The sequence below is a fragment of the Leptospira koniambonensis genome, from assembly GCF_004769555.1.
GTDB lineage: Bacteria > Spirochaetota > Leptospiria > Leptospirales > Leptospiraceae > Leptospira_B > Leptospira_B koniambonensis.
Map to the genome: position 1 here is coordinate 173,015 of NZ_RQFY01000004.1, position 115,343 is coordinate 288,357.

113 protein-coding genes and 2 pseudogenes (2 of these 115 running past the window's edge) are annotated in these 115,343 nt (G+C 39.3%); 53 read left to right on the top strand and 62 right to left on the bottom strand.

Features of this window, described 5'->3' with window-relative positions; genetic code table 11:
* Positions 1–311, bottom strand: the 5' portion of a protein-coding gene (locus EHQ52_RS04855) for a YebC/PmpR family DNA-binding transcriptional regulator (RefSeq protein WP_100724898.1). The gene continues 439 nt to the left of window position 1, outside the view; only the first 311 of its 750 coding nucleotides appear in the window; its start codon is at positions 309–311; the stop codon falls past the left edge of the window.
* Positions 312–401: 90 nt separating this feature from the next.
* Complete coding sequence (locus EHQ52_RS04860) at positions 402–605, bottom strand: hypothetical protein (protein ID WP_135614138.1); 204 nt, start codon at positions 603–605, stop codon at positions 402–404.
* Between the two features lie 629 nt (positions 606–1,234).
* Here EHQ52_RS04860 and EHQ52_RS04865 point away from each other — a divergent pair.
* From EHQ52_RS04865 to EHQ52_RS04875, 3 genes are read left to right on the top strand one after another with little or no spacing between them, the layout of a single operon-like run.
* Positions 1,235–1,963, top strand: coding sequence for a LytR/AlgR family response regulator transcription factor (locus tag EHQ52_RS04865; RefSeq protein WP_135614139.1), 729 nt, complete (start codon positions 1,235–1,237; stop codon positions 1,961–1,963).
* Positions 1,960–3,366, top strand: a complete 1,407-nt coding sequence (locus tag EHQ52_RS04870; RefSeq protein ID WP_135614140.1) for a sensor histidine kinase — start codon at positions 1,960–1,962, stop codon at positions 3,364–3,366. Before EHQ52_RS04865 ends, EHQ52_RS04870 begins: the two co-directional genes overlap by 4 nt.
* 27 nt (positions 3,367–3,393) lie before the next feature.
* Positions 3,394–4,803: a pectin acetylesterase-family hydrolase gene (locus tag EHQ52_RS04875; RefSeq protein ID WP_135614141.1), complete on the top strand. Its 1,410-nt coding sequence runs from the start codon at positions 3,394–3,396 to the stop codon at positions 4,801–4,803.
* 52 nt (positions 4,804–4,855) lie between these two features.
* Here the strand turns inward: EHQ52_RS04875 and EHQ52_RS04880 are convergent, their stop codons facing one another.
* Entirely contained in the window at positions 4,856–5,737 is an 882-nt protein-coding gene (locus EHQ52_RS04880; protein ID WP_135614142.1) for a bile acid:sodium symporter family protein, read from the bottom strand.
* 193 nt (positions 5,738–5,930) lie between these two features.
* Entirely contained in the window at positions 5,931–7,751 is a 1,821-nt protein-coding gene (locus tag EHQ52_RS04885) for a sodium:solute symporter family protein (protein ID WP_167492206.1), read from the bottom strand.
* A gap of 139 nt (positions 7,752–7,890) precedes the next feature.
* Between EHQ52_RS04885 and EHQ52_RS04890 the strand changes: the two genes are divergently transcribed.
* The 10 genes from EHQ52_RS04890 (at position 7,891) to prfB (ending at position 20,990) form a co-directional block, all read left to right on the top strand.
* Positions 7,891–9,114, top strand: a complete 1,224-nt coding sequence (locus EHQ52_RS04890) for an aspartate kinase (protein ID WP_135614144.1) — start codon at positions 7,891–7,893, stop codon at positions 9,112–9,114.
* Positions 9,115–9,154: 40 nt separating this feature from the next.
* Positions 9,155–10,201 carry a putative peptidyl-prolyl cis-trans isomerase gene (locus EHQ52_RS04895; RefSeq protein ID WP_425269390.1) on the top strand — a complete coding sequence of 349 codons (1,047 nt, stop codon included), beginning with the start codon at positions 9,155–9,157 and terminating at the stop codon, positions 10,199–10,201.
* 39 nt (positions 10,202–10,240) lie between these two features.
* Entirely contained in the window at positions 10,241–11,776 is a 1,536-nt protein-coding gene (locus EHQ52_RS04900) for a spiro-SPASM protein (protein WP_135614146.1), read from the top strand.
* Positions 11,751–13,331 carry a cytidylyltransferase domain-containing protein gene (locus EHQ52_RS04905; RefSeq protein WP_135614147.1) on the top strand — a complete coding sequence of 527 codons (1,581 nt, stop codon included), beginning with the start codon at positions 11,751–11,753 and terminating at the stop codon, positions 13,329–13,331. The genes EHQ52_RS04900 and EHQ52_RS04905 overlap by 26 nt, the downstream gene beginning before the upstream one ends.
* A 361-nt stretch (positions 13,332–13,692) precedes the next feature.
* Positions 13,693–14,430, top strand: coding sequence for a TetR/AcrR family transcriptional regulator (locus EHQ52_RS04910; RefSeq protein ID WP_135614148.1), 738 nt, complete (start codon positions 13,693–13,695; stop codon positions 14,428–14,430).
* 32 nt (positions 14,431–14,462) lie between these two features.
* Positions 14,463–14,843: an iron chaperone gene (locus EHQ52_RS04915; protein ID WP_100711159.1), complete on the top strand. Its 381-nt coding sequence runs from the start codon at positions 14,463–14,465 to the stop codon at positions 14,841–14,843.
* A 160-nt stretch (positions 14,844–15,003) separates the two neighbouring features.
* Positions 15,004–17,652 carry a valine--tRNA ligase gene (locus tag EHQ52_RS04920; RefSeq protein ID WP_135614149.1) on the top strand — a complete coding sequence of 883 codons (2,649 nt, stop codon included), beginning with the start codon at positions 15,004–15,006 and terminating at the stop codon, positions 17,650–17,652.
* Between the two features lie 29 nt (positions 17,653–17,681).
* Positions 17,682–18,953, top strand: a complete 1,272-nt coding sequence (gene purD, locus EHQ52_RS04925; RefSeq protein ID WP_135614150.1) for a phosphoribosylamine--glycine ligase — start codon at positions 17,682–17,684, stop codon at positions 18,951–18,953.
* Between the two features lie 4 nt (positions 18,954–18,957).
* Positions 18,958–19,803 carry a hypothetical protein gene (locus EHQ52_RS04930; protein ID WP_135614151.1) on the top strand — a complete coding sequence of 282 codons (846 nt, stop codon included), beginning with the start codon at positions 18,958–18,960 and terminating at the stop codon, positions 19,801–19,803.
* Between the two features lie 83 nt (positions 19,804–19,886).
* Complete coding sequence (prfB, locus tag EHQ52_RS04935) at positions 19,887–20,990, top strand: peptide chain release factor 2 (protein ID WP_135614152.1); 1,104 nt, start codon at positions 19,887–19,889, stop codon at positions 20,988–20,990.
* Here prfB and EHQ52_RS04940 read toward each other — a convergent pair.
* The 4 genes from EHQ52_RS04940 to EHQ52_RS04955 are packed head-to-tail and all read right to left on the bottom strand — an operon-like array spanning position 20,972 to position 24,287.
* Complete coding sequence (locus EHQ52_RS04940; protein ID WP_135614153.1) at positions 20,972–21,550, bottom strand: TetR/AcrR family transcriptional regulator; 579 nt, start codon at positions 21,548–21,550, stop codon at positions 20,972–20,974. The two genes, prfB and EHQ52_RS04940, sit on opposite strands and share 19 nt — an antisense overlap.
* A 2-nt stretch (positions 21,551–21,552) precedes the next feature.
* Positions 21,553–22,221, bottom strand: coding sequence for an ABC transporter ATP-binding protein (locus tag EHQ52_RS04945; RefSeq protein ID WP_135614154.1), 669 nt, complete (start codon positions 22,219–22,221; stop codon positions 21,553–21,555).
* On the bottom strand, positions 22,221–23,468 hold the full coding sequence (locus tag EHQ52_RS04950; RefSeq protein ID WP_135614155.1) for an ABC transporter permease: 1,248 nt from the start codon (positions 23,466–23,468) through the stop codon (positions 22,221–22,223). The genes EHQ52_RS04945 and EHQ52_RS04950 overlap by 1 nt, the downstream gene beginning before the upstream one ends.
* On the bottom strand, positions 23,469–24,287 hold the full coding sequence (locus EHQ52_RS04955) for an efflux RND transporter periplasmic adaptor subunit (protein ID WP_135614156.1): 819 nt from the start codon (positions 24,285–24,287) through the stop codon (positions 23,469–23,471).
* 245 nt (positions 24,288–24,532) lie between these two features.
* On the opposite strand from EHQ52_RS04955, the gene EHQ52_RS04960 reads away from it, so the two are divergent.
* The gene (locus tag EHQ52_RS04960) at positions 24,533–24,904 is read left to right on the top strand and encodes a DoxX family protein (protein ID WP_135614157.1); all 372 of its coding nucleotides are present in this window, start codon (positions 24,533–24,535) and stop codon (positions 24,902–24,904) included.
* A gap of 185 nt (positions 24,905–25,089) precedes the next feature.
* Here the strand turns inward: EHQ52_RS04960 and EHQ52_RS04965 are convergent, their stop codons facing one another.
* The 3 genes from EHQ52_RS04965 to add all read right to left on the bottom strand — a co-directional run bounded on the left by EHQ52_RS04965 (position 25,090) and on the right by add (position 28,434).
* Positions 25,090–26,448: an adenylate/guanylate cyclase domain-containing protein gene (locus EHQ52_RS04965; RefSeq protein WP_135614158.1), complete on the bottom strand. Its 1,359-nt coding sequence runs from the start codon at positions 26,446–26,448 to the stop codon at positions 25,090–25,092.
* Between the two features lie 39 nt (positions 26,449–26,487).
* Positions 26,488–27,036 carry a GyrI-like domain-containing protein gene (locus tag EHQ52_RS04970; protein ID WP_167492207.1) on the bottom strand — a complete coding sequence of 183 codons (549 nt, stop codon included), beginning with the start codon at positions 27,034–27,036 and terminating at the stop codon, positions 26,488–26,490.
* Positions 27,037–27,099: 63 nt separating this feature from the next.
* Positions 27,100–28,434 carry an adenosine deaminase gene (gene add / locus EHQ52_RS04975; RefSeq protein ID WP_135614160.1) on the bottom strand — a complete coding sequence of 445 codons (1,335 nt, stop codon included), beginning with the start codon at positions 28,432–28,434 and terminating at the stop codon, positions 27,100–27,102.
* A gap of 119 nt (positions 28,435–28,553) precedes the next feature.
* On the opposite strand from add, the gene EHQ52_RS04980 reads away from it, so the two are divergent.
* Positions 28,554–29,750 carry a DegT/DnrJ/EryC1/StrS family aminotransferase gene (locus EHQ52_RS04980; protein WP_135614161.1) on the top strand — a complete coding sequence of 399 codons (1,197 nt, stop codon included), beginning with the start codon at positions 28,554–28,556 and terminating at the stop codon, positions 29,748–29,750.
* A gap of 60 nt (positions 29,751–29,810) precedes the next feature.
* The gene (locus EHQ52_RS04985) at positions 29,811–30,089 is read left to right on the top strand and encodes a DUF2442 domain-containing protein (protein ID WP_135614162.1); all 279 of its coding nucleotides are present in this window, start codon (positions 29,811–29,813) and stop codon (positions 30,087–30,089) included.
* Here the strand turns inward: EHQ52_RS04985 and EHQ52_RS04990 are convergent.
* Positions 30,082–30,681 (bottom strand): hypothetical protein, encoded by a 600-nt coding sequence (locus tag EHQ52_RS04990; protein WP_135614163.1) that lies wholly within the window; start codon positions 30,679–30,681, stop codon positions 30,082–30,084. The genes EHQ52_RS04985 and EHQ52_RS04990 overlap by 8 nt on opposite strands.
* 94 nt (positions 30,682–30,775) lie before the next feature.
* Here EHQ52_RS04990 and EHQ52_RS04995 point away from each other — a divergent pair, with 94 nt between their 5' ends.
* A complete protein-coding gene (locus EHQ52_RS04995; protein WP_135614164.1) occupies positions 30,776–31,588 on the top strand; it encodes a carbon-nitrogen hydrolase family protein in 813 nt (270 codons plus the stop codon).
* A 3-nt stretch (positions 31,589–31,591) separates the two neighbouring features.
* On the opposite strand, the gene EHQ52_RS05000 is transcribed toward EHQ52_RS04995, so the two are convergent.
* On the bottom strand, positions 31,592–32,557 hold the full coding sequence (locus EHQ52_RS05000) for an MBL fold metallo-hydrolase (RefSeq protein WP_135614165.1): 966 nt from the start codon (positions 32,555–32,557) through the stop codon (positions 31,592–31,594).
* 2 nt (positions 32,558–32,559) lie between these two features.
* Positions 32,560–33,135 (bottom strand): TetR/AcrR family transcriptional regulator, encoded by a 576-nt coding sequence (locus EHQ52_RS05005; protein ID WP_135614166.1) that lies wholly within the window; start codon positions 33,133–33,135, stop codon positions 32,560–32,562.
* 130 nt (positions 33,136–33,265) lie between these two features.
* Here EHQ52_RS05005 and EHQ52_RS05010 point away from each other — a divergent pair, with 130 nt between their 5' ends.
* The gene (locus EHQ52_RS05010) at positions 33,266–33,802 is read left to right on the top strand and encodes an inorganic diphosphatase (RefSeq protein ID WP_024864077.1); all 537 of its coding nucleotides are present in this window, start codon (positions 33,266–33,268) and stop codon (positions 33,800–33,802) included.
* A 2-nt stretch (positions 33,803–33,804) separates the two neighbouring features.
* On the opposite strand, the gene EHQ52_RS05015 is transcribed toward EHQ52_RS05010, so the two are convergent.
* Positions 33,805–35,712: an adenylate/guanylate cyclase domain-containing protein gene (locus EHQ52_RS05015; protein ID WP_135614167.1), complete on the bottom strand. Its 1,908-nt coding sequence runs from the start codon at positions 35,710–35,712 to the stop codon at positions 33,805–33,807.
* A gap of 235 nt (positions 35,713–35,947) precedes the next feature.
* A complete protein-coding gene (locus EHQ52_RS05020; protein WP_135614168.1) occupies positions 35,948–36,769 on the bottom strand; it encodes an alpha/beta fold hydrolase in 822 nt (273 codons plus the stop codon).
* A 64-nt stretch (positions 36,770–36,833) separates the two neighbouring features.
* Here EHQ52_RS05020 and EHQ52_RS05025 point away from each other — a divergent pair, with 64 nt between their 5' ends.
* The 3 genes from EHQ52_RS05025 to EHQ52_RS05035 all read left to right on the top strand — a co-directional run bounded on the left by EHQ52_RS05025 (position 36,834) and on the right by EHQ52_RS05035 (position 39,376).
* Entirely contained in the window at positions 36,834–37,784 is a 951-nt protein-coding gene (locus EHQ52_RS05025) for a helix-turn-helix transcriptional regulator (RefSeq protein WP_135614169.1), read from the top strand.
* A 77-nt stretch (positions 37,785–37,861) separates the two neighbouring features.
* A complete protein-coding gene (locus EHQ52_RS05030) occupies positions 37,862–38,704 on the top strand; it encodes a GGDEF domain-containing protein (RefSeq protein WP_135614170.1) in 843 nt (280 codons plus the stop codon).
* Entirely contained in the window at positions 38,705–39,376 is a 672-nt protein-coding gene (locus EHQ52_RS05035) for a class I SAM-dependent methyltransferase (protein WP_135614171.1), read from the top strand.
* 7 nt (positions 39,377–39,383) lie between these two features.
* On the opposite strand, the gene EHQ52_RS05040 is transcribed toward EHQ52_RS05035, so the two are convergent.
* On the bottom strand, positions 39,384–39,923 hold the full coding sequence (locus EHQ52_RS05040; RefSeq protein WP_135614172.1) for a DUF4442 domain-containing protein: 540 nt from the start codon (positions 39,921–39,923) through the stop codon (positions 39,384–39,386).
* Between the two features lie 272 nt (positions 39,924–40,195).
* Here EHQ52_RS05040 and EHQ52_RS05045 point away from each other — a divergent pair, with 272 nt between their 5' ends.
* Positions 40,196–42,127: a ricin-type beta-trefoil lectin domain protein gene (locus EHQ52_RS05045; RefSeq protein WP_208653455.1), complete on the top strand. Its 1,932-nt coding sequence runs from the start codon at positions 40,196–40,198 to the stop codon at positions 42,125–42,127.
* Between the two features lie 18 nt (positions 42,128–42,145).
* Here EHQ52_RS05045 and EHQ52_RS05050 read toward each other — a convergent pair whose 3' ends face one another.
* Both EHQ52_RS05050 and EHQ52_RS20035 read right to left on the bottom strand, forming a co-directional pair.
* The gene (locus EHQ52_RS05050; protein WP_135614174.1) at positions 42,146–43,351 is read right to left on the bottom strand and encodes an FAD-dependent oxidoreductase; all 1,206 of its coding nucleotides are present in this window, start codon (positions 43,349–43,351) and stop codon (positions 42,146–42,148) included.
* Position 43,352: 1 nt separating this feature from the next.
* Positions 43,353–43,517, bottom strand: a complete 165-nt coding sequence (locus EHQ52_RS20035) for a hypothetical protein (RefSeq protein WP_167492178.1) — start codon at positions 43,515–43,517, stop codon at positions 43,353–43,355.
* Positions 43,518–43,642: 125 nt separating this feature from the next.
* Here EHQ52_RS20035 and EHQ52_RS05055 point away from each other — a divergent pair, with 125 nt between their 5' ends.
* The 6 genes from EHQ52_RS05055 (at position 43,643) to EHQ52_RS05080 (ending at position 50,020) form a co-directional block, all read left to right on the top strand.
* Positions 43,643–44,086 carry a MarR family winged helix-turn-helix transcriptional regulator gene (locus tag EHQ52_RS05055; RefSeq protein WP_279638298.1) on the top strand — a complete coding sequence of 148 codons (444 nt, stop codon included), beginning with the start codon at positions 43,643–43,645 and terminating at the stop codon, positions 44,084–44,086.
* Between the two features lie 136 nt (positions 44,087–44,222).
* The gene (locus EHQ52_RS05060; protein ID WP_135614176.1) at positions 44,223–44,963 is read left to right on the top strand and encodes an SDR family NAD(P)-dependent oxidoreductase; all 741 of its coding nucleotides are present in this window, start codon (positions 44,223–44,225) and stop codon (positions 44,961–44,963) included.
* Positions 44,964–44,966: 3 nt separating this feature from the next.
* Positions 44,967–45,686 (top strand): MIP/aquaporin family protein, encoded by a 720-nt coding sequence (locus EHQ52_RS05065; RefSeq protein WP_135614177.1) that lies wholly within the window; start codon positions 44,967–44,969, stop codon positions 45,684–45,686.
* 23 nt (positions 45,687–45,709) lie between these two features.
* Positions 45,710–46,666, top strand: a complete 957-nt coding sequence (locus EHQ52_RS05070) for a glycerophosphodiester phosphodiesterase (protein WP_135614178.1) — start codon at positions 45,710–45,712, stop codon at positions 46,664–46,666.
* A 34-nt stretch (positions 46,667–46,700) separates the two neighbouring features.
* Positions 46,701–48,740: a PP2C family protein-serine/threonine phosphatase gene (locus EHQ52_RS05075; protein ID WP_135614179.1), complete on the top strand. Its 2,040-nt coding sequence runs from the start codon at positions 46,701–46,703 to the stop codon at positions 48,738–48,740.
* A 38-nt stretch (positions 48,741–48,778) separates the two neighbouring features.
* On the top strand, positions 48,779–50,020 hold the full coding sequence (locus EHQ52_RS05080) for a TCR/Tet family MFS transporter (protein WP_135614180.1): 1,242 nt from the start codon (positions 48,779–48,781) through the stop codon (positions 50,018–50,020).
* A gap of 1 nt (position 50,021) precedes the next feature.
* Here EHQ52_RS05080 and EHQ52_RS05085 read toward each other — a convergent pair whose 3' ends face one another.
* Positions 50,022–50,669, bottom strand: a complete 648-nt coding sequence (locus EHQ52_RS05085; protein WP_135614181.1) for a hypothetical protein — start codon at positions 50,667–50,669, stop codon at positions 50,022–50,024.
* Positions 50,670–50,812: 143 nt separating this feature from the next.
* Between EHQ52_RS05085 and EHQ52_RS05090 the strand changes: the two genes are divergently transcribed.
* The 6 genes from EHQ52_RS05090 to EHQ52_RS05115 all read left to right on the top strand — a co-directional run bounded on the left by EHQ52_RS05090 (position 50,813) and on the right by EHQ52_RS05115 (position 57,756).
* Positions 50,813–51,814 (top strand): hypothetical protein, encoded by a 1,002-nt coding sequence (locus tag EHQ52_RS05090; protein ID WP_135614182.1) that lies wholly within the window; start codon positions 50,813–50,815, stop codon positions 51,812–51,814.
* A gap of 328 nt (positions 51,815–52,142) precedes the next feature.
* Positions 52,143–53,426 (top strand): imelysin family protein, encoded by a 1,284-nt coding sequence (locus tag EHQ52_RS05095; protein ID WP_135614183.1) that lies wholly within the window; start codon positions 52,143–52,145, stop codon positions 53,424–53,426.
* Positions 53,427–53,487: 61 nt separating this feature from the next.
* Complete coding sequence (locus EHQ52_RS05100; protein WP_135614184.1) at positions 53,488–55,062, top strand: di-heme oxidoreductase family protein; 1,575 nt, start codon at positions 53,488–53,490, stop codon at positions 55,060–55,062.
* An 11-nt stretch (positions 55,063–55,073) separates the two neighbouring features.
* Positions 55,074–56,324 (top strand): imelysin family protein, encoded by a 1,251-nt coding sequence (locus tag EHQ52_RS05105; protein WP_135614185.1) that lies wholly within the window; start codon positions 55,074–55,076, stop codon positions 56,322–56,324.
* 119 nt (positions 56,325–56,443) lie between these two features.
* Positions 56,444–56,860 (top strand): MAPEG family protein, encoded by a 417-nt coding sequence (locus EHQ52_RS05110; protein WP_135614186.1) that lies wholly within the window; start codon positions 56,444–56,446, stop codon positions 56,858–56,860.
* A 176-nt stretch (positions 56,861–57,036) separates the two neighbouring features.
* Positions 57,037–57,756 carry a phosphate signaling complex PhoU family protein gene (locus EHQ52_RS05115; protein ID WP_100724850.1) on the top strand — a complete coding sequence of 240 codons (720 nt, stop codon included), beginning with the start codon at positions 57,037–57,039 and terminating at the stop codon, positions 57,754–57,756.
* 20 nt (positions 57,757–57,776) lie between these two features.
* Here EHQ52_RS05115 and EHQ52_RS05120 read toward each other — a convergent pair whose 3' ends face one another.
* From EHQ52_RS05120 to EHQ52_RS05130, 3 genes are read right to left on the bottom strand one after another with little or no spacing between them, the layout of a single operon-like run.
* Positions 57,777–58,718, bottom strand: a complete 942-nt coding sequence (locus tag EHQ52_RS05120; RefSeq protein ID WP_135614187.1) for a DUF1554 domain-containing protein — start codon at positions 58,716–58,718, stop codon at positions 57,777–57,779.
* 6 nt (positions 58,719–58,724) lie between these two features.
* A complete protein-coding gene (locus EHQ52_RS05125; RefSeq protein WP_135614188.1) occupies positions 58,725–59,438 on the bottom strand; it encodes a hypothetical protein in 714 nt (237 codons plus the stop codon).
* A complete protein-coding gene (locus EHQ52_RS05130) occupies positions 59,435–60,133 on the bottom strand; it encodes an alpha/beta hydrolase (protein ID WP_167492179.1) in 699 nt (232 codons plus the stop codon). Before EHQ52_RS05130 ends, EHQ52_RS05125 begins: the two co-directional genes overlap by 4 nt.
* Before the next feature lie 287 nt (positions 60,134–60,420).
* Here EHQ52_RS05130 and EHQ52_RS05135 point away from each other — a divergent pair, with 287 nt between their 5' ends.
* Positions 60,421–61,191 (top strand): LamG domain-containing protein, encoded by a 771-nt coding sequence (locus EHQ52_RS05135; protein ID WP_135614190.1) that lies wholly within the window; start codon positions 60,421–60,423, stop codon positions 61,189–61,191.
* A 97-nt stretch (positions 61,192–61,288) separates the two neighbouring features.
* Here the strand turns inward: EHQ52_RS05135 and EHQ52_RS05140 are convergent, their stop codons facing one another.
* The 3 genes from EHQ52_RS05140 to EHQ52_RS05150 all read right to left on the bottom strand — a co-directional run bounded on the left by EHQ52_RS05140 (position 61,289) and on the right by EHQ52_RS05150 (position 63,150).
* Positions 61,289–62,443, bottom strand: coding sequence for a YheT family hydrolase (locus EHQ52_RS05140; protein WP_135614191.1), 1,155 nt, complete (start codon positions 62,441–62,443; stop codon positions 61,289–61,291).
* Positions 62,444–62,518: 75 nt separating this feature from the next.
* Positions 62,519–62,914 carry a type II toxin-antitoxin system death-on-curing family toxin gene (locus EHQ52_RS05145; RefSeq protein ID WP_135614192.1) on the bottom strand — a complete coding sequence of 132 codons (396 nt, stop codon included), beginning with the start codon at positions 62,912–62,914 and terminating at the stop codon, positions 62,519–62,521.
* Positions 62,911–63,150, bottom strand: a complete 240-nt coding sequence (locus EHQ52_RS05150; protein ID WP_135614193.1) for an AbrB/MazE/SpoVT family DNA-binding domain-containing protein — start codon at positions 63,148–63,150, stop codon at positions 62,911–62,913. Before EHQ52_RS05150 ends, EHQ52_RS05145 begins: the two co-directional genes overlap by 4 nt.
* 290 nt (positions 63,151–63,440) lie before the next feature.
* Here EHQ52_RS05150 and EHQ52_RS05155 point away from each other — a divergent pair, with 290 nt between their 5' ends.
* From EHQ52_RS05155 to EHQ52_RS05165, 3 genes and pseudogenes are all read left to right on the top strand, one after another.
* The gene (locus EHQ52_RS05155; protein WP_135615653.1) at positions 63,441–63,677 is read left to right on the top strand and encodes an AbrB/MazE/SpoVT family DNA-binding domain-containing protein; all 237 of its coding nucleotides are present in this window, start codon (positions 63,441–63,443) and stop codon (positions 63,675–63,677) included.
* Positions 63,671–64,012 carry an endoribonuclease MazF gene (gene mazF, locus EHQ52_RS05160; protein WP_135614194.1) on the top strand — a complete coding sequence of 114 codons (342 nt, stop codon included), beginning with the start codon at positions 63,671–63,673 and terminating at the stop codon, positions 64,010–64,012. Before EHQ52_RS05155 ends, mazF begins: the two co-directional genes overlap by 7 nt.
* Before the next feature lie 390 nt (positions 64,013–64,402).
* Positions 64,403–65,237 (top strand): annotated as a pseudogene (locus EHQ52_RS05165) (helix-turn-helix domain-containing protein).
* 182 nt (positions 65,238–65,419) lie between these two features.
* On the opposite strand, the gene EHQ52_RS05170 reads toward EHQ52_RS05165, so the two are convergent.
* From EHQ52_RS05170 to EHQ52_RS05180, 3 genes are all read right to left on the bottom strand, one after another.
* A complete protein-coding gene (locus EHQ52_RS05170) occupies positions 65,420–65,881 on the bottom strand; it encodes a hypothetical protein (RefSeq protein WP_135614195.1) in 462 nt (153 codons plus the stop codon).
* Positions 65,857–73,179 carry a SpvB/TcaC N-terminal domain-containing protein gene (locus EHQ52_RS05175; protein WP_244244796.1) on the bottom strand — a complete coding sequence of 2,441 codons (7,323 nt, stop codon included), beginning with the start codon at positions 73,177–73,179 and terminating at the stop codon, positions 65,857–65,859. The genes EHQ52_RS05170 and EHQ52_RS05175 overlap by 25 nt, the downstream gene beginning before the upstream one ends.
* A gap of 212 nt (positions 73,180–73,391) precedes the next feature.
* Complete coding sequence (locus tag EHQ52_RS05180) at positions 73,392–77,768, bottom strand: LIC12048 family lipoprotein (protein WP_135614197.1); 4,377 nt, start codon at positions 77,766–77,768, stop codon at positions 73,392–73,394.
* Between the two features lie 1,018 nt (positions 77,769–78,786).
* Here EHQ52_RS05180 and EHQ52_RS05185 point away from each other — a divergent pair.
* The 6 genes from EHQ52_RS05185 to EHQ52_RS05215 all read left to right on the top strand — a co-directional run bounded on the left by EHQ52_RS05185 (position 78,787) and on the right by EHQ52_RS05215 (position 82,486).
* On the top strand, positions 78,787–79,554 hold the full coding sequence (locus EHQ52_RS05185) for a glucose 1-dehydrogenase (protein WP_135614198.1): 768 nt from the start codon (positions 78,787–78,789) through the stop codon (positions 79,552–79,554).
* 10 nt (positions 79,555–79,564) lie between these two features.
* Positions 79,565–80,728, top strand: a complete 1,164-nt coding sequence (locus tag EHQ52_RS05190; RefSeq protein ID WP_135614199.1) for a thiolase domain-containing protein — start codon at positions 79,565–79,567, stop codon at positions 80,726–80,728.
* The gene (locus tag EHQ52_RS05195) at positions 80,728–81,087 is read left to right on the top strand and encodes a Zn-ribbon domain-containing OB-fold protein (protein ID WP_135614200.1); all 360 of its coding nucleotides are present in this window, start codon (positions 80,728–80,730) and stop codon (positions 81,085–81,087) included. Before EHQ52_RS05190 ends, EHQ52_RS05195 begins: the two co-directional genes overlap by 1 nt.
* A gap of 249 nt (positions 81,088–81,336) precedes the next feature.
* Positions 81,337–81,753: a c-type cytochrome gene (locus EHQ52_RS05205; protein ID WP_135614202.1), complete on the top strand. Its 417-nt coding sequence runs from the start codon at positions 81,337–81,339 to the stop codon at positions 81,751–81,753.
* 92 nt (positions 81,754–81,845) lie between these two features.
* Positions 81,846–82,058: a hypothetical protein gene (locus EHQ52_RS05210; RefSeq protein WP_135615654.1), complete on the top strand. Its 213-nt coding sequence runs from the start codon at positions 81,846–81,848 to the stop codon at positions 82,056–82,058.
* Between the two features lie 89 nt (positions 82,059–82,147).
* Positions 82,148–82,486 (top strand): STAS domain-containing protein, encoded by a 339-nt coding sequence (locus EHQ52_RS05215; protein ID WP_020769614.1) that lies wholly within the window; start codon positions 82,148–82,150, stop codon positions 82,484–82,486.
* Here the strand turns inward: EHQ52_RS05215 and kdsB are convergent.
* From kdsB to EHQ52_RS05250, 7 genes are all read right to left on the bottom strand, one after another.
* Entirely contained in the window at positions 82,483–83,226 is a 744-nt protein-coding gene (gene kdsB, locus EHQ52_RS05220) for a 3-deoxy-manno-octulosonate cytidylyltransferase (RefSeq protein WP_135614203.1), read from the bottom strand. The two genes, EHQ52_RS05215 and kdsB, sit on opposite strands and share 4 nt — an antisense overlap.
* Complete coding sequence (locus EHQ52_RS05225; protein WP_008591739.1) at positions 83,226–83,750, bottom strand: flagellar basal body-associated FliL family protein; 525 nt, start codon at positions 83,748–83,750, stop codon at positions 83,226–83,228. The genes kdsB and EHQ52_RS05225 overlap by 1 nt, the downstream gene beginning before the upstream one ends.
* A gap of 21 nt (positions 83,751–83,771) precedes the next feature.
* Positions 83,772–84,599 carry a flagellar motor protein MotB gene (gene motB, locus EHQ52_RS05230; RefSeq protein WP_135614204.1) on the bottom strand — a complete coding sequence of 276 codons (828 nt, stop codon included), beginning with the start codon at positions 84,597–84,599 and terminating at the stop codon, positions 83,772–83,774.
* Positions 84,600–84,620: 21 nt separating this feature from the next.
* Positions 84,621–85,403: a motility protein A gene (locus EHQ52_RS05235; RefSeq protein WP_100711209.1), complete on the bottom strand. Its 783-nt coding sequence runs from the start codon at positions 85,401–85,403 to the stop codon at positions 84,621–84,623.
* A gap of 6 nt (positions 85,404–85,409) precedes the next feature.
* Positions 85,410–85,634 carry a flagellar FlbD family protein gene (locus EHQ52_RS05240; RefSeq protein ID WP_100706477.1) on the bottom strand — a complete coding sequence of 75 codons (225 nt, stop codon included), beginning with the start codon at positions 85,632–85,634 and terminating at the stop codon, positions 85,410–85,412.
* Complete coding sequence (locus EHQ52_RS05245) at positions 85,631–86,734, bottom strand: glycosyltransferase (protein WP_167492180.1); 1,104 nt, start codon at positions 86,732–86,734, stop codon at positions 85,631–85,633. The genes EHQ52_RS05240 and EHQ52_RS05245 overlap by 4 nt, the downstream gene beginning before the upstream one ends.
* Before the next feature lie 63 nt (positions 86,735–86,797).
* Complete coding sequence (locus EHQ52_RS05250; protein ID WP_135614206.1) at positions 86,798–87,601, bottom strand: MlaD family protein; 804 nt, start codon at positions 87,599–87,601, stop codon at positions 86,798–86,800.
* A 136-nt stretch (positions 87,602–87,737) separates the two neighbouring features.
* On the opposite strand from EHQ52_RS05250, the gene EHQ52_RS05255 reads away from it, so the two are divergent.
* From EHQ52_RS05255 to ftsZ, 3 genes are read left to right on the top strand one after another with little or no spacing between them, the layout of a single operon-like run.
* Entirely contained in the window at positions 87,738–88,481 is a 744-nt protein-coding gene (locus tag EHQ52_RS05255; RefSeq protein ID WP_135614207.1) for a cell division protein FtsQ/DivIB, read from the top strand.
* A 4-nt stretch (positions 88,482–88,485) separates the two neighbouring features.
* Positions 88,486–89,712: a cell division protein FtsA gene (gene ftsA / locus EHQ52_RS05260; RefSeq protein ID WP_135614208.1), complete on the top strand. Its 1,227-nt coding sequence runs from the start codon at positions 88,486–88,488 to the stop codon at positions 89,710–89,712.
* Positions 89,713–89,722: 10 nt separating this feature from the next.
* Positions 89,723–90,910: a cell division protein FtsZ gene (gene ftsZ / locus EHQ52_RS05265; RefSeq protein WP_135614209.1), complete on the top strand. Its 1,188-nt coding sequence runs from the start codon at positions 89,723–89,725 to the stop codon at positions 90,908–90,910.
* 29 nt (positions 90,911–90,939) lie between these two features.
* Here ftsZ and EHQ52_RS05270 read toward each other — a convergent pair whose 3' ends face one another.
* From EHQ52_RS05270 to EHQ52_RS05305, 9 genes and pseudogenes are all read right to left on the bottom strand, one after another.
* Complete coding sequence (locus EHQ52_RS05270; protein WP_244244797.1) at positions 90,940–91,383, bottom strand: hypothetical protein; 444 nt, start codon at positions 91,381–91,383, stop codon at positions 90,940–90,942.
* 18 nt (positions 91,384–91,401) lie between these two features.
* A pseudogene (locus EHQ52_RS20370) lies at positions 91,402–91,557 on the bottom strand (YgiT-type zinc finger protein); the annotation flags it as partial.
* 17 nt (positions 91,558–91,574) lie between these two features.
* Positions 91,575–91,928 carry a type II toxin-antitoxin system MqsR family toxin gene (locus tag EHQ52_RS05275; protein ID WP_135614211.1) on the bottom strand — a complete coding sequence of 118 codons (354 nt, stop codon included), beginning with the start codon at positions 91,926–91,928 and terminating at the stop codon, positions 91,575–91,577.
* A 73-nt stretch (positions 91,929–92,001) separates the two neighbouring features.
* Positions 92,002–93,057, bottom strand: coding sequence for a lipoprotein LipL41 (locus tag EHQ52_RS05280; RefSeq protein WP_135614212.1), 1,056 nt, complete (start codon positions 93,055–93,057; stop codon positions 92,002–92,004).
* A gap of 28 nt (positions 93,058–93,085) precedes the next feature.
* The gene (locus EHQ52_RS05285; RefSeq protein ID WP_135614213.1) at positions 93,086–94,216 is read right to left on the bottom strand and encodes a metallophosphoesterase; all 1,131 of its coding nucleotides are present in this window, start codon (positions 94,214–94,216) and stop codon (positions 93,086–93,088) included.
* Positions 94,213–95,049: a bile acid:sodium symporter gene (locus EHQ52_RS05290; RefSeq protein WP_135614214.1), complete on the bottom strand. Its 837-nt coding sequence runs from the start codon at positions 95,047–95,049 to the stop codon at positions 94,213–94,215. Before EHQ52_RS05290 ends, EHQ52_RS05285 begins: the two co-directional genes overlap by 4 nt.
* A 9-nt stretch (positions 95,050–95,058) precedes the next feature.
* Positions 95,059–95,583 (bottom strand): hypothetical protein, encoded by a 525-nt coding sequence (locus tag EHQ52_RS05295; protein WP_135614215.1) that lies wholly within the window; start codon positions 95,581–95,583, stop codon positions 95,059–95,061.
* Between the two features lie 7 nt (positions 95,584–95,590).
* Positions 95,591–96,337: a type I methionyl aminopeptidase gene (gene map, locus EHQ52_RS05300; RefSeq protein ID WP_135614216.1), complete on the bottom strand. Its 747-nt coding sequence runs from the start codon at positions 96,335–96,337 to the stop codon at positions 95,591–95,593.
* A gap of 73 nt (positions 96,338–96,410) precedes the next feature.
* Complete coding sequence (locus EHQ52_RS05305; protein ID WP_135614217.1) at positions 96,411–97,043, bottom strand: low molecular weight phosphatase family protein; 633 nt, start codon at positions 97,041–97,043, stop codon at positions 96,411–96,413.
* Between the two features lie 115 nt (positions 97,044–97,158).
* Here EHQ52_RS05305 and EHQ52_RS05310 point away from each other — a divergent pair, with 115 nt between their 5' ends.
* The gene (locus tag EHQ52_RS05310; RefSeq protein WP_135614218.1) at positions 97,159–97,974 is read left to right on the top strand and encodes an SDR family NAD(P)-dependent oxidoreductase; all 816 of its coding nucleotides are present in this window, start codon (positions 97,159–97,161) and stop codon (positions 97,972–97,974) included.
* Between the two features lies 1 nt (position 97,975).
* On the opposite strand, the gene EHQ52_RS05315 is transcribed toward EHQ52_RS05310, so the two are convergent.
* The 10 genes from EHQ52_RS05315 to EHQ52_RS05360 form a co-directional block, all read right to left on the bottom strand.
* Entirely contained in the window at positions 97,976–98,734 is a 759-nt protein-coding gene (locus EHQ52_RS05315; protein ID WP_135614219.1) for an amidohydrolase family protein, read from the bottom strand.
* 79 nt (positions 98,735–98,813) lie between these two features.
* The gene (locus tag EHQ52_RS05320; protein WP_135614220.1) at positions 98,814–99,407 is read right to left on the bottom strand and encodes an RDD family protein; all 594 of its coding nucleotides are present in this window, start codon (positions 99,405–99,407) and stop codon (positions 98,814–98,816) included.
* Positions 99,408–99,417: 10 nt separating this feature from the next.
* Positions 99,418–99,708 carry a hypothetical protein gene (locus tag EHQ52_RS20230; protein WP_244244798.1) on the bottom strand — a complete coding sequence of 97 codons (291 nt, stop codon included), beginning with the start codon at positions 99,706–99,708 and terminating at the stop codon, positions 99,418–99,420.
* A gap of 374 nt (positions 99,709–100,082) precedes the next feature.
* Positions 100,083–100,673, bottom strand: a complete 591-nt coding sequence (locus tag EHQ52_RS05330) for a glutathione S-transferase family protein (protein ID WP_135614222.1) — start codon at positions 100,671–100,673, stop codon at positions 100,083–100,085.
* A 65-nt stretch (positions 100,674–100,738) separates the two neighbouring features.
* A complete protein-coding gene (bla, locus tag EHQ52_RS05335) occupies positions 100,739–101,449 on the bottom strand; it encodes a subclass B1 metallo-beta-lactamase (RefSeq protein ID WP_135614223.1) in 711 nt (236 codons plus the stop codon).
* A complete protein-coding gene (locus EHQ52_RS05340; RefSeq protein WP_135614224.1) occupies positions 101,446–101,844 on the bottom strand; it encodes an MORN repeat-containing protein in 399 nt (132 codons plus the stop codon). The genes bla and EHQ52_RS05340 overlap by 4 nt, the downstream gene beginning before the upstream one ends.
* Positions 101,845–101,913: 69 nt before the next feature.
* Positions 101,914–102,426 (bottom strand): MarR family winged helix-turn-helix transcriptional regulator, encoded by a 513-nt coding sequence (locus EHQ52_RS05345; protein WP_135614225.1) that lies wholly within the window; start codon positions 102,424–102,426, stop codon positions 101,914–101,916.
* A 16-nt stretch (positions 102,427–102,442) separates the two neighbouring features.
* The gene (locus EHQ52_RS05350; protein WP_135614226.1) at positions 102,443–102,970 is read right to left on the bottom strand and encodes an acyl-CoA thioesterase; all 528 of its coding nucleotides are present in this window, start codon (positions 102,968–102,970) and stop codon (positions 102,443–102,445) included.
* 145 nt (positions 102,971–103,115) lie between these two features.
* Complete coding sequence (locus EHQ52_RS05355; RefSeq protein WP_244244799.1) at positions 103,116–103,934, bottom strand: hypothetical protein; 819 nt, start codon at positions 103,932–103,934, stop codon at positions 103,116–103,118.
* Positions 103,935–104,020: 86 nt separating this feature from the next.
* Entirely contained in the window at positions 104,021–104,719 is a 699-nt protein-coding gene (locus tag EHQ52_RS05360; RefSeq protein WP_135614228.1) for a hypothetical protein, read from the bottom strand.
* 173 nt (positions 104,720–104,892) lie between these two features.
* Here EHQ52_RS05360 and EHQ52_RS05365 point away from each other — a divergent pair, with 173 nt between their 5' ends.
* Together EHQ52_RS05365 and EHQ52_RS05370 are read left to right on the top strand one after the other, a co-directional pair.
* On the top strand, positions 104,893–105,792 hold the full coding sequence (locus tag EHQ52_RS05365) for a FecR family protein (RefSeq protein ID WP_135614229.1): 900 nt from the start codon (positions 104,893–104,895) through the stop codon (positions 105,790–105,792).
* Complete coding sequence (locus EHQ52_RS05370; RefSeq protein WP_135614230.1) at positions 105,789–107,024, top strand: hypothetical protein; 1,236 nt, start codon at positions 105,789–105,791, stop codon at positions 107,022–107,024. The genes EHQ52_RS05365 and EHQ52_RS05370 overlap by 4 nt, the downstream gene beginning before the upstream one ends.
* A gap of 92 nt (positions 107,025–107,116) precedes the next feature.
* Here the strand turns inward: EHQ52_RS05370 and ompL47 are convergent, their stop codons facing one another.
* The 7 genes from ompL47 to EHQ52_RS05405 form a co-directional block, all read right to left on the bottom strand.
* Positions 107,117–108,157: a multi-beta-barrel domain surface protein OmpL47 gene (gene ompL47 / locus EHQ52_RS05375; protein WP_135614231.1), complete on the bottom strand. Its 1,041-nt coding sequence runs from the start codon at positions 108,155–108,157 to the stop codon at positions 107,117–107,119.
* 129 nt (positions 108,158–108,286) lie between these two features.
* On the bottom strand, positions 108,287–108,769 hold the full coding sequence (locus tag EHQ52_RS05380; protein ID WP_135614232.1) for a hypothetical protein: 483 nt from the start codon (positions 108,767–108,769) through the stop codon (positions 108,287–108,289).
* Positions 108,770–108,871: 102 nt separating this feature from the next.
* On the bottom strand, positions 108,872–110,047 hold the full coding sequence (locus tag EHQ52_RS05385) for an Acg family FMN-binding oxidoreductase (protein ID WP_135614233.1): 1,176 nt from the start codon (positions 110,045–110,047) through the stop codon (positions 108,872–108,874).
* A 51-nt stretch (positions 110,048–110,098) separates the two neighbouring features.
* Positions 110,099–110,560, bottom strand: a complete 462-nt coding sequence (locus EHQ52_RS05390) for an SAM-dependent methyltransferase (protein WP_135614234.1) — start codon at positions 110,558–110,560, stop codon at positions 110,099–110,101.
* 139 nt (positions 110,561–110,699) lie between these two features.
* Positions 110,700–111,290, bottom strand: coding sequence for a hypothetical protein (locus EHQ52_RS05395; RefSeq protein WP_135614235.1), 591 nt, complete (start codon positions 111,288–111,290; stop codon positions 110,700–110,702).
* 166 nt (positions 111,291–111,456) lie between these two features.
* A complete protein-coding gene (locus EHQ52_RS05400; RefSeq protein ID WP_135614236.1) occupies positions 111,457–112,113 on the bottom strand; it encodes a hypothetical protein in 657 nt (218 codons plus the stop codon).
* Between the two features lie 52 nt (positions 112,114–112,165).
* Complete coding sequence (locus EHQ52_RS05405) at positions 112,166–112,894, bottom strand: hypothetical protein (RefSeq protein ID WP_135614237.1); 729 nt, start codon at positions 112,892–112,894, stop codon at positions 112,166–112,168.
* A 137-nt stretch (positions 112,895–113,031) separates the two neighbouring features.
* On the opposite strand from EHQ52_RS05405, the gene sppA reads away from it, so the two are divergent.
* The 3 genes in view from sppA to surE are tightly spaced (at most 10 nt apart) and all read left to right on the top strand, a layout consistent with a single transcriptional unit that may run on beyond the window.
* Positions 113,032–113,997, top strand: a complete 966-nt coding sequence (gene sppA, locus EHQ52_RS05410) for a signal peptide peptidase SppA (RefSeq protein WP_135614238.1) — start codon at positions 113,032–113,034, stop codon at positions 113,995–113,997.
* A gap of 4 nt (positions 113,998–114,001) precedes the next feature.
* Positions 114,002–114,604, top strand: coding sequence for a hypothetical protein (locus EHQ52_RS05415; protein WP_135614239.1), 603 nt, complete (start codon positions 114,002–114,004; stop codon positions 114,602–114,604).
* Between the two features lie 10 nt (positions 114,605–114,614).
* Positions 114,615–115,343, top strand: partial view of a 5'/3'-nucleotidase SurE gene (gene surE / locus EHQ52_RS05420; protein ID WP_135614240.1) — the 5' portion only. It continues 24 nt past the right edge of the window; the window shows 729 of its 753 coding nt (coding positions 1–729); the start codon lies at positions 114,615–114,617; its stop codon lies beyond the right edge, outside the window.

Genomic DNA, 115,343 nt, shown 5'->3' on the forward strand with positions numbered 1-115,343 from the left:
TCAGTTACAGCCTCCACCATGATCGCGGTTCCGCCGGGCCCGAAACATTCATAAAGGCATTCTTCGTAAACAACACCTTCCAATTCACCGGTACCTTTTTTAATGGCTCTATCAATATTATCTTTAGGCATGTTACTTGCCTTAGCCTTCAATACCGCAAGTCGAAGCCTAGGGTTAGTATTAATATCCCCTCCGCCCATACGCGCCGCAACAGTGATCTCCTTGACCACCTTAGTGAAAATCGCCCCTCTTTTAGAATCGATGGCGTCTTTTTTGCGTTTAATCGTTGCCCACTTACTATGCCCGGACATCAGATTTCCCCTTACATTTAAGAATAGATCAGTTTAAAAAATATATAAGATCAGAAGCAGGAAAATCGGCCAAAAACCGATCCTACTTTTTCAACAAAAACCGGTTTTTCCAGTCTGTCCATCATTTTTGGCCTTCTCCATTCCTTGAAGAAATCCACGCCAAAAGCCAAATTCTTCCAACAAATTCTGTTGCCGCCAGCTTAATAAAAGATATAAAATCTCCACCAAGCCTAAGTCGGAGAAAATCAAAGGAATATTATAAATTCTTAAAATTATCCCAGGAAAAATCTTCATCGTACACCATTGCTTGCATCAACACGAAACGCGAAAGTGCTCATTCAGGTTGCCCGGACTAAAGCCCTGCGCATCGCTGCCGCGGATACTAGGAGGGGATTATACTATGTATGAAGGCTCTTTTTTTAGAAAAAGATCTCCCCACCCTGCCTTGGGTGGGGGCCGGTACGGTGGTACCGCAGAAACTTTCGATCAAACGAATTGTGCTGATTTCATCTTTAAACTCGTATGACCTCGATTCTCTCGGTCACCGACTCGTTAAAACGGTCGTCTTCTCGCTCCCTATGAGTCGCTGCGAAGGGGGCCGGTACGGTGGTACATAGAAAAACTTTCGATCAAGCGGATCGCACCGCCTTACCACAATTCCAAACAAAAATCAACCAATTTTCTCCCTAAATAATCACGTTGGAATTCCAACATGATTTCTACTTGCAAAATAAATTCCCAATCCTCTACGTCGATCACAGATTTCGCATAACGTATAACAACCTGTCGCATTAATTTGTACAAAAAATTCAGGCGTTATTAATAACATTCGTTTTACATAAAACCATCCATTCGTCCCCCGACGCAATCTCTTTGTCCCTAATAAATTGACTAGTTTTAAAACCTGGAGTAAACTCCCGCGTATGCGAATCCTAATCGTAGAAGATGATGTATTATCCTCTCGCTGTTTGGAAATTTTAGCGAAAGAATTTTTGAATGATAGGATACAAAGTATCCACACAGTTTCCAATCCAGAATCGGCAGCTGAGTTCATACGCAAAAATCCACTGGATCTTTTATTCTTGGATATAAATCTCCAAGGTGAGACCGGCTTTAAACTTTTAGAGATCGAAAGCAGAAGTTTTTTTCAAACGATCATAGTATCTTCTGAAAGAGACAACGCGGTAAAAGCTTTTGAATTTTCTGTGTTGGACTTCCTACCAAAACCAATTACAAGAGAAAGATTCGGGATCTCTATCCAAAGATATCTTTCCTCACATCCAAATCTATTATCTCCGAAAGGAATTCCTCTCAAAAAAGAAGAAGGGATCAATCTTATCGAGCCAGAGAAGATAGTATTTGCAAGATCGGAAAGAAATTATGCTAGGTTATTCACTAAAGACGGAAATGTGGAGAAGGTCAGAAAAACTTTAGACCAACTCCAAAAAGATCTGGAAGTACATGGGTTTTTCAGAGCCCACAGAAGTTATTTAGTCCGATTAGAAGAAGTCAAAAAGATCTTATTTAAAACGCCAACTACCTATCGACTACTACTTCATACGGATCATAGTATTCCCGTTAGTCGGTCTCAAGGAAGTAAACTTCTATCATTATTCAAAAATTCAAATCATAAGGTCTTAGGTCTGCCGTGAAACATTTCTACGTTGCCATTCGATTTAGGACCAAAAACTTTATATTATTTATAAAGAAACATTTTCAGATCTTAAGAGAAGTTAGAAGCAACGAAGAATTCATCCGATCCGCTTACTTCGAAGTATATTTGATACTCAGATATCTTTTCCCATTTTTATTCGTAGTTTATATTCCTTTCGCGATTCTTGACTGGACTGATTTTTTAGAAAATTCCGGATACTTACCTCTCTTAATCTATAACTCTATTTTCATTCCAGGCTGTTTTCTTTTCACAGCTTTGCTAAATTTCCCAATTCTCAAAAGTGAAAACAGCAGAAGATGGATCACCGTTGCTGGAACCTTATTCTTAACTTCTGCAGGAACTGCAATGAACTTGCTTATCTTCCAGTTCGGGACTGATATTTCTCTATTTGCATTTACTCAACTTGGGATCGCAGTACTCCTCCGTTATCCTGATAAAACGAAGAAGATTATCTATTTCACAAATTATGCCGTGTTCTTCGCAGCCATGTACTGGTTAGGAAAAAATTCATCATTTCTGATACAGAATTTTTTCTTCACTATGGTCATGACAATGTTATTGGACCTGATTAGTTTTCTCACCAAGGTGAATTCATTTCACAAAGAACAATCTATCCGCGATCTGAACAGAAAACTGGTGATGGAATCGATTAAGAAATCTGAAATTTTAAGGATAGCAATACATGATCTCAAAAGTCCTGTCACAGGGATCTTAAGTTTAGTTGGGCTTTATACAAGAGAACCAAGTCATATTCCGAGCAATCGAGTAGCTTCTTCATATGCGGACCCTCCCGAAATTTTAGACCATATAGATAGAACCTCTCGTAAAATTTTAGAATCTATCGAAGACGTTCTATATCTCGCAAGTTCAGGAGATGCAGAAACGATCGAGAACCAAACCCAAAAATTAAACCCTGAATTATTATTAAGATCCGTCGCCTGCAATCTAAACTTCTTATTCTCCTCAAAGAACATAAGGGTAGAAGATAAACTCTCAGAGTGTAATTTCTACTTCCAGGCAAATCCTCAGATATTGTACAGAGTATTCGATAATTTATTAAGTAATGCCGCCAAATTCTCTCCTGAAAATTCAGAGATCTCTCTCAAAAGTGAATTCGTCTCAGGCATATATGAGAAAATTCTAATTATAAAAATTGAAGACTCTGGACCAGGATTCCAACCCGAAGATGAAAAAAACATGTTCAGAGAATTCTCTATTCTTTCTGCAAAACCGACAGGCTCCGAGTCCTCTAGCGGGATCGGGCTATCTTTAGCTAAGAAATTATTAGATAGAATGGGAATACGTATCCGTCTAGGTAACTCCGAAACTCTCGGAGGAGCCCAGGTGATATTAGAATTTCCGCAATCAAAAGCGAAATAGGGAGTTAAGAACTGGAGGCAAATCAAAATGAAAGATGTGAAGAGAATTTGGTTAGGAGGAATAGTACTAGCGTTATCCGTAACGTCATTTTACTGTAGCCCTGACCAAAATACGAACAATACACAAGACTTAGCTTTATTAGGAGGACTTTTAGAAACTCCTGAAAAAGGTGCGAGTAGTCTGGCAGGATCAGATAATGCGGATCTGAAAGCCCAAAATATTTTGGACGATCTAACAAGCGTTGTCTATGGATCTTACGATGTAGTGTATATTCCGGGTGCAGTATGCGGCAACGGAACCCCTTACAAAATATTCGTGGATCGTGCAGATGGGATCTTGGATTGGGTTTTAGGATATTCCAGCCGACTTCTAGTGTATATGGAACCGGGAGGAGCTTGTTGGGATTACGAAAGTTGCACTGGACAAACAGGTATCAGGGGAGCTGCAAATCCAAACGGTATTCCTGATAACCATATGAACTTCGGGGCATTTATAGATCCGAATGTTCCTGGTGGAAGTCCGAACGCATTGATCTCACCGATCATATTAAGAAACAATCCTACTGGCCAGAATGTTAAAACTTCTAACTGGAACAAAGTTTTCATTCCTTATTGCACTGGAGACGTGTACGCTGGGAATAAGGTAGCAACTTATTCAGATCCAACCGGACAAAATCCACCCATCACCTATCGTCACGTAGGTGCTAAGAATATGGAACTCGTCATTAATTGGCTGAAGAATAATTTTAATAAGCCAAAAGAGATGTTTGTTTCCGGATGTAGCGCAGGTGGAGCAGGCTCAATGATCAATTATCACTTCATTAGAAAAGCTTTAAGTCCTTCTAAAAGTTATCTATTGAATGATTCAGGCCCTATCTTCCCAGCTCCTGGGTTTGGAAATCAATGGCCTTTACAGCAAAAGATCAAAGATGCTTGGAATACAGAGTATTTTATCAGCAAAGCACAACCCGATTTTCCTTCTGTGGATATTCGTGCAGATTATGGGAAGATCAGTGAAGCGTTAGCCCAGAAGTACCCAAATGATAAATTAGCGATCACTCTATTCAGGAGAGATGCTAATTATTCTATGTATTCGTATGCAAGATTCTATGGATTGGATGAGAACAATCCTGCGGATAAGGAATATATCATTTCCACTCTTTGGGCTCAGGACATTGAGAATTTGAAGGCTCAATACGATAGATATCCGAATCTAGAATATTTTATTCCATATTACAGAAGTATCAATGAAAGCCATTGTACTTCCATCGTGGAATTTACTGGAACGGAGATTGAAAATACCGGAATTACACTCGGGACCTTCATTAATGATTATCTGTTAGGAAGTTCTACCTTCAGAAGTTTCTTTGAAAGTGTGAATCCAAATGATGCAAACGTAACGAATTTCTGGTTCGCGTTAGTTAATCTTCTACTATAATCTCTCTCGGAGAAGGCGGTGAGTTTGCCGCCTTCTTTTTTTCTTTCTATTATTAAGCTGCTTTTTCCTCTTTCAAAGGAACTACATAACCCCAGAAAAGAGCCATTGCAATTCCTGCGATGTACATCCAAATACTAAAGATCGCAGAAGGAAGCGCAACCTTAGGTCCGAAAAATTGGATCGCAAGAGTCATACCAAGAGTGGTATTCTGGATCGCAACTTCGATAGATATTGTTCTCGCCTGCTTCTCCGCAATCCCAAGCACCTTAGGAAAAAGATAACCCGCTATAAATCCAAAAGTGTTATGAAGAATAACCGCAAGTCCTACTAAAAGGACCATTTCTATAAAATTGTCTCTGTTCTTATAAGTTACAAAAGCAACTACGAAAACTAAGAAGAGAATTGAGAAAATTTTATAAGGAGTTTCTATCTTCTGAGCAATATTAGGAAACTTATGTTTTACCGCCATACCTATGGAGATCGGAAGTACGATAATCACTACAACAGTTTTAAGCATTTCCACAAAAGAGATCTGCATTACACTTGCACCAGTTGGATCCAATAAGGAACCGAAAAATGTAACAATGATGGGAGTCAATAAAGGACAAAGAAGTGTAGAAAGCGCAGTGATCACAACTGCAAGAGCGACATCACCCTTCGCTAGATAATTGACCAAATTAGAAGTAGTTCCGCTTGGGCAAGATCCTACAAGAATGACGCCTAACGCGAGTTCGTATTCCAAACCTAAGATCAATACAACTGCATATGCAGCTAAAGGCATGATCACAAAATGGCCCAAGGTACCGACCAAAGTTTGGAGAGGAGTTGTAAAAATCCGTCTAAAATCTCCGATTGCTAGCCCGAAACCCATTCCGAGCATTACGATTGCCAAAAGAGCCGGAAGTAGCCCCTTTTCGACTGCACCTAATTGCATGATTCTCTCCTTAACATAACACCTGTTTTATTATTTTTATCTCCGAGAAGAATCTCGGATTTTCTTTCCGGAAACGTATCTTACTGGCCGGAAAGCCCTAAGGTGAAAAGCTTTTTTTCACTTCAATCTGAATGGGTTTCTAACCCTAAAACCCGCGGACAGAAAATTGCGATCATCAAAAAGACGATTTATATTAGGAAACTGAATCTTTCTTTTCCCATAACTTCAAGACTATAAACCCTGAAATCACTCCGAACACAAGGAATACTGCACCTAATGTATATTTCAATTGTAGAATATACCCTATTCCAAAAAGCCAAGCGTATAAAGAGAAAATCGATAGTAACCAAATACGGATCCTGGAATAGAATTTTTTGCGAGCAGAAACCCCACCCCATTTTCCCCAGAAACCGAAAGGTTGCAACTTAGCAACAAATGCATCCAATACCTGATCCGGAACTGGAGCAGTCATAAATGTCACCACTATTGAAACAATCACACTTCCCAAAGCAGTGAAGAACAGAAGATAATCTGCATTTACATCCGGATATACTTTATATAAAATCAATGAAAGAACTAATGCAGTTCCCATTCCTGACAATTCTGTCCAAGCATTCGCTCTCCACCAGATCCATCTTAAGATCTGAGGCAAACCCAAACCGGAAGCCATTGCTAAGAAAAATTTCCAAGCAGATGCAATTGAATTCATCTGAGCTGCAACCAAGATAGCAATTCCCGCCATCAAGACCACTGCGATCCTTCCTGCGATAACTGTTTCTTTATTTTTAGCATTCGGTTTTAGAAATCTCAAATATAGATCATTCACTAAATAACTTGCGCCCCAGTTGATATGAGTATCCGCAGTGGACATGAACGCCGCCATCAAACTCACGAATACCAATCCCAAACATCCTGCAGGTAAAACGATCTTCATAAGCATCGGATATGCGATCTCTCTGTCTGATTGAACTACCCCACCTTCTACCTGGAATAAGTCTGCGTCATGTAATGGGAATACTACCAAACATACGAGTCCTGTTAAAACCCAAGGCCAGGTGCGCAAAATAAAATTAGCGATATTAAACCAAAGAGAGCCTAACTCTGCATCCTTAGGAGTTTTTGCAGTATGTAATCTTTGTGCTAAATATCCAGATCCATCCGAATGATATTGGATCCACCATTGAACTCCAATGAATATTAGAAAAACTTGAAGAGGAAGTCCATGCTCTTCTTCCCCTAGCCTTGGCCAAAAAGAAATGATGGATTCTGATTTTCCGGGATACAAAGTTTCCAATTTGGAATATAGACCTTCTAATCCGCCTACATATTGGATCGCAAAGACCGCAAATATTATCGCACCGCATATTCCCAAAGCAAATTGGAATAAGTCAGTCAGGATCACACCTTGGATCCCTCCCATACTGCTATAAAAAACTACTACCGAGAAAAGAATAAGAACTGTAAGTGTAGTATTCAAATCTCCTAATATTAAAAAACTCGGCCACACATCTGCGATGGATCTGAATACTTCTGAACCAAGCAATACGTTCCAATCTAAGAATGGAGCGGTGATCTTGGACATTGCCTTAAAGACCCAGCCCAATATGATGGAATTAAAAAGAATACTTAAGAAGAATGCTTTGGAAGCTCTTAATATTGCAGCACCTGTTCCGGAATATCTTAATTCTACAAATTCAACATCCGTAAGAACTTCTGCCTTTCTCCAAGAAGCTGCAAAGAATACTGTAATGATCAAATAACCGATCGCCCAGCTCCACCAGAGCCAGTTCCCTCCAACACCATCCAAGGCAACCATTCCTGTGATGACCAAGGGAGTATCCGCGGCAAAGGTCGTTGCCACCATAGAAGTTCCGAGCCACCACCAGGGAAGTTTTCTATCCGCTACAAAGTAGGAACTCAAACTTTCTCCGGCCTTAGAGGAAAGAAGAAGCCCGACCGAAAAAGCAAAAATGATATAAGCTAAGATTAGATACCAATCGATAGGAGAAAAAATGGCGGCCCCCTTCTCCCAAAGAAGGGAGAACTCTCCATAAAGATCGGCCGACTTTCCTTGAAAACAAGGATTCTTTCCAGCCTTCCAGATTTGATTTATCTTGATCCCCTCTCTGAGCCCAAAAAGATGGTAGGCAGCGATGGCAAACATAATCGTCCAAAAGTACGGGGGAACATCTGTAGGATCTCCCGATCGCATCCGGAATGTAGCCGGTAGAATCAAACGTTATCATGAAGAAGGCAACCATGTTGTCGTAGTCGTTTCCGCAATGGGGCATACGACGGATGAGCTGGTTGATCTGGCTGACAAGATCACCAAAAATCCTCCAAAGAGAGAGATGGACATGTTATTGTCTACGGGAGAGCAGGTTTCTATCGCTCTTCTTGCAATGGCTCTTTGGGATGTTGGAGTTCCTGCAAAATCATTCACAGGTTCTCAGATCAAGATGATCACCGACGGGAACTTCTCCAATGCTAAGATCCAAGGAGTGGATCGGTCAAGAATCGACGCAGCGTTAAATACAGGAAACGTTGTGATTGTTGCTGGTTTCCAAGGGATAGACCTAGACGAAAACATCACTACCTTAGGAAGAGGTGGTTCGGATACTTCTGCGGTAGCGTTAGCTGCTGTGCTTGGTGCAAAAGAATGTGAAATTTATACAGACGTGGACGGAGTTTATACTGCGGACCCGAGAGTGGTTCCCCAAGCCACTAAACATTCTCAAATCACTTATGAGGAAATGTTGGAACTCGCGAGCCTAGGTGCAGGTGTTCTTCATTCCAGAAGTGTTGAGCTGGGAATGAACTACGATGTTGTGATCCATGTACGTTCCAGCTTTAATAATAATCCGGGGACTTTGGTTGTAAATGAGGACAAAATTATGGAAAAATTGAAAGTAAGCGGAGTTACCGCAAAGAACGACCAAGCCAGAATTACAATCGCAGATGTTCCTGATAAACCAGGACTTGCAGCAGTTCTATTCGGAGACTTAAGCTCCAAAGATATTCTTGTGGATGTGATCGTTCAATCTTCTCCTTATAATGGAAGAAACACTATATCTTTCACAGTTCCTAAAAAAGACCTGGTTCAGGCTCTTCCTATTTTGGAATCTTTCTGTAATTCTCAAGGTGCTAAAAAACCAGAGATCAACGAAGAGATTTCCATCGTTTCTGCAGTGGGGATCGGAATGAAATCCCATGTAGGTGTAGCCGCTCAAATGTTCAAAGCTTTGGCGGAAAAAGAGATCAATATCGAAATGATCTCCACCTCAGAGATCAAAATATCCTGCGTGATACCAAGAATTCATGCAGAAACTGCCGTAAACAAGATCCACGAGACCTTCGGGCTTTCGAAAAACGGTTGAACAAGAGAGGATCGGGAGCATCCTTTTCCCTGTGTTAGGAATTTTTCCCGCATCCTCAGCTTCATTTTCGCGTAAACTCGCCTTATTCTCAGGTATAGTTTCTTTAAGTGTATTTACTTCAGAGATCAGGCCCGCTGAATCCTTAAATAGGATTATCGCAACCGTCGGAAATCAATCCATCAGCGAATTGGATTTCGATGACGCTCAAGACAAATACCAAAAGCTCACTAAGTACCTCAAAAATGAGGACATGAGAAAATCTCTACGCACTCGTATCATAGATTTTTTAATAGATAGAGCAGTAGTGGATTCAATCGCAGAAGATGAATCCATCCAAGTGAATGAAAAAAGATTAGAGAGCGAGATCGAGAAAAGAATGGAGTTTATGGGAGTCACTTCTCGTAAACAATTCGAAAAGGCAGTTGAAACCAGCTCCGGAATGTCTTACGAGCTTTGGTACACCGAACTTCCTTATCAGATCAAAAAAACTCAGCTAATGCAATACAAGGTGCCGAATCATCCACCTTCTGATAAAGATATCCGTGCATGGTATTCTCAAAATAGAGAAAAGGTAGGATTCGAAGTCCAATACAGACAAATCGCAATCTCTCCTAATAATGATTCCATCACGGAAGAATCCAGGATCCACAAAGAAGCGACTGAGATTAAAAAGAATGTTCTATCTGATCCAGCTTCCTTCGGTTTGATCGCAGGTTCTCCAAGAAATACAGATACAAACTTAAGGGCCAGAAAAGGACTTATGGATTGGGTCTCTTCTTTCGAATTATATAAAACAAATCGTTCCGTTGCTGTGGCTGTATCTACAGTACCAGTTGGTTCCGTTTCTGAAGTATTCAGAGATGAAAGAAAACGTTATTGTATCGTAAAGGTAGAAGGCAAAAGACCTACTCCTTTAGAAAACGTTCGCCAAGGAATTGTAAATCTTCTTAGCCGAGAAAAAGAAGACGAAAATTTTATAAAATGGGTAAGAGAATCCAGGTCAACTGTGCCGATACAGATCTTCGACGAAGCTTATAAAAAAGAGAATAAGATCCCGGACCAACAAGAAACACTGAACTTGGATTAAGTTCGGAAATCTCCGGCGAAGCAAATCCAAAATTTGAATATGAAATATCCTCCCCAAGCTATCGTATTTTATCTAAAAGAAGATCTTATATCTGATCAGCTTCGTTATTTAGAACTTACTCTTAAAAAATTATCTTCTGTCCTAAAAGGAATTCGTGTTTATTCTAATCGTAATCTTGGAACTTCCGAAGAATCCAAAAAAATAAGCAATCAATTAGAATATTCTGATTTTATAATTATAGAATCCAGATCCGAAGCTGAATTTTTCGCTAAGATCTGCGATTCACTTCCTGATTCCAGAACTGGAGATCCAGAATGGGACGAGACCTGTTTTCTGGTTTTTGACGGATTTGCGCCTTTGCTAGACTCCGCTCTTACAGAAGAATTAATCCTTCGTCATGAAAAGTATCTGGCCCAATATTCTTATTCTGAAAATCTTCCTCCAGGAATTGTACCTAGAATTCTTTCCAGAGAATTTGTAAGAAGTTTACCTTCAGAATACGGAGGGTCAACCCAGGACTTCTTAGCCAAAAATATCAACCAGTTTGATACTGAAATTTTTTATACTTCTCCTGATCTGAGACAATGGAGATTGGATTTTTCCGCAAATAATCCAAGATCTTTCAGGCTATTATCATCTTTTCTAAAGGAGAAGGAAAACTGGAAGTACGATGAGATCCAATCCTTCCTAATCTCACATCCTGAAATATTTCGCCCCGCTCCTAGCTACTACGAAGTAGAATTATACAGAGGTTGTGAATACGAATGCAATTTTTGTCCAAGACAAAATCTAAAACCCGAACAAGATAATATAGCTTTAAATCCTCAGGTTTTAGACAAACTTTTATCTCAGGCAGAAACTCTAGGACTTCCATATAGCGTATGTTTTGGCGGATTAGGAGAACCTACACTTCATCCAAACTTTTCAGAACTTGTCCAAAAAACGTTAGCATCTTCTAATATAAAAGAATTGTTCATAGAGTCTGCATTATACAGTGATCTTTCCGGTTTTATCAAATTACTTTCTTCATTAAAAGAAGAAGAAAAGAAGAAGGTCAGCTTGATCGTAAATCTGACCACCAGAGATAAAAAGACTTATTCTCAGCTATATGGGAAAGACAATCTGGACAAGGTTTTACAAAATCTGGCAGCGATTTCTCAAGTATTGCCTAAATCCTCTATTCATCTTCAATTCCTGAAAATCCAAGAAGTGGACGCAGAATTGGATTCCTGGTACGAGCAGGCCCAAAAAGAAGGATACGAAATCATTTTACAAAAATATAATTCTTATTCAGATATTCTTCCTCAACGCAGAGCTTCAGATCTGACACCTTTGGGAAGAGACTTCTGTTGGCATATTTCCAGAGATATATATTTGAACGCAGACGGAGAAATTTCTATCTGCAAACAAACTCCTGGTTCTAAAAAACATTCTATAGGAAATCTAAACAAAGATTCCTTGGAACAAATTTGGGCGAAAGGAAATCCATTCTTCACTTTTTCCGCGAAAGGAGCCCACGAATCTATTCCTGCTCCTTGCCTTTCCTGCGATGAGTGGTATACATTCAACGCCTAAACCTAAGATCCGTTCTTTATTCGCTTTTATACAAGCGAGGACCGGATCCACAAGATTCCCTAAAAAAGTAATCCGTCCAATTCCACCTAATTCGGATAAAACGATCTTAGATCATATTCATTCTCGAATCTTAAAGATCCTACCAAATTCCAGGATAGTATATCTAATCCCGGAAGGAGATTCTGAACTGGGATCCTTTTTAGAGAAGAGAGGAATGAATCATTTCTCCGGACCATTGGAAGATGTTCGCCAAAGGTATATTCTTGCTGCGGGAAAATTCGGCGCGGATGCAATCCTAAGACTGACCGGAGATAATCCATTTTACGATACAAATCATTTGGATCTACTCATCCAAACATTTATAGAATCAGATTCTGATCTGGCTTATTTTAAGGGATTACCTCTCGGAACAGGAGGAGAAGTTTTCAGAACTTCTTCACTTTTAGATCTTTCGGACTCGCAACAAGAAGAAAGACATAAAGAGCATGTAAGCATTCATATAAAAGAAGATCCGAATCAATATAAGATCACTGCTATCCCAAGCCTATTAACAAAAGAAGAAGGCTCCAGATTAGTAAACTTCAGACTAACCATAGACACCCCCGAAGATTTTGAAACGATCTCAGATCTAATATCTCAAAAATCTTTCGAGTCGATTAGCGATTTTAATACAAAAGAATTTTTAGAATGGGAGAAGAAAGAACCTTCTCTATTCCAAAAGAATCTGGATGTATCTCAGGTCAGATTTAATCTCCCTTCACCTAACCAAGCGAGCAAAGGAAAAATCGGAGTGTTAGTTGCTCCTGCAAAAGAATTCGGATCCGGACATTTTTCCAGGACTTCTCTTTTGTATTCCTTTCTGCCTTATAGAGGTTGGGAACCTGAATGGTTATCAGAATTTCCAAAAGACGGAGAATATGATATTCTCCTAATAGATTATAGAGATATTGAAATTCCGATCTCTTACCAAAAAACAAAAGTTCTGCTTCTTGATCATTTTGGAGAAGATAAGAAGAAATACGATTTCTGGGACCTTCTTCCTCATCCCGGGAACGATCCTATATTCAATTGGGAACAAATCTTAATTCCTCCGAATCTGATTTCTTCTGCGACGAGCGAAGACAAAAGCCCAACCAAAGAATATGAAATTTTTTGTTACGCAGGAAACTTAGGAAAAGAAGAATCAAATGATATAGATAAATTTTTGATCCAGAATTCTACTAAAAGGAAAATCAGGATCGGAGGAACTCCCCCTCAATCAAATGAGATAGAATATTTTCCCAGACTTTCGCGAATTCAATACCTGCAAACGCTGCAATCCTCCGAAAAGTTTTTAGGATATTTCGGCCAAAGTCTATTCGAGGCTTTGTATTTAAAAATACCTTCTGCAACATTCTCCATTTCGCCGATCCACCGAGAACTTTCTTCTATTTTAGAAAAATATAAAATTCCATTTACGAACCTGAATGGTAAGTCTGAATTTTCTTTAGGAGCAAAGACCGTGGGTGAGAATGGATATAAACTTCTATTGGATAAACTAGATTCTATAATTTAATCTCCGTGGCCTCTGCGAACTCTGTGCGAGCCCAAACAAGATTTCGCACAGAGATCACGGAGAACGCAGAGGGATAAATAAAAGAAAACTAACGTGCCCGTACCAGGGCGGCGTTATATTTTGAGGCGATGTGGAATTTGGATTCCACGTTCCGCCGACTTCATTCCGCGTTCCACTGACGACTCGACCGACCGTCGGATTTTCCGCCAGAAAGTCAGGAAACATTTTTCATTTTATTTGTTTCCTTTGTTGATTTTTTTGACCGTTGTTTTGAAATATGTTTGACCGACGCATAGTCGGATGTATTGTCAAAACCGACTAACGGTCTATACCGACCGTCGGTTTAGCAGGAGGAACCCCAATGATCCCAGCAAAAATCTCCACAAAAGAAAGAATTCTAAACGAATCCAGACGGCTATTCTTCGAAAAAGGGTACGAAACCACATCCATTCAGGATATTCTATCCGCTTTAGATATAGCTAAAGGCACCTTTTACCACCATTTTCAATCCAAAGAAGAACTTCTAGAAGAGATCGCAGTGCAATTCGCAAAGGAAGCACATGCGGCTATGCAAGCAGAGATTGGAGATTTGGGAACAGAAGGCACCGGCCTGGATAAACTCCGCAGAGCACTCATTGTTGCAAGAAACTGGAAAAAAGGTAAATCGGAAGAAGTTCGCTTCCTTCTGGAATCCCTTTTCTCCGCCAGCAATCTTCAATTGAGAGATAAGATACGACGCAAATCCGTGGATTTAAGTTTTCCATTATTTGCTTCTTTGATAGTAGAAGGCCAGCAAGACGGATCGCTCAGAAGTGAACTAAGAGCAGATCACCTGACTTCCATCATTTTTGACCTAAGCGATGCTTTGGGTGAAAAAGTTGCTTTCTATCTTTTAGGAAGAAGTAAAGAATCCGAGGCCGATCTATACGACTTGATGCTTTCTTATCACAAAACGATAGAAGATCTGCTCGGCTGCCCAGATGGCGGATTAGATTATTTTAGCAGAGAAGATTGGAGCGAGCTCGCTCAACTTTTCAAAGGTGGTGCGGTTTCTGCTCCAAGCTTGGAACCTCTACCATTGGTTGCGAACGCAGGTTAAGTGAAATAGGGTCCTGCCCCTAGGACAAATATATGCTACTTTATGCTTTAGTTCCCACACTCCCTAGATTGGATTCAAATTCAAATCCAGATGTGGAGGACTATTTAGAAAGAACTCCTTCCGTAAGGAGTGAAAAATTACAGGATTTGGTGGATTCGATCCGAGAAGAATTTTCTGATTTGAGAGAAAGTTTGAAATATGGTATGCCTACCTTCGAAAGAAATGGGCGATGGGTCGCATTCTCGAACCATAAAAACCATCTTTCAGTCTATTTTTGCGAAGAGTCTTTTGTAAGAGCATTTCGTGCTAAGTTTCCAAAATCGGAAAACGGCAAGAACTGTGTGTTGATCAAGGATAAAGAGAAGTTCCCTTCTTCTTATCTAAAAACATTGCTCAAAAAGACCTTACAATAAAGGAAAGATATCTTTCTAACATCTTGTTATAAAACAGATCTTTAGATTTTAAGGCCCTGGAGTAACTCTAGGGCCTTTTTTATGCGTATTCACACTTAATTACAGAATCAGTACGACTTGACCTCACCCTCTGACGGAAAATTCTATCCGAACGAAGGCTATGAAGAAACAAATCAGTGATCGCTACGAACCTACCAGCGTAGAACCGAAATGGATCTCTCTCTGGGAGAAGGAAAAAAGTTTTGAGCCAAACCTCAAAGCAGGGGAATCTTTTACCATCGTTCTTCCTCCTCCTAATGTGACCGGAAGCCTTCATATTGGTCACGCACTCAATCATACTATCCAAGATATTCTAACCCGTATTGAACGTAAAAAAGGTAAATCTGCTCTTTGGGTTCCGGGCACTGACCACGCAGGGATCGCAACTCAAGTAGTTGTAGAAAGAGAACTCGCCAAAGAAGGCAAAAAAAGAACCGACTTCACCAGAGAAGAGTTTGAAAAGAAAGTTTGGGAATGGAAAGAACACTCAGGTGGAATGATCCAAAACCAACAAAGACTTTTAGGAGAGTCTGTAGATTGGTCTCGTTCCAGATTTACTATGGACGAAGGATTGTCCAAGGCTGTATTCAAAGTTTTCAAAACATTATATGACGAAGGTTTAATATACAGAGGAGAAAGGATCATCAACTGGTGTCCTAAAACTCTTACTGCAATTTCGGATCTAGAGGTAGAACATAGAGAAGTAAAAGGTAAACTTTATCATCTTCGTTATCCTATTGTTGGTCAACCAGGCAAATATCTGGTCGTTGCCACTACAAGGCCTGAAACTATGTTTGGGGACGTTGCAGTTGCAGCTCATCCTGACGACGAAAGATATAAATCTTTAAAAGGTGCGGAGTTGGAACTCCCACTAACTGATAGAAAGATCCCACTTTTATTCGATTCTTTCGTAGATAAAGAATTCGGATCCGGCTTGGTTAAGATCACTCCTGCTCATGATCCGAATGACTTCGAAGCTGGACAAAGATTAGGTCTTAAACCGTTACTTGTGATGAATCCGAATGCGACTCTGAATGAGAACGCAGGTAAATATGCAGGATTAGAAAGATTCGTAGCTCGTAAAAAAGTAATCGATGATCTGCAATCTCTAGGCCTGGTAGAAAAGATAGAAGAACATACACACTCTATCGGTCATAACTCCAGAGGTGGAGAAATTATAGAACCTTACTTATCCACTCAATGGTTCTGTAAAATGAAACCTTTGGCTGAACTTGCGATCCAAGCAGTTCAATCCGGAGAAACTGAATTTGTTCCTAAACTTTGGGAAAAAACTTTCTACGAGTGGATGAACAATATTAGAGATTGGTGTATCTCCCGCCAGTTATGGTGGGGACATCGTATCCCTGCATATCATTGCAAAAATTGTAAACATATAGAAGTTTCCGAAACCAAAGTTGACAACTGTCCTAAATGTAATTCTACAGAAGTAGAACAAGACACTGATGTTTTAGATACTTGGTTCTCTTCTCAACTTTGGCCATTCTCCACTTTAGGCTGGCCTGAGAATACGGAAGACCTTAAAAAATTCTACCCTACTTCCGTACTTGTAACCGGATTCGATATCATATTCTTCTGGGTAGCCAGAATGATCATGATGGGAAAAAAGTTTTTAGGCAAGGCTCCTTTCCAAAAAGTTATTATCCACGGATTAGTAAGAGATAAAGAAGGTAAGAAGTTTTCCAAGTCCATAGGAAACGTTATAGATCCTTTGGATATGATGAATAAGTACGGAACTGATTCTTTCCGTTTCTTCTTAGCCGCTACTTTACCGGAAGCAAAAGACGTTCTTTTTGATGAAAGCAGATTGGACGGTTATCGTTCTTTCTGTAATAAGATCTGGAACTCCAGTCGTTTCATCTTAATGAATATGGATGCAGATTGGAAACTAGAAGATCTGGAATCTAAGTACAGCTCTAAATTAGAACCGATGGATAAATGGATCCTTCATAGATTCAATGAAACTCTTACTAATTACGAAAAAGCATATTCCAAATTTCTGTTTTTTGAAATGGCTTCTCAAATTTATGATTTCGTTTGGGGAGATTTCTGCGATTGGTATATCGAATTAGTTAAACCACGAATTTACGGAAAGCTGGGAGAAGAATCTCAAGAAATCGCAAAACAAGTACTTGCAAGTATTTTAATTAAGGCCCTAGGACTTCTTCATCCTTTTATGCCATTCCTAACTGAGGAAATTTACGAAGTATTCAGCGAAGGAGATTTTTTGATCCAAACTCCTTTCCCGACTTCTTATAATGTTTCTTCTGGTGATGAAGGCGTTCAAAAAACTATTATCCTGCAAGATGTAGTGACCCAAATCCGTGTTCAAAGAGCGGAGAATGGTGTTCCATTAGATAAAAAATGTAAGGTGATATTAAAATCTTCTGAGCCTTTAGTTGCTTCTGCAGTGAAAGACTTTGAGTTCTCAATCTTACAGTTAGCTCGTTTAGAAAGTATAGAAGTGAATGCAAACTATACTGGAGAGAAAACGGACTCAGTTGGCGCTTTCCGTTTCGGAGAAGTAATTCTTCCTTTAGCAGGAATGATAGACTTCGAAAAAGAAAGAGCACGTATAGATAAAGAATTACAAAAGTTGATCCAAGAAGAAGAGAAACTTGCTTCCAAATTAGGAAATGAGAACTTCATCGCAAAAGCAAATCCGGACGTGATTGAAAAAGAAAAAGAAAAACTCAAAACTGTCCGCGATAAAAAAGAAGTTCTACAAAAAGGTTTGGAAAAACTAGGTTAATTTTTCGGACTAAACCGCGGTAAAATATTATGTCTAAGATCCTTTTAATCGGCTCTGGTGGTCGCGAAAGCGCTATTGCTTATAAACTTCGCCAGTCCCCTAAACTCAGCCAATTGCATGTTTTTCCGGGCAACGGAGGATTTCCAGATTCTGAGATTTTGGCTCCAAATTCTTTCGATCTGAAGAGTAAATCATCCGTTCAAAGCTTCATTCAAAAAAACGAATATGATTTAGTAGTAGTTGGTCCAGAAGATCCTCTAGTAGACGGGATCGGAGATTGGCTGGCAGAGATAGGAGTCCCAGTTTTCGGACCTTCTGCCTATTGTGCTCAAATTGAAGGCTCTAAAGAATTTGCAAAAGCATTAATGATAGAAGCTGGAGTTCCTACCGCGAAGTACGCTTCTTTCGAAGATTATGAATCAGCGTTTGCTTATGTTCAAAAAGAAGGAGCACCTATCGTAATCAAGGCGGATGGTCTTGCCGCAGGTAAGGGTGTAACAGTTTGTACTGAACTTTCACAAGCAACACAAGCGCTAAAAGAGATCTTTTTAGATAATAAATTCGGAAAAAGTGGATCCAAAGTTGTTATAGAAGAGTTCATGGAAGGACAAGAAGCTTCTATATTTGCGATAAGCGATGGGAATACGTATTTTACTCTCCCTGCTGCTCAAGATCACAAAAGAGCGTATGACGGAGATCAAGGTCCCAACACAGGTGGAATGGGTGCTTACTGCCCTGCTCCGATCGTCACCAAAGAAACATTAGAAAAAGTGAATACTCTCGTGTTTCAGCCTGTATTTGAGATCTTCCGCAAGAAAGGAAACCCTTATAAAGGCCTTCTATATGCTGGATTAATGATAGATACCAAAGGAAATCCTAGAGTTGTAGAGTTCAATTGTAGATTTGGTGACCCAGAGACACAATGTGTGTTACCTATGTTAGAAGGTGACTTACTCGAAATTTTCCAAGCGTCTGCCAAAGGGGCACTCGGTGATGTAAAAATCGGTTTGAAACCCGGAGCATCTACCGTAGTCGTTTTGGCCGCGGAAGGTTACCCCGATTCTTACGAAAAGAATATTCCTTTAAATTTACCTGAAACGAATAATAAAGATCTAGTAGTTTTTCATGCTGGCACTTCAAAAAAGGATGGAAACTTAATATCGACAGGTGGAAGAATTCTAGGAATCTCTTCTTACGGTAAGGACTTAAAAGAATCTGTGGATAAGGTTTATTCTTATCTAAGCGGTTTTAAAATTTCCAAAACCTTCTTCCGTAAAGATATCGCGAGTAAAGCTCTTTAATTTTATGCCTTTTCTAGTTTCTGGAAATATCGATTTAGTCGAAAGGTCGAACCTTCGCAAATTAGAAAAACATTTAGGGATCATTCTATCTCCTCATCAATATCCTTTAGAGCAATATAATCTAATTCGTGCTTCCTTAAAACAAAAACTGGATTCGGATACTTTAATTCGTTCCATGACTCGCAGAGAACTATTATCTTTTATTTATATACTCACTCAATTCGGCGATGTTGTTCAAAAAGAAACTCCTGACGAATACTTAGATGTAGAGAATGTTCCGATCGTAATCGAATGGCAAGCCGGTCATTATATGATCCCATACGAGGTTTTGGATTTTCTGGCACAATCCAGAGTGTTCCGAAACCAAAACTATCTATTCGCATTGATCCCAGCACTTCCTAGTAAAGAAAAGAAGGCATGGTTAGAATGGATCGGCGCAGGTTACGGCAGGACTTTTCCTCGCGAGATCAATCACGAACTATATTTCCAATGCAGACATCTGCAAAAACCTTTCCAAGGTAAAAGTTTAGTCCAAGAGGAATCCATCCGATTGGACCAGCTTTGGGCTCCAGGCAAAAACGAGACTGTGGATTGGTTCTATAAAGGGATTATGCCTTTTTATTCTTCCATGAAGGAACTACAACGTTCCGAAAGAGACCCATTCTTACTGCATGTTTTGGATCTGATCCGTTCCGGAAAACTTGTCCTAAAACGACTCCCGGAAGAATTTGGCAGAAAGGAAGAATACCAGCTTGTCTCAACGGTAGAAGGAAACACTCCCCAACTCAGAGATACAGTATTTAGCTGGGAAGAAGCCAGAGAAGAAAGCGAAGATTTCCTCTTCCGATAACTATTCCCTCCTTTACAGAAAGATATCGGATTAGTATCCGCAAATTTGCAACAGATTAATATTATATATTTTATTGGACCGAAATGGAAGTTAAGAACGCCAAGGAACTGAAGCGCCTTTCTAAAGAACTTCAAGAGAACTTTTTAAATCGCTGGAAACTTTTGAACCTGGATAAAGACCAGGATCAACTTAAATCGTACAATGATCGTATCGCAGAGCCTAGTTTCTGGGATAACCCTGACCAAGCAAAATCGATCAGCCAAAGAAAAACAGAGTTAGAAAGAAAATTAGAACCTTGGGTCAAAATCAGAAGAGATATATTAGATTTTCCTGATTTAGTTGAACTCACATTCGACGAAAAGGGAGAAGACGGAGTAGACGAACTCAGCTCCGAATACCAAAGATTAAAGTCTGAATTCGAAAGGTTAGAACTTTTAGGCGCTCTAAACGAACCAGAAGATATGAAACCTGCTTTTTTAAATATCCATCCGGGTGCCGGTGGAACAGAAAGCCAGGACTGGGCAGAGATGCTTTTCAGAATGTATCTGAAATATTTCGATAAAAAAGGATACCAGTACAGCGTTGTTGATTTTCAAGAGGGAGACGGCGCTGGGATCAAGAATGCCACCATTCATGTGATAGGCGATTTTGCTTACGGATTTATGAAATGCGAGAATGGAGTACATCGCTTGGTAAGGATCTCTCCTTTCGATGCAAATAAACGTAGACACACTTCATTCGTATCCGTTCACGTTAGCCCAGAGTTAGACGACGATATAAATATCCAGATAGAGGATAAGGATATCCGAGTAGATGTATATCGTTCTTCCGGAGCCGGTGGACAGCACGTTAACACCACTGACTCCGCAGTTCGTATTACTCATATTCCAAGTGGTATCGTGGTTGCTTGTCAGAACGAAAGATCCCAGATCAAAAACAGGGACACTGCTTTTAAAATGTTAAAAGCAAGACTTTACGAACTGGAACAAGAGAGATTAAAAGATGATCTGGAAAAAAAATCCGGAGAGAAAAAAGACATCTCCTGGGGAAGCCAGATCCGTTCTTACGTATTCCATCCTTATAATATGGTGAAAGATCATCGTACAGATCAAGAAACCGGGAACGTACAAGCAGTCATGGACGGAGATATAGAACCGTTCATCATGGCTTACTTAAAAACTCTGTAATGTTTTTCCTGAACTCCTTCTAAGAAGATGGTAACGATTGCATCAAACGCCATCGTATTAGAATAAGGGCTTTGGAATAAGTAAGTCGGGTTTAAGATCCCGTCTACTGCAGCTAATAGAATATCGATCGTCAGCTCCGGTGTAACATCTTTTCGTATTTGCCCTGCTTTTTGTCCTTCCCGGAGAAGGTCCGATAAACTCAATATTCTTTGTTTTCGAAACTCTCTCATTGTTACGAACAGATCCGGACGAACCATCTCTATATCTTTAGCAAACGTTTTGGACATCTTAGATCCCATATCCGAGATAAAGAACAAAATCTCCTTCAGACGATCAATCGGATCCTTTTCCTTATCCTGCAAAACCTTATCAAACTTTGTTTGGACCTTGGACCTCATAAGTTCGAAAACAGAATCGATCAGCTTATCTTTGGTATCATAATATTTATATAATGTTCTTTTGCTAATACCGATATGTTTTGCTATCTGATCTGTATTTGTTTTTGCAAAACCGGAGGACAAAAAAAGAAGAAAGGTTCTTTCTAAAATTCTTTCTATCATTTTTACTCCTTTCCGTTGGAGATCATACCATCTACAAGTTTGATCTGTCTCTTAGCTGACTTTGCAAAATCAGGATCGTGAGTGACCATGATCACTGTTGTTCCTTCCGTCTTATTGATATCCTTAAAGATATCCATCACGATCTTTGCATTCGCTGAATCTAATGCGCCCGTAGGTTCGTCAGCAAAAAGATATCTGGGTTTCATAACCAATGCTCTTGCAATGGAAACCCTTTGCATCTGTCCTCCAGAAAGTTTAGAAGGAATATGATCCAGTTTATCTCCCAGATCGAATCGTTCCAGAAGTCGGATCGCATCTTCTCTTTTTTCTTTCAGTTTGCCTGCTTTTAAAGCAGGCATTAAAACATTCTCCAAAGCAGTAAACTCAGGAAGAAGATAATGAAATTGGAATACAAATCCCATATGAAGGTTTCTAAAAGAATGTAGATCAACTTGAGACAAAGAACTAATCGTTCTGCCATCTATACTGATCTTTCCTTGAGAAGGATCATCCAAACTGCTGATCAAATACAAAAGTGTACTTTTTCCAGAGCCTGATTTTCCAGTTAAAGAAACAAATTCATTTTCTTTGATCTCAAGGCTAATACCTTTGATGATATCTGTAGGAGGTTTTCCAAAACTCTTTTTAACGTTTTCTAATATGATTCCCATTATTCCCCCCGAATGATCTCAATAGGAGAAAGTTTACTCGCAGATCTTGCAGGAAAAATACTTGCGATCAAAGTAGCAATGAATGCAAGTAAGAATGCTTGGAAATAAATAGAAGGAGCAAATGAAACCATCATCATACCCGATTTTGTCTGCATAAGAGGATTTGAAAAGGATACATGCTCCAATCTTCTACAGATCAAATTTCCGAGAAACATTCCTAAAACTCCACCGGCAACTCCCAAGATCAAACCTTGGATCAGGAATATTTTTAGAATGTCATTAGCTTCATATCCTATAGATCTCAGGATTGCTATCTCCCTTCTCTTTTGTCCGATCACAATATTTAGAATATTATAAATCCCGAATCCTGCTACGAGTAAGATTGTCCCAACCAAAGCATAGCGGATCGCATCTTGCATTTTAAATAAGGAAATAAATGTGGCATTCACATCTTCCCAGCTTTGCACTTTTACATCTCCAGATTCGGCCCATTCTCTCGCCTTAAAAGTTGCTTTAGAAACATCTTTAAGACGAACTGCAATATCGCTGATCCGGTTTGGAGCTTGGTTTAAACTTTGGACGTCTCCCAAATTTGCAAATGCAGTAGTCTCATCGATTGCCTTGTTTCCCATTTGGAAGGAAGCAGCTATTTTAAAAGGGATAGGTTCCGACTTTCCTGTACTGATATAAACTGTATCAGAAATTCGCGCGCCAAGTAATAGTCTGAGGCCCTCTCCAATTACAAGTTTGTTCCCGCTTTCTTTAATTTCTAAAAAATCACCTTGGATAATATTCTCATTAATCCTAGCAACCTTAGCTTGGAATTCAGGTTTTACGCCGATAATCCTTCCTGCCTCTGCGATCTTTCCTCTTCTATATATTACTTTTATTTGAAGTTGAGGAGAACTTGCTTCTACTTCCGGATCAGAAGCAACTTTCTTTTGCCATCCAGCCTGGTTCTCGATCTGTTCAGTATCCCTTCTGCCCGAAGGAGGAACGGACCAAAAGGGAATTTCTTTAGAATGAAAAAGTACCTGATCTAAATCCTTCTCTCCTATAATTTTTACCTGAGAAGAAATCCTTATATGAGCATCGTTATTTACAAGTTGGTCTATCAGATATTCTCGTAGCCCCAACATGATCCCAGAGATCACTATATAAGCAGTCGCACCTAAAATAATCCCAAGCAAAGTAAGGATAGTTTGTTTTTTGCGGGCAGACATCTGCCTAAGAGCGATAAATAACATTTATTTATCCTCCTGGACGAGCACCTTATCTCCTAAACGTACGTCTCCGGAAACAAGCTCAGCATATTCTCCATTTGTAAGTCCGGTCTCGATATCTTTGACACGAACTTTACCGTTTTCTAATATTTTGATTTTTCCAGACTGGATCCCTTTAATCGGGACTAATATAACGTTTTCTTTACTTGAAGTTTCAATAGCAACATCGGCTGTCATTCCAGGAAGTATCTCACTAGGAATTCCAATCGGTGTGATATGGACTTGGAATTGTCCATCTGCGGGATATACAGACTTCACTTCTCCTTCGAAGTTTTTATCTCCCAACGCTTCAAAACGAATACGGACCTTCTGGCCTTTTTTAACCTTTACTGCGCCCTTCTCTTCTAAAGATACAGTTAGGTATCTTTTTTTCAGATCCATCACAGTTACTACCGGGGTTTGCGGAACCACAGTCTCTTTTGTTTCATATGCAACGTTAGTCACTATTCCTGCAAAAGGAGATCTCATAGTCCCAAAACTATCAAACTCCACAAGAGGGGTTCCTTCTTGGACCTGATCTCCTTCTTCCACGAAAATTTTTCGAATGGCGGAGGGTATCGCGACCCTAAGATGATACACCTCCGAAGAACTTACAGTCGCTAGACCATATACAGATTCAATAATTGAGCCTTGGATGATCTCAGAAGTGTCCTTGTTCGAATTCCTACCTCTCCAAACAAAAAGGATCAGAAATAAGATTACAGGTAGAATACCCCAAACTAAGAGTTTAGGTCTTTCTTTGAGCTGAAGTATCCAACGATCGAATGGAAGAGAAATTTTCATGGTCTTGTCCTAATACTACTAGGACGAAACTACTTCGAAAAAGTAAACTATTTTATTGTATTTTAGTTTACATTAAAAAATGTCAAATTGTCATCCTAATGTATTTACTCAAAACCAGGGATATGCGTTGAACCGCAGTGTAGGAGTTCCTACAATCCGTGAACAGTTAACAATCTAGTTCGATTTATATTTACAACCGAGCATGAATTAATAACTATATCGAATCTCGAAACCAGAGGATCTATATGAACAAGACAGTTATTAAAGTTTTATATTGGGCGACCACAGGCCTTATCGCTGTTGGAAATTTATTTGGAGCTTATGCGTATACAACCCAAAGCCCACAAGTGTTAGAGGGGCTCGCCCACCTAGGGTATCCTGGATATCTAGCTTTAATTTTAGGACCTGCGAAAGGTTTAAGCGCACTTGCGCTTCTTTACCCTAAATTCCCAAGACTAAAAGAATGGGCATATGCAGGAGTCACCTTCAACGTATTAGGTGCTGGACTTTCTCATCTTTTAGCAAAAGATCCAAACTACCCGACCCCATTTATTTTCTTGGCTTTGGTTGCTGTTTCTTATATTACTTGGAGAAAGTTAGAAGCTGAGAAAGCTTAAGTGAAGATCTTAGTTCTTACAACCCGCGGATCGTTCGGAGACCTTGCGCTTCACTCTGCTCGCGCAGCGGCTATCTTCACTCCCTATGGGTCGTTCGATAGGATCGAGCCGGGGTCAAAAAATTGCGAATGCGTTTTTTTGACCCGAGGTGAGAGCCCGGTCCGCAGGACGCGGCCAAATCATTCTTAAAACGAAATGATTGGCTCTCTTCTTCCGAATTGTTTGCCGTATTCTTCCCAGAATTTTCCGTTCGGGTTCCGAGGATTTTTTCGATCTCTGAATTCCGGTTTTAAACCTAATAGAAAATACATCGCAGTTCTTTGTTTGTTCTTCACTGGAAGTTTTCCGCGGGACTTGAACTGAAAATATTCCTCGGTTAAGTCTACAATGGATTGGGTCACATTTACTTTGCCGGGTTCGCTATTCGATTCCATTCGGCTTGCTAGATTGACTGTGTCTCCCCAGACGTCGTAGGAAAATTTTCGTGCGCCGATCACTCCGGCGACCAAAGGGCCAGAGTGGATTCCGATCCTTGCCTTCCAGTTGGGGCCTTTTTTTAATTTGGATAATTCTTCTAGACGTTCGAGCATTTCTAATGCGGCGAGTAAGCTGTCCACAGCATGTGAAGATCTGTAAGAAGGAACTCCGGCCACGCACATATATGCGTCTCCGATCGTTTTCAATTTTTCTAATCTATGTGTTTCAGTGACTGAGTCGAAATGCCTAAAACAAAAATCTAATTCTTTTACAAGATCGTTTGGTGTAAGTTTTTCTGCAATAGATGTGAACCCGTAAAAATCAGTAAATAGAACTGTGGCCTGGGTGATCAGCCTTGGTTCGGAACTTCCTGTTTTTTTGAGCTCTTCTGCTGTTTCTCTCGGAAGTATATTCAGTAAAAGTAACTCTGTTTTTGCTTTTTCTTCCTTGAGAGAACGATCTGCATCCCAAGCTGCCTGTGCTAATTCTTTGCCGATGAATGAAAACCATGCAACAACCAAGATCAAACTAGTAAAATAAAAGTAACTTCTGTATTTTGGTTCTAAGCTAAGGATTGGATCGAAAAAATAAGGTATGATATGAACGGCGACAAACAAAAGTGCAAGTGCTGCTTCCATCATATAAATATATTTCTTTTCTTCCGGAGGAAATATATAAAAAGGAAATGCAAAACTTGCTATAATGTATAGATCCAATCCAGCCTCTTGAGGTAAGATCCTGGAGATCATCAAGAGTTGCATTGTTCCTACAGCCGCCAGTAATAATCTCGCTGTCTTATGAGAACGTATAAAATTAAAGAATAGAACGAATGCGTATCCGAATACGTTTACTGTCCAAAGTAGATATAGCCAGATTGGAAATGTTAATCCAAACGCAGTGAATACAATATAATAAACTAATGTAAATATTGCGGTGATCAACACTACAGCATTGCTAGCGACTATGTATCTGGCTCCAGGCGCATCTTCTACTCCGATCGATAATAATCTTTTCCAGATCCTTTCTGGGATCCGGCAATATTCGAATAAGGTTTTGAAAACGCTCATAGGCGACTATTTGCCGGAATTTTAAGATGCTGGAAATACTTATTTATCCAAAGAAAATAGATATTTCGTATTTTTCTCTACGATCGGCTCGTAAATTTCCATGGAAGCTTTTCCATTCATATCACAACCTTTTTCTATACAAGCCTTCATAAGTTCCGGATAAACTTTGAAAATCCCGAGAAAGATAGAAACAAAACTTTTCAACGGGAAGTCTGCAGTTAGGTATTTTTTCTTTTCGATAACTTTGTATTTTAATGGAAGAGAAAATCCAGAAGGAATTTCAGTAATAGGCTCGGAAAACAAAGCGCCTACTTCACATCTTAATTTTTCCTCAGGAACTGTATTTGGATTATCTTTATAGATCCCGAACAGTTTATAATTCGTAATTCCTTTCTCCGGGAATTCTTTTTGGATAGCCTCGAAAGTTTCTCCTACATTTCTATAATTCCCTACTCTATCATGAGATAGAACATAGAATGGTCCTAATGTTTCTTCTTTCACAAAAACTGTATCGAATGCACCCAAATAATAAAAATAGCTAACGCCTGAAACGATTAAGGCAAGAATAACACCTAAGAAAATTTTCAGTTTCATCTTAAACTCCGGAAGGGAATTCTAAACGAAGCAGGGCACTGATTGCAAGAAAGAAATCTATTTTACGCTGGTTTCTAAGAGGCCGTATTTCTCTTTTACTTTTTTGATCTGAACTTCCATATCCTTCCAAAGTGTTTCTTTTTGAGGATGGAAAGTAGCATATACACCTTGTCGGATCAAATCTACGATCTCATCCAAGGAGAAGTCCAAAAATCTCCAAAGTTTAAAATATTCGTACGTCAAGTTAACGTTGAATATTTCTGGGTCATCCGTATTGATACAAAGCGGAAGACCTTGGTCATAATAATAGCGAACTGGGTGATTTTGTTCTTTACGAACATATTTCCCAGTAAACACGTTAGACGTAACACAAATCTCTATAGGGATCTTGTTTTCTCTCAGATAATTTACGAGTTCCGGATCTTGGATGGCAGAAGTTCCGTGACCGATACGTTCCGCCTTACAAAGTTCGACAGCTTCCCAAATTGCCCAAGGACCGTCGTCTTCCCCAGAGTGAGCAACTGTTCTGAGTCCTGCTTCTTTAGCTTTTTTGAATACTTCTGCGTAATCTCGAGCAGGCCCCATAAGCTCAGCTCCACCCAAACCGATCCCGATGACTTCCTTATGTTTGAGTTTAAGAACTCTATTTAAGTTATTCATCGCATTCTCAGGACCGAAAGATCTAGAAACGTCTACAAGAAGTCGGATCTCGATGCCGTCCTTCTCCTTCTCCTCTCGAATACCTTCCACAAGTTGGCTTACCATTTCGTCGAAGTCCAAACCATTTTGGATAAACTTAGAAGGAGCGAAGAATACTTCGGTGTAAAGGATCCTGTTTGCCCTCATATATTCTGCGAGACTTCCCACAAAATAATAAAGGTCAGCAGGTTCTTTCACTAAACTTTGGATAAAGAAGAATACTTGGATAAAACCGTTTAGGTCTTTAAAATTAAACTTAGCTTCGAACTCTTCATCGCTGAGTTGGATCCCATTTTTAACCATGAGTTTTTTCATGGTGTCCTTATTGACGCAGGCTTCTAAATGAAGATGGATCTCCGTCTTAGGCAATTCTCTGATTAAATTGATAACATCCTGGTCTTGTAACTTTTTGGAAGAAAGATCCGCAGGTTCCAAAAATGCGGAAGCAGTTCTTTGCCCAGAATCATAAGCGTCGGAGTCACCTAAAAGCCAACGAGGAGGATCTGAAATTTCCAGATCCAAAAGTTTAATCCTTTCGTTCAGTAGATTATTGATCTGCTTGTCGAAAGAAATCTGAAGGGAAGAAGAATAAGGCCGGTCTGCTGGTAGTCTGCTCTTCAGACGGTTTAATTCGGAGACATCCCGGTCTAAGATCCGGATTCTTTCCAAAATTTCTGAGAAGGTCACGCCCACGGAAGCAGGGTAAGTAAAACCCCGTCGGATTTCAATTCGGAAAAAGATTCTGAAGGTTTTCCCCTTATCTTTTCTGGAAATCTTCCGATCCTAAAAGAAGCGCCGGAGGATTTTGTCTCATGATCACAGCAAGAAAAACGTTTTTACCTTTCGCACTCCCCTCGATTTCCGAAAAAGCAATCGAAGAAGTGGCGGCGGTACTGCGCTCCGGCTGGATCACCTCAGGACCAAAAGTAAAAGAATTCGAAGAAGAATTTGCGAAATACACAGGAGCAGAATTTGCCCTGGCCATGAATTCCGCGACGGCAGGACTTCATCTTGCTTTGGAATCCATCGGACTTTGTTCAGAAGACGCAGTCCTTGTCCCTGCAGTAACATTTACTGCGACCGCAGAAACAGTTTGTTATTTTGGTGCAGAGCCAATCCTCACTGATGTTGATCCTATCTTCAACCTGATGACTGAAGCTACCTTAAAGGAAACCATCGAAAAAGAATGTGTATTTTCTAAAGGGAATCTGGTTCATAAAAAAACAGGAAAAACAGTACGTGCAGTGATGCCTGTTCATCTTGCTGGTGCTGTTTGTGATATGGATGCGATCAATTCGCTCGCAAAAGAATATCATCTTTATGTAATTGAAGATTCCGCACATGCCTTCCCCGCAGTTCATAAGGGAGAAAGGATCGGAACTCACGGTGATTTTACCGTATTCAGTTTTTATGCTACTAAAGGGATCACTACCGGAGAAGGTGGAATGGTCACCACTCGTCATGCTCATTTTGCGGAAAGAATGAAACTGATGAGACTTCATGGGATCAATAGAGAAACTTACGGACGTCCAGGCTGGTATTATGAAGTAGTTTCTCCAGGTTATAAATATAATATGAGTGATATTGCTGCAGCGCTCGGAATCGTGCAACTTGCAGAAGCAGAGGATCTTTGGAGAAGAAGGATCGAAATCGCTGAAATCTACCGCTCCGAATTTGCAGATCTGCCTTTTTTACATCTTCCTCTTCCTGCAATCGACGGAGAACATTCTTGGCATTTATTCAGAGTAGAAGTGGATACAGTTCCGGGAAAGATCAATAGAGATATCCTATGTTCTGAATTACAAAAACGAAATATAGGCTCCAGTCTTCATTTTATTCCTTTATATGAACATCCTTTCTACCAAAGATTCGGATTCGAAAGAAAAGATTATCCGAACGCAGATGCAATGTATAAGAGAACTCTTTCTCTTCCTCTATTCGCAGGAATGACTGACAGTGATATCGAAGATGTCGTGACTGCTGTGAAAGATATTTTTACGAATCTTTAGAAGTTCGAGAAATCGAACGACTTGTTTCCGAATATAGAGAGCGATTTTTAGAGGCTTATCATGAGTTCCACGGCTGGCAATAATCTAATAACAAATGTGCCTGCGATCAAAGTCTGGGTAGAAAATCGTATGATCTATTTGGAATTGAGCGACGGTAGAATTTTAGGCTTTCCCGCCGACAGATTCAAACTACTAAAAGCTGCCTCCGACTCGCAACTCCAAGAAGTAAAATTGGAGTTAAAAGGACATGCTCTTCGTTGGGACAATATAGACGAAGACCTAACCGTCCAAGGAATATTAGAAGGAAAATTTCAACTTCCTTTAGAACCTTCTACTTAAAGAAAATATAAAACAAAAACACCTTCACAAAAAGGACTAAAAATCCATCTTCCAAGTCGGAAGCTTCTTCTGCCTTTTCGAAAGAAGAAAGTGCAATGATCCATTCTTCTACTTCTTCCGCGATATCAGAATCATCGAAGGCAGAAAGATCTATTTTTTTATAACCTGCTTTTGGGATCTCTACTCCGCATACTAAGCATAAATCTGAAATAATATCCAAGGATTCCTCTCGGACCAGTTCCGAAAATTCTCCCATTTCTTTGGTCTCGATCAAAACAGATTGTCCGAGCTCCAACACATCTTCCATTACGGATTCTGAACCTTCTTCATCCGCTAAATCTCTCCAAGAGCGTAACGCTTCCAGGAGAAGGTCCGCAAGTTCCAAAACTTTTTCGGAAGCTTCTTTTTTGTCGTCTTCCGACAAATTCTCGGAAAGGCCTTGTAACCAGGAAGTTTGGACTGCTTGGATGGCCCCTTCTCCGCTGCTTAAATATCTGAGCAGAAGATATACGAGGGCCCAAACATTCTCCTTATGTTTTTTTCCGGAGTAGAAGTTTTGGATAGATTTGAATTCTTTCAGGGCGAATGCCATACTTCTCCTAAATTTTCCCAGGAAGGGGCTTAGACAAGCAGAATGTAAAGAATATCATTTTGCATTTTGGCTAAGGATCTGGAATACTGAGTCTATGCACCGTTTTCTCTTAGGGCTGATCCAATTAAATAGCGGAACCGACGTAGATTTAAATCTGCAAAAATGTGAGAACTTCATTCGTGAGGCCGCTTCCGAAGGTGCAAAACTTGTTGGGCTTCCTGAAAATTTTCCTTTTTTAGGATCTGAAAAAGAGAAGTTAGAAAAAGCAGAAGAGATCAAAACTAAAACGATAAATCTTCTCTCAAGTATTTCACAAAAACTGAATATAACTATTCTTGCTGGTGGATTTCCGAATCCTGCGCCGAATGGAAAAGTTTTTAATACTTCGATTATCTTTGGACCCGATGGAAAAGAAAAATTCGAATATCATAAAATCCATTTATTCGACACTGATCCTGGAGACGGGGTCGAATATAGAGAATCAAGAACTGTAGAATCCGGCGGAACGGTTCCTGAAACTTACAAAAGTCCGGGACTTGGAAATATTTCCTCAGTAATTTGTTATGATCTGCGTTTTCCTGAATTGTTTCGCGAAATTATGAAGAAGGATGCGGAAATGATCTTTGTTCCTTCTGCCTTTACCAAAATCACTGGGCAGGCGCATTGGGAAGTTTTGCTAAGAGCAAGAGCGATCGAAAACCAGTGTTTTATATTTGCACCGGCCCAAACTGGAGTTCATTTAAAAGGGAGAGAAACTTACGGACATTCTTTAGTAGTAGATCCTTGGGGAAACATTCTAGGAGACGCAGGAGAAGGAGAAAAAATCCTTTTAACAGAGATAGATCTAGAAGAAGTGCAGAAAGTTCGTAAAAAAATTCCTGCACTAAAACATAGACGAGATATATAAAATCTATTCAATCCATTTAGGATATAATCCCAAACGATCTATCACTTCTCCGTCATGAGCAGGAACTACTTCTAAGTTCGGATAAACTTTTAAAAGTGAATGTACTCTGTATATTTCCTTTCCGACAAGTTCCTGGTCTCTATCCACAATGGATCTAAGTAATCTGGTCCTATGAGAAGGAATTTCGAAACCTTCTCTTGCCCAGGTAATATCTCCCGTAAAAAAGAATCTTTTTCCGGAAGGTAAATTTAAGAACATCCCGACATCTCCTGCGGTATGTCCTTCCATAGGAACAAATACCACGGAACCGTCTCCGAACCAATCCAGACTTTTTGAATAATTTTCATAAGGTTTGGAAGAAAAACTCAGATCCTTCCATATTATGTTTTCTGAATCTAATTGTTTTGGTAAATAACCCTTCTCCACTCCGAATTCTTGCAGATGTTTTTTACCTGCTTCCGTGGACCAAATCCTTGCTTTAGGAAAATCTTCTACACCGCCTGCATGGTCCCAATGCAAATGAGAAAGAACGATGTCTCCGATCTTCTCCGAATCAATCCCGTTTGCTTTTAGCTGAGAGATCAAAGGATTGGGATTTTCGTAAGTAACCATAGGTTTTACATAAAATCTATGGTCTTTATATTGTTCTTTGATTTGGGTCCCGAGACCTGAATCGAATAAGAAAGTCCCTTTGGGATGTTCCACAAAAACAACACTATGATAGATCTGTTTTCTGTGGAATAAAGGTCCGCCTTCAAATATGAATGCGGAGGATGCCTTCTTCTCCCCTGTTTTAAAGATCGTAAACTTAAGTTTGGTCAATCCGGAAGGATTTTCTAATCTTGGATCCTTGGATAATTTTCCCAACTCAGGGACTTCTGAAACTGCTAATTTAGGAATTCCTAATGCAGTACAAAATACTAAAAGTAGAACGGCGAGTATCGCCAAAAATATTATTTTAAGTTTCATAATTATTTCTCCGAAACGAGAAGTTTTGCTGTTTTAGAAGCGGATCGTATTGCGTTTGTATTTCGGCTTGTCCTGGAAATCAGAATGGCTCCTTCCAATAGGGAAAGAATGCCTACTGCGAGTTCTGAAGATTTGTTTTCCTCGAATCCGTTCTTCCGGAAAAACGAATCCAATATGGAGATCCAATCTTGGAAAACCGCAGCGCAAGTAGAGTTCACTAAAGAAGGTTCCGAGGCGGTCTCGGAAGCTGTGGTCATGATCGGGCAACCTTTGGAAAAACCGGAAGATACAAGTCTGTATTCCAAAACAGAAAATATCCTTTGGATCCCGGCTGGAACAGATTTAGCGGAATCCAAACCCGCCTTCAATTCCTTGGCCAATTCATTGCCTGATACTAAGAGAGCTAAGGAAGCCAATTCTTCCTTTCCACCAGGAAAATGGAAATAGATAGATCCTTTCGGGGCCTTTGCGTCTTCTACGATATCGTTTAATCCAGTTCCCGCGTATCCCCCGATTTCCAGACGTTCCGCCATGGCACGGACCATCTTTTCCTTAGCGATTTCTCCCTTCTGACCCATAAATCCTATAGAGCATTTAAAAATAGACCGGTCAACATATTTTCATACCCCGCAGCAAGATTTTCACCTTCTACCCTAGCCTGCGAAACTCCTTGCTTGGACCCGGCTTCAGCCCAAAATATGGCCCATGATACAACATCCTTGGCACGAGGCCAGCCCAGGCCCCAATCCTCCTCACGAAGTTCATGCACTTGTGGAAATTCCCTCCGGAAGTAAGGCCAAGTTCGAAGTAGATAAGGACTCAGGGCTCATCAAATTAGATCGGGTGCTTTTTGCTTCCGCTCACTATCCTGCTCATTACGGTTTTATTCCCCAAACTTTGGGAGATGATAAGGATCCTTTGGATATCTTAGTGCTTTGTTCGGAAGAAGTTCCTCCACTTTGTTTGGTGCCTGCCAGAGTTGTAGGGGTAATGAGGATGATAGATAGAGGAGAAGGTGACGAAAAGATCCTGGCTGTAGCCTCGGGTGACAGAAGTTTTGATGGAATAGAACATGTCTCTCAACTTCCCAATTCATTTAGAGCTGAGCTGACCCACTTTTTCTCCGTTTATAAACAATTAGAAAAGAAAGAAGTTCGAGTAGAAGAGCCAGAAGGCCCCGAGGTAGCAAAAGAGCTAATCCTCAGAGCATTAGATTTTTATAAACAGAAGTTCCCTAAAAAATAAGACTAACCCAAGACCTCGTATACTTCGCTGGACTTGGATTTTCCTTTCACTTTTACTTTGCCTAATTTTTTGAAGGAGTATTTCCTGCGATTCTTCAACTTGCGGTATGTGCTTTCGCTAAGTAGAAGGTTCGCATGAAATTCCTTGGTCAATCCCTCAATACGAGAAGCAAGATTGACTGCGTCAGAGATCACTGTCCCATCCATTCTTTCTTCTTCCCCAATTGTTCCAAGCATCAATGTTCCTGTATGAAGTCCTATACCAATTTGGATCGGTTCATAATGTCGATCCGCCCTGGATTGGTTTAGACTTTCAAGCTCTCGGAGCATTTCCATAGCAGCATCCAAAGCTTGGTCAGGCAAACTTGGGAAGAGAGCCATAATTCCATCGCCTAAATACTTATCAATGAACCCACCGTGTTTGCGGATAATCGGCCCCATCTTTCTCATATAAGAATTTAAGAAATCGAAATTGTCCTTAGGAGTCATCTTCTCAGAAAGTTGGGTAAAGGATCTGATGTCCGAAAATAGGATGGTCATCTCTCTTTGTACCTGATCTCCCAAACCTATCTCAGTAATATCACTCTTATTCAAAAATTTCAAAAATGCCAAAGGAACAAATCTACTATAAGCCTTGTTCACTTCTAATAAGTTATCAGATAAACGTTCTATGTACAAGAAAGCCTGGGAAAAGCGGAAGGAGAGCAAATAAGACTGCACGAATATGAAAACGAATAATCCTAAAGGAAGATAATATCCTGTATTTATTACTGCTTGAGAGTATAGACTATCATTGATAGCTGCAGCAGTTAATGCGATTACTCCTCCGAGGGCCATTAAAGATCCTTCTGCTCTTGTTTTGACCAAACGTACCAACACAAAGAAGATCCATAATATTACGAAAATTAAACATACTTGGAAAGGGATCAAAGTATGAGTATAAATACTTGCAGGAGTGACAACCACTATCGCTGATACGATTAAGTTAAATCCTATGAAAAATTTTCTTAATTTAGCGGAGAATGAGTGAGGATATAATGCATCCAGATAATAAACAAAGAATGGAACAGCCAAGTAGAAGGAAATATATTCCAGCTTATTAAAAAATTCCCAAGGTAGATGAGGAAATTTTAGGATCAGGAACCTTTCTCCTGTTACGAAAATCCTAAGACAGATGCTCGCGCAGAATGCCCCGAAAAACAATCCGGTCATGTCCCTTCTTCTTAAAGAATACAAACCGAAATGGTATAACGCCATGATGATGATACTTCCGAACAAGAACATCTCACTGAAAGAGTTATTGTCTCTGAAGTTCAGAAGGTCCGCTTCTGTTCCCATTCTAAGAGATTCCCAAAGCCCTCCCTTATAATGATCAAAATTAGAGATCTCTACTTGGAGTAATATTTCTTTGTTAGGTTGTCCGATCGAAACATAAAGTGGAAGATACTGTGGACGAGATGAGTTTGCATCCGGGCCCACTACTCCATTTCCCATGATCTTCTTCCCATCTAAATAGATAGAAGCTGCAGTTCCGGCACCTTGGAAATGCATCATTAGCCTTCCTTGGTTTTGGCCCGGAATAATTTTTAAAGTATAAGTCCCATATCCGAAAGCCATTAAAGGATTCATACCTTCTAACTTTGGAATTTGATTCCAGTTACCAGGAATATTCACGATATGAGTCTGAACATCCTTAGATCCAAGATCCGGCCTGGACACTGCAAGTTTCATCCATTGGAATTTCCACTCTCCATCCAATTTTACGATCCCATCTTCTGCAAAGTTCCAATCTCTCAGATCCAAAACCCCATTTTCTGCAAGGGGAGAAATTTTAGGGGAAGTTTTGCTTCGACAGGAGAATAACGTTAGGGACAGAATTAATACGAGTGGAAAAACTTTGAGAAATTTCATATGATATCGATTTGAAATTGGACGAAGAACGTCCTCGTTTTCCTCGGACCGGAAGATGAATTTCCCGGCCTTCTACGGAAAGCGGGAGCAATACTAATAAAATTTCGAAATCAATTAAATCAGAAATTTAAAAATTCTGAGGGATTTTTGAAAAATTTTTCCAGTGAGAATCTATAACTCTCGTTCGATGAAAATATATTAGAGGTCTCCCGGACAAGCATCCGGGAGTTTTATGTTAGAATTTTTGTAAGAAGGTTTCCAGAATATTACGGAATTCTTCCGGTTGGTCCAATTGCAACCAATGTCCTGCATTTGCAACCACAGCATGAGGAAATCCTAAATGAAGTCTATGTAATGCAAATTGATCATCGTTTTCAGGAGTGACTATCGCAAGTTTTGGGCCCACATATCTTTTTAAAGAATGATTCGGATCATAATCCAATAGTTCAGAAGTGATCTTGAGCACTGTATCTTTAGGAGTTCTGGTCAATTCCCCTATCAGTCTTTCTTTTATATCGGGTTTAGAATTCGCCAATAATTGTTCCCAATAGTCTTCAGTAGTTTGCACATACGCATCCGAATATAATGCATCCTTGATTTGGGTACGAACTGCTTCAGGTAATTTTTTTGGATCACCATTTGAATCCACGAGAACAAGTCCAGCTACTCTACTTGGATTTTCTCCTGCATATTGTAAAGCTACACTTCCTCCCATACTATGACCCACGAGCACGAATCTTTGAAGCCCGAGAAGATTTACAACTGTTGCCAAATCCTGGGCCATAGAAGAGATCCTATAATCTCCATCTTTTGGAAATTCAGAATCCCCATGACCCCTGAGTTCAATTCTGACCACTCTTCTGTTTGGAATCAGAGATTCCTTAATCTCTTCCCAATGAGAAACATTTCCCCCGAAAGAATGGATGAATACCACAGGCATTCCGCCGAATCCTTCGTCTTTATAGGAAATTTTACCAGTAGGGCCATGGACAGAGGTTTTAATAATTTCACCTTTACAAAGAACAATGCCAAAAACGGAAGTTGCTAAAGTAATCATAAAAACAAGCATACCAGAATATACATGACAAGTTCTGTCATATTTAGAAGTTTATACTAAATTTATGAGAGCTGATAGGCTTCTAAATATTCTCCTACATTTACAGGCAAAAGGAAGGACCACCGCTAAGGAACTTTCCAAAAAATTAGAAATTTCGGAACGAACTGTTCATAGGGATATGGAAGCCCTTTCTGCTGCGGGAATTCCAATCTATGCAGAAAGAGGAATAGGCGGAGGTTGGAGTTTAAGCGAGGGTTATAGGACAAACCTTACTGGTTTTAAAAAAGAAGAAGTCATCTCACTCTTATTAGTTCATTCTTCTCGCGTCTTAGAAGATTTAGGAAAGAAGAAGGATTTCGATTCCGCATTTGTCAAACTCATGGCCTCTCTTCCTCCTGCATATAGAAAGGATGCAGAAACTGCCAGGCAAAGAATTCATATAGACGGCCTTGGTTGGGGTCGTGCAATCAGAGAACTTCCACTTCTTCCAATACTACAAGATGCAGTTTGGGAGGAAAAAAAAGTAAAGATCATTTACGAGAAAGAAGGTGGAAAACCTGAACCAAGGATCATAGAACCTTACGGACTTGTCGCAAAAGATACGATCTGGTATGTTGTAGCAAAACGTGGAAAAGAAATGAGAGTCTACCGTATCTCTCGTATTAAAGAAGCTTCAATAACTGCAGAAAGATTTGAAAGACCTAAAAAATTTGATCTAAGCAAATATTGGGAAGAATGGATCAAAGAATTCAAATCAAGAGTCCCTAAATATTTAATCAAAGTTAAGGTCACAGACGCCACCGCAGAACATATCAAAAGTATTCCTTATATGAAATGCCTGAGCCAAAAACCTATGGCAAAAGGTTTTACTGAAATGGTAATCGATATGGAAACTAAAGAATGGGCATTAGGAAGTATGCTTCAATATTGCGATTCTGTTTTTGTTTTGGAACCATTGGAATTACAGGAAGCAATTCGACATAAGGCCAAAGAAATCCTGAAAATTTACGAATAAACACTTCTTATAGATCGAAAGTCAGAAGAAGATTGATTTTCCCGTCAGATCAAAGATAATTTTTCGAATAAAATCTCATGTCTTCTTCTCCTAAAAACTATTGGATCCGAAACCCAAACTTTCTGGAAAACCAGGAAGAAGCAATACTCATCTCTGACAATAAGGGAAAACTTTTGGATTCAAATGTTCAGGCAAAAGAGCTTGGACTCGCACCTGAAAAGAATGATCTAAAACATTCTTCTTGGTATCCTAAACTATCAAATGCAGATTCCAAAGAACATTCTTATCTAACGCTGCATCTTTCCTCAGGTAAAAGAAGATTTATTTGCAGGGCAATTCCGATCTTAGTGGAAGAAAAGGAACCAGCAAAAGCATTCTACTTCAGAGATATCACAGAAAGATCTTTTACAGAAGCAAAGGCCAAAAGATACGAATCCCTTTTCAGAAGAAGGGAAAACAAAATTAAGGAATTAGAAATTCGTGATAAACTCACAGGTCTTTTCAATAGAGAATATACAATCGAGTCTTTCCAAGCAGAACTTTATAGAGCGGAAAGGACCAAAACCACTATAGGTGTGGTTTATTTACATATAGACGGATTAACAGAGATTAACGAAATATTCGGAAATAACAGAGGAGACCTTCTTCTAAAAGAAATGGGAAGGATACTTTTGGAAAATTCCAGAAGGAGCGATATCTCATCCAGGATCGGAGGCGAAAAATTCTTACTTCTTCTTCCAGGAGCGCATAAGAATATAGTTTTGGAAAGAGCGGAGAAGATCAAAAGATTATTTTCAGAATCTAGCTCTAACGGCTCTTGGGGAGAAGTGAATATTACTGTATCCTTGGGTGTTGCAATGTATCCAGAAGATGGTTCTACATATGATGTTCTTCTCCAAAAAGTCCAAATAGGAAATTAAATGACCCACGTAGAAAAGTTCGAAGGTGAAAGAGCACAAGTATACGAGAGAAGAATTGGAAAGATGATCCCATTCTATTCAGGGATCATGGAATTGGTAGCGATCTATCTTTTAGAAAACACTCCTGAAAAAGGAAAGATCTTATCTGTAGGTTGTGGAACTGGAGCAGACTTTGCCAAATTATTAAAAATTGCTCCGGATCGGTTTTCAATTACTGGCTTAGATCCTTCTCCAGAAATGATCGAACAGGCTCAGAAAAAATTTCCTGAACTTAAACTCATTTGCGGAACCGTGGGCGAACTTCCTTCTACCGAGGAATATGATTCTGCTACTTTACTCTTTGTTTTACATTTCCTTCCGGATACTGGAGATAAACTTTCTATCCTGAAAGAGATTTATTCCAGATTGAAAAAAGGCGGAAGTTTAATCTTATTCGATCTATTCGATCCTGAACCAAATGGAAGAGAGATCTTATTTCAAAATATAAAATCCTACTTAATCAATTTCCAAAGTTGGGAAGAAGAAGCAGTACAAATCTATTTGAAAAGAGTATTTGAACTCCACAGAATTCCAGCTGCCAGGTACGCAGAACTTTTGCAAGAAGCCGGATTTTCAGTGAGTTCTCAAAAATTCAGATCCTTGCATGTAGGTGGATGGATCGCTACGAAATGATCTAATATTAACTTCTTTTGCTAGGCTTGAACGCAGAAGTCATATTTTTAGAAGCTAATTTTTTCTCATAAAATTCTTTAGAAGCAGCATAGATCGTTTTTTCGAAAGTAGCATACACTATTCCTTCTTCATCTTCATACTTTGCTGGAAGATCGAAAACGATTTCACCTTTTTCTAATATATCTTGTTTTGTTTTTTCGATCAATTCTTCTGTGATCAAAAATCGGATTTTTACTTTATTTAAGATCGGTCGTACAAATTTTACTTTTGCAGCCTTGTCCCAAACCACATAGTCAGGCCCAAGTATCCACATCATCATCAACATATAGTATGGATCTACTGAACTATAAATACTTCCCCCATAAATTGTTCCTACTCGATTCAATGTGCGAAGATTTTTCTTTAGACTTACATGAAGTTCTCTTAGATCGGAAGAGATGAATTGTATTTTTCCGCCGGTGCACCACAAACAAGGCCAATGATTTAAACGAAAACGTAACCACCAAGAAGATAGAGATTCTTTTTTATCGCTATGATATAATTTCATAATGGATTCTTTGAAGTCAGATTGGAAGCAGCACCCTTGCGTGCAAGGCGATTTCCCTTCTGCTTGCGCTCTTATATTTTGATTATATTAAGATAACAAACCTAGAATGTTTTTATTCTTTAGAAAACGATCGTTATGTTAACTTTTTAAAAATATTTGAAAGGACGTTGACAGAGAAAAAGTCCAGGTTATTTCTTTTTTTACTCCGAATATCGGAGCTAAGCATTAAACTTTTATAATGCATAAAAATAGATAATTTGAATGGTGAAAAAATGAAAAGTTCCAAGATGTTTTCCTCTCGAATCGTCGCAGCCGCATTTATTTGTGCGTCTCTGATCGTTGCCGGATGCAAAGATTCCTCTTCAAACTACGATTCTTTGTTATTTTTAGTCCAATCCAACGGTAAATCCGGAGGCTCCTTAGCTGCAGATATCAATTATAAGGCAGAATACTTAACTCCTGCTCCTTTGGACCAACCAAGCGGAATTCCTTTCGAGGGCGGCGGAACTAAGGGCAAAGATGGAAGAAGTCCAAGACCTGTATATGCTCCGAAATTACAGATCGACCCACAGGGCTGGATGAGCAGCGGATTCCAATCCAGATCCAATACTCAGCTCAGAAACATTTGTATCCCAGGAACCCATGACTCTGGAACTTACGGGATCCAGGGAATTGATGAGAATATCTCCCAAACCCAAGAGTATAATGTGGGAGAACAATTATCTCTCGGATATCGCTACTTCGATCTAAGGATCAAAAAGATAAGCGGGCAATTTAAGATCCACCATGGATCCAGTGTTTCTGTTTCTGCTCAGGAAGTATTCCAACATATTTCCAGTTTCGTAAATAATCGTAAAAAAGAGATCGTATTCGTTCATATCCAGAACGTGGACAGCATGAGCGATGCAGAACATTACGAACTGAAAGACCAACTGGTCCTTCCTTATTTAGGTTCCAGAATGGCACCTCGCAATTTAGGAAATTCAGTCAACTTCGGTCAACTTTGGGATCTAGATAAAAACGTAATCCTGATCTGGGGTGGCGGCAATTTTGCAGATCTATCTTCGTTGTATTGGAACCAAGGCCAAACAATGAAGAGTGATTGGCAAAATACTGGAAATGAATCTGATCTAATCAGCGCACTTAGAGATCGTATCAAGGACGATAGGGGCGGAAAATTTTACGTAGCTCAAATGATCCTGACTCCAAATGCAGCTCAGATCATTTTTCCTCCTTATTGGGGAAGTATTCAAGATCTTACAAATGATAAATTGGATCATGCAAGTTTTGTTTATGACTTAGACAGAGAAGCCAAAAAATCAGGACAACGTATCAATATTGCAATGGTAGACTTTGCAGGTCCTCAATTCTCTCAATATGCATTCGAAGCATGTATGGATGTGAACGATCTGGAGCCAAGATACTTCACTTTAAAAAGTAAACAATCCAATCTTTGTTTAGATGTGAGTAATAGCGGAACCGATAACGGAACTCGTGTTCAAGTTTGGAACTGTAATAACACTAACGCTCAGAAATGGTTCTATGAACATTCTACAAGTCATCTAAGAAGCAAACTGAATGCTGACAAATGTTTGGATAACGGAGCTGAGAATTGGAACGGAGGAAAAATTGTCCTTTGGGATTGTAGAGATAATATAGATAATATGAGATTCGATTTTTACGATGACTCTATGCGAGTTAGACAAAACGAATCTATCGCGGTCGATGCTAACGGTTCTACCAGCGGCTCTTTAGTAAGCCAATGGACATGGCATGGCGGAAACAACCAACGTTGGGAGAAAAATTACGAAACTCCTTATTTCGCTCTGGTGAACCAAGCTTCTAACAGATGTTTAGATGTAAGCAATAGTAGTACTGCAAATGGTGCGAGGATCCAAATTTACAACTGTAATGGGACGAACGCACAAAAATGGTATTACGATGCAGGCAATGGTTTTCTCAGAAGTAAACTGAATCCAAATAAATGTATGGATAACGGTGGAGAAACTCGTAACGGAGGAAAGATCGCTCTCTGGGATTGTAAAGATATGAACAATATGAGATTCGATTTTGTAGGTGATAGTATCCGAAACAGGATCAACTCAACGTATGCCGTGGATGCAAGTGCAAATTCCAATGGATCCTTAGTGCACCAATGGGAATTCTTAAATAACAGCAACCAGCTTTGGAAAAAATCATATTAAGTTCGAAAGGGGGGAATCTTATTTGATTCCCTCGTAACGATACATCCAATCCTGGCCTTTCTTGGCAAAACTAGGCAAGGCCAGGGTAAGGAATTTATCCCTAATCCAACAACCAAGCGGGCTTAGTTTTTTCTTTCTGCTTCCATTTCGTCTAGATTCTTCTATAATCCTCTCTACTCTAGGCCTTCTGATTATCTCAAAATTTTTAAAGGCTTCTTCGATCGATTCGTATTTTTCTAGAAGTAAGTACAGGATATGGGAATCTTCTAAGGCCATGGAAGCCCCTTGTCCGGTATGAGGGCTCATTACATGAGCTGCATCTCCAATTAACAATACCTTATCATTTCCCCATTTAGGCAGACTTCTCAAGTCATGAACATTTCCTTTCAGAATTATAGGAGAAGCGTTGATAATTTTTTCGATAGGATCATGCCATCCTTTATGTATTTTTAATATTTTATTTTTCCAGGACTCATCACTCATGGATCCAATCTCTTCTCTCGTAAGCTCTTTTTCAGAAGGAATATTGCTCCACCACATCCAAGAAGTATCCTTCGTGTTTCCACAAGCGGCGAAACCGAAAAAACCTTCCGGCCCAAAAGTAAAATTGATCGGTCCCCTTTTTGAATATTTTTCTGGAATCACTTCGGAAGGAACAAATCCCCCGGCATTTAAAATTCCAGTATATTCAGGTTTTGGAAAATTAGGAAAAAGGAAACTACGAACTTTAGAATGATTTCCATCGGCTCCAATTAGAAAGTCCGCTTCAACAGAACTGCCATCGTCGAATTTTGCAATCACTCCTCCGTCTAAAGGAAATTCTGCATCCGAGAATTTTTTTCCATATTCTGTTGGAATTCCTTCCTTCTCCGCCGCTTCCAATAATAGAAGATGGAACCTTGCTCTCGAAACTACTATAGCAGATTCTCCAAACTGAGAAACTGATCCGTTCGGTATTATCGAAAGTAGCCTTCCTGTATGATTCCTAAAAATCATTTCATCTGAAAGTGTTCCTATCTGGAGAATCTCAGAAGTCAGGCCTAACTCTCTTATCACCTTCATTCCGTTAGGTGCAATTTGTAAAGCCCCTCCAATGTCTTCTGCAGGGTGCGAATAAGATTCCAGCAATCGGACTCCATAACCTGCCCTTTTTAGAAATAAAGCCAGAGAAGGTCCTACAATTCCTGACCCTACGATTAGAAAACTGGGTTTTCTTTTATTCATATCATCCACCGAACGCAGCCTTGATCGCAACAAAGGCAGAGACCAAAGAATAAGCTGTCACCGCAAAAGAAACGGAAAGAGAGATCATAGCGATCCCTAAACCGATAGGAGATCCCCAAGAATACCAAGGGTAATCTGGAATTTCGTTCTTGCTATTTTCTGCCATGTTTGCTCTCCTTAAATCGAATTAACTCGATGATTAATTATCTTGATTATCGAGATATTTGACGGTCAAAATAATTGCAAGACAAAAAAATCCCAAAAACTAAGCCCGAATTGATGGAATCCATTATGACCGATTCCAAAAACCTGAGCACTGTATCCATTTTGTTCCACCAAACCATTGCGGATCGGCTCGGCCTGCACATTACGGATCACAAATGTGTGGACTTTTTATTTACACAGGGTCCCCAAACCGCCGGGGAAATTGCAAAAACAATGGGACTTAGCACAGGTGCGGTAACTTCTCTCATTGATCGTTTGGAGAAGAAGGGGCTAGTTGAACGTAAAAATGATCCAAGCGACAGAAGAAAGGTGAGAATTTTTCTAACCCAGGATATGGCCGCCATGCAGAAAATAGGAAGCCTATTCGAAGGTTTGGCAAAATCAGTATGGGAGCAACTCTCGGCTTATACTGCAGAAGAACTAAAGATCATTTTGGATTTTACCCGCAAATCGATTCGGGTAATGGAAGAAGAAAGAGAAAAACTTTTGCAGAACCGACCAGACGTATAAATCTTTTAGAAGGATTCTATTATTTCGTATATATTTTTAAGCTTGCTCAACTAGCGGATCTTGCGGAACAATTCTGCGAAAACTTTTAGAACTAAATGAATTCCAGATTTTTCAGGGATATTTAACGGAGGAAGAGATGAAAGCTTTAGTCACAGGAGCAAGCGAAGGGATCGGAAGAGAATTCGCCAAACAACTTGCAGCAAAAGGTTATAAAATAACTGCAGTAGCAAGAAACGAAGTAAGACTCAAACAACTGATAGATGAACTTGGAAAAGGGCATACATTTATCATCGCGGACTTATCTGATCCAAAATCAACCGGAAAGATCCAAAAAGAATTAGAAGACAACCATTACGATTTATTAATAAACAACGCAGGTTTCGGAGTATACGGACCATTCGATAAGGCGGATCTACATAGATTGCAGGCAATGACCCGTCTTAATATAGATTCTCTTGTATCTTTGTCTTATTCTTTCTTAAAAAAATCCCAGTCAGGAGATTCTTTGATGAATATCTCTTCTACCTTGGGTCTTGTTCCAATGCCTTCTTCAGGAGTCTATTCTGCGACTAAGGCATTCGTAACTTCTTTCAGCGAATCCTTATGGTATGAGCAAAGAAAAAGAGGGGTATACGTTATGGGTCTTTGCCCTGGAGTAACTGTTTCTAACTTTTTTGAAAGAGCTGGAGGAGATCCAAAAGATTTTCCAAAAGCAATTGCTCAATCTGCGGAAACTTTGGTAGAATATGCTTTAGCTGCTTTGAAAAAGAGGAGTTCTCCTACCGTGGTTTCTGGACTTCCGAATAAAGTTTTAGTAAAAGTTTCTAAGCTGATCGGAAGAAAGGCTACAGTTAAATTGATGGGAAAAATGAGGTAATAGATGACGTCCCCTTTTTTTGGAGAATTTTTAGGCACATTTGTGCTCATACTTTTAGGAGACGGAGTAGTAGCCGGAGTTTTATTAGAAAAATCTAAAGCAAAAGATTCTGGTTGGATAGTGATCACTGCTGCCTGGGCGTTTGCAGTCATTTTAGGAGTTTTCACTGCAAAAGCATTTGGAAGTGCAGACGCTCATTTAAATCCTGCAGTCACTTTGGCATTTGCAGTTCAAGCAGGAGAATATTCTAAAATTCCAATATACCTTCCTGCACAATTTTTGGGGGCGTTCTTAGGAGCTGTTGCTGTATATTTGCATTATCTTCCTCATTGGAAGGAGACAAAGGATCCAGGAAAAATTTTAGCAGTATTCTCTACAGATCCTGCGATCTCTAATCCGCCTTCTAACTTCTTTAGTGAATTTTTGGGAACTTTCATTTTAATCTTAGGAATACATTCTATCTTCTCCGCTCAAATTGCAGATGTGACTACACCTATAGGAGTTTTTTTCGTAGGTATTTTAGTTTGGGTGATCGGACTTTCTATGGGAGGAACCACAGGATATGCGATCAATCCCGCAAGAGACCTTGGACCTAGATTGGCACATTATATTCTTCCGATAGCAAACAAAGGAAACTCAGGATGGAAATACGCATGGCTTCCCATTCTTGCTCCTTTAGTAGGCGGAGCAGCAGCAGGAATATTCTTGAAGACAATATTATAACTTGGCGAGGCTAAATCGAAAGTATGAAATCATTTCCCATCAAACAAACATCTCTAATATTCTTTTTGATCTATTTATCTTGCGGCGGAGAACAGATCCGAAATACTCCTATCGAAGGAAGTTTAGATCTACAGGGCCATAGAGGAGCCAGAGGTTTAAAACCAGAGAATACTTGGCCAGCATTCGAAGAGGCGCTCTCCCAAGGAATGACTACAATTGAACTGGATACTGTTCTAACTAAAGATCAGAAAATCATAATACACCATGACTCTGAATCTAATCCAGGGTTATGTTCTAAAAAAGACGGCTCGGAAATTATTTCTAAATCTATTTATGAACTTACTCTTGCCGAATTAAAAGAACTAGATTGTGGAACTAAAAAGAATCCTAAATTCCCTGAACAGATCTCTGTTCCTGGAACTGAACTTTTGACTATCCAAGAATTTTTTGAAAAAGTTCAAACCTGGGAAAGAACAGGAAAAAGAAAAGTTATTCCTAAGTTCAATATAGAGACCAAATTCCCGAATGACTCTGATTCACAGGTCTCTAATGAAATTTTAGAAGCTCATGTAAATCTTCTGATCAAAGCTATTGAAACTGCAAAGGTAGTAGATCGCGCAACAATCCAATCTTTCTATCTTCCTGCGATCTCACTCGCAAAGAAAAAAAATCCTAGGATCAAAACTTCTGCGTTATTCTCCCTGACATATTCTCAAGGTGCAGCAATGAAATTTGGGTTCGGAGATTCCAGAAGAGAACTTGTTTTAAATCAAACAAAAGAGTTAAAAGCAGATATTATTTCTCCTTATTTCTTATATGTAACAGATGAATTCGTTTCTAAGGCTCATTCCTTGGGAATTAAAGTGATTCCTTGGACTGTAAATGATACGGGGGAAATGGAAAGATTAATTAGAACAGGCGTAGACGGAATTATTACAGATTATCCAGATCGATTGAATTCCGTTCTTAAAAAACATTAGACACGCTTTGGGTTCTGCTTATCCTAACTTTGAAGTGAAACGATCTTTTATACTTCTTTCTAGTTTTTTGTTTTGTTTCTCTTTAGAAGCAGCACCGATTCGGGACGGAGTATTACAAATTTCCTCTCAGGATCTTGCAGAACATTCTGAACTCATTCCATTAAGCGGAAATTGGCAATTCTTATATGGAGAATTTGTTTCTCCTGAAAAAAGCGCAACAGCTAACTGGGGTATATTATCTGTCCCTCATTCTTGGCAGGATACCAAAATAGGAGATAGAGTTCTCCCAAGAGAAGGGGCAGCAAGTTTTCGTTTATCCATCATCTTCTCAGAAGAAGATCTAAAAAAAGAGATCGGGTTATTAATGCCCGATTTTGCATCTTCATACAAATTATATTATAACGGAAGATTAGTATATTCTTCTGGGGCTCCAAGTTTAGAATCTTCTTCTGAAATTCCTAAGATCAAATCTGTATATCTACCTTTAAGAGTAGAAAAAACAAATACAGAAATTCTAATACAAGGTTCTAACTGGATCAATAATTTCGGTGGATTCTGGCAGGTCCCAAAACTTGGAACCTTAGAAGCAATTTACAGAGAAAAATTAATCACTCAATCCAGAGAATCATTTCTGTTTGGCGGGCTTCTTCTTATTGGGCTATATCATACTGGGCTTTTTCTATTTAGAAGAAAGGAAAAGTCTGCATTCTATTTTGCATTATTTACGTTTTTATTAACTTTAAGAGTGGCATTGATCGGAAATCGACTTGTTTTAGAAATTTTTCCAGATTTTCCCTGGGAGTCTGTTTTTAGATTAGAGTTCTTCTCCTTCTATACTGCAGTTCCCATATTTTTAATGTTCCATCGTTCCTTGTTTCCCGAGGATACATTCTCTTGGGTGCCAGCGGTTGCCTGGGTTTTAGCGATCGCTTATGATATAACTCTATTATTTCCGATCGGATTTTTCACGAGTATTGTAGGACCGTTCCAGATCGTAACCGGGATCGGATTACTCTATGTCTTGTTTACAGTATGTTTAGGAGTTTGGAAAAAAAGAGAAGATTCACTCTTATTCCTCACAGGATTTTTTGCATTTGGTATTACGGTAGGAATCGATCTACTTTGGGACAAATTAAATCTAAGAGGGATCAATCTTTCTCCATATGGACTTCTTGTATTCACCCTTTCTCAATCTTTAGTACTTTCCAGAAGGATCGCAAGAGCATTCAGAAAATCTGAAATACTTAGTGAAAACTTAAGGATAACAAACAGTGCACTGAATATTCTAAAAGATAATTTAGAAGTTTTGGTCCGAGAAAAAACTTCCGAATTAAATCATTCTTTGGAAAGAATTCGCAAAGACTTACTCGTTGCTCAAAGGATCCAGAAAAAACTTTTTCCAGAGAATGTAGAAGCGTATAAAGAATTAAAATACGCAGTTAAATATCTGCCAAGAGATGAAGTGGGCGGAGACTTTTACGATATTTTCGAAGTTTCTCCAGGAGTGTATCGGATTTTTCTTGCAGATGCTACCGGGCATGGAGTCCAAGCAGCACTCGTCACTATGGCAATCAAAGCAGAATATGAAGGGATCAAATTTGGGGCAAAAGATCCAGGATTCTGTTTAGATTTGTTGGATGATAAGTTCCAAAGAAAATTCTCCTCCTTGGGAACTATATTCTCTTCTATCATTGTAGATATTTATGCCAGAGAAAACAGATTAGTTTATGCTTCTGCAGGACATCCAGATCAAATTTTAGTACATTCTTCTCACCTTATGAATTTAAGAAGGACAGGTGCTATTATAGGTTTAAAAAACAAAAAAAGTTATGAGAACCAGGAATTGGATTTTTTAAACGGAGATAGGATGTTCCTTTTTTCAGATGGAGTATTCGAACAATTCAATTCCAAAAGAGAAGCATGGGGAGAATCCAGGCTAAGAAATCGGATCTCAGAACTTTCTAAAGAACCTATTGAGAATATTCCTGATATGGTAATGAAAGATTTGGATCTATGGCTGGAATATTCTCAACCTCAAGATGATATCAGTCTGATCGCGATAGAAAGAGTCTAAATCAACTTTTCGTAAAACGAAATCTGAAAATATAAATTATGACAGTTCAAAAAAAGTCCGCACTTCAATTTTTACTTTTTACATTACTCATCGATTTTATCGGCTTCGGGATCATAATCCCAGTGGTTCCCAATCTTTTAAAAGATATGTTACAAGGGAATTTAAGTACCGCAGCGGTTTATGGAGGACTTCTATCCTTTACTTATGCGATCACTCAATTTTTCTTCGCTCCTATCATTGGAGGTTTAAGTGATAGATTCGGAAGAAGGCCTGTTTTACTTGCTTCCTTGTTCGGATTAGGAATTGATTACGCATTCTTAGCATTGGCCCCGAATGTATTTTGGTTATTCGTAGGAAGAATTATTGCAGGGATCACAGGAGCAAGCTACGGAGTCGCAGGAGCAATCATCGCAGATATCAGCCCTCCTGAAAAAAGATCCCAAAACCTAGGATTAGTTGGAATGGCATTCGGGATGGGATTCATCATTGGTCCGATCATAGGAGGTTTATTTTCTGAATTCGGACCAAGAGCTCCATTCTGGGTGGCTTCTTCTCTTTCTCTTTTGAATTGGGTGTATGGATATTTTGTTTTGCCTGAAACTCTTTTAGAAGAGAACAAAAGAAAATTCAATTGGGTAATGGCAAATCCATTCGGATCAGTCGTAGCATTTTTCCGTTATCCAGGGCCTTTAAGCGGCTTAGTACTTTCTTTATTTCTAATATTCGTAGCAAACCATTGTATGGAAACCAGTTGGTCTTACTTTACAATGAACAAATTCCAATGGACCGCAACTAAGATTGGATTCTCGCTTGCAGTAGTTGGTGCCTCACTTGCAGTGGTGCAAGGCGGATTACTCAGGATTATTATTCCGAAACTAGGACAAAAAAATTCTGCTTATATAGGAATTTTTGCAAGAGTTGTCATGAGCGCATTATTTGCATTCGCCTGGGAAGAATGGATGCTTTATGCTCTGCTTGTTCCCTTCTCCTTTTGTTTTATTGCAACTCCTGCAATCCAAGGTTATATTTCCAATCACGTTTCTCCTACACAACAAGGAGAGTTCCAAGGAATTATGGGAAGTATGATGAGCCTAAGTTCTATTTTAGGCCCATTGCTTATGAGTTTTGTTTTTTCTTATTTTACGAGAGAAGGTATGCAGCCCTATTTTCCGGGAGCACCGTTTATAGTAAGTTCCTTTCTTGCGATCCTAAGTTTAGTGATCGCAATTATTTCTTTTAGAAAGGAAAAACTGAGAGTGGGAGAAAAGGTTGGAGAATGATCTATTCTTCGTCCTCTTCCAATCCTAAATAAAACAAAGCCCATAAAGTATCGAATAGGATCTGCATTAACAATGCGAATCTTTCTTCTCTATCTTCTACAGTTTTGAAATCGTCGATCAAGAAGGTAACAAAAGGTTCTAAAATCCTTCTTTCTTCCAGATCCGGAATGGAGTTCAAACTTTTGATAGAAAAGTTGTCTTCAACAGGGACATTATGAAAATTTAATCTACTATTCAAGACCAGAACTGCCAATTCCAGAAGTTCTGCATCTGACATTGTATTTACGCCAGCGTCGTTCAATCCAGAAAGCATACTTGAAATAGACTCGTCAGTGATTTCTTCGCTTCTGTCTTCGTCTTCTTCGCTATAAGCTTCCGAAATTGCAATAAGCACTGCAGTTGCTTGGTCCCAGAAAGAAGACAATGCCTCGTCCAAACGAGCCTCGTCCTCTTCTGTTAATTCCCTTTTGAAACCTGAATCCAGGTCATCGTAAAAAGGTTCCGGATCATCAGTCTCGCATGCTGCAGAAACAAATGTGCGAACGGTAATCCAAAACGGGGACTTATCATGGCCTATGCGAAGAATTTCCTCCGCATATTTGGCGACTGTGGCTCTCCAAGTGGAAGGGGAATAGGACGGAATTTCCATATTCAAATCTTTCTTAGTCTCTCCAAACTCGTCGACACTATAAATCTTTTCGTATTATTTTTTAAGAAGAAATTTAAGTAAGATCTTTAGCTGGCTCTCAGATTATAGTTGCTCCTAACTGAGAAAGATCAAATATTTCCTCCATGAATATTGACGAAGATTATGATTTTCCCAGATTTCGTTCTGACTCGAATGCGGGTCATTACGAGAGTTGGTTCGTAAGAGGGAATCATCCATTTCGTCCTCTCGCAATCTGGATCCGTTATACTATTTTTTCTCCTAAAAATTCCCCTAAAGATTCTATAGGAGAATTATGGGCGATCTATTTTGACGGAGAGAATGGAAAACATTATGTTTCCAAATCAGAATATCCTATTTCAGAATGTGAATTTGCGGGAGACCCATTTCAAGTACGGATCGGCTCTTCTGTCCAAGATCATAAAGGGCTTAAAGGCAAATCAGGAAATAAGAAAGGATCCACAAATATAGAATGGGACCTAAACTTCTCTGGAGGAGATAAACCTCTTTTTCTTTTCCCTAAAAATCTATACTCAGGCGGTTTTCCAAAGGCGAAAGTCCTCGTAGGTAAACCCTCTTTATTACTTAATGGATTTATAAAATTAGAAAATAATAAAATAGATCTAAAAGATTGGAAAGGAAGTCAAAATCATAATTGGGGTCCTAAACATACAGACCAATACGCATGGGGCCAAGTAGCAGGTTTTGATGGAGAAGAAGGCTCCTTCCTTGAATTGGCAACTGCAAAGATAAAGATAGGTCCTCTCTGGACTCCTGCAATCACTCCAATTGTTTTACGTTTGCATGGACAAGAATATTTGCTGAACAGTTTATTCTCTTCTTTCAGGAGAGCGAGTTATCAGTACTTCGATTGGAAATTCCAGGCTTCTTCTTCTGAAATAAAAATAGAAGGAAGAATTCACGCAGATAAAAAAGACTTCGCCTGCCTACGTTATGCGAATCCCCCGGGCGGTTGGAAATTTTGTTTGAACAGTAAAATTGCAAGGGCAGAAGTTTTGGTCCAAAGAAAAGGAGAAACTTCTCCCCTTCGTTTAAGATCTGCCAGAAGTGCAGCATTTGAAATACTTACTGAAGATACTTCCCACGGTTTATTGACGGAAGTTTAACAATCTTATACTCCCGACCTTTTTCGGATTGACCAGGTTCCCTTTGTCGAAAATTTTGAGAGTCAGCCTCAGTTTCTTTTAATCCAAAAGGGTTATTTCCTCTGGATAAACTGAAACAAAACGGGATTTTAGATAAAAATCTCCCGTGTGGCCTGAGATGGATTGTAGAGTGAGGAAAAATCCTTATTGACTTTTTTTGAGACTTATTCTCACTTGCAAAATCAAGCCTGTCCCAGGAGCCGGAGGGAGTCATCCCCACAGTTCATCTCTGGCCCCGGCCGGATTTTATCCGGACCGGGGATTTTTCCAAAATTTAAGGAGATTTCCCATGCGGAACATCCACACAAAAATATTTTCAATTCTGTTCAGTGTTACTCTGTTCGGTTCCTTAATTTCTTGTGCAGGTCCTGGCAGTGATAACTCAGCCGCAGCGCTTTTAGGTCTGGATATTCCAGCCAGTGCAACTAAGCCTCAATTTTTAAATCGATATGCAGACCTTGCTTTCGAGTCCTATACCCAAGCAGAATTAGATGCATCCAACTTAGCTGCTGCAGTGGATACTTTTGATTCTACTGCAACGCCTAGTGCTTCCGATCTGACCAACCTCAGAAATCTTTGGGTTAAAGCTCGCGCAAGTTATTTGATCACGGAAGGTTTCCGTTTCAGTAATGGTCCCATAGATAACGATGCCGTGCTTGCATGTGACGGTGCAGAATGCGAAGGTCTTTTAAACGCTTGGCCTTTGGATGAAGACGCAGTGGATGATTATATCGCGGCCGGTGGTAATAGCGTTACTGACTTTTCGTCCATCGCTGCTAAGATTGGAGATACTTCATTAGGTTCGGACGATGATGCGGATAAGGTCGTTTTAACTGGATACCATCCGATTGAATATTTACTTTGGGGAAAAGATACAAGCAACACTACAGCGGGTGTTAGACCTGTCAGCGATTTTGCAGACGCGACTGCTAATGGTGCAAGACGTAGACATTATTTAAAAACAATCACTGATAGATTAGTTGTTCACCTTGGTTTGATCAAGGACGAATGGGAGCCAACTACTGGAAGCTTTAGAGCAACATTCTTAGACTCTGCAAATGTAAATACTTCTGTTGGAAGTATCTTCCAAGGATTAGGTTCCTTCATGGCAGGAGAATGGGGTGGAGAGCGTCTTACTGGTGTGATCGGAGAAACCCAAGAGGAAGAACATTCTTGTTTCAGTGATACTACTAAAGCAGACTTCTATTACGATGCACAAGGTGTATTGAATATTTGGACCGGAAACTATAGCATCAAAAAAGGTGTGAACATCAGTTCTGGACCAGGACTTTCTGCAATATTAAGCCTTAAACAACAAGGCGGGATCCAATCCGAGATCGAAAGTTCTAGAAATCTTTTCTGCATCAATCTTTCTGACACAGAATCCCAAGACCCTAACTTTACAACCAGCTGCCCTGCAGGAAGTTTAACTCATAGATTCGACCAAGCAATATCTTCTGCAGATAGCCAACACGGTTTATTAGTAAACGTGCAAAGATTGATCGGTTCAACATTGAACAGAGATTTTGTTTCCGCAGCAGCAGCGATTGGGTTCTCAGTAGTTCCGGAATGATAGGTCTTTAAATGACTCAACAGGTTCGGTTCCTGTGAAAACCTCCGAAAAATAGAAAAATATGAACTGTGATAAAAATCTAAACTTCGGTTCCGGAACAAATCCGGAACCGAATCCATCTCTGGGACGTTTAAACAAAACGATCCCGATCTTACTATTTATTCTTCTAAACTTTTTTTACTGCGGCGGGAAAGAAGGAACAGATCCTCTTGGAATCGCAGCAGTGATCGCAAGCCAAACAAACATCTCACCGGATCCGGGAGAAGCTTTCTCAGGCGGATACGGCACTAGATTCATTTCCAATGCGACTTCTTTCGATACTCCTGTTGTAAACTTAAGTTCGGATGGAATTAAATTCAATACTGGAAATAACTTTTTCAACAGAACTTGGGTAGCAGAGGGTAATAGTGCCTCCTCCGGTTTAGGACCGACTTTTAATACAAGTTCTTGCCAGAATTGCCATGCAGGAGACGGAAGAGGAGCACCACCTTCCAGTGGAAGTTTATATAGCACAGTAGGAATTCTGATACGACTTTCTAAAGTTGGAGTTTCAGATCCTACAACAAATGGACCTGTAGGACTGGATGACTTCGGATTACAATTGAATCATAAAGCAATTGGGTGTACTGGCCCATTCACTTATGATTCTAGCTTTAATTGTAATGGTACTACTGGCGCAAATTTCACTCCGCCAGAGGGGGTTGCATCAATATCTTATACAGGTGCAGCTATAGTAAGAAATTACACTTCAGGTGGATCAGTAACCTTAAACACTCCAGTATATTCTATTAGCTGGAATACAAATATCGCAGTAGCTCCTGCTTCCTTCAATTTTTCTCCAAGAACTGCTCCTATGATCCCTGGTTTAGGTTTGTTAGAAGCAATTCCTGAGTCAACTATCCAAGGCTGGGCAGATCCGACTGATTCGGATGCGGATGGAATATCAGGAAAAGTGAATATGGTTTGGGACGCCAAAAATCATAAAAAGGTGATGGGGCGTTTCGGTTGGAAAGCAAACGAGCCAAGCTTACTCCAACAAAACCAAGGAGCTTTTTTAGGAGATATTGGAATTACAAGTCCATTATTCTCTACAGATAATTGCCCAAGTGCACAAACACAATGTTTAGCAAAAGCTTCTGGAACTGCAGAACCGGAAATTACTGCATCAATTGCAGACTCTGTGAATTTTTACACCAGGTTGGTCGCTGTTCCTGCCAGAAGAAATTTATCTGATCAGGATGTGATCGATGGAAAAGTAATATTCTCATCCATCAAATGTGATGCATGTCATAAACCTTTTGTTCTTACTGGAAACGTTCCAGGACTTCCTGAACTTTCTTATCAGTTTATCAAACCATATACTGATCTTCTTTTGCATGATATGGGCCCTGATCTTGCAGATGGACGACCAGATTTTGATGCTGACGGACAAGAATGGAGAACCCCTCCTCTTTGGGGTCTAGGACTGATCCAAGAAGTAAATGGGCATTTAAAACTTATGCATGATGGAAGAGCCAATGGGATAGAAGAAGCAATCCTGTGGCATGGCGGAGAAGCTGATGCAGCAAGGAATGGTTTCCAAAATCTATCTTCCACCGATAGACAAAAGCTGATCAAATTTTTGGAATCTTTATAGGAGAATCGGCGATGAGATCCATATTATATAAATCTTTATTTAGAAAAACATTATACTTCATTTTAGCGTCCTTTATTATTTCCTGCGGTGGAGGAAGCAAAGATCCTTTACTTTTACTCGCAGCTGGACCAGGAAGTTCCGCATTTTTAGAACATACTGGTAAATTCGTGATCATTCCAAGTTTGGAACAATTAACTACGGATACAGCAGCCTTAGAAGCAGCTGCTATTACTTATGCCGGGACCACCAATGTTGGAAATCTTGGGGCTCTTCAGACAGCCTGGGATCAGGTACGAGTTTCCTTAAAAAAAGTAGAACCTTACTATTTCGGACCGGCCGGTAATCCAACAGAGTATTATACTAAGATGGATGGGTTTATCAAATCAGGAGCAAGACCAAGTGCTAACTTAGTAAAGCAGATCATCGATGGTACAGTCACCGTTTGTACTGCTACGGTTACCACTATCAACAAAACAAATTTAACTGCCTGCCCGCCAAAATACAAAGGAATTGAATCTCTTGAAATCCTACTTTTTGACTTCGATTTCAGCAGAACCACGATTGATTCAAATTCGAATATCAATACTGCAAACGCAGCTGAATCCAGAAGAAGAGATTATATTTTAGCTCTTGCCCAAGTAATCAATCAGGATGCATTAGATTTATATAATAAATGGCTTCCTACTGGCGGAAACTTCTTAAATGAATATACCACTGGAACCGGGATTCAATTTCGTTCTCAGGGAGAAGCTTTTGATACTTATATCCAATCTCTCGGAAATTTAGTGAATCAAATCCAGGATAATAAACTTGGGAATGCTGCTTGCTTAAGTGTTTCTTGCTCAGGAGCTGGAAAAAGACAAGAGCCGGATCCAGTCTTCTTAGAAGCGATCTATTCCAGAGTTGCTTATGAAGATCTAAGAGATAATATATTAGGGATCCAATTTGCTTATTTAGGTGATCCTGCAGATCCTAAAATCAGCTCTATGTCAAAACTAGTCAGGGCACAAAACTCTTCTTTAGATGATGATATCCAAGCTGAGCTCACGAACTTTAAAAATATGATCGATGCAAAGATCAGTGGTTCTGCCGATTTGTTTGCAGAGATTGATGCAGATGGAAACACTATGAATGGAACAAGCGTCACTGCAAATGTAAAACCAATTTGGGACCAGGCAAAGATCTTGAAGAACCTGATGACCATCGATGCGTTCTCTGTTTTGGGAGTTCCAAATCTTCCTTCTTCGAACGACGGAGACTAATCCTGTTATAAAATACTAATATATATTGTTTGAGATAAAAACGATATATATTAGTATTCCACTCCAACTTACCAAATTTGTCTTGCCAATCTTTCCGTTAGACTTTTCTCTATCGGACTATGTTTAGTTCTCTATTTCCATTAATCGCTTTTACTGCTTGGACCATTCTACTCGTACTCATCGTAGTATCTTTTAGATCAGCACAAGTATTGGCTGGCACTAAAAAATCAAATGAGTTCCCTGCGTGGATCCAACATGGTTCCGATCTATATTGGAGGTTCCACAGGGCTCACCTAAACTGTGTAGAAGGTCTTCCTGTTTTTGCAGTTTTAGTTTTAACCTTTATACTTTCAGGATACCAAAACGATACTTTTGATCTTCTCGCATGGATCGTATTCGGTGCAAGAGTGCTGCAAACAACTGCACATTTAAGCGGCGGCGGTGTTTGGAATGTGAATGTAAGATTTACTGGGTTTATAATCCAATATCTTTGTTTTACCGCGATGTTGGTAATATTAGTACGCTCCATTCTTTGATATATAAAAGAACTTCTTAGCTCAACGCGACAGCGATGCGTAGACCTTTAGTCCGGGCTTTGCCCGGATGAGCGCGAATGCGCGAAGTCGAAGCAGCGCGGTTCCCGCGAAGCGGGAAGTCGCTATTAAAAACCTCTTGACCGTTGTGTACATTCGAGGTTAACCTTCGGGGAGACATGGCTTCCAAGTTTGATTATCTACGTAAAAATCTTTATGCAATGGCGGAGCTATGTTTGGAACAAGTCCTGATCTTGGACGATGCAATCGAACAGGAAAATCCCGATCTTGCTAAACAAGTGATCGAAAGAGACGATCTGATCGATAGTTTAGAAAAACAAAACGATAACCTTTCCCAAAATGCAATTTTAGAAGCAATCGCAAACCGCAACTTACTCGGGATGGACCAAATCGACGGGGAAGTTATTCTCAAAAAAGACCCTCTTCGATTCGCACTCTCTTCCATTCGTATCAACAGAAGTTTAGAAAGAATGGGAGACCAGATCGTAAACTGCGCTACCTGTTACAGAAGAGGACTTCTCCCAAAAGGATTTTTCAGACAGGAAGAAATTTTGGACAAGATGCTCTCCAGAGTAGTTACTCTTGTAGGAATGGCTGTAGAATCTTTGGTAGAAGAGAAAAACAGATTTTATGGTTCAGTTCATACTGTTGAGGAAGAGCTGAACAATCTATGTCATGCAGCATTCTTAAAGTTTGTATTGGATCCTAGACTGGATAAAAACCAATTTGCAGACTTATACAGAATGATCTTAGGGATAGAAAGAGCAGGAGACTATGCAGTCAACATCGCAGAAGAGTTGGTGCGTTTGAATACAGGTATGGACATTCGCCATCTTTCCGATCCGGTCCAAGTCACCGAAAAAACAAAAGTTTCTTAATCTATATTATAAAAATCGAATTATTGCTGAATACAAACTACAGATTTAGGCGTATCACAAAAGTCAGGAGTTCCAGTAGATATCCCTCCGACATTTGGATCGGAGTTACCTCCAAAATTACCTTGGTCAGAAGGGTTACTAGAAGTCCAACCTAGGCAGGTACTTGCAGTAGACCAATCCGTTTGTAAACCAGTCCAGTATCCTGCGGCAGTTGCACTTATTCCACTTCCGGTCCCGAAAGCAAATAAAGCATTTCCATCCGTTGCAAACGCTTTAACAAAAGTACCACCTGCAAAATCTATATAATCTTTATTCGGCTTTAGGACCCAATCAATCTTAGAAGGCATTGCCCTTCTCCAGGTACCTGCTACCGCAAAAGTTTTATACGTCCCGGAAGGGAGCCCGCTGCCAAACAAGTTATTCGCTTCATTCTGACAAACAAAATCAGCAAAACCACCGGAGCCGAAATTTCCAGCATATGAAACCGGTGTGGCAAATAGGAATTTATCATTATCCTTTTGTACGATTGGATAAGGGATTGTCTCCGAATCAGGAGTAAGAATGGAGATCACAATAGAATTATTTGTGGAATCAGTATCGTCAGATGCCCCTGTTATAGTCAAGGTCTGAGGGATATCATAATCTGAAGGAGTAAATATCAGACTTGATGGAGAGACGGAAGCTATTGCAGGATTACTACTGGAAAAATTATAAGTCACTGAAGAAGAATCTGGTTTATGGACCAAGGAGATAGATAAAACTAAAGAACTGCCTTCGGGAAGAGAATTTCCTCCAGTAATGATAAGTTCCCTATCACATCCATTAATTAAACAGTTAATGATCGCATTTTCATAATATGCTTTTGTGTTCGGGTCTCCAGAATTTTCAGATTGGATCGCGCAAGAAACCTGAAAAATCGAAAAGCAGATTGTAAATAATAATGAAACCCGCTTGGCGCACATAAAAGTTTAAACTGGGTCCTTGGATCTAGAAGACTCTGCACCATTATTGGTTTCGAAACCTTCTCCCTGCTCTAGATAACTTTCTAATTCCTCTTTTAAACCGTGAGGAAGTTGAAGTCCGGAGCTTTCTATTCTTTCGTTGTATTTACTAAAAGAGAATCTATGTCGAGAAGTTCCAAGATAAACACTCAAGGCTTCTGAGCCCCATTCTAAAATGTCTCGGATATATTCTTCATTCTCTTCTAACTTCTCCGCATAAGGAATAAAGAGAGGTCTATTCACTGGACGACCAATAGTTCTATAAAATAAAAGCCTTCGGAGGACCTCGTGGTCTTTCCAATTACCTGTGTCGAGTGCTCTTTCCACCATTCTAAGATTGATACAATCTAAAAATTCTATCTTTAGATTTTCGTTTTTTAATCTTCTGCGAAGACTTGCTTTGATCTCTTCGGATTCGTATAAAAAATTAGGACAATATTCAGGACATTCTTGATCCTTATGTAAATCACAATAATGTAATAGAATACAATCTATATCTGAAGAAGGTTCTACGATCCCAAAATTGATCGAACCTAAAATTTCTACACCGGTACGAAAACCTTTATCTTCTAATTCCTTTAATGCAATGCGGCAAGCCTGCATTCTTCTTAAAGCTTCTTTGGTATCGTAGTTACGGTATTTATTTTTAAGGGCTACGTATTTTTCTATCAGATAGGTCATTCGAACAATTCTCGCAAATAGCGGTTCATACCGTGTAATACTATCTCAGGGATTTCATGTCCACCCGGAAATGCCAGTAACTCACCTTCCCAGCCTGCGTCTTTTAACACTGTTTCTAATCTTTTCGCGGCAGGATAACCGAGCACAGGGTCCATTCTACCATGGCTTTGAAAAAATTTATAGCCAGGAGTTTGTTTTGCAAATTGGGACCAATGAGTCTCATCCAGCAAAGTTCCCGACAGAATGACAAGACCTTTGGGCTTTTTCTCCGCTTTAAGAGTAATCTCGGTCGCAAGCATAGAACCTTGGGAAAAACCACCTAAGATAATCCGATCCATTGGAACATCTAGGGCCTGGATCATCTCTTCTACCTTTTGTTTCGCCTCTGCCATACCGGCCGGATAACGTTCGAAAAGTTCCCTGGAACCACCTGCAACCATGGCTCTTTGCAAAGCTTCCATATCGATAGGGAACCAAGCCTTACCATTATAACCTGGAGCGATCGGGACTTCTAAGATCCCATCTGGAAAAATAAAATTCGTTCCTTCTGGAACATCCATATATGAATACAAGGGAAGAAGATCGAACGCATTAGCACCGTAACCGTGCAGAAAGATAACATAGGGCCCTTGCGGATCGCCTGGAATACGAGCAGCTTTCACAGGACCTAATTGAACGAGTGGGATATCATACATGGTTTCCTTATAAGGGATCAGTTCTAATCTGGCAATATCATAATTAGAGTAAATTTATAGATCATTCCACCCGCTAGGCAACGATCACGTAGAAGTCTAAATAAACGAATTTAAAATTTATAATATAGCCTTACCGTCAAATCGATATTTGACGCTTTAACAGGAACTGATTAAAAGTCGAAAACTCTCAAGTGTTCTTCGGAATGGAATTTTCATAAATATTCCGAAATAATACTTTCAAAAGAAAAAGTCATCCACGTAAATTGTTATGCAAATCAAGAAACTCTATGCGAATTTTCTTCCGTCTCCTTATTCTTTCCTGCCTTTATACAAATTGTGGAACCTACTTACTGTTAACCAACCAAGAAGAAAGCGACCGATCCATATTTAAGGATTTAGTTGGTCTGAACTTTATAGATTCTTCTTTTGGACTTGTTCATTATTGGCCATTAGATGGTGATTTGCAAGACAAGGTTGGCGGATTAGACTTAGTCGAAGTCGGAGGATCTCCTACACTTTCAGCCGATAGATTCGGGATAGAAGGCAAAGCCTATTATTACGACGGACAAGGCGCAATCCATGAATCCATAGCACAGGGTCCCCTTTTTTTAGATGGAACAGTTTCTTCATTTACGATCAGCGTCTGGGTAAAAGGGAAATACCGAACCGGGGGTAACGGAGGCGATTCTATCTTTCTAAGCCAAGGAGGAGGACTCGGAATGCAATTATATTATTTCTCGGGAGAAGGATGCACCGGTAGACTAAGAGTTTTTACGAATAACGGAGGTACTGGGGACGTCGATGTAGCAACAGAATGTAAAACTCCCGAAAACTTATGGTATCATATGGTTTTCACATGGGATATACAGACGCAATATGCATCCTTATATGTGAATAATGTATTGGTCTCTTCCAAAAAATTCGGAAGTTTTCGTCCTTGGGACACTGGTACCGGGATCGATTTCGGAACTTCTTCTTTATCATCGCAGCTATTTCAAGGAAGTATAGATGAAGTTCGGATCTATAATCGGGTGATTTTTCCTGTTTCGAGTTTGTGAGGAGTCGGAGCACCGAGGAGCAACAGTGTTGCTCCGAATGCGAGACTCGGACCTGGGTGACGCAAAGCGGAACTCAGAGTCCGTGCTGCAAAAACAACTAACGCTTTTTCGCAGTCTTAGCTTTTGTCTTCTTTTTAATTTTAGGCAATTGGTCTTGAACGGCTTTAAAATATTCGCATACAAGATGATCCGACCAAGATATCGCTTTCCATCCTTCAAAATATGCAATATGGCTTCCTCTTTTTGTATAAACATGGATGGAATTAGGAAGGTTTTCCAACCAATGCAAATTTTCTAGAACATTCTGATTTACGCAAATAGGATCATCCTTTGCATTCAAGATCATGATTGGAGTTCTAATATTTTTCATTACCAATGCGGGGTTCGAATGCCTGTAATATTCTTCCTTATCATCAAAACCGGAGAGGCTGTGCAAACGATCTTGGAATTCACCCAGGGTCTTGGATTCCAGGACTTCCTGAAATCCTCCTAACGAAGATAAGGTTTCATAGTGGCGTTTCAAAAAATAATTAATCAATCTTTGGCCCATGATCTTACTATAAACCGGATGAACCCTATGAAATGCTTTTTCGATATCATATGCGGGTGAAATTGCAACAGCAGCATCTAATAAACTTTTAGTCCCAGATTCTCCTAGGTATCGAGCAAGCAACCCGGAACCAGCAGAGATCCCTACTCCAAACAAAGGACTATTCGGAAATTTTTTCTTAATATATAAAAGTTGTTCTTTTAAATCTGAACTAGAACCCATCGTATTTATTTGCGGCTTAGAAAGGGGAAGATTTCCATGTCCTCTCCTAATACAAACAACAGAAGCCCATTTTAACTGGGCCTGGATTGCTTTCACAATAGACTTAACATCTTGCTCATCACCACTGATTGTATGAAAAACAATCGCGATCGGATGGGGATCTGTTTTTTTCTTTCCTTTAATATTGGACCAGGCAAGACCAGTGACTCCACCGTCCTTCATTCGAAGATGTTCCAGCTTATCGTAATGAAAAAATTCGGAACGATACTCTCTAAAAAGTAAGAGCGCTAACATTAGATGATTATTGAAACACCAGAACGTAGGAAAATATTTTCTAGTTAAACGAGGGCAATTTGCAATTACCCTCCTCACAAACTCGCCTTCACCGAACTGAAGAACGGGCTTTTCTACCACCTCAAGAAAATAGTAAAATAAAAATGCGAGAATTAGAAATAGAAGAAAAGAGAAGAATGGGAACATTCAATAATCCGAATGAAATTACTTTGGGAAAGAATAGGCGGAGAAAGGCTAGGGTCTATTACTTTATAATTTTTCCTATTTACGAGGATTTGAACTATCTTTTAACCAGATCAAGAGATTCGATTCATTAACACTTCCTTCAGCAACTCGCAATATGATTGAAACGACTTCTTCTTCGCGAACGTCTATACTAAAGCCATTTAATCCAAGAAATACATAATTTGTGATAAATGCGACACGTTTATTACCATCAATAAACGGATGGTTCTTTGCTATACCTATACATAATGAAGCTGCTAAATCGAAAATACTAACAGACGAATCATACGACCATTTGTTTTTCGGACGGTCAAGGGCAAACTCAAGGAGTCCATGATCTCGAATCCCTTGAGATCCTCCATGCTGTTTTACTTGATCTAAATGTATAGCTTCGACTATTTTCCTATTTAACCATCTTGGCTCTTTTTTCATTTAGCCAATTCTCTTAAGGCATTCCGGTATTTTTTAGAACCCTCTTGATAAATATCCATTGCTTCTTCAAAGTCAGGATCATATGGCGATAGAAGAATACCTGCTTCAGTTTCTAAAAGAAAGACGGTATCACCTTCATGGAAATTATACTTTTCCAGAAGAACTTTAGGAATTGTAGCTCCTGCAGAATTTCCAATTGCCCTGATCGTTGTCTTTTTTACTGATGAAGTATCCATGTTATAACAATAGTAATAACTTCATAAATTGCAAGTAATTTTATCTTATAGGGGGAAAGCCTTTCTCCGGGTATCCTCAGTTTGCGAACCCCGGACCGGATTTTTATAGTTCGGAATTTTGAAACAAGCTGCGATTCTCACTCAGAGCCGCAAAGACGCAGAGGATCTCGCGCGCTTGCATGGGCGAAGGTTCGCAAAATCCGCGTAGTCTGGAAAATTTTTCTTTATACAAATTTAACAAATCGACTAAATTTTCGTTGAAGTATATACAATGTATATATAATTACTTTATGGAATCGATTATTCAAAAATGGGGTAATAGCCTAGGTATTAGGATCCCAAAGGCTATGGCTAACGAATTGGAATTAAATGATGGTAGCCATGTAGAGCTTCAATATGAAGGGGATAAAATAGTAATTTATCCGATGAGAAAAGCTTCTTTAGAAGAAAAGTTAGCAAGAATAACAAAACAAAATCTTCATTCAGAGGTTTCTAGCGGATCTCCGGTTGGTAATGAAACTTGGTGAAAAAGAGTAAATATACCCCTGAAAAGGGGGACATTGTATGGCTAAATTTTACTCCTCAAGCAGGGCACGAGCAAAGAGGGCGTAGGCCAGCACTTGTTCTATCTCCAAAGGAATATAATGCCAAGACTGGTTTAGCAATTTTTTGCCCAATCACTAGTAAAATTAAAGGTTATCCGTTTGAAGTAATAGTTAAATCTAAAAAAATAGATGGGGTAGTTCTCTCTGATCAGATAAAGAACTTAGATTGGACTATTCGTGAGGCGGAATTTATAGAACCGCTAAATAAGTTACTATTGAAAGAAGTTTTAGATAATCTTAAATTATTAGTTTTTTAGTTTAACGGACTATCGTAACTAACTTTCAGTGCTTCCACAGCGCTTCAGGCTTTGTCACGAGCTTAAGTCTCATCAATCTGAATCACTTTCAGGTGGGATTTCTCTTCTTCTGCCCTCATGGGAGGTTCTCCTTTTTGAAATTTGTTTGGTTACAATCTCAATTGGCAAGGAAAGCCTTTCTTTGAATTACTAAATGTGCGAAAGATTTAGGACGTTATCAGGCTCAGGGGAAGTTTAAGTTAAATACTAACTCCGTGCAACTATTTTCTATAAAGCCTTATTCTGTGCTGAGATAGTATTGCCTGACAGTCATCGAAAAACCGGTGGCCCCAGCTTCTTCTGAAAGAAAAATGATTTTAACGACAAAATTATTTACATCAGGAGAAACCGATGACCACCAACACCAATGCAACAGTTAAGGCAACCAGACGAAAGCTAAATTTACTAGAGCTTGCAAATGAATTAGAGAATGTAAGTAAGGCCTGCAAAATCGTAGGATATTCCCGTCAGCAGTTCTACGAAATCCGAAGGAACTTCCAAACCTACGGAGCAGAAGGACTTTTAGATAGAATCCCAGGAGCCACTGGACCCCTCCAAATCGAGTCAGCGAAGAAATCGAAAATGAAGTATTAGAGTATTCTTTACATCATCCTACACATGGATGTTTAAAGGTTGTTCAACAACTTACCCTTAAAGGCGTTAAGGTCAGTTCAGGTGGAGTCAGGGGGTGTTTGGACAAGGAATAAGCTCGTTACCAAACGCCAAAGACTTCTAAGACTCGAAGAACATCATAGAGATAAGATCATTCCTCTCAATGAAAACCAGATAAGCCTCCTTGAAAAATTCGACCCTGAATACAGAGAAAGGCACATCCAAGCCGATTCGCATGGGGAAGGCTCTTCAATGACAAAATTCCTGTCACTGCTGTTCAGACTTTGAATAACGATGTTCTTCCTTTCTTCGAGGAACATAACGTTAAAGTTGAGACTGTCCTTACCGATAATGGTCGTGAGTATTGTGGGCGAGAGGATAAACATCCCTTCAATTAGAAGACATCGAGCATCGAACCACTAAAGTTCGAAGGCCTCAAAGCAATGGATACGTTAAGCGACTTCATAGGACTTTACTTGACGAGCATTTCAGGATCGCAGGAAGAACTCCTTTTCAAGTTTTCGTCGAGGGTATTAGGACAAAAGAATCGGAGGTCGACCAAGCAGAAATTTAGAGCAAGCGTTCAGGAGAAGTGTAAGGTGAATACTAACTCTCTTTCACGGAACTCCCGGTACCTTGAATGCAAAGAATGTCTTTAAGTATCTGACTATGTATCTCAATGAAAAAAATTAAAGAGATTTAAATCATCGTCTAACCGTGGAACAAAAGTGAGAATTGCGGAAATCATAAGAAATTTCACATAATATTCAAGCTTTTATCTAAATATGCCTTAAGCGTTACCTTCCGAATAGAAATCATAGTTGATATCCAAGAGTCAAAGTTATCTCCGAAAACTAGCTTTGTGACATTTTTTGGATTAATTATTTTACCCCATTCCGTTTTAAAAATAATAGTTCGCTTTGATTTTAAATTTATAAAAAAGTAATCTGGTTCATCTATATCTCCCGCATAACCTATAATAAAAAAATGAGATGGCCATTCCTGAGAATTATAGCCTTCCTTTCGAACCTTTAAATTTATTGTCGCAATATCATTCCACGACGTGAGTAAATCGGTTTTGAATCTAGGGTCCTTAGAGTCCTTAAAAGGATTACGAGCAACTACATCTAAGTATTCCTTTGGAAAATCATAACCTATTACTTGTTCGAGTTTTTCGTAAGGCTCCGAAGTCATCATTTTTCCCCAAATTGCTTCCATAATTTTTTTGTAGTTTCTTTATGAAAGTTCAACAACATTTCTTTTGTAGGTTCAGCATTTTTCAACATCTTACGGAAACTTCCCCATTCTTTACTAACAAATTTATGTGCATCCTCACTTAATTTACGCAAATTGTTTATTTTGTTCGGATCAAAATTTTTGCCCATTCTGTGGGCCCATTCCAATGGAATTTTATGATCAATTTGGTAAGGTATACGTTTCCCTAACTCCTTAGCATTCTTTTTAGCAAGTTGATAGACTTCATCAGTTTTATCAAAGATCCTGCGGGCTTGCCTGCGGAATGCTGCTTTCATCGGATCTAATAATGCCTTCCCCTTATTTGCGAATTCAATTCCCTTTGCAGCCCAAGTGCCAGCTTTGTATGCGTTCCTTGCTGAACCTGCTCCGCCAGGCAAAACTGGAACGGCTGTAGCAAAGCCATCGTATGCTAACGCAGCGACATCAATGGCTGCTCCAATATAGTCGCCTGTTGCGACATCTATTCCTATGTTAACAATATCTAAACCGACATTAAAAGCATCCCATGGCGTTTCTGCTACGTGCCCCGTTGGATCCTTATATCGAATCGGATTCCCTGCGACATACGAGAACCTATTCCACCCTTGTGTACTACGAGCCCCATCGATCACACTATCGGCGCTCGTAAACCTCGCGATCTGCGGATCGTAATATCTTGCATTATAAAAATAAAAATTAGTCTCTCTGTCTAACTCCTGAGAGTTATACTTCGGAGCAAAATCTAACGTTCCTCTTTGAACTAAAGTCTCCCCATAAGGCTCGTACTGCATTCTCGAAAGAGTATGAGCACCTTCATCTAGTACGTGAGCAACTGAATCCACTTGGTCTGTTAAGAAGTAGGCAGTGACTCCATCTTCATTCAGAGCAGCAATTCGAACTCCATTTAGATAAACGTTATTAATAGAACTTAATATATTTGTTTCTTCGGAATACTCTAATCCGTAGAACTTGCTTGGATATAGGATCTCTTGGTTTTTGAAACTCGCTCCGCTTGGAACTAATGCTTTCTTACGAACTCTAAATCCACCTTCATCATACCAATAATTACCAATTGTTGTGCTTAACGCATCTTGGACCTGTGTGATCCTATTCTGGGAATCTACAGTAATCATCTTGGTAAGATCTTTAAAATTATCCCGCTGATAAGTCATGTTCCCGGAGGAATCGTAACTCATTACCAGGCGATCGTTCCCACTTTGTGTGGAATCTATATGAGTGACTTGGTGGTTGGAATATTGGTAATTCCACTCATCTATGAGGGTATTATCGTTAAAGTTATGATTTCGTTTTGCGAGTAGGTTCCCGTTCTTTGCATACGCAAAACTTTGGCGGAAGGTTTTTGTATAATTATCTGCAGATTCTTGGTATTGTCCGTCTGCTGCTACAAGCCTGTTTAATCCGTCGTAGCTATAGTTATATGCGGTTGTGTATTCGCTGGATGTGTTTGTGATCCCAGTGATATTATTTCTGCTATTGAATGCATAGACTGCATCTTGGAGAGTTTTTGTGGTTCCATCCACATCCCCTACTGAGTTGATACGAACTAATCTCTGTTTTACATCGTATGTATAATTTGTTTGGATACCATTCCCAAGTCCAAACCCGGAAGTTTGTCCGAACTCGTTGTAAGTAATATTTTCTACGATGGTTTTACTGCAATATCCTGGGATTACGCTGTTTGTGTTTATTTGGACTGAAATTCCTGTGATATAACCTGCAGTTCCATAATTATAGCAGGCTTTCATCCGTGTATGATTTACTGGATGTTCTGGGTAATCAATAGAAGAGACACGGCCTAGTAAATCGTATTTATATTCTGTAATATAAGGTCCGTCTGCGAGTTCGATCGTTAGATTCTTGATATTTCGAGTTTCTTTCTTCGCTCTACCTAATTTGTCGTAGCTGAAGGTTTTGATCTGAGCAGAATCTTCTACCTTTACTAGTTTTCCAAGAGCATTCTCAGATCCGGAACCACTATCATAATCGAAATAAACGATTCCTTCTGGAATTTCTTTTGTGATCATCCTTCCAAGAGAATCATAAGTAAAACTAGTCGTGATTCCACGAGCGTCTGTGGATTGAGTAGTATCCCCGAATGCGTTATAAGAAGCAGTGCTAACTCCGAAATCAGGATCGCTGTTTTTCTTTAACCTTCCGAAAGCGTCGTATAACCAATACGCCTGGTTTTGGCCGGAAGTGTCTTTTGCATTGATCCCGCTTGTATCGCAGGATAACGCTCCTCCGTTCATGTCGGACTTTTTGATCATCTTTCCTGCAAGATCAAAACAAAAACCTATCTTTGCGTTGGTCCCGTCTGAACCAAAGTCTTCTATATAAAGAACCTGGCCTTTTCCATCTTTTACGGTTCTTTTGCTTGTTCCACCACTATGAGTTTCAATTGTCTCAAACGGATCGTTATATGTAACAGTTAATGTAGTTGCTTCTGTCTCTCCAGCAGCAACTGGAAGAATGGTTTTCTTCGCTCTTCCTATGGCATCGTATTCAATATAACTTGGATTTCTTTCTTGGGCATGCAGAACAAATATGTCAATCTCGCCTGCATCTGCCCAATCCGGTTGTCCAGAACGAATGACTTGTCCATTTCCGTTGTAAGTAATCTTTCCGGATCTTACAAATTGTCCGTTCGATCCAGTTTTGACTGTATGGACAACTCTTCCCATACCATCTTTATAACCGCGAAGAGCAAAACTTGGATCTGCTCCCCCTGTCGGGAAAGTAGTTTTGGCGCTATAAGGAAAATTAGATCCATACTCATATACTGCTAAAACCTTGGTTCCGGAATCTGTATCTGCACTGGATTCTACAAGTCTTCCAAAATCATCATATTCGAAATATGTTTTGTTTCCATTTGGATCTGTGGAATCTTCCGGAGAACCAAAAGCTTTTCCGTAATTCGTAGTATATCTGGTTTTAAGTTGGATAGATCCACCGAAACTTGTTTGTTCTTTTACGAACTGATGAAGTTGGTCGTCAAAAACGTAGGAGGTCCCACGATTTGGACTCGCGCTTGTGTTTTTTTCTTCCGTTTTATTCCCGTAAGTATCGTATGTGGATTCCGTAATATTCGCAGGAACAGAAGGTAATCCACTTCCTGTATAGGTCACTGCATTGCGAGTCAGATTCCCTTGGGAATCGTAAGTAAGATTGCTTGTAGTTTCATAAGAAGAACTAGATAAAGAAACTGTCTTTTTAGGACGTGTTTGGTTCGTTGTAGAATCAGTTTCGAAATCTGTAACTGAAGTAAAACTTTGAGAAGGGTGAGCAGAATCCGCATAATGATCTGTGCTTACATCCGTCTTCTTTGTTAAATTGTAACCATTAAAGACCACAGAACCTTCTGAAGTAGTGGTCGCTGTTCCATTAATAAAATTTTGAGTTTTACTCATACGAGCGAGATAGCTGATCTTTCCGGTAACAGTTTCAATTTGTTGGATCTCATATGTTTTCTTAGAAGATCCGTAGTCCTGATTATCAGAACCGATGATATGCATTTCTTTTTCAGCACCTGAAAGTGCTCGGTTATGCATAAAATTAGAATAAGGTTGGCTGAAATAAGAATGAACCGTTCTGGAACCGGTTGCATCAGTCATTGTAAATTCTGTGAATCCGAATGCGTCAGTTTCCTTTTTACCGTTGATGAATGCGGAGAAAGAAACCCCGTTTTTATAACTGTAATTCTTAGGGATGGTGTTCCCAAGTCCATCTTCTAATATAATCTTTGTGCAAACCCTATAGTTAATCGAAAGATCCGGGATATTATCTCCACCGTTATTATCAAACTTGGTAGAATTATCATATTCTAAAGTGTAGGTTCCACCGATCCCGTTCTTGACCTGTTCGATCACATCCGGAACAGTTCCTGTTGACATTGCAAAATACCAAGTTGGTTCTTTAAGATGGATAATCCCTATATCAGTGAGTCCATCTCCGTTATAATCCCCTTGGATCCATTCGAATGGATATACTTTAGTCATTAGATCCGGACGATCCATGGACAATGCAAATACAGGAGAAGCCGCAGCAACCACCTTACTTTGAGAAAGATCATAGATCTTATTCTCTCCATCAGAAACAATGATCGGATTTCCTCTATGATCGAATTGATTTGAGAATCCTACAAATCCAGGGCCATATGCGGTTCTTGCAACAGTAGTTGCAGTAATTCTAATTTTAGAAAATACGATGGCGGCAGTATCGGTTGGATCTTCGTAAACGATGGAGCTTCCGGATACTTCCTCAAAGAGTGCATATTGGATTCCAGCCTGACTTGTTTTATCATAAACTGTAGTGGATACGGGAACCTTCACAGAACCGGTCAGAAGTTTGAAGTTGATCGCAGTAGAGCCTATGGTTCCCAAATACCATTTATGTGCTGTTTCAGTTCTATCTACGAGTAAGATCTGAGCCTTTCCAACTCCTGCAAAATCTCCGGAAAAAATACTGAAAAGATTTCTTCTGTTTCGGTTGGTTTCGTTTCCTACTTGGAATAAATTCTGAAGATAAGAATCTGATACGTCGCCTGAAACTGTTAGATACTTAGTTCCACTTAGTCCTGTGAGTAAAAATCTTTGAGAGCCTGTACTCGTTTGATCGTTCAAGATCAAAGTAGACTTAGAAGAAGTTACATCAAAATAATCAATTGCATATGCACTCGAATTAATATCGAAAGATACAACTTGTGAATCTGCAATGCTGGCAAGATCCGTTCTTTTAAAAGCGTTCCCGCTATCTTGGGTCACGACGAAAAATTTGCTAGTGCTTCCAAAGTCTCCGAAAAATAAAACTTCGTCGCGAGTGTTTACAGTATAACGATCTGCTTTGCCACTATTTATCGTTACGATCCCTGCTGTTTCCGGATTAAACCCAGTAAGAACCGCTTCTGTAAATGTAGAACCCTTCTTAAAATCAAATACGCCGGTTTTTCTATCAAAAAGAAGTAACTCAGGAGAAGCAGAGCAATCGTTTGCTGTAAAACATCCTGGATATGCAATTTCCCCTTTTCCTGGGTTGGAGTTCCCATCATATTGATAATCTAAAAGAACTGTTTTTGTATCGGAAGAAGTGGAGAATACTCCAAATCCTTTTACAGGTTTTACCTCATCCAAAGGAAGAGGAGTTTTCATTACTCTTTCTTGGTTCGGACCATAGCTCATATCGCTATAAACTTTATATCGGAATCCGTTAGATGTTGCTTCTCCGATCCAGAACTTTCCATCTGACTCCGAGAAAAATCCTACGTCAGTCGCACCATCTCCATTGAAGTCCCCTTGTAACCAGCGAGTGATCGTTTTGAATTGAGGAGCCTTGGACCAGATCTTGAAATTTATAGTCTGGTTTATTGTTTCTCCTAAAGTCCATTCTCCGGAAGAACGATCGAATAGTAAGAAATCAGAAGTTCCGTCTCCGTTAAAATCGCCAGAGAATTGATCGTTAGAAAATAAAGCCTGCTCAGGTGCAGTAAATACTTTGTATAATACCCAGTTGGTAATGAAATAGATAGAACTTGATTTGTCTGGATTTCTGAGATTTTCTCCTACAAACCATTTCCCAGTTCTCTGGTCATAAAGAGAGATATCAGTAAGTCCATCCGCGTTATAATCTCCGCTTAAAAACTTAACCTTGGCTCTATCTTTTCCATCGATACTTGTGTCGTTTGTGCTGACACTATCCAAGTTCGCATTCGGAGAATAATCTCCTCTGAATACGTTTTGGAATTTTTTACCCACTTTCAGAAATTCAAAACTTCCACCCTTGTTTAACATCAAAGTCCAAAGACCAGTTGGCTCATCGAATAGTAAGGAATCAGAAAGTCCGTTTCCGTCATAATCTCCCGGAAACCATTCCATCCGGAAAATATCCGGGATCCCACTCATCAATCTTCCATAATTACGAAATTGGAATACTTGTCCGTCATGTTCTGCGACTATAAAGTCTTTGGTTTCAGGAAGATAGAATGCAATATCAGATCTTCCGTCCCCATTAAAATCACCGCTTACATTTCCTTTGAAGAATCGGATCTTAGAAGGACCATCATAGTTTTTATAACGGTTCGCGTAGGTCTTGAAATTATATCCGCCTTCTTTTCTTCCTTCTGCTGCTTTCCAATTTCCGGTTTGAGGATTGAAGAATACAATGTCCGAAATCGCATCTCCATTAAAATCACCTTCGAAATACTCAGTAGAATTAGGAAGAATTTCAGGTTCGCTGGAAGCTTGGTTTGCTATATTCTGCCAAGCTAATATTCTTGCAGAGCTGCTATATTTAAATTCTGGTTTTGTAGTGTGACGGTCCGAATCTACAGTTTTAAGAATAGGTCTTCCTGAGTCGAAGGAAGTATCATATACAAAAGAATACGTCCAAAGTTTTCCACCAGTCCAACCAACTTCTATTTTATCTAGAAGTTTATCCATGACCATTGTGAAACCAGGAGCCTTACTTACATAAGAATCTCCTCTTGACTTTGTTATAAATTTCACATATTGCTTCGCAGGAAATCCACTTCTGCTATTCCCAGTGTATTTGATCTCTTGGATATACAAGTTTCTCTTTTCGGAATACTGGGAAGTATCGTAGGTAACCTGCATATAGTTTCCGTTCCTATCTTCCGTTTTAGAAAGATACCAACTATATGTTCTGGAAATTTGGTTTGGATCATAGATCCGATTGGAAGCAGAGTCGCCATAGATTGTTTTAGTCCCACCGGAATCCAAAACCTCCCAGGTCCCTCCATTCTCTATATTCGTTAATTTTAATAATGCAAAATCTTCTTCCGTGATCTCGGGTCTATACACCCCGTTCTCATTAGAAGTGGAACCGGAAATTTTAATAAGCCTTTTTCCGTTCCAAGTAAATGTATCTCTGGAATCATAGAACAAAGCTCCATATTCAGGAGTCCTTGTAATTGCCCCAAGACCAATACTCCAACCAATCCCGGTCCATCCATCTCCTCCAGTAGAAGAATAGGATAACGCAAGGCTTGGTTGAACTCCTGCTCTTCCCGCAGGAACCTGTATTGGGTAATTTAAAGAAACCGCTCCATAATTATTCGGCTCAGGGGGTGCGATAAAAGAAGCTCCGGCTAAGGCATCTGCCTTTGTTTCCGGGTCGTCTATTGCTTCGCTGTAGTTTGTAGAAATAGAAAATAGATCACTTCCTTCCGGTGCAGGTGCGGAACCCGGGGACAGAAAGGAGGTTCCAGAAGGGAGAACCCCCGCAAATCTGAAGAGACGATTCATCATGTCCGATCCGCCGGAGCAGGAATTAAGAAAGAGGGGAAAGGTAATAGATAAGACCCAAAATCTTAAAGAAGTTTGTGACTTAACAAACGATACAGACTTCTTTTTTTGAACTGAAGATCCTTTTACCAACATATCTTTCCCGTACTCTTATATTCTATTTTATTAATGGAGAGAAAACGGCCTCTCTTTTAGAAGAGAAGCCGTTCGATTAGTTACGGAACGATCTGAACGCTCAACGTATAGTCTCTCTCGATAAGAGGAGCTATAAAGAAGTTATTCAAACCAAACTGAAGGGATCCCGGACTCAAGAGATCCAAGTTAAACCCGCGAATTACTTGTTGAGTTGTATCCTGTGATAACCAAACAGGAAGAGCTCTGATATCATAAGCTGCCAAGGTCACTCCAGACTGGGTTCCTTGATTGGTAGTGCTCAAGAAAAATTCCCCACTTCCTTTTAAAGCATAAGGAGATAGAGTAGCGGTTCGCCCTCTGACTGTTCTCTTGCTATTCTCAAAGTGCTCCCAAACAGAAGTGATAATATTCCCAGAAAGAACAGTTTTTCCAGGTTTCTGCGTTGCACTTGCAGATGTAGAACCTATCGGTAAAGCATTCGAATAAAGAAACTGTCCGTCTGAAAGATTTAATACTTTGAGTAACATTCCTCCGTTCTTAGCATAAGTTACAAACACACAAGCACCGGACAAAGAAGCGTCAATTATATCGTCTTGCACGGAAGTCTCAATCGTTAGAGCACCAGTTCCGAGCATAGTAACAGTCGATATATCTATACCTCTTGCAATCCAAGTATCAGCAGCAGTTTTCCAGATAACGAATCCTTTTGTTCCGCTCATCTTAGCTATCACTGTTTCTGGAACGCTTGAAGCTGGACCTTCTCCATTTGAAGGAGAAAGTGTCGAACCAATCTGCGCACCTGTCGTAAGATCATAGATCCTACTTTGGATCGTTCTAGTAGTTGTTACTGGATTGCTATAGTGATTCGTAACTAATGCATTTGTGCCTGAGCCATCAGCATCCACTTCATGTCTTGTCGCGTCATTGGTAATATTATCAGCAACGATAAATGGGTTTACGGTCACTGCCCCTGTCGAAGTATTATAGATCTTACCTCTCACTAAATGATGATTATTAAATGCATCAATAGTCTGATCATCACTCCATACAACTAGCGCACGATCAGAACCAACTGCGAGACCTATTGTTGACCAGGCTCCTAAATTAAAGTTCCTAGTTAATACCTTAGTTTCGGCTACAATAGAAGAGTAACCTGTACTCATACTTCGAACTGCTATATTGATATCCTTATTATTTTCCCAAGCAATAGTTACTTTGCCATTATCCAACTTAGCTATCAATTCTCCAGGAGCAGTAATCGCAGTGGTATTGATTTGGAACTGAGCTCCTAAAACCGTTCCGGTCGAAACTTGGAATACCTTTCCATAAAGATTAGTATCCCTTCTCCAAATCACCATGGTTGCATCACCATCAGTTATAGAAACAGGTTCACCAAGCGGAACCGCTGTTCCAGCATCACTTAAAATAGTGTCACTTGCAAGAGTCCCTGCTTTATATGTGCGGCCTGAATTTGTACTAATTTGGAACATACCACCTGAAAGGAAGCTTGTAAAACTACCCGCATCTGCCCAAGAATTCCAGTAAGGAATTCCTTTATTATAATTCCCCATCCAGTTAACTGCTAAATAATCCGGGGTATATCCGAGGCATCCGTATGGATGAAATAGATTCGCTCCAGAACATGTAATAGCACTTCCTGTTAAAAGTGGAAGGTATTGAGAGAGGGAATAGTTAGAAGCAGGAGTTCCATTTGTTTGTGTATTCCAATCGGTTAAGAAGGAATTATCCACAATCAAGCGAGCATCCGGCGCAGATAATGACCCTGGAATAGTAACCGGAGTAGTTTTTATATTTTTCTTTTTCATCGCAGTATCTACAACTACTGTGAAAGAACCATCAGGATATCCTGGAGTAGGAGTACTGCTCACTACGGTATATGGATAAGTGTCTCCACTAACGAAGATTGAATCGTTCGTCTCGATAGTACCATATACTCCCGTAAGATAAATTGTAGTATCGCCAATACTTATTGGAGAACTCAATTCTCCTCGCATCTTTTTCACATCGGTGTATTTCAAAGGCCAAATGGTTCTACGATATGCACTGTTCAAAGCGGGGCGAACATATATATTCACTAAGCTATTATTCGGGTCGACTATATTGCTTAGTTGAGGCATGCGTAAACAGATCCTAAACATCTGGTCGGCATAACCAGAAGTATCAATCCACATCTTACGCACTTTATAAGCATCTGTGTCATCAGTATCCTTATAAACATGTACCCAATCAGTCCTTTGTCCCCCAAAACCTAAACTGATCTCGAAATCCATAACTTGATCTATATTGAAACGCTTTGTTGCTATTGTAGGAGTATATTTGAAATCGCTAAAATATTGGTAAGAGCCACCGTTTTCTGGAGATCCAAAATTCGGATTCAAATACTTAGTCTTATCCAACTTAACGGTAAATACAACTTTCTCGTTAAATCCTACTTTTCCTACGTAAAAAGATTTTTGGTCTGGCTCATATGGATTCTCTCCGAATTGAGAAAGATCCCATTGTGTATTTAATTTAAAGAATGAATTTGGATCATTCGGATCGATAGATCCGCCAGTTGGATTTGAACCAGATGTTCCGATCGGCGTAGCACCGTATGGCGGATTTTCTTCATGTTTAGCAAGATCTTTTACCGTTATGTATACAATATCATAATAATCGCCGGCCCAGATAATAGAATCTACACCTTTTACCATCTGTGCTTTTCGAACGTTGCCTGGATCGAAGATACGAATATTGGATCCATCTACCCAATATTCAGTTGGAGCATTGTATTTACCGTGAGAATAAATTGCCCAAATGCCTGTAGTCTTTCTTTCTTCTTCAGTCCATGTACTAATCGGCTTTTGAACACAAGCAGTACGATTGACTCCATCAGAACCGGCAAATGTTTGATTTACACAAGGTAGGTTTGTCGGGACTCCCGCTAAAGATTTAATTCCTTTAATATGTAATTTTGAATCACCGAGTGATGGTGCAAATTCACTATAATCAAGAACATAATCTTGGAACTCCACTTGGACTCCAGAACAAGCAATTCTTTCCAGTGCTTTTCTCAAGGTTACTCCTGGAGAAAGAGTAGCAGCAGTCGTTGTAGTACAAGGATTATTGGTGCTTAAATCATCAAATGCAGCTACTCTATATTTTTCTCTATAGTTTGGACCATAAATTTTGATTAAGCTGGTTCTTCCTTTGGAGTTTTCCTCTACAATCTTTAAATTATCACCGGAGAAATTCAGAAGTACTGATTTATAATTTGAGTCCGCCACATGAGTCATCGTATAGTCTACAATAAAAATTTTTGGAGTGTAGCCGGAAGCAATTGCACTTTCAATTTCTGCCGTGTTCAAATTTGGTAATTCTACTACGTACGGTCCAAAGTCATCGCTACCATAAACTTCTACTTGGAATAAACTATAATCATCGTTCCTTAAACGGAAACTTTGGACTGGAATTAAATCGCCTCGAGCATCCTCAAACATAAGAGTACATAAAATATTGCTGAGCTTAACCGGCATATTTACAGATCTATTTTTAATATAAAGCGCTGCTCTAACATATCCTGCATTTGCATCTACTTTCGATGTTTGGTTTATTTTCGAAGTTTTTTCGGATCTATATTTTCTAGCCTTATTACTTGCTGAATCAGACTTAACGGTTTTTGCTTCTTTATCTATATCGTTCTTAAACGGTTTATCTGCCCATTTAGTGGTTGTTGCTTCTTCTAAATTTCTAGCAGCCCAGCTATTTGCAGTTTTGTAAGACGCTGATGCAGAAGCAGACATCGCAGCAGGAGATTCGGAACCGCCTACAGAAACCGAAACACTGGCACTTGCTTCTACTTCATTTGACCCGCTTGCTTCTACTTCTCTTTTGTATTGGTCCTGAAACTGAACAGTTTTTAAATTCAATTCATTTTGATGAATCGATTCAGAACCTTCGTTCTTGGTAGACTCTAAGTCATCTACATTGATCTCACTTACAATCTCATCACTTTCACCAGTGCTGCTTTTTAAAATTGCAACCTTCATAGTTATAGGTGGTGCAACAACTGTATCGATTTCCGGATAATCTGCCACCCATACGTTGGTGGTAGTTTCATTGATGTTTAATATTCCATCCCCGTCAAAGTCGTTAACGATTGTAGTTCCTGTTGGATCAATCGCACCACCAAGAGCCTGCGCACTAACTTTAGTTCCAGGTTTTAAATTAAATAAGCCATTTACCGGAGTTGTTGGAGTTCCTCCATTTCCACCAGGAACAGGAACTCCTCCCTTATCAACCACTAGAGGGACCTTTTCTGCAACTAACCATGTGGCTTTTTTTAAATCCACATCTCCGCTGCCAAAACCCCAGTCGCTTAAACAACCTGCGAAAGAAAGTACAACAGAAGTTATAATAACTTTCCTAACAACAATCCTAACGATCAAATCGAACATCGAACGAACCTCCGGTTTCCCATCACTATTGAAAACCAAATCCAAAATACAAAACGCACCGGACAAATCTTTCGACATGAGCCGACTTTTTTGACTGAGTTCAAAATTTTACTCACAGTTTTGTCAGATTCATCTTTGAATCGAAACATAACTTGGGCGTTTGAATGGACGTTTGAAAAAAGTTCCATTTTTTGTCTAATTTTTTGTGGCAAATATAAAAAAAATTTTGGAAACGTTAGTAAAACTGATGAGTATCACGACGAAACGAAGCTAACGGAAAAAAATTTGGGAACTTTTTGTCTCAGACGGGATAACGTTTGAAAATTAGAACATATCCCCTAAAGGATAGCTTACATTATTCTAATATGGGATAGCGATATGGATAATTTTTGAAAAAAATATATATTTTAAATTTTTATAATACGAAAATTACCAGATTTGTAAATTAATTATTCATAAACCAATTCATCTGTTTTCCATTAACCCGAAAATCAAATCATCAAACCACACTCTCTCACTTGATTCTCATCCAAAAAAAATCCTACCCGATTAGGCAGATTTTCATTCAAGTTATTCCTCGGTGAATAAGATTTCCCCATTTGGGCAATCGCCATTATAGTCAGAATTTCGAAATCGTTTTGTAGATCAGGCTCGCCAAACTGCTAATCCAAAGAGAAAGGCTCAGAAAAACGTTTACATTTCAAAAAATATCAAATATTCATAATATATTCCTTTGTGCCACTCTCTCCTGCACATATCTCCATTCCAAAATGGGACATATCCCCTCCCTACCCCCTTATCCAAAACCAAACCTTTTTCCACCTGCATCTTGCGAACAAATGTTCAATAAAAACGAACACTGTTTCAAAGGTCTATATTCTAATGAATTTTTCTTGTCGGGAATCCAGGTACAATCCATCTTTTACCAGAACAATCGTTCTACTTCAAACAGATCGAATTCTATCTGTACGATCCGAAAGTTTAAAATTCGTTATCCGAGGACATAAGAGGGATCCAAATGGCAAAACAATTCGAAGGTAAAGTTGCATTAGTTACGGGAGCTGCATCTCCCAGAGGTTTAGGTCGTGCTATTGCCAATACTATCGCAAGAGATGGTGGGGATGTAGTCGTTGTAGACTTAAATAAAGAGCATATCGAGCAGGCGGCTGCCGAAATCGCTAAAGAATTTGGCGTTAAAACATTAGGTATTCCAGTAAACGTTACTAAACCTGAAGATTGCGATGCTGCTATCAATGCTGTTAAAGAGAAATTTGGTAAACTGGACTTTTTAGTAAACAACGCCGGTGTTCTGAAAGATAATCTTTTTATCAGAATGAGCGAGCAAGAGTATGATTTCGTAATGGATGTGAACGCGAAAGGTGTATTCTTAATGACCAAGTATGCTTCTAAACTTCTTTTAAAAGCTCCTTCTGGTAGAATTGTAAACATCTCTTCTCTTTCAGGTCTTTCTGGTCAACCTGGACAAGCAAACTATTCTTCCTCTAAAGCTGCCGTGATCGCTCTTACTAAAGTTGCAGCAAGAGAATTTTCTGGTAGAAACGTTTTAGTAAATGCAGTTTGCCCAGGTTATGTGCAAACAGATATGACTGCCTCTCTTCCAGAAGAAGTTCAGAAAAAACTTACTGATCCTATGTTCATCCCTTTAAAGAGACCCGGTACTCAACAAGAGATCGCTAACGCAGTGGAATTTTTCCTTTCTGATAAAGCATCTTATATCACTGGCGTTTTCCTCCGTGTAGACGGCGGCGCCGGTATCGGAATGTAAGGAGTCAATCATGAGAGAAGTAGCAATCATCGGGGCCTATGAAACGGTCCATGGTAATCATAAAGACAGAACTTTACGTGATCTAGTTACCGAAGCTGGTAACGGAGCTATTAAAGATTCAGGTATCGACAGAAAGGAAATCCAAGCTGTTTATGTTGGAAATTATGCAGGTAATGAGTTTAACGCTCAAAACACAATGGGTTCCTATGCAGCCAACTTACTTGGTTTAGGTGATCGTCCTGCAATCCGCACTGAAGGAGCTTGTGCTTCCGGTGGAATCGCAATGAGACAAGGTGTTCTTGCCGTTGCATCCGGTCTATACGATACCGTTTTAGTTCTGGGCGTGGAAAAAATGAACGGCTTAGATCCTGAAACTACGATGGAAATCGTAGCAAGAGGCCAAGACCAGGATGTAGAAGGCGGTTATTGTATTTCCGGTCCTTCTGGTTTTGCTTTAAACGCAATCCGTCATATGCATGAGTTCGGCACTACCAAGGAAATGTTAGCAACAGTTGCTGAAAAAAACTATTTCCATGGCAGCTTAAATCCGTTTGCTCATAAACAAAAAGAGATTTCTTTCAATAATATTATGAGAGCAAGAATGGTAACTACTCCATTCGGTTTTCATGATGTTTCTTTGGTTACGGATGCCTCCGCCGCGGTCGTGATCACTACCAAAGAAAAAGCAAAATCTGTTCGTAAAGACTATGTTGTTGTAAAAGGTTCCGGAATTGGTGGAGACTACTTCAATGTGGCTCTTAAAAAAGATTCTGTTAGCTTCCCTGCATCTGTTCAAGCAGCTACAGAAGCTTTTAAAATGGCTGGCGTAGAAAGAAAGGACATCGATGTTTTAGAATGCCATGACTGTTTTACCATCACTGAGATCATCAATATAGAAGATCTTGGCTTTGTTGAAAAAGGAAAAGGCGGCCAATTCACTAAAGATGGTCATACTCGACTGGGTGGAAAACTTCCTGTAAATACTTCAGGTGGTTTAAAAGCAAAAGGTCATCCAGTTGGAGCTACAGGTGTAGGTCAAGTTGTAGAGATGACTTACCAACTCAGAGACCAATCTGAAAAACGACAAGTTGCAAATGCTCGTACTGCTTTAACTCATGTTTTAGGCGGCCCGGGTGCAGTTAGTATAGTACATATTCTGCAGAGGGGGGAATAATGGCGGAGATTATGGAAGCTCATTCTTTAACCGGAAAAAAATGCAAATCTTGTGGATTCGAAGCTACCGATCCTGTAGTTTCTTGCACAAGCTGTGGATCAGAAGAAGTAGAAGCTAAAACTTTTTCAGGCAAAGGAAAAGTTTATACTTACACTGTGGTTCATGTTGGCTTCGGACATTTAGCTCCAAGAGCGCCTTACGTTCTTGCAGTCATTGAGCTGGAAGAAGGTGCAAAAACCATGAGTATTATCGAAGGAGAATACCAAGGTAAGCCGGTCACCGAATCGATCGCGATTGATATGCCGGTCCTTTTTGATAGAACGGAAACTTCGACAGGTTTTATTTTTAAACCTGCTTGATCTAAAAAGGAAGCGGGGTGGGACTCCCCCGCTTTTGTTTTACGAAAAACCAATAAGTCCGATTCTTTTCCATTCTTAGAAATCGATATTAAGAATCATCTCCGGATGCTTTGACAAAAGTCAATTTTCGGATCCTTCTTCCTATTACCGAAATCCTTTGCGAAATCCACCCCGACAATACCGTGACAAAAAGTTCTTTGCTTTCTCTTTCTGAATGAGAAAGTTGGAACCAATATAAAGGAGTAATCCATGAAGACTCGGGCAATCCTGATTTCCCTTTTTGTTTCCATTCTCTCCCTCATCTTCCTATTGAACTGCGGAGATAAAGAAAAGCCGAAAGAAGAAGCTGCACCTGTAGTAAGTGCCGCAGCAACTTTAAGTCCAGAAGTAGAAGAAGGTAAAAAACTTTTTCTTGAAAACGGATGTAACGCATGTCACGGAGATACAGGCGCTGGAGACGGAGCAGCTGCGGCTAGCTTAAATCCAAAGCCTAGAAATTACAAAGCACCTGCTAGTGACTGGAAAAATGGTCCTACAGAAGCAGGAATTTTGAAAACTTTGAATAATGGAATTCCAAGCAACCCTGTGATGACTTCCTACAAGTTCTTAGGCGACGAAAAACTTAAAAAGATTTCTAAGTACGTAATCTACCTAAATCAAAATTAATTCAAATTCTTCGGGAGTCCGAAAGGACTCCCATCTTGATTTTTTCCCACTTTTCTTCTGGAAGTTTTCCACCCCCATTTCAAGCTAGCTTTGTGAGCCAATCCTCTTCTTTACCACATTGCGACAGTTGCGGAACGGACAGGAAATCCCCTCTTTCCAGAGAAGTGAAAACTTACGGTAATTGGGCCTGGTTTTTGATCCTTTTCGGGATTTCTTCCAAACCTACTACTGTTTCTTTTCAATGTTCCAAATGCGGCCAGATTTTCGACAGACTTTCTCCAGAGGAGCTAGAGCACCACGTTTAATGGATTACTCCCAGTAGGTGGTCGGTTTTTCCCAGGAAACGGGATTGACTGTCTTCGAGAGGGAAGGTCTTTTGTGCTAAATAAGGCAGATGTCTGACGAATTCAAAATAAACGTGGATCTTGAACCTAATGTTCCGGTGATCCATATCTCTGGAGAAATCACCTCCGAAGCGGATGACGAAATTTTAGGAAAATACCAGTCCATACCCGAACAACGTAGGACCAGGGTGATTTTGAATTTCCATGGAACATCTTACATCAATTCGGCGGGGCTTGCAACCTTGATCAGTTTGATCACCAAAGCAAGTGAATCTTCTTCCAAAATTGAATTTGCAGGCCTAAACGATCATTTCAGAAAAGTGATGGATATCGTTGGTCTTACGGATTTCGTTTTAATCCACAACACTCTGCAAGAAGCTCTTAGTTAAGGGATCAGTCCCTTCTTCTTAAAATCTTCCACTACTAGTTCTAGATCTTCAGGTGTGTCTACGCTCAATGCTGCGCGGTTTGTTATAAACACTCCGATAGAATGTCCAGCTTCCATCGCTCTTAATTGTTCGAGTGATTCAGATTCTTCTAATGCGCTTGGGGGAAGATAGGGATATCCAAGTAAGAAATCCCTATCGTATCCGTAGATCCCAAGATGTCTGTAAGCAGGAACTGTCTTTTTGAATTGGCTAGGGATTGCTGAACGGGAGAAATAGAGTGCCTTTCCGTTTTTGTCTAAGACTACTTTGACCCGGTTCGGATCTTGGATCTCATTTTCTTCTAATCGAACTGCTGCAGTGCTCATCGCCCAATCTGGTCTTTCCAGTTTGAGTTTCGCTACTCCATCAATAAGTTCAGATTCTATTCCAGGCTCGTCACCTTGGATATTGATTATAATTCCTGAGTCAGGATATTTGAGTGCGACTTCTCTAATCCTATCTGTTCCGGATGGATGATCCGGGGAAGTCATCACCGCCTTACCACCGTTATCCGAAACGATCTGAAAGATCCTTTCGTCATCAGTGGCAACAACAACATCATGAAGAAGAGAAGACTGGACAGAATTCTTATATGTCCAGGCGATCATAGGAAGGTCCCCGATCTTGGCCAACGGTTTGCCAGGAAATCGGGAACTTCCATATCTTGCGGGTATGACCCCTAGGATTTTCGGTTTTGTCATTAGTTGACGATAAATTCTGTGAAGTAAACTTCTTGGATCTTTCCGTCGGAGAGAATATGATTGATCTGAGCCTTGATCTCTTCTCTCAAATCTAACTGATCTTCTACGTCGATCAGATCATCCTTGGTCTTTCTTCCTATAATTAGGTTCACCAAGTCTCTCATCTGAGCGATCCTTTCCGCAAGTTCCGCAGTGATCTTAGCATCATCTCTTGCAACTCCGAAAGATAATTTCATCTTTACGAAGTGAGTTTCACCTTTATCTGCAGTGTTGATCCTGAACTCTTCCTGAAATTGGAAGGTCATGAGTGGCGGAGGTGGTTTTACTAAGGCTACGTTTTTCATTTCACGGAAGGTACTAGTCGCTGCCTGTTTCGCTACAAACATGGAAACAAGTACAACTATGATAATTCCGAATACAGCACCGGCAATATAGATCAGCCATTTGATGAGCGGAGACGAGCCGGCGCCGGCATCCGCCGCGGGTAAACCGCCTTCTTCCTCGTCTATTTCGGGATCGCCCATGGGTATTCTCCTTTTACTCTACTATAATCCACTTTCGGTGGAAGTTTCTGAACCTGGAACACGGCTCTTTGGTAGGCCGAAATTGGATTCGTAGTCGCTTCGTTTGGTGGATTTTTCCGTTAAGATTACGATATCAATTCTTCTATTGAATGCTTTTGCTTCTGGAGTTCCTTGGTTCTCTACGACCAGAGGTCTATAAGATCCAAAACTCACTGCTTGGAACCAACTTGGATCTAATTTTCCTACTCCCACAACATAGTCTGTGGAGTTGATCGCCCTTGCACCTGCAAGATCCCAATTGTTTAAGTATGTTCTTTCTTCCCTGTTTGGATTGGCGCCGGGCAGTACTGCATCAGCGTCGCAGTGACCTTCTACCCTTACAAATCTTTCCAATCCTTTGATGAGACCGCTAGCCTTTTTTAATGTACCTTTGATCGGTTCTTGTAAAATTGCAGAGCCTGGATTAAAATAATCGGCTCCTACTAAGCTGATCACAAGACCTCTTTCGTCTTCCGTTACTCGCACTTTCCCTGCTTCTATCTCAGGTTTGAATAATTCCGTAGCGGTCTTCTTAGATTTAGAAAGAGCCTTTCCAGTAGTCATGGAAGGAAGACTTTCTATATTCATTCCCATCTCTTCCAATTTTCCTTTGGAAAGAGTTTGTCCACCGTCAAAAAACCCAGTAGTGGTTTTGAACGCGGATAGAATGATCTGCATCTCTATCGCGTTCGTTTTACCCGTACGGTATAACATAATGAAGAAGCAAAGAAGAAGTGTAACCATGTCTCCATAAGTAAGCATGTACTCTGGAATATTCTGGATACAATCTGGACATTTCTGTTTTGCCATATTCTTCTTCCGAAATAAATCTTAATCGTTTTCGTCTTTTAGAACGCCGCGTTCGCCAGGAGGCAGATAACTTGCGAGCTTGTCTTTCACGATACGAGGGTTATCTCCGGACTGAATAGAGAGTGTACCTTCTATCATGATCTGTCTTACTAATAGTTCGTCTTCGGATTTACGCATAAGTTTTTTCATGATTGGGATCGCAATCATGTTCGCTCCCATAGATCCGTACAATGTGGTGATCAAAGCGGCCGCCATCCCTGTTCCGATCGCACTCGCGTCTCCGGATCCAAGGTTTTTTAACATCTGAACGAGTCCGATCAGAGTTCCGATCATCCCGAATGCAGGAGCAAGTGCTCCCCAGTTTTCCCACCAAGCTTTTCCGGCACTATGTCTGGAAGCGATATTACTCATTTCGGTTTCCATAATATTCCGAACAAGCTCAGGGTCTGTTCCATCCACAACTAGGGTAATTCCCTTTCTTAAAAATTCTTCAGGAAGTTCGTTCACGTCATCTTCTAACGCGAGTAGACCTTCTCTCCTTGCTTTCTCGGAGAAGGAAACTAATGTTTTAATGAGTCCGATTAGATCGCTTTTTTCTTCTCTAAAAGCCTTACGAGTTACCTTGCCTAATTCCAAGGTATTTTGCCAAGGGACCGCCATCACTGTACAAGCGGTCGCTCCTCCGAATGTGATCAATACGGAAGGTATATCCACGATATCAAGTGGATTCAAGCCGGCGGAAAGGATCCCGAAAGCGAATACTACGACTGCAGAGCCGAAACCTATGATTGTAGCTATATCCATTGTAGTTTAATCTGCCCTCTTAAATTGATCCGGCGCGGAACCCAAAGGAAACACCAGCACTCGTTTTTTGAACTCCAAAATTTTTTCGATCACTTCGGGTATACTTTCTTGGACCACATATTTTCTATCATTAGACAAAGTGATCGTAGTATCCGGATTGGCCTCGATACATTCTATATGAGAGGCGTTTAGAACGAATTCATTTCCTTTCAATCTATGCAAAGTAATCATACGCCCCTCCTTTTTCCAGAGTTCTTGTTTATAGTCTCGACCGCCTTTTGGATTTGGATGATGAATTTTTCCTCTGTAAAACGGTTTACCGAGGCCTGAAAATCCTTAGATTTCCATTCTTTTTGGTCGGATGCTGCCAAGCCAGCGTTCAATGCCTCCACTGTTTGCTCTTTGAAGAAGAGTCCAGTCTTGCCGGAGACCACTGTCTCCAAGGCTCCACCTTTTGCGTATGCCAGAACAGGAGTACAATACCCTTGGGCCTCGACAGGTGCGATCCCGAAATCTTCCATCCCAGGAAAAATGAATGTTTTTGCCTTGGCCATATACTCTTGCACTTCGTTTCTTGGTCTATGTGGTAGGATCTCTACATTTGGAGGAAGATCTTTTATAAGTTTCTTATATTCTTGGCCGCTTCCTAAAATTTTAAGTGGCCTTCCATTCTTTCTGTATGCTTCTATCGCTAAGTCGATCCGTTTATAAGGAGCGAATGCAGACACGATCAGGTCGAAGTTTTCCTTCTTCTCCGCTTTGACCTTAAAACCTTTAGGCAAACAAGGAGGATAAACTACTTTGGAATCTCTTCTATAGAATTTTTGGATCCTTCTTGCAACAAACTCAGAGTTACATAAGAATGAATCTACTCTATTGGAAGAAACAGAGTCCCAAGTACGAAGATAATTAGAAACAAGTTCGAATGCGAAAAATTTCAAACCACTTCTCGCAGGAAAATAATCATAATACAGATCCCAAACATATCTCATAGGAGAATGTACATAGCTGATATGGATCGCATCCGGATCCGGAATTATACCTTTTGCAACACAATGAGAAGAAGATACTATCAGATCATATCCTCTTAGATCCAAGGACTCTATCGCAGTAGGAAATAAAGGAAGATACCAACGATACTTGGATTTGAAAGGAAGCCTATCAGTGAATGCAGTTACGATCTTTCTATTTTCTATTCTTTCGTTTAACTTTCCTTTTTCATAAAAAAGGGTAAATAGATCTGCATCCGGAAATACTTTTAGGATAGAATCGAGTACGATCTCTCCTCCCCTCATTCCATTCAGCCAATCATGGATCACTGCGACTTTCATAGATACTAGGATCGGCAGGGTAGCTTAGTTTGTCCCCGTCTTTTCGAAGAGGCTCATGCGGAGTTATAGCTTGTTCAGATAGAAATCGCTGGAAATCCCGCCGATGATGGTGGTCCTGCGATACAAATTGATGGAGAAAGGGATAGGAGCGCTTCTTTCTATCTTACGGTATCCTTCGACATACCTTCTGGCATCGTCCCCTAAAATTCTCATATCAGTCAATGTTTCAGCCAGATTATCGTATGTATCCGGATCATTGATAAACCTTGGAACTGATCCATTACTACTTTTGAGTTTATAAGATATCTCTTCGAAGTTTGCAAACATCAAAGTGATGTCTTGTTTGTTTTCGCGGATCACACCAGTAGATGCAGCAAAAAAGTCATCATAGTATCTGGCAGAAGGAGCAAAGTCAGGACGGAAATCTTCTTCTTCCTTGTATGTTGGCTTGAAAAATGCCTGCTTGGAATCTTCTTCCGCATTTCCTGGATTGATATCTATCGTTCTTCCAGAAAGTACGGTAGCTGTCCTAAAACTAATATCATAGTTTGAATATAATGTGATAGGCTCCGCAAGTCGGATCGTAATCTCTACTGCCTTGGTCCTGTTCTTATCCAAAAATCTTTTGTCAGGAACTTCCTCTATCCCAACCACATCCACATCTCGGACAATTCCCCTCTCCAATCCTAAAATACTAACTGGAGTTCCAGGGCGAATCCCTTGGGACTTAGGATAATAAATTTTTAAAGTATAAGGATAATCTTCTTCGGAACCAGATCGTTCGATCACTGATTGGTATAAGAGTACGAAAAAAGCACAAAAGAAAACGAAACCTAGATGAATGGGAGATGGGATCGGAAATTTCATACTTTCTTCTATTAGAAACTTCGGCTTTGGATTCGGATCAACTAAATCCCATTAAATCAAAAATAGATGGGCGAAATTTTAGAGAATTTCCCGATAATCCTAAGGGAAAGGAAGAAAAAACCCCCTCAAAACGGCTATGAGACATAATATAATTGACTTTTTGAAAGAATCCGTTCAAAAAAGAACGAGTTGGTGGCTTCTGGCCTTCCTCTTTCTATTGGCGAGCACTTTAGGCTGGGGATTTAGGAGAGGGACCCTTCCCCAGGAGTTGAATAAACTCATACTGACAGGACACGAAACTCTTAGAACGGAAGAAATAGTTCAGATCATGGGAATCCAACCGGGAACCTCTTTCGAAAATTACGACCTCGGCCAAATGGAAAACCGACTTACCTCACATCCTAGAATCAAATCCGCTCACTTGGAAAAAAAAACGGACGACCAATTGTTGGTGGAGATCACCGAAAGAAAACCGAATTACCTCGTGAACTCAGACGGACATCTTTTTGAAATAGATCCAGATCTTAAGATCGTTTCCATGGATGATGTTAGAAGCCAAGGACTCACTGTTCTTTCCGGAACATTCCCGAGAGAAAAAGGAGAAGTGGTCGGCGCTGCATTCAAGGATCTTCATACTTCTGTGGAGAATGCATTTCGTTCTTATCCGGCATTAAAGACTCGTATCTCAGAAGTATCCTTGCATGAAGATGGAGAAATTTTTGTCTACGCTGACACTCCTCTTTCAGTTCGTGTGCAAGTTGGGACCTTATTCCAAACAGAACAGGTCAGAAAGTTATACGCTGTATTAGCATATCTTGAAAAAGAAAAAGTCCGCCCCAAACTCGTGGACATACGAGGAGAAGACGCGGTCTACCATTAAGAATATGGAATCTTCTGAAAGAATCATAGTCTCTCTGGATCTGGGATCAGCACTTACAAAAGTGGTGGTAGGACGTCCTATCTCCGAATATGAAACTGAAATTATCGGAACAGGAATGTTCCCTTCTTCCGGGATCAAAAATGGATCCATTATCAATATAGAAGCAACCACTCGTTCCATCATAGAAGCAGTGAGTGAAGCTGAACTCATGTGTGGACAAGAGATAGGTTATGTTGTTGTGAATGTAACAGGTAAATCTGTTCGTGCTGATAATTCTAAGGGAGTTGTTGCAATCACAAACAGAGACAGAGTTGTAACTGAACCTGATATAGTTAGAGTGATAGAAGCTGCACAAGCAGTTCGAGTTCCTGCTGACCAAGAAATTTTACATGTACTTTCTAAAGAATTTTCAGTAGATGATCAGACTTCTATTAAAGATCCAATCGGAATGACTGGAGTTCGTTTAGAAGCAGAAGTCCATATAGTCACAGCAGGTTTAACAGCACTTCATAATTTAGAAAAATGTATTGAGGCAGCAGGTTTGGCAGAAGAGACAAGAGTTCTTTCAAGTCTCGCTTCTTCCGATGCAGTTTTAACTTCTGGAGAAAAAGATTTAGGCACCGCAGTATTAGATATTGGCGCCGGGATCTGTGATCTGATCGTTTATGTGGATGGAGGAATTGCTTATTCTTCTGTAATTCCTTTCGGTGGATATAATGTTACTTCTGATCTTTCTATCGGTTTAAAAACCACCATCGAAACTGCTGAGCTTGTGAAAAAAAGATTCGGTCATTGTTCTTTAGAAGAAATTGATCCAACTGAAACAGTAGAGATACCACCAATCAGCGGAAGACCTGCTAGAGCAGTTCTCCGAGAAGAATTAGTTCATGTGATCGAACCTCGTATGAGAGAAATTTTCGAAATGGTGGATGCAGAACTTATTAAGTCCGGAAAAAAATCTTTTCTCGCTGGAGGAGTGATCCTCACAGGCGGAGGAAGCCTTTTAGAAGGAATAGAAAGTTTGGCGGAAGATGTATTTCGTCTAACGGTAACCCGTGCAAGGCCTGCGGGGCTTTCCGGACTTTCGGATAGAGTTTCTTCTCCTGAATTCGCTACCGCAGTTGGACTTATTAAATACGCCTCCAGGCTTGGGGACATGGAAAGAAAATCCCAGGACAGAAGCGAAACCTGGGGCAAAAAAATTCGGAGATGGATAGAGGAAAACCTCTAAGGGAGTGATCATGTTACGTTTCGAAGAAGAAGAAAAATCAAACCCTGCTATTATTAAAGTTTTAGGGATCGGCGGCGGCGGAATGAACGCAGTTGCAAGAATGGCGAATTCCAGCCTAAGAGGCGTGGAATACGTTATTATGAATACCGACGAACAGGTATTAAAACGTTCCGAGATTGAAGGTAAAATTGCATTAGGTTCCAAGACTACAAGAGGAATGGGCGCAGGAGGAGATCCTGAGTTAGGTGCAAGAGCCGCAGAAGAAGACAGGGAAAAAATCGCATCTGTGATCCATGGCGCGGACATGGTTTTTGTAACTGCTGGAATGGGAGGCGGAACCGGAACTGGTGCAGCACCTATTGTTGCTAAGATCGCAAAAGAGCAGAAATGTTTAGTAGTTGGAGTGGTCACTATTCCTTTTTCTTTCGAAGGAAAGAGAAGAATGGAACTCGCAAAAAGAGGGATAGAACAACTTCGTTCTTATGTTGATACATTAATTTTAGTTAATAATGAATCTATCTTTCAGGTAGTAGAAAGAGATACTCCGATCGACCAAGCATTCAGAGTAATAGATGATATTCTTTTGAATGCAGTGAGAGGGATCAGTGATATCGTTAATAATCCTGGTATCATCAATGTGGATTTTGCAGATGTAAAAGCGATCATGAGAGATACCGGTGACGCGGTTATGGGAGTCGGAGAAGGTTACGGAGAAAACAAAGTTTCAGAAGCTGTGAACTTCGCGATCGATAATGCTCTATTAGATTCTCGATCTATCGCTGGAGCAACTTCTCTATTGATCAATGTAACTGGTGGAACTGATCTTACTATTTCCGATTGGAATGAAGTATCTCAGATCATAACTTCTCAAGTAGATCCAAACGCAAATATTATCATTGGTCTAACTGAGGATTCAGAACTTGAAAAAAGAATTCGTATCACTGTGATCGCGACTGGTTTTAATAAAAGAGCAGCGGGAATTGGATCTGTTCCTAAATTACAATCCCAACCTCAAAGAAAGGTGGTAGGGCTTCCTGAAATGGAGGAACCTCGCCAAACTTTCAAAACAGAACCGGAAAGGATCAGCAATGACCCGGAAGCATACAGAGCGCTCAAATCTAAAAATCCTTCCGGAAACATGAAAGAAGATTATGATATTCCTGCTTTTTTGAGAAGGGGAGAAAAAGGGAGAGGTTAATTTACTTTTCCTTAAGAATTTAGTTCAGTTTATTTTTTGACTGAGCCGGATTTTTTAGAATTTACTGTCTTTTTTTTAGATGAACCTATACGATCTTGATTTTCCGAACTCCGTGCAAAATTGGACGCAGAAAATACTCGGAAATTTCCACTTGGTTCTTTTAATAAAGCTTTTCCTGAATTTGCTTTAAGAACTCCTACTTTAATTTTTTTACCTATGTTTGGCTCTACCTTAACCATGCGTTTTTTCTTATAAAGAATAGCAGCTTTTAAGGTCTCGGAAGTAGCACGTTCTTTACCCTCTCCATCAACAACATACGGTAATGCACCTTCATGGATCATAGTAAAAAGATTCTGCTTTTTAATGCCTGTTTTTTGCGCAATACTTTCGACAGATAAAATTTTAGCGGCAGGTGTAATTAAGGAATCTGCTTCGGCTATTTTCCTAGCTCGAGAGCTTTTCAGGATTTTCATGGATTTGATATCCAAAAAACCTTCTCCACAAACCTTACAATATTGCCCGCTCAATCCGCGTACTGTAAAAGGTCCGGTTTTAGAAGTCGAAATTTTTAAGGACTGGGAAATTCTATGTTCTATAGAGCCAATTGCGCCGCATACTGGACAATCTTTAAATAATTTATCCCTCATTTATCTCCCTCCCCATTTCATTTATACTCATGAAAGGAAATAATCTGTGCTATTACTGCAAATCCCTGTTCATCCAAGCTTAATTTAATATATGCGTCGAAATCTGCATTCTGGATCTTTTTTCTATATACGTCGAAAGCCAATCCATTTTTTCCTCTCGTCTTCTCCGTTAAGTGCCCAAATTGAAATTCATTCTTTTCGAGTGATAGAATAATTTCCTTAATCTTATCTATATCCAAATCAAATAAATCTGATGCATCAACTACTGCCTTATTAGTGATCCTATAATACCCTTCTCCCTTAGAAATAGCTTCTTTAATTTGTTTTAGTTCAAAATGCGGCGCTTGAAAGTTCTTTTCAATATCGCTCATGCGCCAATATACTAATTGGACATGACAAAATCATAGAAATAAATACAAATTTCTTATGCTTTTACTGGAATTTTCATTCTTCTAGCGGAGGAGGCGCCATCAATTCTTTTAATTCTTTTAGATAATCATCTTCGGGTCCGCCTAAACGGATTGCCTCATCATAAAATTGGATCGCCTTTTGGTAATCACCTTCTGAAAAATAGTAAGTAGCTAAATTTGCTTTTGCTGCCCAAGATTTCCCTTTTGCTTTTTGATCTGCTTTTTCCCAAGAAATTTTAGCTCTATGAAAATTCGGATTTTCTCCCGTGATCTCTTCATATCCTTCTAAAAGAAGTGCTTCTACTTCTGGATTTTCATCTTCCGTAAATATAGAAATATCTTCTGATTCTACTTTAGGAGAAAGCCTTCTTTGTATTTCTGAAATGGATTCATCTAATGCAGTAGAAAGAGAAGGAAGCATACTAGGACAACTAACGTCCCCTACTCCATTATATATGATAGAAGGTTTGCTAAGAATAGTCTTCATCATTTCTCCGGAATCAACCCGGATCAAATTTGCTTCTATAGGAATATAAACTTTTCGGACACCAGTGGGTTTCACGATTGGATCGCTTACGAGAGAAGACGCCGCTCTACCATATTGCCGATTCCTATCCTTTCCAGCGGCAACTACTTTAAGAACAGCCACCCCAAGAGCAAGATAATCCATCTTAGCTTCTACATAACATTGGGACTCTGGCTGTTTAACTGAAACGTATAACACAGCATCTGCATCTAATATTTCTCCGATCTTCTTTCTGTTCTTTTGTATCCCTTCTAAAGAAAGATCTTTTTCTTCCAGAAAATCTGCTCTATCTTTAAGATCCAAAATTTTAAAATAAGAATCTTGGGAAAAACTTTCATAAATTTTTGCTGGGACCATCATTACGAAAGAACGATTACTTTCATGGCTCCATATTTCTGAATTCATCGGTTCCAGAGCGAATGCGACTGTTTTCACTCCATTTAAGAATTGTTTTAAGTCTCTTCCTTCTTTTGTAGGAGGATACATAGGATATTCTACAGTTACGGACTGGCAGGTTACAAAAACAGAAAGTAAGCAGAATAGAGAGACTAACGTGAACCGCATAACAGATCGGACCCTTTCTTCGTAAATTTTAGATCCCGTATTTAACGGTTTCTTTTGTGGAATTTGCAGGTAGGAGCTCCAACAAAATCAAATGAGGTCTTGCTCCGAATCGAATTCTGGGTGCCACATGACCTTCTGCCCCTAAACCTCGACTTACTATAATATCAGTATTTTCGTAAACGTTCAATCCCCCAGCTGCAATATGCCGAGGAACTCTGGAAAGAGTTAAGATTGGACCAAAAAACGGAACCTGGACCTGTCCACCATGCGTATGACCCGCTAAGACAAGGTCCACTTTTTCGTTCGGCTGATGAAGAACAGAATCAGGATAATGACTGATCAGAATAGAATAAATGTCCTCAGGAATTTCTCTTTTCAAACTCCAAATCAAAGTTTTGTTTCTATAATCAGGCAAACCGAGTCCCATCAAACCAATCTTATTTTTGCCGATCTGGATTACCTTTGATTTACGATCCCAAAGAACTGATCCAGTCTGAGAAGAAAAATCAGTATAACGCAAAATATGATCCACATCGCCTGTAACAAAAAAGAATCCATTATTATATTTAAATTCTTTTAAATAAGAAGTTACTATCGGATATAAGGAGACATGATTCATCACATCTCCTGTAAATAAGATCAGATCCGGCTGAAATCGATTCGCCTCTTCTCGAACTTCTAAGTGAAGTTTTCTAATATCATCTGTTTGCAGATCAGAGATATGTACAATTTTGATAGGAGAAATTATTTTCTCCGAACGTATTTGGATATGTTCCACATCCAGATGATTCGGTTCCCAAACTTCAGAATAAAATTTAATACAAACCAAGAAGATAGAAACAAATAAGAAAATAATTCTCTTAGAAAATACAAAATGAAGGACGCCAAATAGAGGAAGGGCAATTGTTAAAACTGTCCAAGCAATCCTAACTCGGATAAAAGAACTCACATCCAAAAAAAAGGGAACAGTGGATGCAAGGATCAGATAGATTAGAGTAATAATTAGAATTCTTTTATAAAAGGAAAGATCCCATTCCTTGGAAAAAGTAAACTTTCTCTTATTTCCCAAAAACGTAAAAAGAAATATGATAAAAGTAATAATAACTAAAACATCTATTATAAAATTAGATTTAGAATACGCATTCAAATAAAAATTCATATTTGGATCTTCTTCTTTCCATTCCAAAATTCTGCAGCTATCGCGCTAATTAAATACATTACTGTTCCATACATAAGAACGGTAAGTAATGTTTCACTTTGTTTGAGATGAAGTTCTGCAAGAAGTAGAGCCAAAGATAAACTTCTGATCCCGGAAACCATAGACAAGGAAGCTCTGACTTCTTGTGTTGAATTAAACAAAAAGATACCAGGAAGAAGAGAAAGCCCTACCGCTACAGCAGCGCCTATCCAAGCAATCCAACCTAAGCTTAGTGCATATTCTCCATATTGAAAGATTAGAAGTAAGATAGACAATACCAAACAGAATGTGCTGAATTTCTCCACCCAAGGAGCAACCGGATCAAAAAATTTAGGGAAGAAGTATTTGCTAAGAAGTCCGAGAAGTAAAGGTAGCCCTTGCAAAAATGTTCCGATCAGAAAAAGTTTTAGGAAAAGATCGAAATTAAATCCAGAACCACCTTGGTAAATTGAAAATATCAAAGGAGTGAGAATAGTATTCGCACCATTCAATAATGCGATCAACATTCCGCCTAATGCTGGATTTCCTTTTGCTCTTAATACAAATAATCCTCCCGAAGCTCCTCCAGGAGAAGCAGCACAAAGAAAAATTGCAGCAAACGCAAGTTCGGATACTCCTAAAAGTTTTCCTGTAAAAAATACAGATAAAGGAAGTATCCCGAAATTCCAAAAGAACGCAAATACTAGGATCGGCACAAATTTGGACCAAGAGCCCAATTCCTTTTTTTCTATTCTCAATCCCAAACCGTACATAGAGGAAAGGGAAAGGAGAATGAGTACGATCCGTATTAACATTTTCTAATTTTAAGAAAGACTTTTTTTAAGGAAACTTCTCTCTTTGATCGTTTGAGAAATAAAACTAGAGATCGCAAAGAAAAATGCAAATCCAAGGAAAAAATAAGGCGCAATAGAAACTTGCTCTTGAGGAATATTATTCTGCACTAACATTCCATAAAATACTACAACAAACAATGCAGCAGGAACAGTAAGCACTGAACCTAAATTAATGAATAATTTATACTGAATGGATCCGTTCTCAGTTTTCTTAGCATAACCAAAGGACCATAACCAGTTTCTATGTTTTGCTAATTGAGAAGCGTTTTGGAAAAGAAGTTTGTCTCCTTCTTTCTGAACGGCATATCCTGCTTTTTCAATTTGAGAAGAAGCTGAGTTAATATCTGATCTCAATTCTCCAGATAAAATAGCAGGGAAGAAGGAGCCGAAATTTCTTTTAGAAAAAGTTTCCTTTTGTTTTCGATCCCATAGAGCAATTGTAAATACCAGAATGAATATTAGAATAGGAAGTATGTTTAAAATTATAGTGATCATTTTTGTTTTATGCCGCTGTTAAAATAATCGGTCCACGTTCAGTAACTACTACTGAATGTTCAAACTGAGCAGTAAAAGAACCATCAGGAGTTTTTAGAGTCCATCCATCAGATTGTTCTACAAAGTCTTCTGCCCCAGTCGAAACAAAAGTTTCAACAGCGATGACCTGCCCCGATTTTAGGATTCGTTTATCTCTTGGTTCGTAATAATTACAAATATCGAATGGTTCTTCATGGAGAGATTTTCCTACTCCATGTCCGCATAATGTTCGAATCACTTTAAATCCATTCTTCTTTGCGGTATTCTCAATTGTTCTTCCGATAGAATTTAGTTTTTCACCAGTTTTCACACCAGAAAGAGCAAGTTTTAATGCTTCAGAAGAAACATCTAAAAGTTTGCTTAAACCTTTATCATCTTTTCCAACGATAAGAGTAAAACCAGTATCAGCAAAATATCCGTTCAACTCTAAGGACACATCCAAATTCAGAAGATCTCCTTCTTTTAAGATACGATCACTTGGAATTCCATGAGCAATCTCAGTATTCAAACTGATACAAGTATAACCTGGAAATTTATACATGAGTTGAGGAGCACTTTTCGCTCCAAACTTAGAAAAATAAGAATGCGCGATACGATCCAGCTCTTTGGTGCTAATCCCTGGCTTAGCAGCTTCTCTCATTTTAACCAAGGTCTCGGCAGTGATCCTGCCAATCCTTTGTAATGCTTCCAGATCTTCTTTATTACGAACCGTCATAAATATTAGTTCTACAGAAAGAAATTAGGTGGCAAACGATAAATGTAGGAATTCCAACAAGAACCGAAAGAATCTAAAGTTTCTGTTTTACTTCCCGGAATGTATAAAGAAGTTCAGAAGCAATTTGATCGCAGGTCTGTAAATATCTTACTAACGGATTTTCAGAATCGTCTGCTGATTTAGGATCTTCGAAAGGAAGAGAGATCCTTGCTTCTGCTCCTGGAACATAAGGGCAGGATTCATCTGCTTGAGAACAAACCAAAATAGCGATAAACTCAGAAGCAGGATTCGGAGCGTCCTGGAATTTTTTAGAATAAGCGATCAAAGGAGGAGTTCCATCTGCCCACCAAATTGAATATTTAGGATTACGAGGAGGTCCTTGGTTCTCCAAACGAAATCCACAATTCTCTAAAGCCTTCTCTGCATTTGGATGTAACTCAGTGATACTTGTTCCACCTGAAAAAGATTTAACTCCAGGAAAATCAAAATAGTGAGGAATACATGCTGCGAATGCCTGAGCGATCTGGCTCCTTCTCGAATTATGAGTGCATATAAAAACTAGATTCGCTTTTTGCTTGGTCTCGAAAGATTGTAGAATAAAATCCGCAAAAGAAGAAAGGACTGCCTTTCTTTCCTTAGAGATCTTATCAATCAAAGAAAGTTTCGTATCCAAATAGGTTTTTAAAGGTTGGAATAAAGGAGACATTCCGGGAATATTAAGTTCCTTTTTCAAAGGAGCAAGCTAGATTTTTCAGGTTTTGAAAGGCTTTGACAGATTTCAGATTACCAATGATCTATTGCGAAATCGAAAAGGAAACAAAATGAAAGCGAATAATACTTTAAAAACAGTTTTGATCACCGGAGGATCTTCCGGAATAGGCAAAGAACTTTCTATCTTATTATATAAACAAGGTTATAACGTACTAGTAGTCAGTGTTTCCAAAGAAGAATTCAAACTTCTTCATAAAGAATGTAAAGAGATCAACTCTTTAGGAAAATTAGAAACCTTAGAAGCAGATCTAACTCAAACAGAAAGTATCCCTAAAATTTTAAGATGGATCTCTAAACTTAAATTAGATATAGATGTCTTAGTTAATAATGCAGGGTTCGGGCTTTGGGGAAAATCGTGGGAACTTTCGCCAGAAAAAGTGAACTCTATGCTTTTACTCAATATAAACGCTGTCACCAGACTTTCTAATGAAATTTCAAAAAGAATGATAGAGCGTAAGAGCGGCTTTATATTGAATGTTGCATCCACTGCTTCTTTGCAGCCTCTATCTTATATGGCGGCTTATGCAGCGAGTAAAGCTTATGTGGTTAGTTTTTCAGAAGCATTAACTGCAGAACTTGCTCCATATGGAGTTAAACTTGGGATCTTATATCCGGGAACTACTAAAACAAATTTCCTTTCAGTCGCAGGAATTCATAAAGAAAACAAAAAAGGTGGTTTAGGAAATCTAGCCTATTCTATCGCAATGGATCCAAAAGATGTAGCGAAGGTTGCCTTCAATGCTATCCAAAACAAGACCAAAAAATCCGTCCCTGGATTTATGAATAAGGCACATTATTACTCTACGAAAATATTTCCTTCTTCAATCGTGAAAAGGATAGCAGATCAGATCTTTAAAAAAGAATAATTTATACTTTTACGTTTACGCCGTAAAATTCAAGAGCATTCGAATATAACACTTTTTGCAATAACTCACCTTCGAAAGTATCCGTAACTATATGCAGATCTTCTTCAGTAAAAGGAGCGGGAGAACGAGTAGAAGGAAGATCTGTTCCGAACATCAAAGCATCCGGGTTGATCTCCGCAATTTCTACCAAAGCAGATCGTATATCTATATTTGTCCTGCCAAATCCTGTCGCTTTTACTCTTACTCCTTTTTCTACCAATTTTAGAACGGTAGAAAAACCTTCTTTAGATAATCCTAAATGATCTATAGAAACTTTAGGAAGAGATAATAACACTTCTTCTAAAAATTCGTCTATCTCTTTGGCATCTATGTACAATTCAACATGCCAACCTGCTATATCATAAACCCTGGCACCCATTTCCTTAATCTTGGAAATTTCCTCAGAGCCTCCCCTTCTTACATTAAACCGGACTGCCCTTACTCCAGCCTTATGAAGGGAAAGAATTTCAGGATCTTTTGTATTTGCAGGAAGCTGAGTAACACCTACATAATTTTTTCCTAATACGGAAAGAGTATCTAACAAGTAGGTTTGGTCAAAGGCCTGGAAAGAACCGGAAACAACAGCACCTCCCTTGATCCTAAGCCAATCTGCTTGCTTATTATAGTCCGAAACCGTAAATGGTTCCGGCAAAAACCCATGATTAGGCACCAAGGGAAATCTTGGATCTATTATATGAAAATGAGAGTCGAAGATCCGCATCTTTGTAGTATAACATTTACGGAATGTGAGTCAAGAGATTGTGTACCGGAAACTTATTTCCTTAAAAGATTTAGAAGGCTCATTCCTCTTTAAAACGAAGCACCCTGGTCCCTGCTAAAAGATCGTGTAATGCGGTCCTTTTTTGGGAAAGGAAGATACAAAGCACTGAAATCCCATAATATAAAATTGAATCCCAGAAAGTGAAATTATCCAAAGGGTTCAATTTATTCAAAATCCTATGAACACCCGCCCAAGGTAAACCTTCCATTTCGGTCTGGTGCTCCATAAATATCCTGGAGTCGTATACTGAACTCATGATCGTTGCTAATGATAATGAAAGCTCAGGTATGATCCTGACAAAAGATCTGATCCAGCCTATGCGGCCTTTGGAAGAATCAGTAACTATAATCCCAGCAAATGCCTTTCCAATGGTTCTGCCGTATAACGCATGCATTACGAATTTATACCCGACATAAAGTAATGAATGGAAGGCGGTATAAAAGGGAAGCAGCTCAAATACCATCTTATTATGATAATAAAAAACCACAATTTGAGGGATCCAAACAGGGCATAGGATCAAAGAATCCAGAATTAGAGCATAAACCCTTCTGCTCAAACTAGCGTATGCCAAATGTTTTTCTTCAGTATTAATTTTTTCGAATATACTCTTCATTTGTAAGTAATTATAGGATATTTCTAAAATGAAAAACGAACCATCTGAGTTCTTTTCCACTTTCGCAGAGATAGAATCCGTCTTTATGAGCTACAACAGAAGGATCCTTGGAAATTTCCGCCCAAAAACCTTTAGAACAAGGCGCCCACCAATCCGGCTTACAATTTCCCTGGTCAAAATTTTTCGGCCAATCGTTCGGATAAGAATCGAATCTATGATCCAAACCTGGATGATTTTTAAATCCTTCCAGAATTGATTTCCTAAAATCAGAACCTTCTACCTTATATTTGGAAAAGACCACCCAAGATTCTCTATACCCGCAACGCTTGATAAAGTAATCCGATACTCCATTCGGAATGCCTAGGATACCGAACTTCTCCGCCTGGTTTTGTGTTAGGCCCTTAAATTCAAAACGATCCGTAAATATAGGAGGCTTCGAACCATTCCGAAAGAAAAAATATAGAGAAATCCCCAAAACGATAAGAATAACCGCGATGCCGCACGTTAGTAAAGTCTTGGATATAGAATATTTCGTCATTTTTTTCGCCGGGATCGGATCGGCCGAATCTTAACGGTAGAATATGAAAACCAAAAGTGAGGAATCAAGGAGAATTTAGAAAACTGCAATTAGGCGGTTCTCCAAATCCGAAATGTATTCCTTCTGATATAAACCTCTCAGTATATAGGAATAAAATCTGGGATCTCTCTTATCCTTCTTAACCAAGAACTCAGATTTAGAAAATCAGAAAGAGGAAAATGCCCTTCTTCCGCCACATGTGTATATGCAAAAAGAGAAATATCAGCAATACTCGGTTTTTCAGAACCGAAGAACTGATTTTTGGCAAGATGATCATTCATAATCTTAAGAGCATCCAAACCTTTAGTATGATTGTTTGGGATTTTAGGATCATCCTTTTTGTTCTGGAAATGTATCAACCAACGATTAACTGCAATATAAGGTTCGTGACTATATTGTTCGAAGAACATCCATTGCAAAATCCTAGATTGGATCAATAGATCCTTCGGGAAGAAGTCCGTATCCTTTGCTAAGAAGTATAAGATCGCATTAGATTCAGAAAGAAATTCTCCAGAGTCCAACTCCAACAGAGGGACTTTACCTACTGGATTCTTTAGAAGGAACTCCTGAGTTTTGGTTTCTCCCTTCCTGGTATCGGTCTCAATCCATTCATAAGGAATTTTCAAAACATGTAATAACAGTTTAATTTTATAACAATTCCCAGAAACAGAAGTGCCGTAAACTTTCATGTTTGGTCTCCCTTGGTTTAAGATCTACGAACTTAAACGTTAAGTAAGGATCCGCAATAAAAAAACTATTTAGAAGATTTCAGCAGCTCCAAGGTACGTTTTAAACTTTCTTTTCCTCCCCAGGATTGATGACCCGGAACCAAGATAGAAATTTTTGGAAATGTCTTCTTTAATTTGTGAATTGTTTTAGGCCATTCTTTAAGATCTGCATCTTTAGTATTACCTATCTCATTTGCTTCTACACTTTTGACTAGACAACCACCAAATAATATTTCAGATCCCGGAAGCCAAACAACCAAATTGTCTTTAGAATGACCTGCACCAGGAAAGAAAGTTTCGATCTTAGTTTTACCAAATATTAAAAGATCCCTATCTTTTAATAATTTTTCAGGAAGATGCTTACCTTCCTCTTTCAAGATAGAAATTGTTCTTTTACCAGAGTAAGTTGGAATATCTAGTTTCTTTAATACCTCTATACCGCCCGCTCTATCTTCATGAAAATGAGTAATAATAACAGCAATGACAGGCTTTTTCAAATTTATAGAGATCCAGTCCAAAAGTTGAGAAGTTTGCTCTTCTCCCCAAGCAGTATCTACAAGAACGATACCTTCTTCCGTTTCTATAATAAGCCCGTTAGAAGGAAAATAAGCATCTTTTAGGAGTTTATAAGAAGTATGAACATAGACATTTTTTCCGATTTCTGAAACTTGGATTTTGGGATCTTCCCCATAAATAGAAACAGAAAATAGAATTAATAAAAAACTAATATATTTCATTTTGAATTTTTAGCCAAAACCTGGCCATCATCCTTCCATTGGCCCTCAAAGATCAAACTCCCGTCAGAGTCTGTCAATTTACCAAAGCCATTTCTTTTATTCGATTTCCATTCGCCTTCATAAATAGTGCCGTCAGCATATTTATAGATCCCGTTGCCTTCTTTATTGCCTCGATCCCAATCCCCATCGTAAGATTCCACTCCACCGAGTACAAGTTTGCCTTTACCATGGGCCAAACCATTTTGGAAACTTCCATCATAACGATAAGATCCGGACAAAGTTTTAGTGCCGATCCCATTTTTACAATCACCGGAAACACAACTAGGAGAAAAAAAATAATACGCACAGAACAAGACAATAGGAATGAATAGGATAGGATAAAGGTTTTTATTCATTGTTTTTGAAAACCGGCTCAAACTCTAAAATCCAATATTATAGAAAAATAAACTAATGAAAATTTGATTTCAATCTTCTGATTTGGAAAATTCTTTAAAATTCCTTTTACGAACGATCGAATTCAATCTTTTCAATAATCTTTTTAGATCATCTTCTCCCATAGCTTCTGTGACGGCAGCCTGAGCCTCTTCCCAGATAGGATATGCAACCCTTAAAGCATCTAAACCTTTTTGAGTTAAAATAACTTTTCGAGCTCTTTTATTTTCGGAAGGAACATCCGCAACGTAACCCAACTCCTCCAAAGGAGTCAAGTTACGTATTAAAGTAGTTCTATCCAAAACGAGAAGGTCTGCTAATTCAGCAAGACCAAGACCATCAGTAGCACCAAGAGTATGCAATAAACTGAATCTTTGGGAAGTAAGGCCTGCCTTCTCCAATTCTCTATCATAAAATTGTGTGACCGCTCTGGAAGCTCTGCGCAGATTAAAGTTCACACAACTTAAACCTGCGCTAAGCAAATCCGCTTTGCTCGGAAATTTTTCAGACTTCCGAGCCGTAATATTTTGAGACTTCTTAGACATAGGATCAAAAAGACTATTAGTCTTGGGAATATTTTCCCTCCGATACTTGTTTTCGCAACTGTTTTACCCTGTCCTCAAAAGAACCTTCTTCCAAACCGGGTTCATCAAATATAAAACTCCCTAAAAAAGACATCATCTCTTGGTCATGACGAACAGGACGTCCTTTTTGAAGATCAATAAAAGAAAACTGTGCTCTCAAGACAGCCTTCAAACGATTTCCTTCTTTATCTAAAAGTAAGTATTCGTTATGTATCGTCGCAGAAGTCAGCTTGATCAAACGAGTCACAATTTTCACCACATCATTCTGTTTGACCGGTTCCAAATATTGAGTCTCCACCTTACTCACTACCCAAGATTTACCTGAGCTGGAACCATAATCATAAAAATCAAAATTAGCAGTCTCCCTTAACTGCTCAGAACGAGCTTCCAAAAAGTAGTCCATATACCTTGCGTTATTCAAATGACCGAAAGGATCACAATCCTGGAAACGGATCCTTGCAAAACTATGAGGGGAAAGCACCGGTTTATCAATCGTCAATTCCATACGAAATCTCCTAAGAGAAATAATGTGCATTTACATATATGTAATTACACATATGTAATTACAGTAGTTGAACTTTACGCAATCTCGGTCAAGACAAAAAAGGGACTTTTCTGATGGTGGGAATTCCTACAAAAGGTCAAAAATCTCAGTCTAATTTCGAAGGCAGAAGATCCAATAAGTCAGACCAGCGTTTTTTATCTTCTTTGCTTATCTTATTTCTTCTATCGTATCGAATATTATAAATTCCGAATTCTCCTCTGTGTAATTTCGAAACCTGAGAAGAAGGAGATTGTTTACCACAACCCGAATGTTCCCAAGAATACGAAATTTTCCCAGATTTTTCTGACTCCAGGTTCCAAAGAATATTTGGGCATTCTTTCTTTTTGCCGGACTCCAATAAGGAATAAATTTCAGAAGGGGAAGAAGCTCTCACTTTATAAACATGAATGGAAAGCATTTCATTCCAGAATAATAAGGACTCGGACTTTGGAACATACTGAAGTAATGCTTGGTCAATTCTATCTACATCGGAAACCAGCTTCCAATCTCTTCCGTCCAAACGAATGGACTCTCCTTCCGCTTCCAATGAAAGATCTTTTCTGAATTGTTTTTTGTCGGACTCATGAATTAAAACTTCTGTTTGTAAATGAGTAACCTGGCCATTATCATTTTTAAATGAGATCTGGATCCACTTACGAGTGGTCCCGATCTTTTGGATCCACTCTTTGTTTTTGGGAACTTCTATCTTAAATTTTAAAAGAATGGGTCCTGCTGGAATTGACTTTTCATGTTGAAACAAGGAAACATCAGAAGAGTTTTCATTTAGCTCAACTCCTTCGAAGCCTATTAAAAATTGATTTTTTACAGTTCCTTTTATGAAGATATCTATCTTCCTCGGTTCCGTTTTATAAAAGATCTTCTCTATCCTGAACCAATCGTTTTCGGTTTTTTTCTTGCGGACCATTTCCGGAAAACAAGAAGCAAATAGAAATATGCAAAAAAGTGAAATTAATAATTTAGAATAAGATTTCGTGAAAGAAAAACAAAAGTTCAACTTACAACAAACCTTCTTCGAATAGAAACAAGATGAGCAAATAGAACAGAAGGAACTATAAAGGAAGGCAACCATACATATGGAAATTGGAGCACTGCAATATTTGGCCTTTCAAAAGATAATTTTTGGAAAGGCCCAGGCGCAGATAAGATCCCCAAGATCACTATATTCAATAAAAATAAAAGGCCTGCTATATTCCAAAACAAAATCCAGTTTTTAGAAGATGTTGGCTTATTCAAAATAAAATAAACAGCGATTGGAGCTGTTAAACCAATCAGAATGTCAAAATTCCAACCAGCAAATGTCATACTGATCGGGACCAAACCATACATTGCTAGCCAATACAAAACAAGTTCTACTGGGATCCTTGCCAAATGTAAGTAAGTTAAATTTTCTCCAGGGATCTGATCCATCCAAGCTCTACTCGAAGGAAAAATAAAAAGTAAAATTAAGAACAAGATCGGCGGGACCACCATGCACAAAAATCTAGGAGGAAAAGAGTCGCTGACCAGATAAAATCCAATTCCACTTAATATCCCTTGTAACACAAGCCAAGCTGCTAAAGCCAAAAGGATCAAAGAAGAACCGATCCAATTTTTTCTAGAGCCAAGTACAAGTGAGAAAAAATATCCTAAGATAGCAAATACCGTAGAACCGAAAACTATTGGAACAAGTGGTGGAAGATGGGCCGACATACTATCTCAAAATGAGGCCCAAATCATTGGAATTTCAGAAAATAAGGCAATCATTTTCCGTGAAATTCTGGCCAATTCTTTCTTCTCCTTTTTCGCCTAAGCACCGTATTTTGTTGGAATTCCCACAAGATTCCCCTCTAATACTAGGTCAGAACTAGTTTCCAGGATAAGTCATGGCTTCTCAAAATTTCTCTTTTTTGATCTCTCGATCTAAACTGTTTCAGTTTTTTGCAATCCTTCTCATTTCCGTTTCTTTAATCGGTCTTCTTGCAGAACCCAAAAAAGGAGTTCATGAAGACGTTTTCGAATATAAGGTAAAGAAGAACGATACCTTATCCAAGATCGCAAAGGAATTCCTACAAGATCCAAGAAACTGGAAAGAATTATTAAAATATAATGAAATTCCAAACCCTTCTTTGATTAGAGAAGGCACTACTCTTTTTATTCCAGGCTTTTTAAGAAAAGATACAATCTCTGCAACAGGAGAAATTATAAAACCGAATGCAGGTCCTGTAGCAGTTGCTGACTTCCAAAGAGGACAGGTTCAGTTTTCTAGAGATTTTACTCCAACTGGACTTCCTGCAAGTTGGTCCAAACTTTCCAAAGACCAATTATTGAACATGGATGATTGGGTCCAAACAGGACAAAGCTCTTCTTCTAAAATTATATTCACCAAGAACGGAACAGTCATAGAGTTAAGAGAAAAAACCTTAACCAAGATCGTAAAAACAACTCCAGAATCCATTTCAGAATTCAAGCTGAATAAAGACGGAGGAATTCTAGAACTTAAATCAGGATATCTAGAAGCCAAGGTCCCTCCTAAAAAAGCCGGAGATGATACTCGCAAATTTACTGTTATAACTCCCACAGCGGTGGTAGGAGTAAGGGGAACTGAATTATATGTAAGTGCTCCAGATCCTGAAAATACTACAGTGGGATGTTACAAAGGAGAATTAGAAGTCTCCGCAGAAGGAAAAACAGTAGCAGTCCCTGCAGGATTCGGAACTACTGTGGTAAAAGGACAAGCTCCTTCTAAACCGGAAAAACTTCCCGAAAAGGTTGAGTTAGAGTGAGAATTCTAGATCGGAATATTATAAAATATAAATTTTCATTTTTATTATCTTTCCTTCTTCTTTCGGGAGAAGTATTTTCTGAACAACAAAGAGTAAGCCTTCGCTGGAAACCCAGCCAAGGCGCAGAATATTATCTGATCGAACTTTCAGAAGATAGAGAATTTTTAAGAATACACCATTTTTATAAGACCAAAAACTTCCGTTATGAATTCAACTCACAAGATTCTAAATACTATGTTCGTGTAGTCGGGATCAATGTGGATGGAGGAAGAGGAGTTTCTTCCCCCATAATTTCTTTGGCGGATAAATTTGCTGCCGCGCCTAAGGTAAAAGTAGAAAGACCTTCTACAGTTGTTGCTTCTTCGGAAGAATTGCGGATCTCACTGGGTGATCCTAAAACCAGCGGACCTTCTACCAATTCGCCCGGATCTCCAAATTCTCAAAAACAAGTTCCAGTCTCCACATATTATAGAGTGAATGGAGGAGAATGGCAGAGATATGATGGTTCAATTTCTCTTTCTCAAGAAGGCTGGAATGAGGTAGAATTTTATTCTGAAGATATATTAGGAAATAAAGAAACTCCTAAAAAAACAAAGTATCTCAAAGACACAACTGCACCCCAAGTACGTTTGATTGGAGAGAAGAAGGGACAATCAGGACTCATAGAGATCAAATCCGGAGCAGAACTTACATTACAAGTTACTGAAGAAGGTTCCGGAATGGAAGAGATTACGATCAATCTTGCCGCCAGAGATGGAAGTGGAGCAGAAGTGAATTTAACTTTATCTGGAGAAGAAGCAAAGAAGCCGATCAAAATTTCTTCCTCAGGTATAGACGGGCTTTCTATTCTTCGTTGGGAAGCAAATGATAAGGCAGGGAATTATATCCAATCAGAGATCCCATTATTAATCGATGCAAAACATCCAGCCTGTGTATTCGCGCCTACAGAAGGTAAACTCAGAGAAGATGGGATCTATTATCTAAAAGAAAACGGACTCATAACAATTCGATGTGAAGATCCAGGCACAGGATCGGGACTTTCTAAATTAGAATATAAGATTGGCAATGGCTCTATTCAATCTTATCAAAATCCGATTGGATTCAATACTGGAATTCACACTGTAACGGTTTATACTTCGGACAGAGTTGGAAATCAGGCAGAGTTCAAGATCAAAGTGAACGCGATAAAACCGGATTGGCAAAAGACCGGGTCCGAACTCCAAGAAAAATAGTTTATTAAATTATTATAATAGTCCGTATTGCGGGCTACGAAAAAGGAAAGAAGAAGGGACCCGTATTTTCAACGGATCCCTTTTGGCGATTTCTAATTTTCTGTGCTTGGTGAAGCGGAAGAAGAATTTGCAGGTTTAGAAGCTGGAGCAGGAGTGCTCGGCTTATTATCCACTTTCTGGATCTTAGTTTCAGGAGGAGTAGTATCTACTATAAAAGCGATCTTCTTAACTTCGCTTTCATTTCCTACTGAATCCACCGACTTAGCTTCAATCGTGTGATTTCCTTGTGCTTCTACAGAAACTGGATCAGCATATGATTTCCATTCCCCTGAATCCAATTTATAAAAGATCTGTTTAATTCCAGATAATGTATCAGAAGCCTTGATAGTGAATGCATTTCCACTTTTTACGAAAATTTTATCTTTCACAGTTACAAGTGCTGATCCAAAAAGTTCAACCAAAGGTTTCTCTTGGTCAACAGTTACTGCTAAAACCGAATCTGTAGAAGTATTTCCAGACTTATCAGTTGCAGAAAACTTAATGGTGTTTACCCCGGCTTTTTCCAACTGGATTGGTTTGCCGTCATAGACTTTTGGCTCTGAACCATTGATTGAAATTTTGATATCTTGAACACCGGCCAGGTTATCTTGAGCAGTGATGGAATAAGTCAAAGTCTTAGTTGCATAGTTCGTATTTTCATGAACTATAAGTGCTGCACTCGGAGTGATCTTGGTAGAAGGAGGAGTATTATCCACAAGAACGTTAAAATGTTTTTCTGGTTCTTTATTTCCTGCTTTATCCACAGCTCTGTAAGTGATCTTAGTCAGACCTTCTCTCACTAATGTGATAGAAGAAACATATTTAGTGTAATCTCCAGATCCGATCTTATATTCAATATAATCAACAGTAGAACCTTCGTCCTTGGAGTTGAACTCGAAAGAAGATTGAGAATTAATAAATAGATCCGGTTTTTCTCCGGTAGATGATTCTCTTTCTGTTCCTGAAGGTTTAGTAGTTTCCGCCTTAGGTGTGGTGGACTTCGGAGGAGTAGTCGTGCCTGGCGAACTTTGAGCGAAAATAGCGCTGGAGACTAGCATACTTGCTAGAAGGACCCATAAGGGATTGCGATTCATTCTTTTCTCCAATGGAAAATTAGTGTTATCACTGTTTGACGACAAAAAATACACAGAATCTTCTCATTCTACATGAGAAATTTAAAAAATTCAGGCTAAATTTCGTCGCCTTGTGAGGAGAAAAAATTTCTATTTTTTTTCCTTTTTGGAGAAGGACCCAGACTTCCAAAATTTATAAACAGGCAAAAAACTGCCTAAAACAGGCAATAACATCAATATAGCATAGCTTCTGGAAAACAAACTTGCAGCCCCATTTTGGACCACATTCGTAGTGTCATACAAAGTCAGATCAGAATCGATCACTACACATAAATCGTAATTTTGTAATGTAGAATATACAAAATAAACAGGGATATAAGCGATATAAAAATACAAACAGACCAAGAATGGAAAGGTTACAATCGCCTGTCCTACCAAACCTCCAGAAGGGATCCCAAACCATATTAGAAAAAGGCAAAATATAGAAACTATAAAAGAAACTTGGGTGAATAATAGAAAAATACTATCATCACCTTGGATACAGGTTCCCGATTCTGCAAAAATGATGCATAACGGAACGAGTAAGAACAGAAGGTCCCCAAACCAAAATAGGATTTTCTTGAGTATATTCATTTATTTCGACAAAAATTCCTTTAGAGTGATCGCGTTATTATATTCCAAATTTTTAGATGAATACAAAAAGGTGATCACTTTTTTATCCGAGGAAACTTTTAATCATAAAATGAATTCTTTTGGATCTCTTCTCGGACTATAAAAATGATAATCACTTTTGCCCAAACGAACTAACATCTGGATCTTTTCCCCAGGTTTTAAAGAAGATTCAAATTCATTTCTAATAAGATCCATTTCGGGATATTCTTGCAATATCTGGCTCATTGGATGAAGAGAAAATCCATTTTTAGTGGAGGCCAAATGTAAACGAAGATAATCTCTTCCTGCTTGGACCCAATCAATGATCTCGTTATGATCCGTTTTCAGAAAAATAAATCCCTTAGAACTTTCTACCATCGAAGCAAACATATCCATTCCTGCTTTTTTATTTTCAGGTGAATGCCAGCTTTCTGTTCCATGTTTTAAGAAAAAATTTCGAGCGAAATAATATTTCAAACCGGAAGCTCCGTTTGCTCTTAAAGAAATACCATCCTTAAATTTTCCTATCTCTTCATCATTATAACGAAACCAAATCCTAGATTCTTCGTAGGTTCTATATGTATCTGTTTCCATTTGCATCGCAGCGATTAATTGTTTGCTCAATTTTTCTGAACCGGCTTTAGGAACAAATTTTAATTCCGAATACAGAACTGCAGATTCTTTACGGATCTTCTCAAAATCTTCCTGAGTTAGCTCTTCTCCTTCATATACACTTCTTCTAGTTACTCGTTCTGAAATAAATTCGGATAAAGGATTTCGGATAAGATCTTCCTGCTTATTTAAAACAATTTTAGCGATCGGTTTTTTGCCGATATCTGCAATTGTATATTTTCCTTCTGGAAAAAGAGAAACTTCTGCAGAATATCCAAGCACTTGAGTTCCTAAGCTTAAGTTTTCAAGAAAAGTACCTTGGCCGATATGGATCTGTCGAAAGGTAGGATCTGTATCTTTTAATAAACGTTTCTCATCCACATATAAAAGTGCAGAATGATCATTGATAATTTTAAATTTCCAAGGTTGGACATTATGTGGATTAGGAGCAGTGATCCCAATACGAATTGCCTTTAAGATCGGAGATAGATTTTCAGAAAGGAATTCGGGATCGAAAGGATTTTTTCTTTCATAATCATATCTCCCCTCGGAAGAACTTTTACAATATTGTAAAACTTGAGAAGTTGAAAGAATTACACCGAAACTAATACCGTATTTTAAAAATGTTTTTCGACTGATTGAAACCATGGCCGAAAAACCTAAGGGAAATTAAATCCTAGTCAATCTAATTCGAAGGAATTATTCCCAATAATTTATCATCAATTCTTTGGACCAATCCGGTTGAGAAATCCCAGACATAGGTAGGAATTCCCTCATTACAGGTTTAATATCCACAACAGGAGTTCCATCAATTGCATCCAAATATTTCACCAAAAGTTTTTTGCCGTCCCTTCTTAGGAGTTCTACAATTGTAGAGCCTATATGATTCGGCCGATTTTTCTTTCTTTGAGAAAAGATCCCAACCTTAGGCCATCTTTTGTTTTCTCTTGGATGCTCACTTCCCAGCACGGGTTCAGATCCGACAGCTTTATGAAAAATATAGATGATCTCCAAATGAGAGAATGTGTCGATCCCATCTAAAGACTCAGCTGGAATATTATCTTCTAACTCTATTTCGGAAACAATTTCCGCCCAGTAATCATCTTGGATCTCTGATCTTGAATTTGAGACCTTTGCGATCGGCCGAATCGTAAATTCCATAAAAGCCTCTTCCATCCTAAAAGATAATTTAGGAGACGAATTAAAATGTTCTTAGGCAAGAAATTAATAAGCGAAGTGATTTAAAATATGTGAGAAATGCAGAAACCGACCGGTAACATCGGCTCCGCGTTAGGTAGGCTTAGTTTTCGGCTTCAGGTTTTGCGTTTAAAAAATCCTTTAGTCGGTCTATATGGTCCTCATTCAACTGAAACGTCAATGGATAAGAGCCCATATATAAACGGATCTTCAGCGGTTTCCCTTGCAAGATATCTTGTTCGTCTTCATTTCTGAATAAGAACATTCCAGTTTGTTCCTTACTACTATAAGTACGGACAGAAGTTTTTGTTTGGGTATTGGCTGCTCCCGTATTAGAAGGAGGTTTCGAATAATCAACAAATCCTCCACTTGAGTTGGTAGGAACATTAGTATTAGCAGCACCAGTATTCAAATTGGGCGTGGTAGTCACAGTAGTAGTACTAACAGAAGTATTTGTAATCATCTGATTATTCGTATTTCCTACGATGAGCGGGACGATCCTATCTCCAATCTTTAAGAAACCCGATTTTTCGATCGGAGCATCTGACCCAGATCCATGATATGAATATCTGATAGAAGAGGAAATAGTCGTTTTGTCGGCCTTGATCTCTCGAGTAAAATCAAAGTAAAAAGGATGTTTTATGGAAGTTTCGTCCCCGTAAATATCCAACATAGATTCGTTGGATTCAATCATCAATCTCATCCTAATGATATGCGTATTCTTAAAATCATCCTTTATGATACGAATATTTCCGAAGCTCTGACACCCCGAAACGAATAGAACCAAAATCGAAAAGCCAGTTAGTATTAAAATTCGAAACAAGTTGATTCTCCAGTATATATATAAAACGAAATAACAGTCACTCCTGCTCCATTCCAGGTTTTGCTTTCAGAAATTTTTTTAGAGCTTCTAAATCATCTTCTGCAAAGGAAATTGTAATCGGCAAAGCACCCGAATAAAGTCTGATTGCGAAGTATTTAGAAGCCAATAATTCTACTTCTTGTTCTTTAGATAATAAAAATGTTCCAGTGAGTTCCTTATGAGTATTACTACTAGTACTCGTAGAAGTTTTAGTTTCTGTGGATGGACCTTTCCCAAAAGAACTAGTGGAACTAGAAAGACCTGAAGAATTATTCTTTGTCGTTGTAGTAGTCGTCACATTTGTATCATAAGTTGTCACAGAACGTGCATCTAGGTTTCCCAAAACCAAGGTAGTATCCTTGGTTCCTATCCTTACGAAACCACTCCTTTCCAACGGATAACTATCTGCAGGAGCGGTAACTGTAAATCTGGCTACTGTAGAATTTGATTTTGTCTCACCTATCTCTCTGGAAAAATCAAATATAGTAATATATCTTTCCCAAGTATCCCCGATCTCCTCGGCTGATACCTTTCTCATTTTCATTGTGACGATATGAGATTTTTTATAATCATCTTTTATGATGATCACTTTTCCGTAAGTAGTACAACCGACCAATGTAGCAAATAAAAGTAATACTGATAATTTTCTAAACAACTGCTTCTCCAATATATATAATTAAATTTTATAGATCAAAATATAGGGCTTTCTATTCCTTCTTCTCCATCTCAGGTCGAGCAAGCAGGAAATTTTTAAGATGTTTTGAATTTTCCTGATCAAACGAAAATGTCAAAGGATAAGATCCCATATATAAGCGAATACTAAAAGGTTTACCTTCCAAGATTGCTTGTTCATCTTCTCTTTTTAGCAAAAACATTCCAGACTGTTCTTTACCTGTGTGAGAGCTGACAGAAGTTCTAGTTTGAGTATTTCCTCGTCCTGAACCGGAAGATTGAACTTTGGTGAAATCCACAAATCCACCTTTTGCATTCATGATCGCATTTGTATTGTCAGAGCCTGTATTCGCAAAGTTAGTAGAAGTTGTGGTGGTAACGGAAGTATTCGTTACCAGTTGGCTATCCGAGTTGCCGATTATAAGAGGACTGATCTTATCTCCAATTTTTAAAAATCCAGTTTTTGCAATAGGAGCATCTCCTGTAGCACCATGATATGAAAATCTAATGGAAGTCGGGATTACCTTATTGTCAGGACCTATCTCCCGCGTAAGATCAAAATAGAAATAATATTTTAAAGAAGTAGGTGCGCCGAAATAATCCAAATATGGTTCGTTCGACAACATTAATAATTTCATCTTTATTATATGAGTATTTCTAAAATCGTCTTTAATAATATTTACATGCCCAAATCTGAAAGTCAGACATCCTTCGAAAAGTAGAGCAAAAACAAAGAGCCATACTAAGGTTAAAATCCTGAACAAATTCACACTCCCCTACCTATATTGATACACATATTAAACTTATCCCCTCGTCAAGAGAAACCAGCCAGCTCTCCCGAGCAAAACCGAAGCTCGCTATTTCATTGACAGGGGATCGGTACCGAGATCCACTCTAAATTGTGGACCGAAATCGTATCGCATTAGCAGTCACCTTTGTAGTCACCATTCTATCCCTATTCGTTGGGCTTATTAATTTAGTATCCAATGTTTCTTCTTCTAAACTTACAAAAATAGATTCAGGTTCCGGATTCGGGACAGACAGATTAGGGGCAGCCCTAATTAAGATAGAAGGAGAGATCCACTCCGGACATTCTAGTTATGATTCTGCGGGAGCTCAAACCATATTGGAACAACTGAGAGGAATCGAAGACGACTCCAATATCGTAGGTATCCTAGTTGAGATAAACTCACCAGGTGGATCGGTAGGTGCTTCTCAAGAGATCTATAAAGAGCTTATGTATCTCAGAAAAGAGAAAAACAAAAAGGTAGTAGTATCCATGAAAGACATCGCTGCCTCAGGTGGATATTATATAGCTTCTGCTTCTGACAAGATATTCGCGTTAGGCGGAACTTTAACAGGTTCAATTGGGGTGATTGCAATCGCTCCAAATATCAAAGGCCTATTAGAAAGATACGGAGTTAAGGTCCGTACTTTTAAAGAAGGAAAATATAAGGACTCACTTTCTCTATTCCGTGACAACACTCCGGAAGAAGATGCGATGATCCAAAAAATGCTCTCCGATACATACGAAGAATTTATAGAAGATGTAGCCAAAGGAAGAAATCAAACCGTAAAATTTGTAGAGGCGCTCGCAGAAGGAAGGATCTATTCCGGGCAGGACGCATTTAGGAACAAATTGGTAGATGATATCGGCGGAAGAAGAGAAGCATTGGCAGAACTTTCTAAACTTTGTAATTACGATGGAACTCTTCCATTATTCGAAGAAGAAGTAAACCCTTGGGATAAATTATTCCAACTTATGCAAGCAAAGTCGGGAGGATTTTTTGGAGGAGAAAAAGCATTTCTCCAAGAACTCAAACGTTCTCCAGTTTTAGTTTTATATCCTCATTCAATGGCATGGTAATCCTGTGTTGAAAGAATTATTCAGCAGATTTATAGATCTTTTAGATGCGGTTTTATTCGAGCCATATCGAGCGGAGAATGTAATTGCTTCCTGGGGAACCTATCCACTTCGAATAGTAGGTGTCATGGTCCTAATACTGGCTGCAATAAGTGCGGGAGCTGGTTATGTATTCATCACTCCTCCATTTACAGGCAGAAGTTTTGGACAATTTGCAATCGCAGCGATAATGCATTTTGGCTTCTTTCTACTTTTGCCCTATACAATTGCATTCATCGTAGACGGGTTCGCTCAATCCAGAGGAAAAAAGGGAAATGCAAATATCACTCTTAGATTTGTAAATCTTTCTCTTTCTCTTTTTATCTCTAATGCAGCTTGGGGGATACTTCTTGCGCAGTTAGGGATCAAAGGAGGATTCGGAGTGATTACTTTGTATTCAATCCATTATGGATTGTTTATGGCGGTTTTGATTCGTGGAACTTCTTACATCTATGATCTTAAGTTTAGGGATTCTTTTCGTATCAATATTATCACTTTTCTTATAACATTCTTCCTTCCTTTGGCGATGTATTCTGCGGTGATTACTTCGTTCAATCCTTCTCTTCAGTAAATTATATAATATGAATATTCTAATCACCAACGATGATGGGATCTCTTCCAACGGGATCCTTGCTTTGGAAAAAGTTTTAGGAAAAGAACATAATACCTATTTGGTCGCTCCTTTAAAAGAACGATCTGCAACTTCTATGGCGCTAAGTATTCATGACTCCCTGAGAGTGGAAAGAGTGAATGAAAACCATTATATTGTAGATGGATTTCCAGTGGACTGCGTGAATATAGGACTTCATGGAAACATCTTCCCTAAAATCGACTTGGTTCTTTCTGGTATCAACCGAGGAGTGAATATGGGACATGATGTTCATTATTCCGGAACAGTGGGAGCCGCAAGACATGGTGCTATCCATAATAAAAAAAGTGTGGCAGTCAGTTCCGGAAACTTGGACAAAAATTACGATTATATCAAAGAAGCAGAATTAGTCCGCGAAATTCTGAATTCGTGGATAGATGAATTTTTGCCGGGGATAGTTTATAATATAAATATTCCCGAAAAATTCGAGAGCTCACTTTCTTCTATAGAATTAGCTAAGCTGGGCAGAAGGACCTATGTGGATACTTATGAGTCCAAGCCGATCATCGGCGGGATCTCAGACTTCTTCTTAGGAGGCTCGGACCTGGGACATGTTCCTGAAGAAGGCGCCGATTTCGATATATTCTTCCGTGGAAAAATACCGATCACACCTTTAGGTTTGGATCAAACTTCTACTCTAGAATTAGAAGAATTTAGAAAA

Coding starts and splice junctions, on each gene's coding strand:
- EHQ52_RS05155 (WP_135615653.1), top strand. CDS start 63,441: ATGGAATCGATTATTCAAAAATGGGGTAATAGCCTAGGTATTAGGATC.
- EHQ52_RS05095 (WP_135614183.1), top strand. CDS start 52,143: ATGCGGAACATCCACACAAAAATATTTTCAATTCTGTTCAGTGTTACT.
- map (WP_135614216.1), bottom strand. CDS start 96,337: ATGACGGTTCGTAATAAAGAAGATCTGGAAGCATTACAAAGGATTGGC.
- EHQ52_RS05120 (WP_135614187.1), bottom strand. CDS start 58,718: ATGTGCGCCAAGCGGGTTTCATTATTATTTACAATCTGCTTTTCGATT.
- EHQ52_RS05395 (WP_135614235.1), bottom strand. CDS start 111,290: ATGATTGAATCCAACGAATCTATGTTGGATATTTACGGGGACGAAACT.
- EHQ52_RS05270 (WP_244244797.1), bottom strand. CDS start 91,383: ATGAAAATCCTGAAAAGCTCTCGAGCTAGGAAAATAGCCGAAGCAGAT.
- EHQ52_RS04950 (WP_135614155.1), bottom strand. CDS start 23,468: ATGTTATTTATCGCTCTTAGGCAGATGTCTGCCCGCAAAAAACAAACT.
- EHQ52_RS04920 (WP_135614149.1), top strand. CDS start 15,004: ATGAAGAAACAAATCAGTGATCGCTACGAACCTACCAGCGTAGAACCG.
- EHQ52_RS05320 (WP_135614220.1), bottom strand. CDS start 99,407: ATGAAGAGTATATTCGAAAAAATTAATACTGAAGAAAAACATTTGGCA.
- EHQ52_RS05065 (WP_135614177.1), top strand. CDS start 44,967: ATGACGTCCCCTTTTTTTGGAGAATTTTTAGGCACATTTGTGCTCATA.
- EHQ52_RS05105 (WP_135614185.1), top strand. CDS start 55,074: ATGAGATCCATATTATATAAATCTTTATTTAGAAAAACATTATACTTC.
- EHQ52_RS04880 (WP_135614142.1), bottom strand. CDS start 5,737: ATGCAATTAGGTGCAGTCGAAAAGGGGCTACTTCCGGCTCTTTTGGCA.
- EHQ52_RS05295 (WP_135614215.1), bottom strand. CDS start 95,583: ATGATCACTATAATTTTAAACATACTTCCTATTCTAATATTCATTCTG.
- EHQ52_RS05135 (WP_135614190.1), top strand. CDS start 60,421: ATGCGAATTTTCTTCCGTCTCCTTATTCTTTCCTGCCTTTATACAAAT.
- EHQ52_RS05090 (WP_135614182.1), top strand. CDS start 50,813: ATGAATATTGACGAAGATTATGATTTTCCCAGATTTCGTTCTGACTCG.
- EHQ52_RS04860 (WP_135614138.1), bottom strand. CDS start 605: ATGAAGATTTTTCCTGGGATAATTTTAAGAATTTATAATATTCCTTTG.
- EHQ52_RS05085 (WP_135614181.1), bottom strand. CDS start 50,669: ATGGAAATTCCGTCCTATTCCCCTTCCACTTGGAGAGCCACAGTCGCC.
- EHQ52_RS05025 (WP_135614169.1), top strand. CDS start 36,834: ATGAGAGCTGATAGGCTTCTAAATATTCTCCTACATTTACAGGCAAAA.
- EHQ52_RS05020 (WP_135614168.1), bottom strand. CDS start 36,769: ATGATTACTTTAGCAACTTCCGTTTTTGGCATTGTTCTTTGTAAAGGT.
- EHQ52_RS04955 (WP_135614156.1), bottom strand. CDS start 24,287: ATGAAAATTTCTCTTCCATTCGATCGTTGGATACTTCAGCTCAAAGAA.
- EHQ52_RS05235 (WP_100711209.1), bottom strand. CDS start 85,403: ATGGATATAGCTACAATCATAGGTTTCGGCTCTGCAGTCGTAGTATTC.
- kdsB (WP_135614203.1), bottom strand. CDS start 83,226: ATGACAAAACCGAAAATCCTAGGGGTCATACCCGCAAGATATGGAAGT.
- EHQ52_RS05195 (WP_135614200.1), top strand. CDS start 80,728: ATGGCGGAGATTATGGAAGCTCATTCTTTAACCGGAAAAAAATGCAAA.
- EHQ52_RS05275 (WP_135614211.1), bottom strand. CDS start 91,928: ATGAGCGATATTGAAAAGAACTTTCAAGCGCCGCATTTTGAACTAAAA.
- EHQ52_RS04865 (WP_135614139.1), top strand. CDS start 1,235: ATGCGAATCCTAATCGTAGAAGATGATGTATTATCCTCTCGCTGTTTG.
- EHQ52_RS05250 (WP_135614206.1), bottom strand. CDS start 87,601: ATGAAATTTCCGATCCCATCTCCCATTCATCTAGGTTTCGTTTTCTTT.
- EHQ52_RS05290 (WP_135614214.1), bottom strand. CDS start 95,049: ATGTTAATACGGATCGTACTCATTCTCCTTTCCCTTTCCTCTATGTAC.
- EHQ52_RS05345 (WP_135614225.1), bottom strand. CDS start 102,426: ATGTCTAAGAAGTCTCAAAATATTACGGCTCGGAAGTCTGAAAAATTT.
- prfB (WP_135614152.1), top strand. CDS start 19,887: ATGGAAGTTAAGAACGCCAAGGAACTGAAGCGCCTTTCTAAAGAACTT.
- EHQ52_RS04965 (WP_135614158.1), bottom strand. CDS start 26,448: ATGAGCGTTTTCAAAACCTTATTCGAATATTGCCGGATCCCAGAAAGG.
- EHQ52_RS05140 (WP_135614191.1), bottom strand. CDS start 62,443: ATGTTCCCATTCTTCTCTTTTCTTCTATTTCTAATTCTCGCATTTTTA.
- EHQ52_RS04890 (WP_135614144.1), top strand. CDS start 7,891: ATGGCAAACATAATCGTCCAAAAGTACGGGGGAACATCTGTAGGATCT.
- EHQ52_RS05225 (WP_008591739.1), bottom strand. CDS start 83,750: ATGGGCGATCCCGAAATAGACGAGGAAGAAGGCGGTTTACCCGCGGCG.
- EHQ52_RS05130 (WP_167492179.1), bottom strand. CDS start 60,133: ATGTATGATATCCCACTCGTTCAATTAGGTCCTGTGAAAGCTGCTCGT.
- EHQ52_RS04985 (WP_135614162.1), top strand. CDS start 29,811: ATGAGTTCCACGGCTGGCAATAATCTAATAACAAATGTGCCTGCGATC.
- EHQ52_RS05390 (WP_135614234.1), bottom strand. CDS start 110,560: ATGGAATTTACGATTCGGCCGATCGCAAAGGTCTCAAATTCAAGATCA.
- EHQ52_RS05215 (WP_020769614.1), top strand. CDS start 82,148: ATGTCTGACGAATTCAAAATAAACGTGGATCTTGAACCTAATGTTCCG.
- EHQ52_RS05110 (WP_135614186.1), top strand. CDS start 56,444: ATGTTTAGTTCTCTATTTCCATTAATCGCTTTTACTGCTTGGACCATT.
- EHQ52_RS05150 (WP_135614193.1), bottom strand. CDS start 63,150: ATGGATACTTCATCAGTAAAAAAGACAACGATCAGGGCAATTGGAAAT.
- EHQ52_RS04980 (WP_135614161.1), top strand. CDS start 28,554: ATGATCACAGCAAGAAAAACGTTTTTACCTTTCGCACTCCCCTCGATT.
- EHQ52_RS05180 (WP_135614197.1), bottom strand. CDS start 77,768: ATGTTCGATTTGATCGTTAGGATTGTTGTTAGGAAAGTTATTATAACT.
- EHQ52_RS04940 (WP_135614153.1), bottom strand. CDS start 21,550: ATGATAGAAAGAATTTTAGAAAGAACCTTTCTTCTTTTTTTGTCCTCC.
- EHQ52_RS04995 (WP_135614164.1), top strand. CDS start 30,776: ATGCACCGTTTTCTCTTAGGGCTGATCCAATTAAATAGCGGAACCGAC.
- EHQ52_RS05310 (WP_135614218.1), top strand. CDS start 97,159: ATGAAAGCGAATAATACTTTAAAAACAGTTTTGATCACCGGAGGATCT.
- EHQ52_RS04905 (WP_135614147.1), top strand. CDS start 11,751: ATGAGTGGTATACATTCAACGCCTAAACCTAAGATCCGTTCTTTATTC.
- EHQ52_RS04990 (WP_135614163.1), bottom strand. CDS start 30,681: ATGGCATTCGCCCTGAAAGAATTCAAATCTATCCAAAACTTCTACTCC.
- EHQ52_RS05080 (WP_135614180.1), top strand. CDS start 48,779: ATGACAGTTCAAAAAAAGTCCGCACTTCAATTTTTACTTTTTACATTA.
- EHQ52_RS05145 (WP_135614192.1), bottom strand. CDS start 62,914: ATGAAAAAAGAGCCAAGATGGTTAAATAGGAAAATAGTCGAAGCTATA.
- ompL47 (WP_135614231.1), bottom strand. CDS start 108,157: ATGAATCGCAATCCCTTATGGGTCCTTCTAGCAAGTATGCTAGTCTCC.
- EHQ52_RS05285 (WP_135614213.1), bottom strand. CDS start 94,216: ATGAATTTTTATTTGAATGCGTATTCTAAATCTAATTTTATAATAGAT.
- EHQ52_RS05030 (WP_135614170.1), top strand. CDS start 37,862: ATGTCTTCTTCTCCTAAAAACTATTGGATCCGAAACCCAAACTTTCTG.
- purD (WP_135614150.1), top strand. CDS start 17,682: ATGTCTAAGATCCTTTTAATCGGCTCTGGTGGTCGCGAAAGCGCTATT.
- EHQ52_RS05045 (WP_208653455.1), top strand. CDS start 40,196: ATGAAAAGTTCCAAGATGTTTTCCTCTCGAATCGTCGCAGCCGCATTT.
- EHQ52_RS04900 (WP_135614146.1), top strand. CDS start 10,241: ATGAAATATCCTCCCCAAGCTATCGTATTTTATCTAAAAGAAGATCTT.
- EHQ52_RS04945 (WP_135614154.1), bottom strand. CDS start 22,221: ATGGGAATCATATTAGAAAACGTTAAAAAGAGTTTTGGAAAACCTCCT.
- EHQ52_RS05355 (WP_244244799.1), bottom strand. CDS start 103,934: ATGGTCCGCAAGAAAAAAACCGAAAACGATTGGTTCAGGATAGAGAAG.
- EHQ52_RS05005 (WP_135614166.1), bottom strand. CDS start 33,135: ATGGGTCAGAAGGGAGAAATCGCTAAGGAAAAGATGGTCCGTGCCATG.
- EHQ52_RS05255 (WP_135614207.1), top strand. CDS start 87,738: ATGAGACATAATATAATTGACTTTTTGAAAGAATCCGTTCAAAAAAGA.
- bla (WP_135614223.1), bottom strand. CDS start 101,449: ATGAAATATATTAGTTTTTTATTAATTCTATTTTCTGTTTCTATTTAT.
- EHQ52_RS05070 (WP_135614178.1), top strand. CDS start 45,710: ATGAAATCATTTCCCATCAAACAAACATCTCTAATATTCTTTTTGATC.
- EHQ52_RS05185 (WP_135614198.1), top strand. CDS start 78,787: ATGGCAAAACAATTCGAAGGTAAAGTTGCATTAGTTACGGGAGCTGCA.
- ftsA (WP_135614208.1), top strand. CDS start 88,486: ATGGAATCTTCTGAAAGAATCATAGTCTCTCTGGATCTGGGATCAGCA.
- EHQ52_RS05000 (WP_135614165.1), bottom strand. CDS start 32,557: ATGAAACTTAAAATAATATTTTTGGCGATACTCGCCGTTCTACTTTTA.
- EHQ52_RS05175 (WP_244244796.1), bottom strand. CDS start 73,179: ATGATGAATCGTCTCTTCAGATTTGCGGGGGTTCTCCCTTCTGGAACC.
- EHQ52_RS05365 (WP_135614229.1), top strand. CDS start 104,893: ATGGCTTCTCAAAATTTCTCTTTTTTGATCTCTCGATCTAAACTGTTT.
- EHQ52_RS05315 (WP_135614219.1), bottom strand. CDS start 98,734: ATGCGGATCTTCGACTCTCATTTTCATATAATAGATCCAAGATTTCCC.
- EHQ52_RS05240 (WP_100706477.1), bottom strand. CDS start 85,634: ATGATTACTTTGCATAGATTGAAAGGAAATGAATTCGTTCTAAACGCC.
- EHQ52_RS05380 (WP_135614232.1), bottom strand. CDS start 108,769: ATGAATATACTCAAGAAAATCCTATTTTGGTTTGGGGACCTTCTGTTC.
- EHQ52_RS20035 (WP_167492178.1), bottom strand. CDS start 43,517: ATGGCAGAAAATAGCAAGAACGAAATTCCAGATTACCCTTGGTATTCT.
- ftsZ (WP_135614209.1), top strand. CDS start 89,723: ATGTTACGTTTCGAAGAAGAAGAAAAATCAAACCCTGCTATTATTAAA.
- EHQ52_RS05330 (WP_135614222.1), bottom strand. CDS start 100,673: ATGAAAGTTTACGGCACTTCTGTTTCTGGGAATTGTTATAAAATTAAA.
- EHQ52_RS04915 (WP_100711159.1), top strand. CDS start 14,463: ATGCTACTTTATGCTTTAGTTCCCACACTCCCTAGATTGGATTCAAAT.
- EHQ52_RS05245 (WP_167492180.1), bottom strand. CDS start 86,734: ATGAAAGTCGCAGTGATCCATGATTGGCTGAATGGAATGAGGGGAGGA.
- EHQ52_RS05125 (WP_135614188.1), bottom strand. CDS start 59,438: ATGACCTATCTGATAGAAAAATACGTAGCCCTTAAAAATAAATACCGT.
- EHQ52_RS05035 (WP_135614171.1), top strand. CDS start 38,705: ATGACCCACGTAGAAAAGTTCGAAGGTGAAAGAGCACAAGTATACGAG.
- EHQ52_RS05385 (WP_135614233.1), bottom strand. CDS start 110,047: ATGGTTTCAATCAGTCGAAAAACATTTTTAAAATACGGTATTAGTTTC.
- motB (WP_135614204.1), bottom strand. CDS start 84,599: ATGGCAAAACAGAAATGTCCAGATTGTATCCAGAATATTCCAGAGTAC.
- EHQ52_RS04875 (WP_135614141.1), top strand. CDS start 3,394: ATGAAAGATGTGAAGAGAATTTGGTTAGGAGGAATAGTACTAGCGTTA.
- EHQ52_RS04910 (WP_135614148.1), top strand. CDS start 13,693: ATGATCCCAGCAAAAATCTCCACAAAAGAAAGAATTCTAAACGAATCC.
- EHQ52_RS05060 (WP_135614176.1), top strand. CDS start 44,223: ATGAAAGCTTTAGTCACAGGAGCAAGCGAAGGGATCGGAAGAGAATTC.
- EHQ52_RS05340 (WP_135614224.1), bottom strand. CDS start 101,844: ATGAATAAAAACCTTTATCCTATCCTATTCATTCCTATTGTCTTGTTC.
- EHQ52_RS05055 (WP_279638298.1), top strand. CDS start 43,643: ATGACCGATTCCAAAAACCTGAGCACTGTATCCATTTTGTTCCACCAA.
- EHQ52_RS05170 (WP_135614195.1), bottom strand. CDS start 65,881: ATGGAAGCAATTTGGGGAAAAATGATGACTTCGGAGCCTTACGAAAAA.
- EHQ52_RS05115 (WP_100724850.1), top strand. CDS start 57,037: ATGGCTTCCAAGTTTGATTATCTACGTAAAAATCTTTATGCAATGGCG.
- EHQ52_RS05360 (WP_135614228.1), bottom strand. CDS start 104,719: ATGTCGGCCCATCTTCCACCACTTGTTCCAATAGTTTTCGGTTCTACG.
- EHQ52_RS05190 (WP_135614199.1), top strand. CDS start 79,565: ATGAGAGAAGTAGCAATCATCGGGGCCTATGAAACGGTCCATGGTAAT.
- EHQ52_RS05015 (WP_135614167.1), bottom strand. CDS start 35,712: ATGAAATTTCTCAAAGTTTTTCCACTCGTATTAATTCTGTCCCTAACG.
- EHQ52_RS05350 (WP_135614226.1), bottom strand. CDS start 102,970: ATGGAATTGACGATTGATAAACCGGTGCTTTCCCCTCATAGTTTTGCA.
- EHQ52_RS05305 (WP_135614217.1), bottom strand. CDS start 97,043: ATGTCTCCTTTATTCCAACCTTTAAAAACCTATTTGGATACGAAACTT.
- EHQ52_RS04930 (WP_135614151.1), top strand. CDS start 18,958: ATGCCTTTTCTAGTTTCTGGAAATATCGATTTAGTCGAAAGGTCGAAC.
- EHQ52_RS05100 (WP_135614184.1), top strand. CDS start 53,488: ATGAACTGTGATAAAAATCTAAACTTCGGTTCCGGAACAAATCCGGAA.
- EHQ52_RS04960 (WP_135614157.1), top strand. CDS start 24,533: ATGAACAAGACAGTTATTAAAGTTTTATATTGGGCGACCACAGGCCTT.
- EHQ52_RS05040 (WP_135614172.1), bottom strand. CDS start 39,923: ATGAAATTATATCATAGCGATAAAAAAGAATCTCTATCTTCTTGGTGG.
- EHQ52_RS05050 (WP_135614174.1), bottom strand. CDS start 43,351: ATGAATAAAAGAAAACCCAGTTTTCTAATCGTAGGGTCAGGAATTGTA.
- EHQ52_RS05205 (WP_135614202.1), top strand. CDS start 81,337: ATGAAGACTCGGGCAATCCTGATTTCCCTTTTTGTTTCCATTCTCTCC.
- EHQ52_RS05280 (WP_135614212.1), bottom strand. CDS start 93,057: ATGCGGTTCACGTTAGTCTCTCTATTCTGCTTACTTTCTGTTTTTGTA.